Source organism: Pseudoalteromonas sp. 4NS20-0020, from assembly GCF_057554385.1.
In genome coordinates this window covers 634,386-738,174 of sequence record NZ_BAAJMI010000003.1, presented here as the reverse complement: position 1 = coordinate 738,174, position 103,789 = coordinate 634,386, and the positions used below count along the sequence as shown (strand labels likewise).

Sequence of the window (103,789 nt, the reverse complement as noted above, 5' to 3'; positions counted from 1 at the left end):
AAGGTGAGCCAGCGTTGATCTGGCTGACTCGAAGACGGACAAAACTGTTAAATCATGCGGCATCACTAAGACGGAGGCTTTCGTAATAGTCTTCCGCCAGAGCGGTCATTTTGAACTGAGCATCTACTCCAGCGATCTTTTCAACGGCATCTTTAATTTCCTCTAGATCGACACTGAAGAACTCCTTACGAATGTTAACTGCATTAACACGTTGAGAATGGAATTCACGGTGCAAAGCTGTTTCGAGTGCAGGTGCATCATCAGTATAAATCATGGCATGTACGTCAAATGGGAATGGTACACTGGCATCACCAAGCTCTTTAACTCTGTCCATAGGCTCTAGCCTACGCGTTAAACCTATCTTGTAAACATCTTCTCCAAAGGAACCAATGTTACTTATCACGTACACATGGCCCTTACGAGTTTGTTCCGCCATACTCTTGGCACGTTCTTCTTTGGCTTCAGCTTCGGCCAATTGCAGCTCTAGAATGGCTATTCTTTGTTCCATTTCACTACGTTCTTGTTCATTAGCTTGAGCAAGCTCTTGCTGAGCTTTATCAAGAAGGTTTCGATACATTTTTTCTTCTTTCTCAGCTTCAGCAATAGCTTTTTCAAACTCCTTTATTGCTCTCTGCTCTTCACGAATTTGCTCTTTGATGAGCTTCTGCTCGGCAATTTCTTCCTGCTTCTTCAGGGTATATTGATACTGAAGCTTACATTCTTCGAATTTTAGTTCGATGTAGTCAATATCAAAGCCACACTCCATTGTCGCAGCTGACTTTTCTAGATTGTTTGCTAGTTTCTCGATTCGTTCCAGCGTACGACCAAATGAGCTTGGTGAAACCTTGCCAATAAGCATGTCACATTCAATATTGAACGCAGTTAGCATAAGCTTAACTTGACCATTGAGGATTTTTTTATTCAAAGACTTATCATTAGAAATAACGGTCGTTTCAGGGAAGGTGACTGCGCTTTTCGCTTTAATCATGTCTTTTTGCTGCTGCCGTATGTCTTTGATCTCTTCAGAATAGCGAGTTGATGTTTCGTAGAGATATTGTGGCATTTCAAAATGACCATGAGCAGTATATTCATCGAGTCGTGAATACAAGTCTATCCCACCCATAAGCTCGTTCAGATCCTGTTCGCTCTTTTCAATATTGGCATTAAGTTCATTTAGAGTGTTTTGGGCCGCGTCAAGAGACTGTTGCTGTTCTAGAATACTAACTTTAAGAGAGTCATCTTGTCCTTTCAAAGCTTGTAGGTCGGCAGTTTCAGCGTTAATTTTGGAAAGCGCCTGCTTTGCTATCTCATTAGTTTGCTGAAGAGATTCATTTGCTTTCTTTAATGTCTCGTGCTCTTCTTTGGCTTTCTTTAACGCTTCATCTATTGACTTGTACTGTCCAACTTTTTTATCCGCAGAGCGTTTCGTCACTATATAGGTCAGCAAAACTGCTAACAAAGATATGCCTGCTAATATCAGTAAATTATTATCCATTGTTTACCTTAAAACCTCTTGTATGAATTGCTTTCTAAGTGCGGCTCGTTCTTCGCAGCGGTCTTGGTACTCTTCATTTGCATTTGATAGCGCATTTTTGAATGCTTGCTTTGCTGCGGATTGTTGCTGTCTTACTTGCCGCTTTAGTTCTCGCTGAGCTTCACGCACACCTTTTTCATGCTCTCTAAGTGCTTGAGCTTCAGCACGTTGCCGAGCTTTCTCTCTACGCTGAGTTTCGCGGGCGGCTTGTTTGTTGGCCCTATCTATAGCTTTAACAACCTTTATAGCCGTCCTTAAACCACTTCCTCGTCTGGCCAATGCATTTCTCCTCTAAGCAAATTAGAATTATGCTTCCGATGCTAGCACAACAAAATTGGGAGGGTTACATTGAAATCAAACAGATTACATAAACTCTATAGCTATGAGAGCGCTAAGGTTTCAAATATCTATGTTTCTTATAGGCAGATTAGCTCCTTGCTTTGAGTTAGAAAAAATATTCCAAATGATGGCATGGGGAGTAATGGCTCATGCAGTCGCTGACTAATCTTGGGGCAAAGGCAGCATAAGAACACTGCCTGCGCTAAATCAACAATCGGTTTCTCTCGATATTTTAATGGCGTCTTCAATCTCTATTCCCAAATATCTGATGGTGTTATCAATTTTTGTATGACCAAGTAGTAACTGAACGGCACGTATATTTTTGGTTCGAGCATAAACCAAAGTCGCTTTGGTTCTTCGCATTGAGTGAGTTCCATAAAGGTCAGAATCAAGTCCTAATTGCTCAGCCCAGCTCCTGATGATAGACCTGTAATATGAATAGCTTATTGGTTGATTAGAGCGACGTATACTCCGAAACAAATAATCACTGGGTTGCAATTTAACTTCTTGAATCCAATGGATAATACTTTGTTGTGTTCTCGGAGTTATCTCAAATTGAACTTCGATCCCAGTTTTCTTCTGCGTTAATTGAACCCTTTCAAATACTTGATCGAGAGTAGTGACGTCTCGAACTTTTAAAGAGAGTAAGTCACATGATCTTAGCTTGCTATCTATAGCCAAATTAAGTAAAGCCAATTGCATCAAGTTGTTTTGAATTTCAATTCGAGTGCGAATACGCCAAATCTCTTCAAGCTTGAAAGGACGTTTCACACCAGTAGCATTGTGATTTAGTTCTGGTTTCATAGTGACCTCCTATTTAAAAGTCACTATGAGGATAGTGGATGTATTACTGATTAGGATTTGGACAAAGATGAGTTAATAATCCCCCTATCAACTAGAACTAGCTCCCTTCTAAGTTACTAGCCATTGGGTATTTAATTAGTTGAACAAATTTATTTATCGATAAAATGCTTTAAGCTTCCATATAGTTGATTAATGTCGATAGGTTTGGCTATATGGGCAACAAAACCCTGTTGGATGTAGTTTTCAACATCATCTTTCATCACATTTGCGGTTAGGGCTATCACGGGTAATTTAGGAAATAGCTGCTTTAGCTGTTTTTGTGCTTCCACGCCATCCATTTCAGGCATGTGGATGTCCATCAGTACGATGTCATAACTTCCTTTTTTAACCTCATCTATCGCTAGTTGCCCATTTTCAACAATCGTTACTTTTGCTTTGGTAGACTTCAACATTGATTGTATCAACACCTGATTAATTGCATTATCTTCTGCAACCAGTATTTGTTTACTTGATAAATCAGGAGCGGATAAGGATTTTTTAGCCTTTTCTTTAGACACCATGTCTACTTCTTGAAGAGGGAGGATAACTGAGACTGTCGTCCCTTTATCTAGCTGACTTTGAACGTCTATTTCACCTCCCATCATTTTGATGAGATTAGTTGTAATTGACATACCAAGCCCCGTCCCACCGTACTTTCTTGTGGTTGAGGTATCAGCCTGAGCAAATCGCTCAAAAATCCTCTGAGCAGCCTCTTCAGTCATTCCTATACCCGAATCAATGACCTGAATATAAATTGCATCTTTGCCACTGTAAGGGCGGCTATCAATATTAACCTTTACACTTCCTTTTTCTGTGAACTTAACGGCATTTGAAGCGAGGTTCAGGATTATTTGCTTAACTCGAACTAAATCACCAAGCCAATAATCTTTATAACGCTCACCTTTATTGACAATAAACTGTACCTGCTTATTGCTAACTTGCCCATCCAAGTCATACTTCACTGATTCAAGCACTTCTGTGAGTGAAAATTGAATGTGCTCTAGTTGAAGATTGTTCGATTCAATTTTTGAATAATCCAAAATATCATTAATGATAGTGAGCAGGCTTTGTGCAGAGAAAGATGCGTTACTCAGAACGGTTTTCAACTCCCTAGATAATTTTGTGTCTTGTAAAAGCTGCAAACCACCAAGGATAGCATTCATCGGAGTTCGAATTTCATGACTCATATTCGCCAGAAAGTCACTTTTGGCTTTCACAGCATTTTCAGCGGCAAGTTTCGCTTCATAAAGCACCTGAATAGCGTTAACTTTTTCTGTGACGTCGTAATTGACTCCGATAACTTTAACGGCTTTCCCATCAGTATCTCTTATTACTTCAGCGCTGGCCTTTATCACTTTAATATCACCATTTGGGTGTACAACTCGAAATTCAGGGTCATAAACTCCTTCACCACGAATAGCTGTTTCTAATGCACTCTTTGCAGAATCAATGTCGTCGGGATGAACACTATTTACCCATGCTTCATACGCACCTGAAAACTCAGATTCATTGATGCCATACAATTTGTACATCCACTCATCCCAATTGAGCTCACCCGTTCGTAAATTCCACTCCCATATGCCTATTTCCGCAGAGTCATTGGCAAGTTGCATTCGAAGCGCCAATGCATCTGCTTTTTCTTTCGCTTCTTGAATTTTTTGCTCGTTCTCTTTTTGTAGGGTCATATCTTGTACGACAGACCAAATCACCGTTTCATCATTTCTGTCGGTAATTTTTATACCAGACAGTAATACAGGGACGTTAGTGCCATTTTTGTGTATATATTCTTTAAGGTATGGGCCATAGTGACCATGCTCAGCTAAAGATTCGAGTTGAGCTTGCTCCTGCTTTTCATATGAGATTGGTGTGAGCTGCCAATAATCCATCTGGTTAAGCTCTTCAATACTGTACCCAGTGATTTTACTGAACTCTTGATTTACAAACTCAAAGCTTCCATCTGAAATGTTATTAATTGCAATCCCTACTGTGGCTAAGTCGACAAACTTTTCAAATTTCTCTTTTTCTTCGCTGTAAGCTCGCTTTAATCGACTGGCATCAGATTCTGCTATATCTAATTGATTTTGGGTATGGACAAGCTCGCTGATATCTCTACCTATAGCTAGTATATGATTTTGTTCATCCAAGGCGATATAGGTTAATGAAACCAAACAGGGAAATGTAGTGCCGTCTAAACGAGTATGCGTCCATTGAAAAACCTGACTACCTTCAGTTATGGTATTGCCTATGTACTCACCTGCCATTTCGTCAGAGCGTCTGCCACATGGTTGGAATTCAGGTGACAAATCAGAAGGTGTTAGGTTCAGGAATTTACTACTGCTTTCTACTCCATGCATATCAATCGCGGATTGATTGCACTCAATAAACCTGCCTGTGCCTAGGTCTATTATTGACAATGCATCAGCCGAAATATCAAATAACTTTTTGTACTTATCCCGCTCAAGCTTAGCTTTATTTAGCTGCTCTCGGAGTTGTTTAACTTCCAATTCAAGCTCTTTTTCCCGAACAATAGTCATATTTTCCTTTATGCTCTTTTTAAATAGCGACAGCAGTAAGTATAGGAGTCTCTCCCTATATGTTAGAAACAATTTTCAATTCAAACCAGCCAATTAATGGTAGGGGTAATTACCGCCTGATTATTTGCTTCTGTAATTCGCTCAAAACTCACCGATAGAATAATTACCTTAAAACATTTTAGTGCAAAAAATGCGTTAGCGGAACGTCCGCTTTGTAGAATTACAACCTTAGCTTCGAAACATCATGACCGTCTCAAATTGGCTCAAAGCCGACCTTTAGAGTATTTACGTTAAACCATTTTGGGGCAGAAACGAGTTACGCTTGAAAGTCTGCTCATGGCACTTAGTTGAACTTCGGCAAAGAGCGATAAGCGGTCGATCAGGTGAGTCGTTTTTAACTTAGTAAGAATAAGAGGACACTTTCCTCTTTTTACATATTTATATAAGTTACATAAAGCATAATATATATAGCTAGCAATAATTTATGCTTTTTGCTATTAATACAAACTCATAAAATAAGGACGTTTTCGCGCTAAAAAAGGGAAAGTGTCCTCTGATAAAGTTGTTAGCAGCTTGAAGGACTTAATGGACATGGATTTTCATACTAAACTAAAAAACGCAGAGTTTTGGTTTACACAAGCGTCTCAAATGTTTGAAGCATCAAAAGCTTTATATAACTCAATGACTTCAAAGGATTCATCAGATGAACTTCGAGTTGGTGCGCATAAAGGATCTCTTTTTTTACTAGGAATAGCCACTGAAAATGCTTTCAAAGGAGTTTTGGCTTTTAAAGAAGAACTAAAAATTGAAAATGAGAGACTAAAACCAATTACCCCAAAAGGTGTTTCACCCCATGACTTGGAATGGCTTTCAGAAAAAATAGGCCATACTTTTTCTGAAAAGGAGATAGAGTTGTTTAAACGCTTAAGTGTATACACCATCTGGGCAGGTAAATACGGAACACCTCTAAAGAAAAGTGAGTTCCTCAAAGATAAAGGGGCACTGTTTCAGAGCGAATCCGATTACGATGTTATATCTGACGTTATCTCAAGGCTCAAGATCGAAGCTGGATTCAATAAGAATTCAGGATGGCCATCATTACGCAGCTAACAAACGCATAAACACTCGCTGCGCTCGCTAGGGACAAAACACGTAGGCTCCCTGCGCTTCGCTTGGTATTGTAGCCTACGTATTTTTGCCCGTTATGCGGGCCGTTACGAACGTCCGGAAATGGCACAAATCGGCTATTCACTGTCAGATTTAATCCAACTGTACAAATCGAATCTGGCAGATCAAGTTAAGACTTTTTCAAATTAAGCTTGTAAAAGTAAGCTTTTTTCATCGTAGGTTACCACTTTGTCACGGCCCGTTTCTTTAGCAAGGTAGAGTCGTTTATCGGCGTTCGCTAGTAACTCTTTTATAGTCTGCTCGCCGTTTATTGTGCTACTGACGCCTGCGCTCACCGATAAATTTATATCGTGCCCCTCGTAATAAAATGGATAACTGCTTATGCTTTCGCGTAGTTCTTCGGCATTATTTCTGGCATCACTTAATGAGCAGTTGGGCAATAAAATGGCAAATTCTTCGCCGCCGATTCTGGCTGATATCTCTTCATTTAAAAATTGTGATTTTACATGCTGGGCTATCCACTTTATGGCTTGATCGCCTGCCTCGTGGCCATAGGTATCGTTAACGCGTTTGAAAAAATCAATATCGAGCAAAATAAGTGAAATATTTTTGTTTTGGTAAAGTGGTAAACTTAACGCGTTTTTTCCTTTTATAAAAAAACCACGGCGGTTAAATAGTTGACTTAAAACGTCGGTATTAGCAATGCTGGCAAGCGTATGTTCTGTATTAGATGCTAATAAGTAAGGGAGTAATAATGCACTGCAAGTGGCTAAAATTAAATGACTGCTTAAAATGAGCTCTAATGGTTCTAAATAGGTTGTCTCGCTTAGGCTTAAAATAGGTAAAACAAGCAGCACTGTTTGAACAAACATAAGCAAACTATGGATTAAAAAGCAGGTAATTAATGCCTTTTTTTGTAAGGTTGCAACAAAGCTCATAGTGCTAATGATGTAAGCAGAAAATAAGTATAACCCTGCAATAATAAAGCTCGTTACCATTTGTGCTGCGGAGTAAGGATACACAGATAATAAAATTACGGCGGTAAAAAGCAGCAAATAGTAAATAGGGCGTAAGTTTAAAGGTTTGCTGTATTTGTATTTATGTAGTCCCAGAATAATTAAAAATGGGCTGAGTATTATAAAAATATTCGCTAAATAACTCGTAATAAAAGGAAAATTAAGTATTAGTTTTAAACATGCGAGTAGTTCAGCAAATGAAAATGCAATGCACGCTAAACCAAAAATTAAAAAAGCAGATTGTTTTTTGTAATTATGAACAGATAAAAAAAACAACCCTATTAGTAGGTTAAGTATAAAAGAGAGACCAATCACAGTAGGCAGGTGTAGCATTCATTTTCGCTTTTATTAGGAAATTGTGTCTGACTAACTTAAGTATTATGTATTAATCATGAAAGGTCAATATGGGTAAATAGTACTAGTTACCCATGTTGTAACTGAATAGAGTATACGCAGAAGATAATTAACGCCAGCTAAACCAAACTGTCCAAGGCCGATTTAAGGTTCTCGTAATGAAAACGATAGTTATGCTTTTGTGCTTTGGTTGGCACTACAAATTGCCCGGTAGTGAGTAAGTCAGACATTTCACCCATTAATACTTTCAATACAAATGCAGGCATGGGCATAAAAGCGGGACGCGATAATGCATTACCCAAGCGTTTACTAAACTCTGAGTTACTAACTGGGTTTGGTGCTACGGCGTTAATTGGCCCCGAAATCTCAGGGTGTTTCATAATATATAAAATAAGCTGTGTCATATCGTCTATATGTATCCACGACATACCTTGCTCTCCGTCACCAATTGGCCCGCCTAAACACAATTTAAATGCGGGAAGCATCTTGCTTAATGCACCACCTTTTTTAGCTAATACAATACCGGTTCGTAATAGGCAGACTCGTGTTTTTTCAGACTCTGCTTTTAATGCTGCGTCTTCCCAGTCTTTACACAGCTGATGACTAAATTCATTGTGGGGATCTGTAAAGTTTTCATCTATGCGCTTGTCGCTTTGGCGTCCATAGTAGCCAATAGCACTGCCTGATATAAACGTGTGTGGAGGGTTAGTACTTGCTGCAATGGCGTGGCTAATTTGATCTGTTAGATTAATGCGGCTGTCACGTATAATTTGCTTCTGTTTATCGCTCCAACGTTTATTAACGATTGGCTCACCGGCTAAATTAATAACAACGTCAACTGTATTAAAATCAACAGCGCTTATGTCAGCGACTGCTTTAATTTTATGACCCAATAATACATTTGCTTTTGTGGCATTACGGCTAAGCACGGTAACCGTGTTGTGGTGCTCTAAAAAAGGACATAAATGTTGGCCAATTAGCCCAGTAGCACCTGTAACAAATATATGCATATTGAATCCTCAAATTATAATTGTAGCAAGTGTTTTTAATTTATACTCACTAGCATGTAGTTTCTATCCTTAATACGAAGTAACAAGGGTTATGATCACTTTGTAATTATTTCATTTCATTAGGTTTTGCCTTACACTGTGGCCTTATTACAAATATAAGGATTAATAAAGTGGCAGGTTTAACGGGTGTAAATAAAAGCTTAATTGTTTTTGCTGCTTTAGTAGTGGTATTGGCAGGGATCAAATCAGCAAGTGTCATTGTTATTCCTTTCATATTAGCGGCATTTATTGCCATTATTTGTAATCCACTAATTAAATTTTTTGCACGTTATAAAATTCCTAAAGGCATTGCAGTGATGCTTGTGGTGCTAATTATTGTTGGGCTTGGAGTCAGCTTAGGTGGCTTAGTTGGCCAGTCCATTAATGATTTTTCACAGCAGCTTCCTGAATATAAAGCCCAACTCAAAGAAGAGTTTATTTGGCTTGTAGACCTCGCCTCCCAGTACAATATCTTAATTAATAAAGAACAACTCATTTCGATGTTCGACCCAGGCAAAATGGTTGATGTAGCAACTAACATGCTGACAGGGCTTGGTGGCGTAATGGCAAACATGTTTTTAATAATCTTAACGGTTATTTTTATGCTGTTTGAAGGCCCTCTGCTAAGCAATAAAATACACATGGCTCTTGAAGATCCTGATAGTAAAATGAAGCAAATTGACCGATTTTTAGAATCAATTAATTCTTACTTGGCTATAAAAACACTCGTTAGTTTAGCTACCGGTATTATTGTGTCTGTTTACTTGTGGGTTCTAAATGTTGACTACTTTATATTATGGGGTGTTTTAGCATTTATGTTTAATTACATTCCGAATATTGGGTCAATTATTGCGGCTGTGCCTGCCGTGTTACTTGCCTTAATAACTCAAGGTCCTCTAATTGCCGGTATGGTAGCGGCGGGTTACTTAACAATAAACACGGTAATGGGAAACATTGTAGAGCCTAAATTTTTAGGTAAAGGGCTTGGCCTATCAACCCTTGTTGTATTTTTATCTTTAATATTTTGGGGGTGGCTACTTGGTACAGTAGGTATGCTTTTATCTGTTCCATTAACAATGATTGTTAAAATAGGCCTTGAAACAAGCATAGAAGGTAAATGGGTTGCTACATTATTAGGCAGTGGTGAAGATAGCGCGATGCGTTAACCTTCAGCATTTATAGCCAACATAACCCATTTGAATTGCTATATAGCATTTAATGCGTCATCAACAGCGTTAAGTGCTCCCTCTAAATAACCTGCTTCTTTTTTCGCGAATTCACTTCCTACTGAGTGAATATTTAAATCTCTTAGCTCACTTATTAGTTCACCTAAATGGAAATCAGGGTGTTGTGAGGGTTGTGTTTTATCGTCGTTATTGGCAACAAATTCATCCTCAGCCCAATCTTTTATAAAACAATGTGTGGGGTTTCTAGCGGCTTCGCCGTAAAAATAGACTAGCTGGTTAATACAAGCTTTTATTAATTGTGCTTTGGAAACTTTACTGCGAGTGGCGTATGGCACGCCGATAAAGCCAAATAAGGCAGCATGCTTATTGTGTTCTGCACTTGCATCATGTATTTCAACCATGGGGCCGACTCGGCTAAAGCATTGCCCAGATAGATTGCGTTCTCGCCAAAAGGAGTAATCGAATGTGGCCACAAATTTAGCCTGCCCTGCCATCCAAGTGGGCGTTGTAGTCAAACGATTTATAAGCCTCTCACTTGCCCAAAAATTAGGTGTTAGATGTTGGGTTAACATTCGTGGAGGCAGGGCAGTGAGCACTGTGTTTGTTTCAAACTGCTGTATTTTACCATTGTTATTGACTGTTAATTGCCAGTTATCATTACTTTTTTTGAGTTCTGTTACGCAATGATTTAACAATATATGCTTTGAAGGTAGCTGTTTATAGAGTGCCTTGATTAAGGTACTCATGCCGTGTTTTAGCCTAAACAATTGCATTTCGCCAGCGCCTGCGATTTGTTGAACTGCCTGATTAGGCGCTTGGTATAACACATCACCATGATTGTATTGCTCAAATATCGATAAGTTGAGCGATTTGACCAATGATTGAATTTTTGGTTGATGAGGAAAAATCCACGTCGGACCAAGATCAAACCCAATATTTTCATTTTTTATTGAATTTTCACAATAAATACGCCCACCTAAACGTGGTTTGGCCTCTAATAATAAAAACGCAATATTACGTTCATGCAATTTTGTTGCAGCATAAAGCCCTGCAAGTCCGCCACCAATAATTATTATAGGCTTGGCCATTAGTTACCTTTTTGAGTTTAACAATCTACTAGTAGGTAGTTTGTTTTGTGTGCGCACTATTGTCAAGTGAGTATGCGAGGTAGTCGTGTTATTTACACGTGCTTTAAAAAGGTTGTTTTAAGGATTCTGTAAACTGATTTACTAACTGAATTTCACAGTGCTTGTAGCTGATAGCGGCTGCTTTTGCATTAGGAAGTTTTAATATGTAGCGCCACTGGCAGGCGCTTTCAATGTACTTCTCGTTATTATTTATACTGCGCATAAATAACTGCAGCACTTGGGTATTACCCGTTGCTTCTTCAGATTGGACGAGTTCGTACTTACGTTTTTGTATCCAAGTCCCTTGCTCTTGTTTGGCTTTATCGAGCTGGGTGTCAAGGCATTGTATATAACGCTTAGATTCATTCATAGTTGGCTTATCAACCAATTGGCACACAGCATTAGAATAAGCACTGCCACTTATTATAAGGAGAAAAAACGAAAACAAGTTTGCATACGTGTTACTTTTTATCATGGTAATTAAACTCTAATATAAATTGTGCGCCGCCTAGCTTGTCGGCTTCAGTGATTGTCAGTGTGCCATGGTAAGATGTAACCAAGTCCGAGACAATGGCCATGCCAACACCATGCCCACTTTGGTATGTATCTAGGCGTGTACCGCGTTTAAGTAATGATTCGCGCTTATCTTCTGGCACACCCGGGCCGTCATCACTTATACCTATACATAATGTTTTACTTTGCACCACTTGTACCGTTACTTGAGAACGACACGCTTTACAGGCGTTATCAATTAAGTTGCCTAGTAACTCCATTAAATCGGTTTGGTCACCTAAAAAGTAGTCTTTATCAGAAACTATACAATCAAAAATAATATCTTTGTCGCGATAAACTTTAGCCATTGCACTTAGTATTGAGTCGATAACTGGTTTTATAGGCGTTTGTTTTTTCCACGTATCTGACGCGCCAGTAGCTGCACGCTTTAATTGGTGTTCGATCATCACATTTATACGGTCTAACTGTTCTTGTGCGTCAGCATCATTTGCAAGCGGGCTTGATTTAAGAACAGCTAGTGGGGTTTTAAGTGCGTGGGCTAAATCGCTGAGCGATGCTCTGTAGCGTTCTTTTTGTCGTTGCTGAGATTCAAGTAACAAGTTTAAGTCGGCTTTTATGGTTTGTAGTTCAATTGGATAAAGGCCTTTAATTTCTTGTATATCACCAGATTCAATGGCTTTTATTTCTTTATCTAAGCGCTGAAGTGGGCGAGCGCTCCAAATAAAACCGATAGCCATTAAAATTGTTATGGCAATACCCATAACAAACATCCACTCAACAAGTGTTTGTTTAAACCCATCCATTAAACGAAGTAGAGCGTCGTTACGCTTTACTAAAATGAACCGAGCCTGCTCGGACTGATCAATGTTATTTAATATTACGGTTAAACTAAGCTGCCAATAAACCGTATTTTTGTATTCTACGCGCCTAAAATCAGCAGCACCGGCTTTAGTTTCTATTTGTTGAGGTACAAAGTCGACATTCACCGCCGACTCCGAATGCCAAATTGGCTCTTCATCTCGGTAAATCATTGCGTAAGTGTCAGAGTTTAATCTGTTAAGCTCAGGCGCTAATATAGTGCTTGGCATAATTATGCCATGTTCAGTGAAGTCTACCTCAGATATGAGAGAATAGAGTTGAGCTTCTAGCGTTTTTTCTGTGGCATCGACCAAAGAGGCATAATAGGCTTTGCCAATTGAGTAAAACAAAATAGGCAGTGCCACCAATAAAACAAAGACAAGGATAAATCCTTGCCTTATTTTTAGTGATACTTGCGGTCCTACCACTGACTTTTTAGCCTGTAACCACGGCCACGTAACGTTTCAACTGGGTTTAGGGTGCCTTCTGGGTCTAACTTTTTACGTAGGCGTAAAACAAACACTTCAATTACATTCGAATCAAGGTCGAAATCCTGATCGTAAATATGCTCAGTGAGTTCTGACTTAGAAATAACCTTTTGTGGGTTTACCATTAAGTATTCAAGTACTTTATACTCATAAGCCGTTAGGCTTAACTCTTTGTCATCGACCCAAACTTGTTGCGAACGGGTGTGTATTTTTATAGGTCCTGCTGTCATTTCAGGGTTAGCCTTACCAGCACTGCGGCGAATAAGTGCGTTACAACGCGCTGCTAATTCTTCAACATGAAATGGCTTTGTTAAATAGTCGTCTGCACCGGCATCTAGCCCTTCAACTTTATCTTGCCAGCGATCACGGGCTGTTAAAATTAAAATTGGAATTGTCACACCTTGGGCACGTGCTTTGTTAATTAACTCAATTCCGTCAATTTTAGGTAAACCCAAATCAACCACAGCCATATCCAAAGGATATTCCGTAATATGAAATAAACCAGCTTCACCATCGTGACATAAATCCACGCTGTAGCGTTCTTTCTCTAATGCATTTCGTAGGTTGTCTGCTAAATGTAGATCGTCTTCAATAACTAAAATTCGCATTTTTTAATCCTTTTTCACTTCGCCGGTTTTTTTATTAATATGTAAATCAACGACGTGGCCGTCAGATTTGAGTATTCGTACGGTATAAAACTCTGGTTTTCAGTTATCTTTAGCGTTTTACCGCCAATGCTTTGTTTTGCAAGTATTACCGCTTTCTTTTTATCCACCGGTTGGTTAACCTTTTTTGCCGGCGTAGCCGAAGCTTGGCTGTTGCTAGCAAAGCTAACACAAGCAATAAAAATGAGGCTTAACAATACGCGCATGACAGAAACTCCTAGACCAGATAAACTTAGTTTAATTAACTAAGTTACTAAAATTCAAGTAAAAACGTTAAATCCGTAATTACATTAGTAATTTTAATTAAAAACGTGTGAACAAATCCTGAATTACAGGTTGGCTTGTAACAACACGCTGTTATTTATACTGGAAACACTTTTTTGAATGGTTTAACAATTGTATTTACGTATACGCCACCTGAAACGTAAGGATCATTAGTTGCCCATTCACGCGCAGCTTCTAGCGAATCAAACTCTGCAATAATAACCGAGCCAGTAAAACCGGCATCTTTAGGGTCCTCATTGTCGACCGCAGGGAAAGGGCCGGCGGTAAGTAGTCTGTTTTGTGCATCAAGCTCTTTTAAGCGCTCTAAGTGCGCTGGGCGTGCGGCTTTTCGTAATTCAAAGCTGTTTTCAACGTCTGTTGAGTAAATCATGTACAACATAATAGATTCTCACTTAAGTTGTTAAATTTTATTATGCAAATAGTACCACAGAGCTCAAATTTGGCTAACTAAAAGCGTATACACTTAGGTTTACAGTTGGATTTTATTTTTAACGCTAATTGCTTGAAAACCGCTGTATAACACTGGTAGAGTCGCTCAGATACTCAAAATAATAAAAAGGTTTTATACATGAGCGATAATAGAGAGCGATTTAGCTCCCGTCTCGGATTTATACTGGCTGCAGCTGGTTCTGCCGTTGGTATTGGTAATTTAGTGGGTTTTCCCGTTTCTGCGACTAAAAATGGTGGCGGCGCATTTTTATTAATTTATGCTCTATTTGTCGTGTTTATTTGTTTACCCGTGATGATGGCAGAAATGGCCATGGGCCGAAATGCTCAAAAAGATCCGCTCGGTTCATACAAGCTTTTAGCAAATAACGATAAAAAATGGAAATTTGCAGGATTTTTAGCCGTTTTAACTCCATTTATGATTGCCGTTTTTTATATGGTAATTACAGTGTGGATTTTTGGCTACTTGATACAGGCAGGCATGGGTAACTTAGATGCGTTAGCCGATCCAGCCCATTTTGGAACATTTATTAACAGCTACACGGTATTTGCTTATATGGCTGTGGTGGTTGTTATTGTTAACCTTATTTTACTCGGCGGTGTAAAACAGGGCATAGAAAAAGCGGCTAAAGTATTAATGCCAGCATTGTTGGTGATGCTGTTGGCTTTGGTTGCTTATGTTTTAACGCTAGATAACGCATTGGCAGGCGTTGAGTATTACGTTATTCCTGACTTTTCAAAAATGAGTGCTAGCGTATTAAATGGTGCATTGAGTCAAGCGTTCTTCTCTTTATCGCTAGGTATGGGTATTTTAATGACCTATGCGTCTTATATTTCTAAGAAAGACGACATAGTTAGTAGTGCAAAAATGGTGGCTATTACAGACTCACTAGTCGCGTTTGTTGCCGGCCTTATGGTTTTACCTGCTATATTTAGTTTTGACCCAAATACTAACCCGGAGTCGTTATCAGACTCGTCTGTATCAATGATTTTTGTTTATTTACCTAAAATTTTATTAGCATTACAAAACGATATTGGCTATGTAGGGGCTTCAGTTGTCGCCTTTTCATTCTTTTTACTTGTATTTTTTGCAGCAATAACGTCTTTGGTTTCAATTGTAGAAGTACCAACGGCAACATTGAGTGATCGTAAAGGTATTAGTCGTAAAAAAGCTTTAGGTATACTAACGCTTAGCACAGGCGTGCTTACAATTATATGTACTATGTCGTTTGGTATGGTTGACAGTTTAACGTCGTTTACCAGCTATGGCGGTGCCAGTAAGAGCTTTTTTGATATTGTAGTTGATGTATTTTACGACACTATTTTACCTCTAAATGGCTTAATGGTGTGTTTGTTTGTAATGTATCGATGGAAAAAAGCGCGTTTAACACAGGAACTAAGCCAAGGTTCACCTAGCTACGAAGGCAGCATGATGGAGAAATACGTTAATTTTTCTCTTTCAACGTTTATTCCGTTCATTTTAGCCGTGATATTTATAAACACGGTTGCTACCAAGTTCTTTGGTTTAAAGTTATTTGGCTTTTAAAATGTAAAGTATAAAAAAAGCCGCGCTTGCCGCGGTTTTTTTGTGCCTAACGTTTAGGTTAAAGCACCTGAGTCTAAATAACTCCCAATACCTAGAGTAAACATCCAAATTCCCCACAAGCTATGCTCAATAACACATACAAAGGTTGAGCGGCTTTGAGCGTAAGTATACGAAAATAACAACCCGCCTAAAAAAGCTAAACATACCGCAATCAAATTTGCATAAACTACATGAGCCAGTGCAAACACAGTGGCACTTACAATAATTCGCATACTTTTTTTAGGCATAATGTGTTTATAACGATGAAAAAAATAGGTTCTGAATATTAGCTCTTGAGGGATAACCGACAACACGGGGTATAGCAGTAACAAAAGCAGCCAATCATCAAAAGAATTTCGAGGGAGGGCAAACCAGTTTTCTTGATGGATGATCCCGTAAAACATACCAGAGAAAACGGCGCCTAATAAAAAGAAACTAAACAGACGATTTTTTACAGCAGAAAACTGTCCAAGGCTGGTAAGCCTGAAGCGTTTAAAGTGTGGGTCGCTCAACAAAAGCATGCAACATACGCTCATTAATATTATAAGCGCAGGGAAAAGCCAATTTGCTAAATGGTTGCGTAAGCTAAAGCCTACTAGCGGTAAAAAAATAAATATGAGGGTAAATTCAAACCAGCGGTATTGATTAGCGTTCAAGGTCGTCTCAGGCTGTTTTTTTATAAACTAACAAGCTAAGACGACATTTTTATGACGAAAACTAGTTTACAGCTTCGTCATCATCAGGGAGGTATTTATAAAGGGCAATAATTGTGGCAAAAATGCTTACAAATGTAATAGCCATCAAGCCAAAGACTTTAAAGTTTACCCAAAAGTCGAGTGAAAAGTTATACGCTATGTATATGTTAAGTGCTGCAATACCGGCGGTAATAGCTACCCACATTAAGTTTAATTTATCCCATAATGGCTCTGGCACGGTTATTTTTTTATCTGTGTCATTTGCGTTTTCTAAAATAGCGGTTAGTGCCTTTTTTACTAAGTTTTTATTGAGTATGTAACGACTCACAAGCAGCATAATGCTGAAACCCGCGTATATAATAGTGGCTTTCCACTTTACAAATTGCTCATCATGAAACACAAGCGTTAAGGTGCCAAACACGGCAGCAATAGAAAAAAAGATCCACTGGCGGGTGGGTACTTTCCCATGTTTGTAATAGCTAAATATGACTTGAATAAGCGATGTTGCAATTAATAAAGCCGTTGCCCAGTAAATATCTACAAGCTTAAACACTGCAAAAAACAGTATAAGTGGAATGTATTCAACTAATGCGTGCATATACTACCTAAATTATACAAAAATAAATTACAGCGTTTTTACCACATAACACTTGGTAACTACAAGGTTGACTTAAAGCCCTGTAAGCCTTAGCCTGCGTGGCTTTATTTATTCATCATTATATTCCCACGCTAAACGTATTCATTGTTTACGTGTATTTAGGAGCCTTATATGAACAAAACTCAACTTATTGCCGAAATGGCAAAACACAGTGAACTCACTAAAAAAGATTCACAAGCTGCTCTTACAAGTATTCAAAAAGTGATTACTAAATCGTTATCTGAAGGTGATCAGGTGCAAATTAATGGATTTGGTACGTTTGCACTTAGCTATTATCCGGCACGCACTGGGCGCAATCCACAAACGGGTGAGACAATCGAGATAGAAGGGGCTAACAAGGCCGTTTTTAAACCAGCTAAAGCACTTAAAGATCGCCTTTAATACTCCACTTCTACTTACCTTTTTACTTGTACCATTTAGAAAAACGCTGTTTTAAACGCCATGTAGATTGTTCATTAATTATAAATAATTTACATGGGGTTATATCCTAAATTAAAATTTAATATAATTTTCAATGACTTAAATTTGGCATCCGTTCTGCTTATTGTTTAGTGCGTTAAACACTTAATTAATTTATAAGGAGAGCCAAATGAATACATTACAATCGCGTACACCCCTAAAAGGTAAAAAAATTGCCATTTTAGCCACTGACGGTTTTGAACAAAGTGAATTGTTTTCTCCTCGCGATGCATTATTAAATGCGGGTGCAGAAATAGAGATCGTCTCTATCAAAGAAGGTCAAATAACTGGATGGAATGAAGATAAATGGGGCGAAAAAGTATCAGTAGATAAACTCGTCACCAATACAAACTCTGCTGATTACGATGCATTAATGTTACCCGGTGGGTTATTTAATCCAGACAGCCTTCGTCAATACAAACACGCAAAAGCCTTTATAGACGGCTTTTTTGGTGCAGAAAAAAACAAACCAGTTGCTGCAATTTGCCATGCACCATGGTTACTGGCAGAAATTAACAAGTTACGTGACCGCACAATCACTTCTTTCCCAAGTATTAAAAGCGATTTAATGAATGCAGGCGCAAACTGGGTAAATGAGGAAGTGTGTGTAGACAGAGGTTTAGTAACCAGCCGCAGCCCAGAAGATTTAGATGCTTTTAACGCTAAATTTATTGAAGAAGTGCTAGAAGGTAAGCATAAAGCACACTAAATTTTAATAATGAAAAAGGGCATTTAAATGCCCTTTTTATGTGTTTAAACCTGAGTTTAATTAAAGCTCTGTAGCGGCTTTCATGTTGCTAACAAACGTTTTTAGTTGTGCTGTCATTGCATCCAAATCATCAAGATTGGCTTCAATAATCTTTACCACCGCAGAGCCTGAAATGGCTCCGGCTGCACCTGCATTTAATGCTGATTTAACATCGTCTGGCGTTGAAATACCAAAGCCCAGTAGAGCTGGGGCTGCATGGTACTCTTTTAATTTATTTACAATATTACCAGCGGGCATTTGTGCTTTGGTATCAGTACCTGTTACGCCCGCACGTGAAAGTAAATAAGTATAACCGCGTCCATATGAAGCACACTGGCGAAGAGTGTCGTCATCCGCATTAGGTGTTGCAATAAATATTGGGTCAACCCCATTGTCCATTGCAGCCTTTCTAAACATTTTAGACTCATGCAAAGGAACATCCGCTACCAAAATAGAGTCTACCCCTACGGCTTTTGCATCTTTGTAAAACGCTTCTAAGCCACGTTTAAACACTAAGTTTGAATATAATAATAAACCAATTGGAATATCTGCATTGTATTCGCGAATTTTTTTAATGACGTCAAAGCAATCTTGGGTGTTAATATTCACATCAAGGGCACGAATATTAGCGGCTTGGATAACAGGGCCATCGGCTATTGGATCTGAAAAGGGAATACCCAGCTCTAGTCCGTCAGCACCACCATCAATTAAGCTTTTAATGATAGCAATACTCTGCTCTTTTCCTGGGTCGCCAATGGTCACAAAGGGAACAAATGCACCTTGTTTTTTCTCATTAAGTGCAGTAAACATAGCACCATAACGGTCCGTCTTAACTTGGCTCATAGCTGGCCTCCTTCAGATAATACTTTGTGTACATGTGCTAAATCTTTATCGCCACGGCCACTTAAATTAATTACGATTACACTGTCTTGCGTCTGCTCTTCTGCATATTTTAGCGCGTAGGCTAAAGCATGGCTTGACTCCAGAGCGGGAATAATACCTTCGTTTTTAGCTAATGACTGAAATGCATCAAGTGCCTCAGTGTCACTGATACCTACATATTGTGCACGGCCAGTTTCATGTAAAAATGCATGCTGTGGGCCTACCGCAGGGTAATCTAGACCTGCTGATACAGAGTATGACTCTTCAATTTGGCCATCATCGTTTTGCATAATGTAAGTGTATGTACCGTGTAGTATACCTTTAGTACCCTTACAAATAGTGGCGCCGTGTTCATGGGTGTCTAAGCCTTTACCCGCTGGCTCTACACCAATTAGTTTTACGCTAGGCTCGTCAATAAAATCGGTAAACATACCTATAGCATTTGACCCACCACCCACGCAGGCAATAACAGCGTCTGGTAAGCGTCCTTCAGATTCAAGCACTTGTTGCTTGGCTTCTTCACCAATTACTTTTTGGTATTCGCGAACAATTGTTGGGAATGGGTGAGGGCCCGCCGCAGTTCCTAGTAAGTAGTGCGCTTCTTGGTAGTTAGCTGACCAGTCACGTAGCGCTTCGTTTACGGCATCTTTTAATGTGCCAGAACCCGCTGTAACAGGAATGACTTCTGCGCCCATTAATTTCATTCTAAATACATTAGGTTGTTGGCGTTCAACGTCTTTCGCACCCATGTATATACGGCATTTTAAACCTAAAAGTGCGCATGCTAAAGCAGTAGCGACACCATGCTGACCTGCGCCGGTTTCAGCAATTACTTCTTTTTTACCCATACGTTTTGTTAATAACGCTTGGCCAAGCACTTGGTTTGTTTTGTGTGCACCACCATGAAGTAGATCTTCACGCTTTAAGTAAAGTTTAACCTTTGGGTTTTTAACTAAATTACGCGTTAAAGTAAGAGGCGTAGGGCGACCCGCATACTCGTTTAATAATTTGCTAAGTTCTGCCTGAAACTCAGGATCTTTTTGCGCTTTGTTAAATTCGTTTTCTAACTGCTTAAGTGCAGGGACAAGCAACTCGGGTACAAACATACCGCCAAACTCGCCAAAATAAGCTGGATTTTGCATTTTAACCTCAATAATTTCTGATACTTGTAAAAGCATGATGTAATTTGTTTGGGCACTTTTTGCCCGGAGCGTCTTCAACCCCAGAATTTAAGTCAAGGCCTAAGGCACCTTGATAAAGCGCATCTCTAATATTGTCTGGATTTAAGCCACCAGCTAGCATAAACGGTGTTGTTGCATCGCGAAGAAGCGACCAATCAAATACCTTTCCTGTCCCACCAGCTTGTTTATCACTGTGAGTGTCGTACAAGTGGCGGTCAACTCCATTTACAGGAGTAGGTAGCGCATTTTTAATTGCTTGGGCTTTCCAAATTTCACAATTGCTAGGTAACTGTGTACGCAACGCTTTAATGTAATCGTCACTTTCTTGGCCATGTAATTGAACTGCCGCTAATTTTAACACACTTGCGGCGTGAACAACTTTCTCTGTTGGCTCATCAACAAAAACACCCACAAACTTGAGGGGGGCTGATTGCGTTATGGCTTGGGCGCAATCTAAATCAACACAACGTGGAGACTTAGAATGAAAAATTAAACCGCCATATATAGCGCCCGCATTATACGCAGCTTGCGCATCTTGGCTGCGAGTAAGTCCACATACTTTATTTTCCCCAAAAATAACCCGACGACATGCTTGTTCTAAATCAACTTCGGCCATCAGCGAGCTACCAATTAAAAAGCCATCGCACAGCGGTGCTAAGCGTTTAACGTCTTGATGGGTATAGATACCTGACTCAGAAATAACAACTTTATCTTCAGGTATTAATTTACGTAGTTTTTCAGTAGTAGCTAAATCGGTACTCAAGTCACGTAAATCACGGTTATTAATACCAATAATTTTAGCATTTAGGTCAAGTGCTCGGTGTACTTCTTCTTCGTTACTTACCTCGGTTAGCACCGCCATATTGAGTGAATCAGCGACCTTATGCAGTGCTGTGTATTCTTCATCATTAAGTACCGAAAGCATAAGTAAGATAGCATCGCCACCATAAATACGGGCCATATAAACCTGATACTCATCTATGAAAAAGTCTTTACAAATAAGTGGCTGATCAACTTGGCTACGTACAAACTCTAGGTAGTCAAAGCTACCTTGAAAGTATTTAGTATCGGTGAGTACGCTCATGCAGCTTGCATATTTTTTGTAAGCTGCAGTGATTTCAGTTAAATCAAAAGGTTCTCTTATTAACCCCTTAGAAGGGGACGCTTTTTTACATTCTAAAATAAATTGCGTACCGGGTGCCGCCAATGCTTTATAAAAATCACGGCTGGTTGGCACCGCTTGATCTTTAAAACTTTCAAGCGGACGAGCGGCTTTTCGTTCAATTAATTCTTGCTTTTTATCAGCAACAATTTTGTCTAATACATTAGCCATGACTTACCTCAATAATTGCATTTAATGTGTCCATGGCTTTGCCTGAACTTATAAGTGAGTGTACTTGTTGTGCGCCATCTTTAAGTGAATCAGCTTTACCTGTTAGATATAAAAGAGCAGCAACATTTACCACAATAGCGGCGTTGTGCGCATCAGTGCCTTTGCCTTGTAAAATAGCAACGCTTGCATCAGCGTTATATTGTGGGCCTTCACCTGCCAGTTGTTCAAGTGAATAGTTTGCAAGGCCGAAGTCGCTTGGGTTGAGCGTGTACTGGCTTATTTCACCATTATTAAGCTCAACTACGTTGGTTGGGCCATGAAGGGCAATTTCGTCAGTGCCAGAACCGTGTACGATCATTGCGCGTTGTGTGCCTAATGTTTTAAGCGTTTGCGCCATAGGCATACATAGGGACTCGTCGTAAACCCCCAATAATTGCACATCAGGCGCCGCAGGGTTGGCAAGGGGGCCTAGAATATTAAAAATAGTTCGTGTTTTAAGTGCAGTACGCACACCCATCCCATGGCGCACACCGCTGTGGTAATGAGGTGCAAACAAAAATGTAAAGTGTGTTTGCTCAAGGCATTTTGCTGCTTGTTCTGGGCTCATATCTATATTAATACCAAGCGCTTTGAGTAAGTCGGCAGAGCCTGAGTTACTCGACACACTGCGGTTGCCATGTTTTACCATGTTAATACCCGCTGCAGCTGCGACAATAGCGGCAGTGGTGCTGATATTAATAGTATTTGACCCATCGCCACCGGTGCCACAACTATCTGCAAGTTGTGAGCAAGTAGTATTAAAAGCCACTGCGTTTTCACGCATAGATGCCGCAGCTCCCGCTATTTCATCACTCACTTCACCTTTCATTTTAAGACTAATAAGCAAAGCTGTTAGCTCAATATCGCTCATGTTACCTTGCATAATTTCATTAAATAGCGCTTTTGATTGGCTATAACTGAGTGATTGCTTAATCGTAAGTTGCTCAATGGCGTGTTGAACATTAAGTACGTTGGTTAAATGTGTACTCATAACGTCCTCTTAATTATTATTAGTTAGGTAAGCAACACTTTGTTGCAGCAACATAGCCCCGTTGGGCGTTAGTATTGATTCAGGGTGAAACTGATAACCCAGAGCACCGTCATCATGGTGATAAATAGCCATAGGAATATCTTGGTATTGTGCTATTACCTCTATGCTATCTGGTACTTGCGTAGCCATTAATGAGTGGTAACGTGCCACCGGCATTGTCTCGCCCATATTTTTAAACACAGGGTGTGTGCTAAGATCAATAATTGATGACTTACCATGTACGGTTTCACCCGCATGTCCGATTACTCCGCCATAACTTTGTGTTAACGCTTGTTGACCTAAACAAATACCCAGTATAGGGAAATGGCCTTTACACAGCGCAATAAGATCCATGAGGCAACCAGCATCGCTTGGTGTGCCTGGGCCTGGTGAAAGTACAAGTAATACTTGGCCTTGCTCTTGGCGCATTTTATTAAAAATAGTATCGGCGCTTATGTTATTTCTATACACAACAAGCTCACCACCGAGCATAGTTAGTTCGTCTACCAAGTTGTAACTAAACGAGTCAAAGTTATCTAAAAAGTAAATTTTGATTGGCTGTGATGCACCCATGTTATACCGCCTCGAAAGTTGATTTGATGGCGGTAATAACCGCTTGAGCTTTAGCGCGAGTTTCGTTAGCTTCAGATTGCGGGTCTGAGTCAAATACAACCCCGGCACCGGCTTGCACATAAGCCATGTTGTTTTTAACAAAGGCAGAGCGAATAACAATACAGCTGTCCATTGCGCCATCACCGGTTAAATAACCTACTGCGCCACCGTAACTGCCACGTCGTTTTCCTTCTGTTTGGCGAACTAATTCTGCAGCGCGAACTTTAGGTGCGCCTACTAAGGTACCCATGTTCATGCATGCTTGGTAAGCGTGAAGTGCATCAAGTTCTGGTTTTAACGTACCAACAACACGTGAAACTAAATGCATAACTTGCGAATAACGGTCTACTTTTAATAGCTCTTTGGCATGACGTGTACCTGCAACACTAATGCGTGCTACATCGTTACGGGCTAGGTCAACAAGCATTAGGTGTTCTGCACGTTCTTTTTGATCGTTTCTAAGTTCAAGCTCAATACGGCTATCTAAATCGGGGTTTATTTGCCCATTAGCAAACTTACCACGAGGGCGCGTTCCTGCAATTGGGTACACTTCTACCTGCTGGTTATTAATATCGTATTTAAGGGCCGATTCGGGTGATGCGCCAAATAAAGCAAAGTCCTCATCGCGCATGTAAAACATATAAGGGCTTGGGTTTTGTTGTTTTAATTGGCTATACGCATGTAAAGCGTTAGGGCATGGCAGCGAGAAAGTACGAGAAGGAACAACCTGAAAAATATCACCGTCTACAATATTCTTTTTAAGTTTTACAACCTGCTGACAGTAGGTGCTGTCGCTTATGTCTACGTTCACCTCACATTCGCCTTTGTTTAATGGGGCGCTGTATTGGGCTGCGTTATCGCAAAGGCTATTTAACTGCTCTAGCTGTTTGCCTACTTCAAAGCAGTTTGCGTGTACGTCTGGGCCGTTAAACACGTTACCGATAAGTTCGGTGGTCTGTTTTTGGTGGTCTATTACAACTAATGTTTCAGCTAAATAAAATACATAATCAGGACAGCTGTTCTCGCCATCGGGAACGTCACTTAACTGTTCAAAGTTTGCAACCATGTCGTAGGCAAATACACCACCTAAAAATAGAGAAAATGGATTGTCGGTGGTGCTTTTGATTGAGTTAATACAAGTTCGTAGGGCACTAAATGCATTATCGGCCACTAGTTTACTGGCTTCATCAATGTCGTTACTTGTACTCAAGTAATTTAGGGTTAGGGTTGTATCGTTTAATTCTGCATTGCAGTTTTTAACATGAGCTTGTAAGTAACTTAACAGCTGGTGGCCATTGTTTGACTGGGCTGTAATCGTGACTGTTTTGCCTTGGCAAACAATGCGCAATGCGCAATCGACTAAAATTAAACTTTTTACACTGTCTTTAGAATCAATTTCAGCCGATTCAAGTAGCAGTGAGTTAGGTTTATCAAGTGCCGCGTACAGCGCAAGTGGACTACTGATGTAGTCGCGTTTTTGCGTAATACTCGTTACTTCACCCGGCGTAGTTGTTATATGACTAAAAATCAAACCTCATTCCCTCAAAAAAATTAAACCCCGCAATGCTGTGCAATGCGGGGTTTGAATAACGATATCTAAATTACAAACAGATCATTACCGTCCCGCTATACCAGGCGCCACCACCAATGATGTGTAAGAGTAATACCGTTATTCATGTTTTCTGCCTCAAATTTATTAAAATTTAGTTATAAAAAAACCCGCATATTTGCGGGTTTTGAAATTTTGTCAGACACGACAATTCATCACCCGATAATTACGAGTGCCACCACCAAATTGTGTTTAGGTTTGAATTGTTCATTGTTTTTAATTCTTTATGTGTCTTAAAGTGGCTACAGTAAAACGTATCTAGTGCTTTAGTGTCAAGTGTTTATTTAAAACAATTTAATGAAAAAACTTGTTATACTTGCATAAATACCTTCAAACCTTAATTTTAAGCAGTTTTCTTTTGATAAAATATGATTTACATAGCCACACAACACATTCAGACGGACATTTAACGGTTGAAGAATTATTAAACCGTGCAGTAGATAAAAATATTGATGTGTTTGCTATTACCGATCATGACACTGTGGCAGCTATTAAACCGGCTCAATCATTTATTAAGTCTGAGAATCTTCCGCTGTCATTAATTACAGGCACAGAAATATCGACAAAGTGGGAAAGCTTTGAGATCCACATTGTCGGGTTAAACATAAATATTGATAACGAAGAGCTCGATGCCTTATTAACTGCACAGCAGCAAAAGCGAGAGGATCGGGCTACACAAATAGGCTTTCGCCTTGAAAAAAATGGCTTTGAAGGCATTTACGACCAAGCTAAAGAACTTGCTGTAAATGGACAAATTACACGTGCCCATTTTGCACGTGCATTAATGCAGCGTGGAGTCGCTAAAAATTTCCCTGGAGTATTTAAAAAGTATTTAGGGCGAGGTAAAACGGGGTACGTACCAAGCTGTTGGTGTGATATGCAAACCGCTATTAAAGCAATACATGTAGCAGGAGGGGTTGCAGTGCTTGCCCATCCAAGTAGCTACAGAATGTCTAATAAGTGGTTGCGTAAACTGTTAGTTGAATTTAAAAATGCAGGGGGAGATGCAATGGAAGTAGCGCAACCTCAGCAAGCACCTAGTGAACGTCAATTTTTAGGTGAACTCAGCCGAGAGTACGAATTATTATGTTCACAAGGCTCAGATTTTCATTTTCCGACAAGCTATTTAGAGCTTGGTAAAAATTTATACTTACCTAAAGATTGCCAAGGTGTTTGGCAAGTTTGGGAAGGACAAGAAGGGGCATTAACATGAGTCAATTATTTCATATTCATCCAGATAACCCACAGGCAAGGTTAATAATTCAAGCTGTTGATATAATAAAACAAGGTGGTGTTGTTGTTTACCCTACCGACTCTGGCTATGCAATTGGCTGTAACATTGGTAATAAGCAAGCCAAAGAGCGTATAGAGCGTATTCGTGGCATTGATAAAAACGACAATTTTACACTTGTGTGTCGTGATTTATCAGAGTTATCTACTTACGCACGCGTTGATAATCAATTATTCAGACTGATTAAAAATAATACGCCGGGACCTTATACCTTTATTTTTAAAGGTACAAAGGAAGTACCTAAGCGTTTATTAAACGATAAGAAAAAAACGATTGGCATACGTGTTATTGAGCACCCAATAGCATGTGCACTGTTAGCCGAGTTGGGCGAGCCGCTAATGTCATGTTCGCTTATCTTACCCGGACAAGAATTTACAGAGTCGGACCCAGACGAGATTTTAGATAGGCTTGATAAGCACGTAGATCTTATTATTCACGGTGGATACCTACCAGAGCAAGCAACAACCGTTATTGATTTGTCCGAGGACGATGTAAAAATACTGCGTGTTGGCTGTGGTGATGTGAGCCCGTTTGAGTAATTAAACGTGGCTTCAACGACTAAACTTCCACCAGTAATTGATGAGCCAGTGCAGCAAAATCTGCCACTGGCTTTTTTGCATGGAAAGGCCGTTGTTGATAAACCTGAAGACTTATATATTCCACCCGACGCACTTGAAGTTATTTTAGAAACCTTTGAAGGGCCGCTTGATTTACTTCTTTATTTAATAAAAAAACATAAGCTTGACGTACTTGAGCTTTCAATATTTAGTATTACAGAACAATATGTTAGCTATGTTGAAATGATGAGCGAATTTCAATTAGAGCTAGCTGGTGAGTATTTAGTCATGGCGGCATTGTTAGCGCAAATAAAATCACGGCTGCTTCTTCCTGTTCACGAAGAGCTCGAAGAAGAGGAAGACCCTCGTGCTGAACTAATTAAACGCCTACAAGAATACGAGCAGTTTAAAAAAGCAGCTGAAAATTTGGATGATATACCTCGTGTTGGCCGTGATATTTTCGTTGCTCATGCGGTAATGCCCATTAACGACGATACAAGCAAAAACCTACCCGAATTAGAACTCAAAGATTTAATGCTTGCCTTAAGTGACGTTATGGCGAGAGCTAAAACCTTTGAGCATCATCAAATAACAGCAGAAGTGTTATCAACCCGCGAGCGCATGAGCCAAATATTACACCAGCTTTCCAAATCAAAGAGTGCAATTGTGTTTAACGAACTTTTTAAAGCATCAGAAGGTCGCAGCGGGGTTGTCGTAAGCTTTATAGCTATACTTGAGCTTATCAAGGAAGGGCTTATTACTTGCCTGCAAGTTAATGAAGAGAGCTTAATATACGTAAGCCTCACTGAATAGCCGCTTCGAGTAAAACTGAAACACTCTCTTTAACCACTAAATTCCCCTATGTAAACCATTTATGTGCATATACGCACACAAGCTGTTTGCACATGCTATTTTACTGCGCACTTCTTTTCTATATCTTGTCGTTATCAAAACACAGGATATTAATTATGTTTAAAAACACCCCACTCTCATATGGGTTAGTTGCCATTATATTGCATTGGTTGATGGCGTTTACCGTTATTGGCTTATTTGGTTTGGGTTTATACATGGTTGAACTTACCTACTATGACAGTTGGTACAAAGGTTCTCTTGATTTACATAAAAGCATTGGAATTACGCTTGCAGCTATTTTGATTTTTAGAATTTTATGGCGTGTTTTTTCTAAACAGCCAAAACCGCTAGGTACAAATACTAAAGTCAATCAACTAGCACATACTGCCCACATAGCTATGTACATTTTATTAGCTGTGATTGTGGTAGCTGGTTATTTGATCTCAACTGCAGACGGAAGGCCCATTGAAGTTTTTACCCTGTTTAATGTGTCTGCTCTCGACTTTGTTTTTGATGATCAAGCTGATATAGCAGGAAAAGTTCATTACTACGGTGCATGTATATTAATTGGTTTTGTTGTTTTACATGCATTGGGTGCACTAAAGCACCATTTTATAGATAAAGATAAAACTTTAACAAGAATGATTACCCCATTGAAGGAAGATTAAAATGAACAAACTATTACTAAATACGGCTGTATCGGCGGCTCTCGTTTTATCAGCATCGGCTGTAAATGCTGCTGAATATGTTATTGATACAAAAGGGGCGCATGCTTTTGTGAACTTTAAAATAAAACATTTGGGTTACAGCTGGCTACATGGACGTTTTAATACGTTTGACGGTGAATTCAATTATGATGCAGGAAAACCTAATGCTTCACAAATAATGGTAAATATAGATACAACCAGTCTTGACTCTAACCATGCAGAGCGAGATAAGCACTTACGTGGTAAAGATTTTTTAAATGTTGATAAATACCCAACGGCTACATTTAAAAGTACTAACATTACATTTAACAACGATGATTCAGGCAAAGTAACTGGTGACTTTACATTACATGGTGTGACAAAAAGTATTACCTTTGAAATAGATAAAATAGGTGAAGGTCAAGACCCATGGGGTGGTTACCGTGTTGGATTTGAAGGCGAAACAAGCCTTAAATTAAGTGACTATGGCATTAACTATAATTTAGGACCTGCATCGACTCATGTTGATATTGGGTTATTTATTGAAGGTATTCGTAAATAAGCAGGGTTGTAATTATACAACTAACTTTGAAAGCGCCACATTACGTGGCGTTTTTTTTGCTTAGTTCATTCTTGTTTTTAGCAATGGCTTTAAATGCTCGGGCAACCACTTTGATAAGGCATTTATGTATGCATCAGTTTGTTTGATTACTTTAAGGTGTTTGTTTAGCAAAGCAATATTTTTAATCCCTTGCTCGGTTTTAGTGCAACCTATAAAACCATAGCTTAACGCAGGTGCTTCAGTTAATGGTCTTTGGGTTAAGTTATCTTGAAAGTTCATAGATTTAGCTAAATAAAAATGTTCACTTGGGTAGCCAAGTAAAATATCAATGCGTTTTAAGTTAAGCATATAGGTAAGACTAGCTAAGCTATCTCGGGTAGGGCGAATAACAATGTCAACATCGGGCGTTGAGTTAATTATACTATCGATAGCCTCCCCATAAGAGCGACTCAAAGACACGCCTAATGTTAGCTTTTTCTCTTGTAGTAAATCATACAAAGACACCTCAGCGTCGTTTTTAAGCGATAGCGCATTTGCTAGCTTTTTATGTAGTGCAACAGAGGGAGATAAACCAACAGTAGAGCTTTCTTGTGTAAATACCATTTGTTGCTTTCTGTTTTCGTTTTTATAAAGAGAAAGTACGCACGCGTCATTCGTTTTATCAGAAAGGGTTTGAATTAGCTTACTTGCAGGCACCACAACACGATTGAATTTGATATGAGGTAGTTGGTCTTCGAGTAATTTTATGATTGTTTCGTCGCGGCCTTGGCCCTGATACTTACCATTTAATATATAGTAAGGTGCAAAGTCGTTGGTTAACCAGTTAATTGTTTGAGCATGACAAACTGAAGTTAGAGAGCAACAAAATAAAAGAGTGAAAAGTACACGTAACATTGCAGTAACCAACGAATGTAATTGGATTATTGTTTTAACACTTAAGTATTAAAAAGTAAAATGCCAGCAACAAGGCTGGCATAATATTACGTGTTATCGCGCATGGGATTGCGATATAGCTTTGCTTAGCTAACTTTTAGCCACTTAACAAATTGACGCGCATCGCTAGCTTTTTGAAACAATGCGTTTTTTAACCCTTGTGTATCACTAAAGATAACACGATGTTTATTAACTGAAATTGATTGCACAGGATGTGCTATTTGGATCATAGATCCGTTATATTTATAAGACATAATAAAACTCACTTTATTCTTGTAATTTATTCTGCGCTATTTTTTATAGCAGATTGCAGTCAATAAATTAACGATGTTGTGTTTAGCTTCATTACAGTGTTGACGATCTTTATGACACTTTTACGATGATTGTAAAATTCATCTCGGTATTATTTAAGGGGTACTCGCCGTACAATAACTTAGCTTTCAAATATACGTTGTGCGGGGCTTACTGGATCAGGGTAAATAGGTTAACCGCAGTGGTTTCTTAAAACCAGAGAGGGAATGTAACCTAAATAAATTATGCTCGCAAGTTATTTGTATAGTTTTTGTAGTGTAGACTTTATCAACTGGGTTAAATACTTTGAATTACACCAAAAGGGAATCGTATGCATTACATAATAGTGAGTGATATTTACGGAAAAACACCGGCTTTACATGACTTTTGTAAAACATTAAACACTCAGTACACCCTTGTTGAACCTTACAGTGGGCAAGAGCAAGCTATTGAAAATGAAGAACTTAACTATGAAAATTTTATAAAAGCATGTGGCCACAACGTGTATACGGCAATGCTGCATAAACAATTTGATAGACTTACAGAGCCAACAATTTGCATTGCCTTTAGTGCAGGGGCTAGTGCCGCATGGCGAGCCCAGTTATTAACAAGCAATCCACATCTTAAAAAAGTGGTTGGTTTTTATCCATCACAAATACGAAACTACTTAGATTTAGACGCAAGTGTACCCTGTGAGTTTATTTTTCCTTACGATGAGGTGCACTTTGATGTTACTGCTGTTATTAATGAGCTTAATAAAAAACAAAACGTAATTTGCAAACCAACAGATTATTGTCATGGATTTATGAATAAGCGTTCTTTAAATTATAATGAACAGGCTTATCAATACTTTTGTAACTATTTAACTTCAAATGATTTTTAGCATCTTGGTGATAGACGCCTAACTTTAAAATCAATATAGCTCAAAGTGTGTTTATTAATTTTTTAGTTATGTTTGGAAAGTCAGAGCGGTTTTTATATTCTGCATATAAAGAAGTAAAAATACTACTACGTGAGAGTTTATCTAGGTCTTTGATAAACGTTTTAGCACTTGAACGCGCTGTTCTACAGCATAGCTGATAGGCTTTTATTATCTCAGCAAGGGTTTGACCTTGCTGGTGGAGTGCTAAATCGGCTTCAACAAAAAATGCAGCGCCTGTCCAATATACTCGTTGCTGTGCACCTTGATTCCACATATCAGCAGAAAGCTCACTTAAGGGCTGCGACTTGGTTTTGTTTTGTAGTCTACCTCTATTAAACCCAGCATCTAATCGTTGAACAAATTGCGCTTGGGTTATTACACCGCTGTCTCGCATAATTACGTTTTGCATATAACTGGCAAACCCTTCACTTAACCAAAAAGCAGAGTAGGGGAAAAGCGGTAAATATAAATGCGATAGCTCGTGATATAGGGTCCAGTCTTTAGTAAATGCATTTAAACTAGCGTATCTATCAATATGAAGTTCAACCCCATCGGGATTGCTCCGCTTTACCGTTGCCCATGGTACAGGCTCAAATGCAAAATATTGCGGCTTTAAATAAATAGGCAAGGTAGTTTGCTTTAAAGGTCCAAGCGTATTTTCAGTTTTTTTTACACTCTGATCAATCCAGGTAGAGACAACTTGCTGGCCACTTTTAGACAGCGAGTCTAGCTCGTGTATGTCAACCTCAAGAGCGTAGATGTTTAAAGAGTATAAAAATAGCAACGTCCACAATAATTTCATTAAAACCCCTCTATATTTAAAAACTAATACGAACCGTACACGCTATAAGACCATCCTTTTAACTACATAAGCACATCGTATTTGTTATTTTTTAAACTGATACCAACTATAAAAAGGCAATTAAAGACACGCCCTAATTAACATGCTTTAATCGACCATATACATTGATTTATAGGCTTTAATGATGCAATACCAACATATAAAAATGCCAGAGCAAGGGCAACATATAACGGTAGATGAGCAAGGGCAGTGGGTTATTCCTTCAGAGCCTGTTATTGCCTATATTAATGGAGATGGTGTTGGGCAAGATGTTATGCCCGTTATGCGAAATATTGTAGATTGCGCTATCAAACACTGTTACGAAAACAAGCGAAAAATACATTGGATGCAAGTGTTTAATGGTGAGCAAGCAGCCAAGCTTTACGATGGTGATTGGTTTCCACAAGAAACAATACAAGCAGTAAGAGCCTGTAAAATAGCAATAAAAGGGCCATTAACTACGCCTTTGGGCGGAGGGTTCCGCTCTTTAAATGTTGCTTTACGTCAAGAAATGGATTTATTTGTAAATATGCGCACTATCAAAGGGTTTAGTGCTTTGCCTTCTCCTTTAAAAAATCCTTTTTTAACCAACATTACGGTTCTTCGTGATAGTAGCGAAGATGTATATTCGGGCATTGAGTGGCAAGCAGGCAGCATTGAAAGTGAAAAAATGCTCGACTTTTTATGTGAAGAAATGGGGGTAACGCGCCTTAGGTTTTCACAAGATTGCGGCATAGGTATAAAAAATATATCCAAAGAAGGCTCTGAACGATTAACACGTTTTGCTCTTAATTTTGCCCTTAATAATAATCGAGATTCTGTCACTTTTGTTCATAAAGGCAATGTGCTTAAGTTTACAGATGGGGCATTTAAACGATGGGGCTTTGCACTCGCCAAAAAGGAATTTAATGCAATTGAGCACGAAAATGGCCGCTGGCTGAAAATTGAGCGTGCAGGGCAGGCGCCTCTAATAATTAAAGAAGTCATTGCCGATAACATGCTGCAACAATGTTTAATGAACCCTGAGCATTTTGATGTAGTGGCAACTACGAATCAAAATGGGGACTTTTTAGCCGATATGCTCAGCGCTCAAGTGGGCGGTGTAGGTATTATGCCTGCGGCAAACTTGAATAATGATGTGGCTTTTTTTGAACCTACTCATGGTACATTTGAGCGAATTGCAGGGCAAAACAAAGCGAATCCAAGCAGTAGTATTTTGAGCGCAGTACTCATGCTTAAATTTATGAAATGGGATGAGGCTGCATTAACTATTGAAAATGCTCTAGAAAATACATTAGCAAGTGGGTATGTTACTTTTGATTTAACCCAGCAAGGCATTGATACTTCAAAAACTCATAACTCGACAACCTTAAGCTGCACAGACTTTGCAGATAAAGTTATCGAGCACTTTTAAACACATTCATTATTAAGCTGCTGAGGCAGTTTTAACTGTGTGCACGCATGGGCGATTAGTTAACTGTGCGGCACGATGGTAGATGTCGTGTGCATTTGGTTCATCGCATTGTGTACCACTAAGCGTATCCATTAAAGCAACAACAATGATTGCAGGAACCTGGCAGCAATATTCATCAAGTACCGCTTCAGTTGTTTGCGCATCCACATGACAGTGCGGATGGTTTTGCAGTTGGTAAGCGTTTAATAGTGTTTGTACTTCAAGTACATCGTTTGGTTGATGTTTAGTTTTACGACAAGTACACCCAAACTCATCAACTAATGTTGCCAGTGTTTGATAAACATCAGTTGTTTGTAATGTTGCTTTAGAACATAACTGCTCTTCAATGAATTGATGTAAGTTAGCGTCGATGAATAACCCGTCTTGGCGTGTGAAAGAAGCTGTTGTCATAATAATTACTCTTAGTTTGTTGGCTTAACTTCACTCTAGCGCTAACTGTATTATTAATGAAATTGTTGTTTTCAATAACTGATATTGATTAGATCAATATTAAGTTTTATTCATTTAATTTACGCTAAATTTATCGGCTTCTTTTTTTATTTAATTTGGTGCAAAAAATAAATAAATGCACAAAAGTGGTACAAATTTCAGAAGAAGGAGTATAGGGTTGTTTGTTAAGTTATTGAATTAATTTAAAATAAAAAACATGGTATCGGCTTTGCAAATTATTAATGAGTAAGGTTACTCCCCTTGCTAAGACTTATACGACTCCAAAGCAAAACATCGAGGCACTCACTTTATTAAAGTGAGTGTCTCGATGTTTTATTTATTGAAAAATTAGTTTTTAAACGTTGTGTTTTTCTTACCTCTCACCGAGCCCGTTATTTTTAGTATGTATTTACTAGCAAATTGAATGTGTGCTTTTAGATTTTTTCAGTATTATCCGAAACACGTTACAGATATTTTAAAATTTACCTATCTGCTACTGTTTTAGCGAACTCAAGCATTTCGCGGCGTAACCATTGATGCGCTGGCGCATGGTGAAGCAGTGGGCTCCATATCATTTTTACCTCAATAGGCACTATTTGAAACGGGGGTGGACTTATTACTAAGTTAGTATGTGTTGTTAATAGCTTAGCTTGCCTGCGTGGTAATGTCGCCACCAGTTGCTCTGATTGACAAAGTAAACTGGCAATCATGTAGTGGCGGGTAAATACCCTAATTTTACGTGCTTGCTCTAACTGCCAGAGTGCTTCATCTACCCAGCCTAATTTTTGTTTACCTGACTTATTAGTTACTGCAGCTTCAGGGCCCCAACCAGCCCGGTTTACCCAAATATGTTCTTTTTTGAGGTAATCATCGAGCGTGGCGTTTTGTAAAAAAGTATTCTTGGGGTGTGTTAAACAGCAGTAGTTATCACGCCATACAGTGGCTTGGTGAAACGATCGCGGTAATCCGTTAAAACGATTAATAGCAAGGTCTATGGTGCCTTTTTCCATGTCTTGTAGGTTAACATCGCTTGGGCTTAAAACGTCAAAATTAATACTCGGATTTTTATTTAATTGCGCTGTTATAAATGGCGCAATTAACGTTGACTCTAAGTAGTCGTTTGCCATTATTCTAAAGGTTATTTCAGCCGTAGCGGGGTTGAATTGCTCACTGGGCTGAGTAATTGCTTCAGCCATTTTTAATAATGATTCTATTTCGGGTTTAAGCAGGAGTGCTTTAGCTGTTGGGGTCATTGACCCTGCAGCGCGAACAAGAAGCGGATCTTCAAATAAATCGCGTAATCGCTTTAATGCATTACTCATTGCCGGTTGTGTTAGCGCTAATTTATTGGCGGCTTTAGACACACTTTTTTCGTCTATAAGCACGTTTAAATAGACGAGAAGGTTGAGATCGACGTTACGTATATTCATTAGATCAATCTTATTTATTTGCTGTATTAATTATCTAAATTAAAGCCTGCTTGCTAAGGTGTAAACAATTAATAAAAAATAACCGCCATAACGGGTAAAAATATAAGTGTTGTTAACATGCCAAATACGTTAATCGATGATTCAAATAATGCTCTTCAAAAGGTGATTGCAACTAAGCTTGCACGTGCTGTATTTGCAGGGTTTGATGCGATGTTTGCTGAGTTTTTAAATATAACACTTGGTGCACAAAGTCGGTTTGAGCAGCGCCAATATCATGATGTACAACGTGCAATGCGCGATCGGTTACAAGTTTATGAGCGCCAAGTAAAAAATGTGAGTGAAGCGGTTAAAATAATTGCTTATCAAGAACTAGACTGCCCACACACATGGCAACTAGCTAAAAACATTTATGGGGATATGGTTGAGCACCATGAGAATAAACCCATTGCGCATACATTCTTTAATTCAACATTTGGTGCTATTTGGGACGATAAAAAAATTCGTACAGTGCATTTATTCGTATTAAAAGCCAAATACCGAAGTGAACCACGCTCATTTGAAAGTTTAGTAAGTAGAATATCTCTTCAAAATGGGTTTGAAACCGCAATTTCACAGCTTATTACTACGCAAATGTTTAGAGTTCCATTTTGCCAATTAAATGCCGATTTAAAGCGTTTAAAGCAAACCCTAATGCAAGGTGCTAAGCATCAATGTAAGCAGGTCTATGAACTGATAAATTTAAACGACGGGTTTATTGAATACGCAAACTCGTTATTTTTTAGAAATAAAGCCTGTTATTTGATTGGCCGTTGTATCGCTAAAAATGGCGATAATATGCCGTTTGCTATTGCCATTTTAAACACCGAAAAAGGCTTAAAAATAGATGCGATTATGATGGGCGCCGATCAATTAAGTTTATTATTTGGCTTTGCTCGTACTTATTTTATGGTAGATACAGACCAACCCGCGCGTTATGTTGATTACCTCAGTGTACTTATGCCGCATAAAAAGCGTTTTGAATTATTTAACGCTATTGGCTTTATTAAACACGCTAAAACCGAGTTTTACCGCTACAAGGTCGACACCACTAAAAATAGCCCCGCAAGTTTTAAATATATAAACGCACCTGGTACACCTGGCATGGTTATGCTGGTATTTACTATTGAAGGCTCAGATTACGTATATAAAGTAATAAAAGATAAATTTAGTGCACCAAAAACCGCAACTAAAGCACAAGTAAAAGAAAAATATAACTTTGTAAAGCAAGCCGACCGAGTAGGGCGATTGGTAGATACCCACGAATTTAGGTATTTAGCGTTTGATTTAAGCCGCTTTAGTGAAGAACTATTAACGCAGATGAAAACACATATTGGCAGCAGTTTAGTTATATCGGGCAAGGCACTTATTTTAAAACATGTGTATGTTGAACGAAAAATGACACCTCTTAATTTATATATTAACCACTGCGATAAACACGCATTGGACCATGTAATGCTTGATTATGGAAAAGCAATTAAAGATTTAGCTGGGGCGAATATATTTCCAGGTGACATGCTAATGAAAAACTTTGGCGTTACTCGCTGGGGGCGTGTTGTGTTTTACGACTTTGATGAGATTTGCCCACTAACTCAGTGTAATTTTAGAGATGTACCTCAAACACAAAATGCATTAGAGGAGTTAAGTAGTCATTCTTATTTTGATATTGATGAAAACGATATATTTCCCAGCCAATTTAAGGTTTTTTTTAGCGCAAATGCTCATGCATTTGAGTGTTTTAACACCCACCACAGTGACTTATTTACAACAACCTATTGGCAACAGTGCCAGCAGCAAATACAAAATGGTTTTTTACCTGATGTTTACCCTTACAAGCAAAGCTGGCGGTTTAAATAGAAATAATTACCCCCATGTTTAAAGTACAACTGTAGTTAAAGCAAAGGAGTGGTAATGAAATATATTTCCCATGAAAGCGGAAACCTTGCACTGAGTGATACCCGTAAACCGCAGCTAAAAAATCATGAAGTGCTTGTTAAAGTGGCTGCAATTGGGGTGAATCGGGCTGATTGTATGCAACGCCAAGGTAAGTACCCAGCCCCAAAAGGTGACAGCCCAATTTTAGGTTTAGAGTGTGCAGGCACCGTGGTAGAGCTAGGTAACGAAGTTGATAAAAGCTGGCTCGATAAACGCATTTTTACACTGTGTGCAGGTGGCGCTTATAGCGAATATGTTGCCGTAGATGCTAAACAATTAATGGAACTACCCGATGATGTAACTATGGTTGAAGGTGCAGCCATCAGCGAGGTGTATTTAACTGCTTTTGGTGCATTATTTGAGCTTGGCAAACTACAACATGGGCAAACGGCATTGATACATGCAGGGGCCAGTGGCGTAGGTGGTGCCGCTATTCAAATGGCAAAAAGTGCAGGGGCAACTGTTGTTATAACCGCAGGTTCTGATGAAAAATGCCAGCACGCAAAGTCGCTGGGAGCAGATCATACAATTAACTACAAAAACACAGACTTTGTAGATTACATGCAAAGCCGTAATTTAACCGCTAATGTAATTGTTGATCCCGTTGCAGGCAGTTATTTAAACAAAAATGCACAAGTTGCTGCCATGGATTGCCAAATAATTATGCTTGCCTTTTTAGATGGGCGTTTTGCTGAGGTTGATTTTGCAGCCCTTTTACGTAAAAGGATTTCGTTTCATGCGTCAACCCTTCGTAACCGCAGTATTGATTTTAAACGCCAACTAAGAGATGACTTAGTAGAACGCTTTTACAACGACATAGCATCTAAAAACTATGACTTTAATGTGTACAAAACGTTGCCATGGACACAGGCTCAAGAGGCACATGCAATATTAGAGCGCAACGAAAATGCGGGTAAAGTCGTATTGCTTGTAGAATAACGCTTTATTTTACACGTTATGCCCATATAATTCAGTCATACACACGTTATTATAAAACCAAGGTTAAAAATGAATCCAATAATTGCAATTTTAAAAGAACATAATGTAAGTGATGAAAAAGTAAAAGCGTTATTCGAGGCGTTTACACAAAACCCAATGATGGCTATGGCGCTTGTACAGGAGCTTGGCATACCGCCTGAAAAGCTTCAGCAATTAATGGCTGTTGTTATGACACAACCTCACTTAATCAAAGAAGCCACCGATGAGTTAGGTTTAGACTTTGAAAAAGTAAAAGAAGCGAAAGAAAAGCTTAATCAGTAATAAGGTCTAAGTATTCGTTAAAAAGAAGCATAAGCTTACGTTTATGCTTCTTTTTTTGTACATAAATTTTGCTGCTTATTCTTTTGGAAGAAGAACAGTGTCAATTACATGGATTACGCCATTACTTGCTTTAACATCTGGCATCATCACGTTAGCGTCGTTTACCATCACACCCATGTTTGTTTTAATCATTACCGACTGCCCCTGGAGTGTTTTGGCACTATCTAACTTAGCCACCTCTTTTGCCATTATTTTTCCAGCGACAACATGGTAGGTTAGCACTGCCGTTAACTTCTCTTTGTTTTCTGGCTTTAACAGCATCTCAACGGTACCGTCAGGTAACTTTGAGAAAGCGGCATCAGTTGGTGCAAAAATAGTGAATGGCCCTTTGCCTTTTAGAGTATCAACTAAACCGGCTGCTTTTACGGCTGCAACAAGTGTTGTGAACGAGCCATTTTCAACCGCAACATCAACCACATCTTTCTTCATGCCATGATGGTTGGCTTGCGCAGAAAATGAAAACCCTATGCTTGCGGCGGTAATTAAAATTGCGGTGGTTATCTTCTTAAACATGTTAGTTTCCTTTAAGTAATATTTGCTAAATTCCTAAGATGCTACGCTGCTGAAAATTTAATCGATCAAAAACGTTTTTTGGTCAAACATCTTTTGTTACATCCTTTTTTGAACTGCTAAAGCGCTGTTAGGTCATACCATTACTTGATCAATTAAAGGGAGCAGTTATGAAAGTGCTTTATAAATTTTGGAAAAATAATCGTTCACTCATTGTATTTATTGCCTTAATGAGTGTGTTTAGAAGTGCAGTAGCTGACTGGTATGAAGTGCCTACGAGCTCAATGAAACCTACAATTGAGCAAGGAGATAGAATTTTAACAGACAAAATGGCGTACGACTTACGAGTGCCTTTTACGCATATTTCTTTGCTTAAAATTAACGAGCCACAGACAGGGGACATTATTGTATTCGACTCACAAGCGGCAGATAACCGATTAATTAAACGTGTTATTGGTGTGCCTGGTGATACCGTTTCTTTAGTAAATAACGAATTAATTATTAATGGCAAAAAGCTTAACTACGAACATGTGCAAAATAATATCGACTCGGTTGATAAAGTAGAGATATTAAACGGTAAGAAGCACACCATTAGGATAGCAAATGTACCATCCCAATTAGCTGGCTTTGAAACGATCACCATTCCAGATGATTACTATTTAGCAATGGGGGATAACCGTGACAATAGCGCAGACTCTCGCGTAATTGGTTTAATCCCTCGTGGTGAACTACTCGGAAAAGCAAATAAGGTCATTGTTTCGCTTGATTACGATAATTACTACATACCAAGGAAAGAGCGTGTACTGCTCTCTTTAAACTAAGTGCATTTAGATTTGTTTGAACAGAGTATTAAGTATTTGATGTAATTTAAGTTTGAACAATACCTAGTGATTACAGCAAATTAAAGACCTTTAATCAGTGGGTATGTCAGTTAAATAGTCATGAACTAACTGGGTAAGAGCTTGCTTGTCAGCGTGGCTAGTAATCACTTTTGAAAAATCACTACTAATGGCTACGCCGCAAGCCCCTGCGTCAAACCACTGAGTAATGTTATTTAAATTTATCCCGCCAACGGGCATTAAATTGGCGCTATCAAATGGGCCTTTTAATGCCTTAAAATAGTCAATTCCCATGCTACCTGCTGGAAATACCTTAATAATATCCGCATTATACTCAATCGCGTTAGCGATATCTGTTGGCGTTAAAGCCCCCATTAAAACAGGTAAATTATACTGATGGGCAACTGACACAATACGCTTATCAGTATTAGGGGTTACTATAAACTGTGCACCCGCATTAATGGCTCGTTGAGCTAGTTTAGTATTTGTGATGGTGCCTGCACCCACCAAAATATGTTGATGACGAATACGTGCATTTTTAATTTCTTGCTCAAATCCTGGTGTATTAGAGGTGATTTCAAGCACTTTTATACCAGCCTCAACTAAGCAATCGACAAGTGGTGCAACATCTGATTGCTTTTTTAAGCGGATAATAGCGACTATTTTGTGCTTTAAAATTTTGTTGCGAGTTACAGTCTTTTCTTGAGAAACCGTGCTAGGCATTGTATTACTTTTTTATTATTTATTGGTCGATGGTACAAAAAATCGATAAAAGTCGCAAATAGGATAAAATAACATATAAAAAAACCGCTGAGAGTCAGCGGTTATTTTATTCATATGTGTAAATTTACATTACACGCATTCCAGGTTCTGATCCGTCGTCTGGATTAAGAATATAAATTTCTTTTCCGCCAGGGCCTGCTGCAAGCACCATACCCTCAGACATACCAAAACGCATTTTACGCGGTTTAAGGTTTGCAACCATTACTGTTAGCTTACCTTCAATATCTTCAGGAGCGTAAGCTGATTTAATGCCTGCGAATACTTGACGCGTTTCGCCGCCTAAATCAAGGGTTAGCTTCAGTAGTTTGTCGGCGCCTTTTACATGCTCTGCTTTTGCAATTTTAGCAACACGAAGGTCTACCTTTGCAAAATCGTCAAACTCAATTTCTTCGCTAATAGGTTCTTTTGCAAGAGGGCTATTTGGGTCAATTGTTACTTTCGGCTCTAGGCTTTCTTTAGATTCTTCAACCATTTTGTTTACTTTGTCCATTTCTACGCGTTGCATTAACGGTTTAAATTTATTGATTGAGTGGCTTACTAGTGGCGTCTGTACTGCATCCCAAGCAAGATCATCGTTTAAAAACGCTTCTACGTTTTGGGCCATAGCAGGTAGTACTGGTTTTAAATAGGTAATTAAAACACGGAACAAGTTAAGGCCAAGCGAACACACATCGTGAGCTTCTTGTTGCTTAGTTTCGTCTTTAATTAATACCCATGGTGCTGCGCCATCAATAAATTGGTTTGCTTTGTCGGCAAGGGCCATAATTTCACGAATTGCGCGACTGTATTCACGGTTCTCAAAATGGGTGGTAATACTTGGCGCGGCAGCTTGGAACTCTTCTAGGAGCTCTGGTTGCATAATAGTTGGGCTTAATTTGCCATCAAACTTTTTGGTAATAAAGCCTGCGCAACGGCTCGCTATATTAACGACTTTACCAACCAGATCTGAATTAACACGTTGTGCAAAGTCTTCTAGGTTTAAATCAAGATCGATAATACCGCTGTTTAATTTTGCTGCGTAATAGTAACGTAAGTATTCTGGATTTAGGTTGTCAAGGTAGGTACGCGCTTTAATAAACGTGCCCTTTGACTTAGACATTTTTTCGCCATTTACAGTAACGAACCCGTGTGCAAATACGTTAGTTGGTTTTCTAAATTTAGCGCCTTCTAGCATGGCTGGCCAAAATAAGCTGTGGAAGTAAATAATGTCTTTACCAATAAAGTGGTAAAGTTCTGCTTCTGAGCCTTCAGCCCAAAATGCGTCAAAATCAATCCCTTTTTTATCACACAGGTTTTTAAAGCTAGCCATGTAACCTATTGGTGCATCTAGCCATACATAAAAGTATTTACCTGGGGCATTTGGAATTTCGAAACCAAAGTAAGGCGCATCACGGCTGATATCCCACTGTTGTAAACCGTCAGTAAACCATTCGTCTAGCTTGTTAGCCATTTCTTGTTGAATAGTACCTGAGTGTAGCCATTCTTTAAGCATGCCTTCAAATGCTGGTAGGTCAAAAAAGTAATGCTCAGAATCTTTTAGAATAGGCTCGGCACCTGACATAACAGAGCGCGGGTTTATTAATTCGGTTGGGCTGTAAGTTGCACCACACGAATCACAGCTATCGCCATTTTGATCTTCAGACTTACACGTTGGGCAAGTACCGGTTACAAAGCGATCAGGTAAAAATATGCCTTTTTCTGGATCAAACAATTGCGAAATAGTGTGCTTTTTTATATGGCCCGCATCGTTTAAACGGTTGTATATTAATTCACTAAATTCTTTGTTTTCTTGGCTATGCGTGCTGTGGTAATTATCAAACTTAATGTTGAAATCAGCAAAGTCGCGTTGGCGTTCAATGCTCACATTTTTTACCATTTCTTCAGGTGTGATCCCTTGCTTCTGTGCATTAAGCATGATTGGTGTGCCGTGGGCATCGTCTGCGCAAACATAATACGTTTCATGGCCTTGAAGTTTTTGAAAACGTGACCAAATATCAGTTTGAATATATTCCAATAAATGACCTAAGTGGGTTGGGCCATTTGCATAAGGTAATGCGCTGGTAATCAGGATCTTTCGCTGTGCCATAATCATTCCGAATTGAGGATAAAATACCGTTTTTACTATTTAAACGGCTGTTATCATTAATTTATCTATAAACAGGTGGCTATGCGCTCACACTGCTTATGGATTTTTATTAATTGACTGGTGTTAATGACCTGAATGTTACATAATTCCGAGGCACTTTTCATCAAAGAAACGCTATTTAATTGCTATGTTTGGACTGTCGAAACTTTTCTCTTCTAAATCGGTGCAAAAACAACCGATTATTGCTGCTTTAGCGGCTTATCGTAGTGCGGCCTTTGCCGTAGGAATTGACGAAAGCTTTATTGAGTCAATTTCTGAAAACGACGATAAATCATTACAAATTAGTCTTACTTTACCTTTTGCTGCGCAATCAGAAATCCCCCTTGTAGAGCAGCATGTCCGTGATGTTTTAAATATTGAAATCTCAATAAAGGCTAAGGTTGATATTCAAGAGCCTGCAAAGTTTAAAGGAATTAAACACATTGTACTTATTGCTTCAGGTAAAGGTGGGGTAGGTAAATCGACTACAGCTGTTAATTTAGCGGGTGCATTAAAAGCTGAGGGAGCAAAAGTTGGTATTTTAGACGCTGATATTTATGGTCCTTCAATACCTATGTTGTTGGGCCTTGTTGGTGCTGAGCCAAAAACAAAAGATAACAAACAATTACTACCGTTTGATGCCAATGGCATTAAAGCCCAATCTATTGGCTTTTTAGTACCCAGTGATGACGCAACAGTATGGCGAGGCCCAATGGCATCGGGTGCACTTAGCCAATTACTGAACGAGACTGATTGGGGCGAACTCGATTATTTAATTGTAGATATGCCCCCAGGTACAGGTGATATACAACTTACTATGAGCCAAAAAGTACCTGCCAGTGGGACTGTTATTGTAACTACGCCTCAAGATTTAGCACTTGCTGATGCCCAAAAAGGCATTGCAATGTTTAATAAAGTAAATGTGCCAGTACTTGGTTTGATAGAAAATATGAGCCATTACGTTTGCAGCCACTGCGGTGAGGCAAACCATGTATTTGGCAAAGAGGGTGCACAAAAACTAGCCCACAAGCATGGCGTTCCGGTACTTAGCCATATTCCCCTTGCCATTGATATTAGAGAGTACTCTGAGCAAGGAAAACTTATTGCTAGCGATAACGATGCGGCAATAAGCAAAACATACAGCGCAGCAGCTAGGCTTATAGCCAGCACGCTATATTATCAACAGCATCACAACAGCATAGAAATTGTGATTACAGAAGATTAAAAGCATGAGACTTTCAGACACACATATTAAAGAACACCTAAAAGATGGCCGAATAGTTATAGAGCCTGCTCCGAGTAGTGAGATGATATCGGGTGTGACAGCAGATTTACGTCTTGGTAATAAATTTAGAACGTTCAATGCTCATAATGCAGCCTACGTTGATTTAAGTGGTCCAAAGGATCAACTCAATAAAGCCATGGAATCAATCATGAGTGAGGAAATTGAGCTTGCAGACGGTGAAGCGTTTTTTTTACACCCAGGTGAACTCGCGCTTGCAATCACTTATGAAAAAGTAACGCTACCTGCCGATATTGTAGGGTGGTTGGATGGGCGTTCATCGCTTGCGCGTTTGGGTTTGATGGTGCATGTAACAGCACACCGAATTGATCCCGGCTGGAGCGGTAATATTGTATTAGAGTTTTACAACTCAGGAAAATTACCCTTAGCGCTGCGCCCAATGATGAAAATTGGCGCTATGAGTTTCGAAATGCTTTCAGGGCCTTGTGAAAACCCGTATAACATTCGTAAAGATGCTAAATACAAAGACCAGAGTAGCGCAGTTGCAAGTCGCATAAGTGATGAAAACAGCTAAACCTTATCGGGTAAATTATGAAGCGCATAACCCAATAGTTGAAAATAGTGGTTAAGCGCTTTATTTGCCTTGGTGGTATGTTGTGCTGGTGGGTATATTAAATTACTGGATTGCAAACCGTCCACCAAAAAACTGTTTTTTATATTTGGGTGTGCATATATACAGGCTTCAAAACAGCGAGCTGCAATTTCTTCAGGCATACTCATATAATTCATATTATGGGCTTGGTCGTGTTTAATACATGCTTGCACAAATTCATTGGCATTTTCGCCACTTGCATCTAAAAATACTTCTTTAAAAAAGCTGTTCAGTGCGTCATTGAGTGGGTGCATTAAATTTGGTGTACTTGAAAGCCAAAGTTTTGAAGCAAATCCATAGCGTGGTTTTACTTTAAATAAATGTTCACTAATGTGGTGGTCGAATGCATGAAACCACTCATGCGCGAGCGCACCACCGCCCGCATTTTTAGCAAGTGCTAATGTTTGACTGCCTGCATTGTAATGCGCTTGCACACCTTTTTGACCACCGTGCCCAAATGCAAAATTTAACTTTCCGCGCAGGCCAATTGCTTTAGGTGGTAGGTGCAGTATTTGCGCCAGGTCGGCCAGCGCATCGTAAATTAAATTAGCGCTAATATAGCGCTCTTCTTTGGTTACCCATTTACCAACGACCATTGATCTGAACCCAAACGTGGTTCTTATATCGCTAAAATCAACTTGGTCATCAAAGCGATAGTCGGGGCCTTGACGAGTAAATCCTCGTTTTAATCTATTTAGGTAATGTCGCATCTGTTTATCAAAAGCTAAATTTAATTTAAGTAACGTGCTTTTACGTGCTCAGGCATATGTTGGGTTTGTTTATTAATTAATTCTTCTAATAAAGTAAACAAAGGCTCTGGGTTTAAATGTTCTATTAAGCTTAAGCTATGAGCAACGGCTTCAAGTGTAGAGAGGCTATCGGCACGGGGTGCTTTACGAATTGTATAACGATTTTTAGGTGGTTTATTAAAACTCACTGTTCTAAATTGATTGAGTGCAGGGGTGAGTTGTAAAATTTTATAGGCTTTTTTCCATGTGCCATCGATCACAATTAAATGAGTGATGTGTTTATGGTTTGTAGAGTTTGGTTCATCTAGGTAGGTGGCATTTTCGTTTGGGTAAAGCAGTACTGTTGATTCTTTTGGCAAACTATTTAACATACTAAAGTCAGCACTGTTTTCACCTTTGATGATTTCGCAATCAGTTAGACTTAAGTTGAGTAATTTAGCTGTGTTTTTTGCTATTTTTTCTTCGCTGGGGTGTTGTAGAATAATAACTTTAACTTTGTTAGTTATTGTTTCAATAGCGCTGCATACACAGGTATTAAGTGCAAAATTACAATGAGTACAAAGAATGCGTGCCATTTTAAAAACTTTCTCTCTATTATTAACTTGTAAATTATACATTTATGAAAGCAATTAAGTTGGTTTTTTTTCATTTATCAATATACAGTAGTTATATCAAATACAATGAACATGGATAGTTGAAGGAATTAAATAATGACAGACATTACCATAGATACATCAGCGTTAGAGAATATGAAATCTTTATTGGGCGAGCAGTTTGCTGATACGCTTGATTTTTGTTGTGCCGAGTTTGAACGTCTGGGCTCTGAAGTTATGGCATCCATTGGTAAAGATAAAGAGGCAGCGATTCGTCATTCTCATAGTTTAAAATCAAATGCCGCGCAGTTTGGTGCGTCTAGTTTAGCTGATGTTTCGCGCACCATAGAGTTAAGCTTAGTTGATGATGACTTAGCTAAAGCGATGGATGCTTCTGCCAACTTAATGCCACAGGTAGAAGGCTCTCAAACAAAATTTAAACAATGGTTAGATGCACAATAGTTAACGTGAATTAATTTCAGTTTTAAGCTGTTAAATTTACTGGTGTTATATATTTACTCGGTTAGTCTAGTAGGCAACCGGGTTTTTATTGTTGAGATAAAATAGACCTTAATTATAAAACTCAAATTACAAAGGTCATCAGGCGCCAGCTAGTAGAGGTAAAATGTCAGATATAAAAAAGAGTCATAAATTAGAAGGCGTATGTTATGACATTCGTGGACCTGTTTTAGCTCAAGCTAAAAAAATGGAAGACGATGGTCAAAAAGTCTTAAAATTAAACATCGGTAATCCAGCTGCATTTGGTTTTGATATGCCTGAAGATATGCATCGCGATATTATCCGTAACCTGTATTCTGCCCAAGGTTATTGTGACTCTAAAGGACTTTACTCAGCCAGAGTAGCTGTTTACCAGCATTATCAACAACGTGGGTTAAACAACTTAGACGTTGATAACATTTATATTGGTAACGGGGTAAGTGAACTAATCCAAATGATCACTCAAGCTTTGCTTAACAACGACGATGAAGTGCTTATCCCCGCGCCAGATTATCCGTTGTGGACTGCGTCAGTTAAGTTAGCGGGCGGTAATCCCGTTCATTATTTATGTGATGAAGAGCAAGATTGGTTTCCTGATATAGATGACATAAAAAGTAAAATCACCTCTAAAACCAAAGCCTTGGTGTTAATTAATCCGAACAACCCTACTGGTGCGGTATACAGTGATGACCTGCTTAAGCAATTAATAGATATTGCGCGAGAGCACAAGTTACTGTTGTTAAGCGACGAAATTTACGAAAAGATTTTATACGATGGAGTTAGCCACACTTCAATTGCTTCATTGTGTGATGATGTGCCAATGATTACTTTTAATGGTTTAGCTAAAACTTACCGTGCTGCTGGGCTAAGAATGGGGTGGATGGTTTTAAGTGGTAAAACATCAGCCATGGACGACTTAAGTAAAGGGTTAGATATACTCTCGTCAATGCGTTTATGCGCTAATGTACCTGCCCAATATGCAATTCAGCAGGCATTAGGTGGTGTGCAATCAATTGATAACTTAATTAATCCGGGCGGGCGATTATACGAGCAACGTGATATTGCATGGCGCGGTTTAAACGCGATTGAAGGTATTAGCTGTAAAAAGCCAAAAGGCGCTTTATATGCGTTTGCTAAGGTTGATACTGCACACTTTAATGTAAAAAACGATGAGCAAATGATGTTTGATTTGCTCAAGGCCGAAAAAATATTGTTAGTGCATGGGCGTGCGTTTAATTGGCCAGAGCCTGATCACTTTAGGTTAGTGTTTTTACCTAATAAGGATGACCTAACTGATGCCATGCAAAAAATGCAGCGTTTCTTTAAAGATTATCGCCAGTTATAAAACTATATAAAAAAAACGAGCCTGTTGGCTCGTTTTTGTTTTTAAAGGCGTGTTATTAATATGCTTTATCTACTCTTACGGTGTTATCGCCTAAATAAACTAACCTCACATTATCGCCTTTGTGAAATCGCATACCTCGGTCTAGGTCTTGAACTACCATAAATTGGTCGCCATTTTCTACCTGAATTAGTAATTCAACTAACTGAGTTTGTTTGTAATAGCTACCTTGCTGACTATTGTTAGCAACACTACCACCGATAACTGAGCCTAAAATTGTGGCTATAGCACGACCGCTGCCACCACCAAATTGATTACCAATAACACCACCAACAAGTGCGCCACCAAACGTTTTCCAGCCGTTCTTTTTGTCTTGTATTAGTTCTTGCTCGGTGATGTTTCGTACTGATTTAATGTCACCAAACAACACTTTTTGAACTGCTACGGCTTTATTGCGCTCGTATTTAGCAAAAGTGGGTGCACTTAATGTAAGTAAAGCGCACATAATTACAGCAATTGCTTTCATAACTTACTCCTATCGGCTTACCAGCCAAAGGTTGATTTTTCTTTGGTTTTGCGAATTTCAGTTTCGTCCGCCCATTCAATAAGTCCGCTTTTCATATCCATTAAACGCATTGTGAATTTATAATATACGTCTGATTTATCTGCATTTGTTTTAACAATGCTTGATAAGTTGCCATACAACATGTATTGCGCACCAATTTGTTGTCCAAATGCAACCGCTGTTGCTGGGTTCACTAATGCATCTTCGTTTTGAAAGGTTAGCTGTTCACGAACAGCTTCTACACGTGTCATGTCTACAAAGCGAAACTTACCGCTGCGTAGCATTTGCGTAGAGATAGAATCAGTGATTGATTCTGTATCAATATGCTCACTGGTTTTGTTTTTAATACGTTCCACAAACACAACAGGACGGTTATTTTGAGTCATGGTTCCCACCACTGGCGAGCTTAGCAGTGAGTCGGTCATTTGGCTCGCGACTTTTTGTAAATCGGTAGAACCAAAATTTATATCAGTTGTTTCAACTGCTTGAGCGTCACCATAGCTAACTACGGCTTTGTTAGCACAGCCGCTTAAGATCAATGCACTGAGCCCGACCAATGCGTAAGTGGATGCTGTTTTAAATGTCGTGTTCATAATAGTTTCCTTTAATCTTTAAATTCTTGAGATTCAGTTGATACTTTTCTAACTGCTAGTGAAAATGTAACAGCATCAGAGCTAGGCGCTAAACCTGGTAATTGTGTATTAGCAAAACCAAATAAAGTTAATGGCTGCCACGGTGAATGATTTCCTTTAATCAAAAATCCATCTTTATCAAACCATTTAAATTGATACTGTAAATATTGTGACTTTTTATATTGGCTAGATAGGGTAACCACCACATCCGTTAACTGATTTGTTTGACGCGTTTTAACGTCGGTAATGGCGAGTTTTTCACCTAAATCAGGGTTATCCACTCTAAGTTGATCATTAAAATTTCCTTTATTTTGTTCAACCGCTATACCTGATGTGTCAGGCTGTGTTGCACAAGCACTTAGCAGTAAAACGGCACACATTGGCACTATGTATTTCATGGTGTCTCCTAGAGTTGAACTACATGGTAGTTAAAATAGTTATTAATAGAGGTTAGGTATATTAAAGTTAACTCTTGCTTACTAACGGTAAAACTAATAAGCGGTTGATTGCCTATATTTAATATATGTTCACCTGCCGGCAGACTTTGACGCGCTACAGCAATTTGATTTGGCAATGTAAGCCAGCTTCGGGTGTCGGCTTGCTCTGACGCTAAATTATATATATTGGCTAAAATGTTGCCTACATCTCCTGCGCTGCGCGCAAGCTCAGCGCGAACTTTTTCTTTAGTTATGAGCCGTAACACTTGGCGTGTAATTTTGCCTGGTATTTCTTGTTCAAGAGTTTTAGCGGCTAGGGCTTCTAAATAAACTAATGGCGCTAATGCTACTTTTTGTCCAGCAATATTCACATTTTGTATAGGGCTAATGTAAGCACTGTCTTTATATACGGGCATAGCAAGGCTATAAAAACGAACATCACCTCTACTTGTATCAATCGGTAGTCTTAATTTAAATTCAGTTTGTTTGGGCACGAAACCTTGCTCAAGTAATACGATTACCTCACCATGGTTAGGCTTTAAAGTGCTAAGTTCGCCAAAACGTTGTGTGTATTCGTCAAATTCTTGATGAAACCCTTGTTTTTTAGCTAGGCGAATTACATCTTGCTGTAAATATTTATTATTTGGTTGAATAGCTAACGCTTTTTTGTAGTCTATGTAGGCGTCGTCAAACTGTTTTGCACTTTGGTAAAGCAAAGCCGATAAGTAAAAAGTGTATGCGTTTTGAAAGCCGTTTTTAACATCTCTTGTCACATTATTCATACTTGGATAATGCTGCTGCGCTTCATTATTTTCTGAATCTATTTCTGCTTCATTCTCGCTAAGCGCATCAGCTTGTACTTTATTAGCTCGGCGAATTTCGACCAATGCGCCTTCAATATCATTTTTATAAACATAGTTAAGTGCTTTATAACTATGGAGCATGCTCATCTCGTAAGCAGGCGGTACATAGGTAATTGCCGAGTCATTCGTAAATAATGCATTACTTTGTTCAAGCCCGGCACTTAGTTGAATCTTTGCTGCTTGGCGTTTAGTTTGCATTTGAACATATACGTTTTCGAATCTGCTTTGAGCGTTATCAGCTGAATTAGTAAGGTCGTTGATACGCGCTTGCTCAAGTTGGTTAAGCAAGTAACTACTGTGTATAGTGCTATTGTCAGCAATTAACGATTTAGCTTGGTGTGGGTTATTATTTTCAATAGCATTTCGCACTGGCGTCATTTGTGTGGCGTAATCGTTAAATAGGTCGTTAAACCCTATAGAGCTACAACCACTTAAAATAAAACAAACGCTTAAAATTATACTTCTGCGCACACAGCACTCCTTTTAATCTACTTAAGCAGGTTAACACACTCACTTTAAACAAGAGTGTGAAACATTGTAAAAAAACGTAGAGCCATATCATTGTTAAGGTAAATATGCATGTTCTATGTGAATAAGGCGTGAATTTAGTAATGTGTGAAATAGACAGCGAAAAGTTAAGGTCTTATTAAGTTGAAAGTTTTTGCACACTTTGCCTTATGCTGTATAAATAGCTTACTTTTATAGCAGTTTAAGTTATTTAACTACTCACCCATAGAAACAGATTATTTAATAACCAGATTTAGGTTAAAAAGGATTATTTTGAAAGCAGCTATATATACATTTATTGCTTTAATAGCATTTGCCGCCAATTCTTTATTTTGCCGAATGGCATTAGCTGAGGGGTATATAGATCCCTATAACTTTACCATCATTCGCTTATTAAGCGGTGCTGCATGTTTAGGTATTATCATGAGCGTTTATACTTATAATCTAAAACGTAATGGGTCATTTAATGATGCTATTTTAAGTGATACAGGTAGTTGGCGAAGTAGCATTAGTTTACTTGTTTATGCACTTAGTTTTTCGGTGGCCTACGTTGAGTTAGATACCGGAACAGGCGCTCTGATTTTATTTTCAGCCGTGCAACTTACGATGATTGGTTGGGGTATATATAAAAAAGAACAATTAAGCGCCGTGCAGTGGGCTGCTTTTTTGATTGCTGTTACGGGGTTTGCTTATTTGATGCTTCCCTCAGCGGCGGTGCCCTCGCTAATAGGAGCGGGATTGATGGCCATAAGCGGTGTTGCTTGGGGTATTTACAGTATACGTGGCAAAGTATGTGTATCGCCTTTACGAACGACAGGGTTTAATTTTATTAGAAGTTTAGTAGCGCTCCCCATCTTATTACTTGTTAGTATGAGCAACTTTAACGCACTTACCATAGAAGGCATTTTACTCGCGAGCGCTTCTGGCGCTTTAGCCTCTGGAATTGGCTATAGTATTTGGTACGTTGCAATGCCATTACTTAAAAGCACGCAGGCTGCGGTTGTGCAATTGTGTGTGCCGGTAGTTGCAGCGTTTGCAGGCGTTATTTTTTTACAAGAACAATTAACGGTTGAATTTGTTATCGCCAGCTTAGTTATATTAACAGCGGTACTCATATTTATTTTAAATAAAAAGAAGGAGTAGTCCTTCTTTTACGGTGGACTAACGTTGGTCACAAAGCGCTTATAAAGTGAAGGTAAGTGCGCCAATACGGCACTTTTACCAAGTAGTTCACTGTTTTCAATGCATTTTCGTAAAGCACTTTCAGTTAGTTGAATACTAAGCAATTGTGATTGCTTAATGTGACTAATATGCCAAAGTTCAGGAGCTACCCCGTTTAAATCTTCGCGATAAGGCCGATAAAAACCAAATTTCTCAAGGTGAATACTGAGCCATTCACTCAATGGTGAAAAGGGACCGTTTTTCTCATATTCATGAGGAGATAACTGCAGTTGATAATCGTCACTAACACTGGCTTTGTCATATACATCCAAATCGGTACCAAAATGGTGCCTACTTGCCCCAGGTAAAGCTGAATAACGCATAATTGCAATACACTTATCAATGTCATTTAAGTTCGTTAAATCAACAACCTTTTGTTGTGAATTATAAACAGGCCTTTGTCCTGAAAATTTGTTATTCCAAATGAGCGCCTGACGTTCAAAATCCCTAAAGCTTGATGCAATAGTTAAGTCAAACCCAGCTTGTTTAGCTGCATTTTGTAGCGCTATAAAATCAACAGTGATAGCGCTATGCAAACGATGGCTTTGTATTTTAGTTAAATGTGTATCACTTTGCCCTGTGACACACGCTATCGTGGGTACTTGTAAATCAGTCATTAGGTTAACAATTGCTCAAGTATTTGCTCGTAAATGTCGGTGAGTTTAATTAAGTCATCTGTACTTACGCACTCATCTACTTTGTGAATGGTGGCATTACGAGGCCCAAGCTCAATGACTTTAGCACCGGTTTGAGCAATGAAGCGACCATCAGAGGTTCCCCCCGTGGTTTCTAAATTGGTTGCTAATCCTGTCACAGACTCAATAGCATTAACGGTTGCGTCAACAAGTGGACCATGTTCTGTAATAAATGGGAGACCATTTACAATCCAGTTTAACTCGTAGTTTAAGTTGTGTTTTTGTAAAATGTCGATTACACGCTGTTGTAATTGTTGATGTGTGACTTCGGTGCTAAATCTAAAATTAAATTGCACATCTAGCTCACCTGGGATCACATTACCTGCACCTGTGCCGCCGTTAATATTTGATATTTGAAAGCTGGTTGCCGGAAAAAAATCATTTCCTTTATCCCACTGGGTTTGGCTAAGCTCTGTTAATGCTTCAGTGGCTAGATGAATAGGGTTTTGAGCTAGGTGAGGATAGGCAACATGACCTTGAATACCTTTAACTTTTAAGAATCCGGTAAGCGAGCCGCGTCGGCCATTCTTAACTACATCACCTAAGACATCCCGAGATGAAGGTTCGCCAACCAAACACATATCAATTTTTTCACCGCGAGATTCTAGTGTATCAATAACTCGGGTGGTTCCATTTATAAATGGTCCTTCTTCATCAGAAGTGATCAAAAAAGAAATTGATCCTTTATGGTTCGGGTATTTAGTTACAAAACGCTCAGTAGCTACAATCATGGCAGCAAGCGAGCCTTTCATGTCGGCAGCTCCTCGACCATGCAATAAACCATTTTCTACCAGCCCTGAAAATGGTGGGTGCTGCCAGTTTTTTGCCGGACCCGTAGGCACTACATCTGTGTGTCCTGCGAAACAAAAATGCGGCGACTGGTCGCCTTTACGCGCCCAAGTATTTAATGTATCAGTAAAAAATAGTGACTCTATATTAAAGCCGATCGCTTCGAGGCGTTCGTTCATCATTTGTTGACAGCCGGCATCTTCTGGGGTGACAGATTCACGCTGTATCAAGGCTTGTGCAAGTGCAATTACTTCATTCATTATTTAAAAATCTCATCGTATTGCGCGACCTTAAAGCCTAAATAAAAGTCAGTACCGTTAACTAATACTGGTCGCTTTATCATAGCGGGCTGCTGAACTAATAATTGAATAGCATTTTGCTTAGTCAAATTTTGTTTTTGCTCGTCACTTAGAGCTCTGTATGTAGTTCCACGTTTATTGACTAATTGTTCCCAATCTAATTTATCAGCAAATTCAGCGACCATTTGTTCATTAACACCCTCTTTGCGGTAATCGTGAAAGGTAAACTCAATATTATTATCTGTAAGGTATTTTTTAGCTTTTTTAATTGTGTCGCAGTTACTAATTCCGTAAAGAGTGATCATAAGTTACTTCTTTTTAATAATAGTTAATAAGGTGTCTTCAGCTGCTTTTACATGCAGGTGTGAATAATGAAATGTGCCCAGGTTGTGACCATTAAGTAATATTAAACTTCCTAGCATGGGGGAGTCTAATTCTCTTAGGTCAAAATAAGCAAGTCGTTGGCCTTTGAGTACTTGGCTGCCATTTAACTGGGCTATATGGGTATGCGTAATTGCTGCAGAGGCAGGTAAGGTTAAATTAATGAGTATTTTTAAACCATTTTTAGCCTGCAAAATAAATTCAGTTCCTGCGTTTTTAACCTGCAGTAAAACCCCATCAAAGGGGGCTAAAATTTTATGACTGGTTGCTTGCACCATAACACCGGGGCCAAGTGTACCAAAACTGAACAAAGGCTCTGGATGATTACTTAATTCTACTACCTTTCCCGTAAAAGGACTGGTGATATTAATAGCATCACGGGGGATTTTATTTTGTGCAATAAGCTCTATTGATTGTGCTTTCATAAATTAGTTTGTCACCACATTATAGCCATCTTTTTTTAGTGCTTTGATTGCCTGGGCTGCTGTTTGTTTTTTTACAAGTATGTAATCAGTATCGTAAGTTGAGATAGAGAAGATAGATATTTGTGCTTTAGCTAACACGCCAGAGATATTAGCCATAATTCCTGTTAACGAAAACCCTAAAGGACCAATAACTTCTAGTGCTTGCCAATCAGATTCTGTATCCAGGCTGTGTAATTCAAAACTACTGGGGCATACAATTGATAGTTCGTCATGGGTTTTTGAGATAAAAAACAACGGAAGTTTTAACAAAGCAGCAGGGATATCAGCATCAATATCTAAACTATGTATAGACAAAATAGTGCTGTGTAATTGTAATGTTTGTTTTGACATTAAAAACCTGCGGTACAGCAAAGACGATTTATTAATAGTATAGATTATCAAAGATAAATTAAAGCGGTAACTCACCGTAACTAAGCTGCAAAATATGAGCTACTTAAACTTACCCACAATTTCTGTGGATAACTATGGGAGTTGAAAGGTATAAATAGCCTAACTAACTAATTTATAATTAGAAATTAGCTAGGCTATAAAAAGCACATGTTAATTAAAGCCTTTAATTAAGTGCTTCGACTTGCGCTGCTTGAATAGCGGTAAGTGCGATTGTGTACACAATGTCATCAACTAATGCGCCACGGCTTAAATCGTTGACTGGCTTACGCATACCTTGAAGCATTGGCCCAATACTGATGAGGTCTGCGCTTCTTTGCACGGCTTTATAGGTTGTATTACCGGTATTTAAATCAGGGAAAATAAACACCGTTGCTTTACCCGCTACGGGGCTATTTGGTGCTTTTTTAAGCGCGACGTTTTCCATTATTGCTGCATCGTACTGAAGGGGACCATCAATAATCAAATCGGGACGTTTTTGTTGAGCTATTTTGGTTGCCTCTCGCACTTTTTCAACGTCGGCTCCTGTACCAGATGTACCTGTACTGTAGCTGATCATGGCAACACGGGGCTCTATACCAAAAGCTGCAGCTGAGTCAGCTGATTGAATCGCAATGTCAGCAAGTTGCTCAGCATTTGGATCTGGGTTAATTGCACAGTCTCCGTAAACGAGTACCTGATCAGGCAATAACATAAAAAATACCGACGATACAAGCGATGAGCCCGGGGCCGTTTTGATGAGCTGTAATGGCGGTCTAATTGTATTAGCGGTTGTGTTAACTGCTCCTGAGACAAGTCCGTCAACTTTGCCTTGTTCAAGCATCATAGTACCCAGTACAACATTATCGAGTAATTGTTCTTGCGCTACAACAGCAGTGAGACCTTTGCTTTTTCGGATTTCGACCATAGGCTCGACATAATCATTAATGATGCTGCTTGGTTCTACAATACTTACATTTTCGTTGAGCTCTATACCTTGTTGCTCAGCAATACGCATTATTTCTTCGCGATCACCTAATAAAATGGTTTTTGCTATACCGCGTTGCCCACAGATAGCAGCCGCTTTAATAGTTCTAGGTTCGTTGCCTTCAGGTAAAACAACCGTTTTGCCTGCTTTACGGGCTTTATCTGTAAGTAAGTATCTGAAAGCAGGTGGTGAGAGTTTACGTGTTTTCCCCACATTTTTTGCCAGTGAGTTAAGCCAATCTGAGTCAATATATTCAGCATTGTGGCTTTTCACTTTTTCTATACGTTGGTCATCATCGCTTGGCACTTCCATATTAAAGTTATGAAGTAACAACGATGTTCTCCATGTATCGGCTTCTGTTGCTAAAATTGGGAGGCCCGTTTGCATTGCTTGTTCGCACAGCGCCATAATACGCTGTTCTGGCATAAAACCACCGGTGAGTAGTATTGCCCCAATTTTTGTACCATTCATTGCCGATAAACACGCAGCTACTAAAATATCAGAGCGATCGCCAGGAGTAACTAATAGTGCACCTGGTGTAAAGTGGTTTAAAATATTAGACACTGTACGTGCACAAAATGTGATACGACGCAGACGTCGATGCAGCATGTCACCTTCGTTAATAATTGTGGCTTTTAAATACGCACTTAGGTCTTTCACACGTGGTGCGACTAAATCAAAATCCCATGGTATTGCACCAAGTAACATAAATGGGTTTTTTCTAAAAATTGGCAGTGATGCTAAACGGTTTAGTTCGTTATCTACTTCATCAGGTTTGTAAGAGTCGACTAAATCGGCGCGTGCTCTGCCTTCTTCATCTAGAGGGGCATTTACTTTATTAAAAATACAGCCCAATACACGCGGGTGGTCAATACCACCATAATTACCAGCTGCAATCTCAAGACGATCTTCCAGCTGGGTAATATTATCGTTACCAGGCGTTAATACAAATACAATATCGGCACCGAGTGTTTGCGCTATTTCACGGTTTACGCGCCCTGCATAAGGTTGTTTACGAGTCGGAACCATGCCTTCAATAATGGCTACTTCATCGTCGTTAATTTTACTTTCAAAGCGCTCAACAATTTCTTCTAATAAGTCGTCGCCCTTTGCATCACCAATCATTTGCTCTGCGTAATCCAATGCAAACGGTGTTGGTGGGTCAATAGGGGAGCCTTGCTTTATTATTTGTGTCGATTTTTCTGGACCGGTTTCGCCAGAGCGCGGTTGAGCAATAGGTTTGAAAAAATTAACTTTTACCGCCTTTTGCTCAAGCGCACGCACAAGCCCGACGGAAACAGATGTTAAACCAACTCCCGTAGAAATCGGTATTAACATAATACGGTGTGCCATATTATAGCTCCTTAACAATATTTGCAGAGTCGAGGGCGATAACCCATTCTTCATTCGTGGGCATGACGACAGTTTTGATACGAGATTGCTCAGTGCTAATTACACCTTGTTGACCAAAACGAGCATCTAAATTTGCTTGCGTGTCACATTCCATACCTAAAAATCCAAGTTGAGTGATCACTTTTTTACGGATTATATCTGAGTTTTCTCCAATACCGCCGGTGAAAATAAGCGCATCAAGACGCTGCAAAGGCACCATGTACGACGCAATTTGCTTAGATAAACGATAGCAAAACATTTCGAGTGCTAATGCTGCTTGTTGATTTCCCGCCATAGCAGCTTCTTCAATGGTACGGCAATCGTTAGAAAGTTCACTAATGCCTAACAAGCCACTTTTTTGATTAAGTAAGTCATCTATTTGTTGCGCACTATAATCTAGTTGTGTCGTTAAAAAGTTAAATAAACCTGGATCAATATCGCCACTGCGAGTACCCATTACTAACCCTTCAAGTGGGGTTAGGCCCATACTTGTATCGACACTCTTACCATTTTTAATCGCACATACAGAACAGCCATTCCCCAAATGAGCACTAATAAAATTACTTTTTTCAATAGGTTGGTTAAGTAGTTTTGCTGTTTGCCCGGCAACATAAAAATGGCTCGTACCATGAAAGCCATAACGTCTAACACCAAACTCGGTATATAAATTGTAAGGTAGCGCATAAAGGTATGCGACCTTATCCATAGTTTGGTGAAAAGCCGTATCGAATACGGCAATTTGAGGTAAGCCTTTAAACGAGTCTTGCGCTGAAGATATACCCAGCAAGTTGGCATGACCATGAAGCGGTGCAAGTGTTGCAGCCTGGGTTATGCTTTCAATAACTTTATCATTAATTAATACTGATTTGGTAAAGTGCTCGCCACCGTGAACAACACGATGACCAACAGCAATTAGCTGTTCATCTAGTTTGTGATCTTTTATTAACGTTACTAGCGTATTAATAGCCTCAGCGTGAGCTTGCTCTGGTGCTAAATCAATAAGTGTTTTATCACCTTTGTATTTATACTTTACCGACGGAGTTGCTGCACCTAGTCGCTCTGCTAAGCCCGATATAATTTCATGGCCGGTGTTTGCATCAATAATGGCAAACTTTAAACTTGAGCTACCACAGTTTAATACTAAAACATGTTGTGACTTAGGAGCGGGTGTTGGCATAGATATAATTTCCATAAATAAAGTTTAGTAAGTGAACATTAATTATTTACTGTTACACTCAGGTCTTAATTAAAAGGCTAAAGATATTATAAACAAGGTCGTTAGACCCATGAATAAGTTTTATATTTTAAACTATTTGATGTATTTAGTTTAGTATTTTGCACAATTTAACAGCATAATTAAGCACTTTTACTGATTAAGTGAAACCCGCCGTATTTGTGTTACACTTTGTAAAATACGAGCTAATTTATATATTGAATTTAGTAATTGTGAGGAGTCATGATGCAAAAAAGTGTGATGTCACAAGTTCAAATTGGTAGACAGTACGCAAAACAATGGCCAATGCGAAAAGAGTTAGCTCCATTGTTTAGTGAGTTTAGGGTAATTAGAGCAACAGAACTTGCCATTACTGTTATGCCCATTCTTGCTATGTTGACATTATTTTTTCAACTCAACTACCTTGGCCCTGATTTTTTACCACAAGCGATTGCCAGTGCATTGTTTTTCTTATCTTTACCTCTACAAGGTTTATTGTGGTTGGGTAAACGAGCACAAACCCCATTAGACCCAGCCATGCTAAGTTGGTACAAAGAGCTTCATACAAAAATGGTTGCTAATGGTTATCAAGCTAAGTTAAGTGAAAAAAAGCCCCGGTATTTGGAGCTTGCAACTTTACTTAAAGATATGTTTGAAAAAATGGATAAAGCGTTCACTAAGGAACAGTTTTAATAAATGATTCCACTAATCACGCTTTTTGAAATTGCGTTATATAAAACGACAAGGTGACATGGTGTTCACCTTTCTCTTCTAGTGTTTCCCAGTGTTCAGGTCTAAATTTCCACGCAAACGGTGTCATCATTATCAGGTTTCTAACATCGTTAATACTCAGTGTTACCTGTTGAGTGATCAAATCTTGGTGAGTTTCTGTAAAACCTTCAGGCACATCTACTTTCGTATGCTCGCTTACTGATTGGTAAATATAAGCTTTTAACTCTTTTAAATGCCATGGCCCTGGGCTGGCCACGACAAGCGTAGCATTAGGTTTAGCGAGTCTATCAAGCTCTTTAGTAAATAAAGGTGCAAATACACTTATAAGAATATCAGCAAACCCTTCTTTAAAAGGGGCTTGACTGATTGAGGCAACGCTAAAGCTGCAGTTGGGGTAACGTTTAGCGGCGTATTTTATAGCTGACTTTGAAATATCTACACCATAAACTTGCGCCTGAGTATTATTAGCAATAGCGTGGGTGTAAAACCCTTCACCGCACCCTAAATCAATAATATTATTACCTTTTATAGTACTTGTTATATCGCTAAGTGCTTGTTGTAAGAAAGCATAAAAACCTTGCTCTAAAAATGTGCGCCTTGCTTGCACCATTTCAAGCGAGTCACCGGGTTGTTTAGAGTTTTTGTTTTGAACAGGTAGTAAGTTAACGTAGCCTTCTTTGGCAAAGTCAAAACTATGGTTGCTTTCACAACGCAGTGTATTTTGAGTTTTTGTTAGCGATTTGCTACATAAAGGGCATTGATATTCAAGACTCATGAGTCTAGGTAATCCTTGTCGTAAAAAGTTTTAACCCAGTGGGGACGGTATGTAATTAAAATGGTGATGGCCATTCCGTTCAACATGGCTTCTGGAAACCAAATTATAGCACTTAAATAAACGTAATTGTCGGCAAGTTCTTGCCAATTATACTGACCTAAAGAGAAATAAAAGAGGGCACCTAAAGATATTTTTATGCACGCTATAAACCCAGCTGTTATGAAGGCACAAACAAATATATAAACAAAAAAATGCTTTGGTAAATAGTGATAGCACACAACAAAACTTAAATAACTCAATAATATGGGAATAAAAGCGCCAATAAGTATTTGTACAGGTAAAAGGTTAAAACTAACCTGCCCAAATGAAAACAACAAGGCACTTGCCAGTAGGCTACTCAAAATGGCTAGCCGCCAGCCCAATATTAAGGTGGCTGCAGTAATACCAAGTATGTGCAGGTCAAGGCCAGTTAAAATACCGGCTTTAATACGCCACAGTAGTGCAAATACAAGCGCACAGGCTAATACACCGGTTTGCCTAGCAGACGTTTTATAAAGCGATTTATATGTGTTTTTGTCGAAACTAAAAATCGCAATAGCAAGTACAAGGACCCACATCAGCCCTTGTATTTCAGTGTTTAACATTATAGCTACTTGAACGTAGACCAAATTGGCGCATGATCTGATGGTTTATCAATTGCACGCAGCTCATAGTCAATTCCTGAGTCAAGACAACGCTCAGCAAGTGATTGAGTTGCAAGTACAACATCAATTCGCAGACCGCGATTATCTAAAAAGCCTTTAGAGCGGTAATCAAACCATGAGTATTGATCGTTAACATCAGGATAGAGTTCTCTGAAGGTATCTTTAAATCCCCAATCTAAAAGTGTTGATAGCCATAGACGTTCCTCTGGTTGGAAAGAGCACTTACCTGTTTTTAGCCAGCGTTTAGCGTTGACCTCACCAATACCTATGTCTAAATCTGTAGGTGATATATTTATGTCGCCCATAACAACTACATCCTGATCGGGAGTGAGGTTTGTATCTAGATGTGTCATCAAATCTTTATAAAATTGACGTTTATAGGGGAATTTGGTTTCGTGATTGATATTATCGCCTTGCGGGAAATAACCATTCATAACGGTAATGTCGCGACCGTTATCTTGTTCAATAGTGACACTGATCATGCGCTTTTGCGACTCTTCAGTGTCGGTAGCAAACCCTTTTAAGACCGATTTTGGCTCTTTTTTGCATAACATAGCTACGCCGTAATGTGCTTTTTGACCGTGAAAGTAGACGTGGTACCCCATTTTTTGAACATCGTCTAATGGAAACGCTTCATCATGAACTTTAATCTCTTGCAAGCCAATTACGTCCGGTTGATGTTTATCAATAACAGCTTGTAATTGGTGAAGACGAGCACGCAGACCATTGATATTGAAAGAAATCACCTTCATTCGATTTACCTTTAAATTTGTTCTCATTTTGATAGCAAATTGTATCAGTAATTTAGCTTACATAACATGTCTGAAATGACAAAATAGCTGCGCAAATGTTGATCAAATGGTGGTGAAAGTTTAAACATTGTTAATGTTGTATTAATTTATAAAATAAATAAAAAATTCAATTGATCTGCAATAAATTGGCTATATAATGCGCGCAAATTCATTGGCAAACTCGTTCACATAGGATCTCTCATGAAAGCACAATTATTTTTAGCGGCAACATTATTAGCATCTTCTTCTGTTTCAGCTCAAAGTAACACTTACTTCAGCCAAGACAGCTCTATTGAGTCTAAGCTGTGTGTATTAAGCGCAAACGAAGGTTTTTCTGCAGCACGTAAATTAGCAGCTAAGCACAATGTATACTTATCACGCTTCTCACAAAGCATCATGTGTAACGGCCAAGATATTCGTGATATTGCAAAGAAAGATTCAACAAACAACATAATTGAAAACAAAGTAGAAGTGTTTGCTAAAGATGCTCAACAAGAAACTCAATTATGTATGACTGCATTAAAGCAAGGTTTAGCGCCAGTACGCCAAAAAATAGGTAACTTAAATTCGCTTAAATGTAACGGTCAGAAAGTTACTGACTTTGTTAAGCGTTATCAAAACGCTGCAATTTAATTAGCACGACAAAATTAATGAGAGCCCAGCTTTTATAGCTGGGCTTTTTTTTGCAAAATTTACAAGGTCGGTTGAAAAGGTTTCAAGGCTAATGTATTGAAAATAGAGTGAAAAATATACGGGTGCATTATAAAGTGTTGAAATTTATATTTATTTTATTTTGGCACCAGACTTGTATTAGTTGTTGTGACATTTATTAACAACGAAGGACACGTCTTATGAAAAAGTTAACATTAGCAACAACTATTCTAGCAACATTAAGTTTAGCAGCCTGCGCATCTAATCAAGGTCTTGATAAAATAGACAGCGACTTTGCAAGCCTAGACAACGACAGTGATGGTTTTATTTCAAAAGTTGAAGCTGACGACGATAATATTTGGGGTCACTTTTCAAATATCGACACCAATATGGATGAAGAAATTAGTCGTAAAGAATTTAATGCTTACATGCAGTTAAACACTGGCAAGGTTGCAACCGATAGTGATGTAAGTGAATCAGCCTTTAAAGCTGAAATTGCAAAATTTGACAAAATTGAAAGTAGTTTTGCCAGTTTAGATAACGATAGTAATGGGTATATATCAGTTGTTGAAGGCAATGACGACGATATTTCAAATCACTTTGGTTATATGGACAAAAACGAAGACAAGCGAATTAGTAAAAATGAGTTTGTGGGCTACATAAATAAATATGGTAAATCTGTAGCTGAAGGCGAAGCGTTAGAGTCAATTAAACACAGCTAATTAAAATTCAGAACATAAAAATCAAAGCCAGTTATTTTAACTGGCTTTTTTTATGGCTAATTTTAGATAATTGCCAGATATATTTTCCTAGTTAGTGGTTGTTCTGTCATAATAGATGGCTGTGTATTTTTATTTATTAAGAGTGTATATGGCTGGGCGGCGAATTAGTGATGAGCAGTTGGTTGAAATCATTGAGGCTGCGATTTTTGTTGCAGACAAACCCATAAGTAAACGCCATATTAAAGACACTGTTTTAGTGGATATTGCAATTTCTATGTCACGTATAAACGATGCTATAGAAACAATACAAACACACTTTCAAACCCGTGGTATTCGCCTTGTTGAAGTTGGTAGTGGTTATCGATTTCAGGCGTGTAGTAGTTTGAGCCCTTGGTTGAGTAACCTATGGCAAGAACGAGCTCCTAAATACTCACGTGCTTTATTGGAAACATTATCACTTATTGCTTATCGTCAACCCATTACGCGTGGTGAAATAGAGCAAGTAAGAGGTGTAACAACGGGTTCGAATATAATTAAAACCTTACTCGAAAGAGAGTGGGTGAAAGTGGTAGGGCACAAAGAAGTACCGGGTAAGCCCGCTTTATACGCCACTACTAAACAATTTTTAGATTATTTTTCATTAACGGGTTTAGAAAACTTACCTGCGTTACCTGCGCAACAAGAAAGTAAAATAAACCAGTTATTAAGTGATCCTTCTGTGAGAGAACCATCCGAATGAATATACAAGGTGAAAAGTTACAAAAAGTCCTAGCCAGAGCTGGTGTAGGCTCGCGTCGTGAAATGGAAAAATACATTGACGCTAACCGTGTTAGTGTTAATGGCAAAGTAGCTAAACTCGGTGACCGCGTTGAAGAAACCGATTTAATTCGTGTTGACGGTCATACCGTAAAAATTGAAGAAAAAGCTGACAGAATTTGCCGTGTAATTATGTACAACAAACCCGAGGGAGAGTTGAGTACACGTAAAGACCCTGAAGGTCGTCGTACTGTATTTGACAGACTTCCTCGTATTGATGGCGATCGTTGGATAGCTGTAGGCCGACTGGATGTGAATACGTCAGGCTTAATGTTGTTTACCAACGATGGTGAATTAGCCAATCGTTTAATGCACCCAAGTTATGAAGTAGAGCGTGAATATTCTTCGCGTGTGTTTGGTGAAGTAACAAACGAGACACTTAAAAACCTGATGCGTGGTGTTGAGCTTGAAGATGGTCCAGCAAAATTCACAAATATAAAACCGCTAGGTGGTGAAGGGATTAACCGCTGGTTTAATGTGACGTTAAACGAAGGGCGCAACCGCGAAGTTCGTCGTTTATGGCAATCTCAAGACGTTGAAGTGTCGCGTCTTATCCGTATTCGTTACGGTAAGCTAGAGCTAGATAAGCGTGTGCCACAAGGTGGTTGGGTTGAATACGACTTAGAAACCGTTAACTACTTGCGTAAAACGGTTAAGTTAGGTCGTGAAACGCAAACTAAACTTTCAGTTATGCCTGAAAAACGCAAAGATAAACGCGCTAAAATTAATCAAATTCGTAAAGCGGTTAAAAAGCACAACCAACGTGTTAAGTCGACTAAGCGTAAGTGATATTTTGACGTTTTGTATAAAAGCCGCATTATTTGCGGCTTTTTTATTGAGGTTAATAAAAGTAAACAGCTGTTACTTTTTTATTTGTGCGTCTAATGACTCGCCATTGACTGCAATTGAATCATCACTCATTAAATATAAATAGGTCGGCATAATGCTTTCAGGTGTTGCCAACTTATCCCTATCTTCACCAGGGTATGCCGATGCGCGCATAGATGTGCGTGTAGCACCTGGATTAATACAGTTTACGCGAATGTTGGTTTTACCTACTTCACAAGCCCACGTTTGCATCATACCTTCAACTGCAAACTTAGAGATGGCATAGGGTCCCCAAAACTCACGGCCTTTACGACCAACACCAGATGAAGTGAAAACAATAGAAGCATTGTCTGATTTACGCATCACGGGGAATAATGCTTTGGTGATCATTGCTTGAGCTGTCACGTTAACTTTCATGATGTTCTCAAACGTAGATGAACAAAAATGTTCTAGTGGCCCTAGAGAGCCTAATATGCCAGCATTATTTAAAAGCCCGTCTAAACGACCAAACTGATTCTCAATAGTTGCAGCAAGATCACGATAATTTTGTTTTGTTGCGCCTTTTAAATCCATTGGCACAATCGCAGGTTTTGGGTAACCTGCATTCACAATTTCATCGTATACGCATTCAAGTTTATTTGTTGTTTTACCCAATAAAATGACAGTCGCACCATGCTTTGCATAAGTAATGGCTGCTACCCGGCCAATACCATCTCCTGCGCCAGTGATTAAAATAACTTTATCGTTTAATGCATTTTCAGCTGCTTGATAAGTGTGCATAAAAGTACCAATTGATAGATTTTTTCTGATTTTAACATAGCAATTCGACAAGTAATCGAATTTATTGAAAAATTAGGTGGCGAAAAAAGAAACTTTACGTTAAGTTTAACTGGTCTAATGTCTCATTAATAATCTGATTACATTGTTTTAACTTGATACACTGATTAAACACACTATAAAAATAAAATATGTTCGGAGTCACCAATATGAAGAAAATGCTACTTTCACTCTCGGTCACTGCTGCTTTAGCAGGTTGTGGCGGCGGAGAAACGTTAGAAGATGTTAAGAATGAAACCGCTACAGTTGTACCTATGGCCACGGTTAGCTTTGACCCAGCTAACGGTGTAATTTCTGTTCCCAATGATTTATTAATGAGCGGTACCCAAGATGGTACTTTAAATATCCCAGGTGAATTAGATGACGACAATGTATCTATCCCACGTGCTGCATATGCTGATCCTCAGTTAGCATTAGGCGCACTGGACGGCTGGTCGTCTCAAGTTCCTTATAAAGTTGATTTGACATTTCCACCAAATGTTTCACTTGACGAAGCGTCAGCTGGAACACCTGGTAGCGTAAGAATTTTTGAAGTAATAATGGGCGCAAGCCTGACAGATGCAGAATGTTCTGTTGCTCCAGCTGGTGCAGCTTGTAAGCTTGTTGGTGAATTAACATTCGGTGTTGATTTTGTTACTCAAGCTTCAGGAAATGCTGTCGCTATTATCCCTCTTAAGCCTTTTAAAGCAGGTAGTTCGTACATCAATGTATTAACCACAGGCCTTAAAGATTCTATGGGGCGTTCTATTGCGCCGTCATCTACTTATGGCTTAGTTAAGCAAGAAGCGCCATTAATTACTGATTCTCAACTTGCATTACAAGGTGCAGTTAATAGTTACGAGAACGTAGTTGTGAGCTCTGGGGATATTTCAAAGGAAGATATTATTTTTTCTGGCGCGATGACGATTCAGTCAGCGGGTCCAGTACTTGGCACAATTAAAAACTTACTGGCTGCAAGTTTACAAAACGATGCTTTGCCTACACCAGCATTGCAAGTACCTGAACAACCTATGGTCAATGTGCAACAAGTGTTTGCATCTCAGGGTGTAACAGTATCTGCTGCGTTTTCAGGCGTTCAATATCAAAAAGGTAGCATTATGTTACCTATGTATCTTGGTACGCCAACTGGCACAGATATTAGCGATTTAAACGATACATACTGGCAAGGTATGTGTGATAACGCTGTAGCACTTCAAGGTTACAAAGCGGTTGCAGGTGATGCATTCCCAACTGATCCTATCAGTGAAAATGATGGGTTATGTTCAGCGCTTAGTGGTGGACAGTTACGTGACCTAGGTATCGATAGCACACGTCATTTAACAAAATATAACTCAATCCCTAAAGTACAAAGTATGGCTAACGTACCAGTACAGGTAACAAAGCCAATTTTACCAATCATTAACGGTGTACGTGCACAGTTACAGTTGCCAGCAATTGAGATGCCTGAAGGCGGTTGGCCTGTTGTTATGATGCAACACGGTATTACAACTAATAAAGAGAGTATGCTTGCGCTAACGGCTCAACTTTCAATTCAAGGTTTTGCAACGGTTGCAATAGACCACCCTCGCCATGGTGAACGTGGTGTTGATGTAGACGGTGACGGCAACGATGATTTTAATGCAACGACCGGTTCAGTACTTAGCTACATGAATTTAAGCTCTTTATTAGTTGCTCGTGATAGCTTACGCCAATCAGCAGCTGATTTATTAGGTTTACGTTTAGGCTTAAACTTTTTACAAGATGCAACTATTAACAGCCAAGATGTAACATACATAGGACATTCATTGGGTTCTATTGTTGCTCCTGCATTTATTGCACAGGCTAATAATCCATTAGCGCCTACTGTTGACCCATTATTTAATGTAAATACAGTGGCTCTGGCAAGTGGCGGCGGCGGTATAGCTAGCTTCTTATTAGAATCAGCAGCATTTGGTCCGTTTATTCAAGGCTCTGTACTTTCTCAAGCTGGTACAACTGAAGCTGATGAATTTAATGCCTTCTTGCAAGGTGATGCTGTTTCTAACTGTGGTGCTGCGTTGCCAGATATGGAAGCATATTTAACGTGTGGTTATAACGAGTACATTACTTCTATAACAACGGCAGGCGAAACAGCTAAGCTTACTAATATCCAAGGCGTGTTTACGCAGTTTGCGTTTGCTTCTCAAACAGCATTAGACAGTGGCGATCCAACTAATTACGCAGCGGCGGTACAAGCGTTAGGTACACCTGTTTATACGAATGTTGTAGTGGGCGACGGCGGTGAAAACAAGCCAGATCAAGTTATTCCACCAATGGCAGCTAACAATCCTATTTCTGGTACAATTCCACTTGCTAACTTTATGGGATTAGAAACGGTAAGTACAACGCAAGCAATGACAGAAGCACCGGCTAGCTACTTAGTTAAATTTTCTAAGGGTCATCATGGTTCTATTTTAACACCTGCTCAAGATGCTGCTCAGTCTTCTACTGTAGAGGGGAGTGCTGCTGCAAATGCTGAAATGCAAATGCAAGTTGCTGTTTATTTAGCAACGCGCGGTCGTATGTTATTAGTAACAAACAGTGATGTTGTTACTGATTAAATATACACTCTAAAATATATCTAGTACAAAGCCACTTTAAAGTGGCTTTTTTTTGCTTAAAAGCATGATAAATTAGCGTAAATTTAAAATCGGAGAAACCAGTTGGAATTTTTATACGAGTACGGTTTGTTTTTCGCCAAAACAGTTACCTTTGTTATTGCGATAGGAGTTATTTTAATGATGCTTGTTGGCGCTGCTGTGAAGCCAAAAGCAAAAAAGGGTGAAATACAAATTGATGATGTGTCGGCTCAGTTGAGTGAGCTTAAAGAGGATTTTTTACAAAATACATTAAGTAAAAAAGAACTTAAAGCGCACGATAAGGAGCGAAAAGCGCTCGACAAAAAGTCAGATAAAGAAGGCTCAAAACCTCGCCTTTATGTTGTTGATTTTATTGGCAGCATGGATGCACATGAAGTTGAAAGTTTAAGAGAAGAAATTACGGCAATTATTTCAATTGCAGACCCTAAAAAAGATAAAGTCCTCATTCGCTTAGAAAGTGGTGGTGGAGTAGTCCATGGTTATGGGCTTGCTGCATCGCAATTGCAACGCATTAAATCGGCAGGTATACCAATAAGTGTGTCAATCGATAAGGTAGCAGCGAGTGGTGGTTACATGATGGCTTGTGTAGCTGATGAAATATTGGCAGCGCCTTTTGCAATAGTTGGCTCAATTGGTGTGATAGCACAAATTCCAAATTTTAATAAAATCTTGAAAAAGAATGATGTTGAGTTTGAACAAATTACCGCAGGAGAATTCAAACGAACCTTGACACTGTTTGGTGAAAACACAGACAAAGCGCGTGAAAAATTTAGAGATGAAATTGAACAAACTCATGATTTATTTAAAACGTTTGTCAGTTCACAGCGCCCAAGTTTAAATATAGACCAAGTTGCAACGGGTGAACATTGGTTTGCAACGCAAGCAATAGAAAAAGGATTAGTTGACGTAATTAAAACAAGCGACGATGCATTACTTGAACAGCAAAGCGAACGTCAAATATACAAAATAAAATACAAAGTAAAAAAAGGACTAAGCGATAAATTTGCGCTTGGATTAAGTAGTGGCGTTAATAAAATAGGCATAAACTTGCTGTCTAAGTTTAAATCACTAAATCCTTAGGTACGGCATAAAGTGTTACGCATAAAAAACCCTGATAACTATCAGGGTTTTTTTATAGCTTTAAAACTGCATGGCCATTAGTCAATCGACTTATGGTAATCCTCTAAATCTTTTGCAGCGTTAGGGTCGTTAAATATAGCTTCATCTAACTCACCTTCGCTTTTAGCAACCGCGCAAGTAACCATACAGTCGCCTGTAACATTTACAGCAGTACGAGTCATATCTAATAGTCTGTCTACACCAATAATTATGGCGATACCTTCTACCGGTAAACCAACTTGGTTAAGCACCATTGCTAGCATAATTAAACCAACGCCTGGTACACCCGCCGTTCCTACAGACGCAAGCGTAGCTGTTAATATTACCATTAAGTAATCCGATACCGTTAAATCAACTGCAAAAACCTGTGCAATAAATACCGTAGCAACACCTTGCATGATTGCAGTGCCGTCCATGTTAATAGTTGCACCTAGCGGAATAGTAAATGATGCGACAGAATTACTAGCACCTAACTTTTTAGTTGCAGTTTCAAGTGTTATTGGCATGGTTGCACTAGAGCTTGATGTACTAAAGGCAAATAAACACGTGTGTTTCATTTTTGCTAAGAAAGTGGCAGGGTTTAAGCCGGTTAAGAGCTTTAATAATAAGGTGTAGTTTACAAAGGCATGAAACAATAGCGCTAATACAACAACACCAAAGTATTTAGCTAAGCTTACAATCAAATTAAGTTCGATCGTAGTAAATAGTTTGGCCATTAAAAAGAACACACCGTAAGGGGCAATGTTCATTAGTAACGTTACTAACTTTAAGATAACGGTGTTTAAATCTTCAAAAACGGCTGCAACACGTTTACCTGCTGAGCCACTTAAAGCCATAGCAATACCAAAAAGCAATGCAAATACAATTACTTGTAGCATATTTCCTTTTGCCATTGCTTCAAATGGGTTGGTTGGAAACATATCAATAATAACACGAGCGAGGGTCGGAGCTTCCTTCGCATCGTAACTTGCTTGAGATGGCAAGCCAATGCCTTCACCTGGGTTAAATAATAAGGCAAGTGTCATAGCCACCGTTATAGCGATTGCAGTTGTAATCAAATACAAGCCAATCGATTTGCCACCTAATCGGCCTAATTTTTTAGGGTCACTTAAGCTGCAGGTACCACATACCAAGGACACAAAAACAAGAGGAACAACGAGCATTTTTAGGCTGGCAATAAATATTTGCCCACCCACATGAAAAATGCCGTCAACAAAAAAGGCTTTAATTGGCAAAGAGAATAATCCAAGAGGGATTAGATAATCGTCTTGACCAGCTAAGATTGCTTGAAATATAAAACCAACTGTAACACCAAGCACCATACCAATCATGATGCGAGTAGTTAAACTTAACGTACCGATTTTTGACATACACCGAATCTACTTTTTATAAATTTGCCATAGACTACCAGTAAGAAATTATTTACTACAGAAAAAATTAGTATTTACACGAAATATTTTTGTACAAAAAAGTAATAAAAAACTGTGATTTTAGACTAAGTTATAGGTTAATATGAGGTAAACAACATATTGTTAATAATAACAACGCTAGGGAGAGGTTCATGCCTTTAATGCGACTACTCGGCATTTTATTGCTCAGTTTATTACTCACAGCCTGTGGTGGCGGTGGATCAATTGAAAAAAGCGGTACAGTTGGTGACACTGATACGGACACAGATACAACAACTTATACGTTAACGCTACAAGGGTACTCTCAAGCAGACGCAACTAAATCAAATAGCGTGACGAATACTGCGTCATTAGATTTACGTGCAACCCTAAAAGACAATGATGGCGCTGTTGTTGCTGGTAAACGCATTACCTTTACGTTGGCTGACGATATAGGGGTTTTAAACCCTGATTCAGCCCTGACACAAAACGATGGCATAGCAACAATCGAGTTAAGTGCAGGCTCTGAGGCAGGCGCTGGTGAAGTTACTGCCACCTACAATGGCGATGATGAAACGTATACAGCCACGTTTGCATTTCAATCAACAGGTGGCCAAGGTGACGACACGGGTGTGAGTGGCTCAACAACTTTAGAAGTCCAAATTGTTGACCAAAATGGTGATAAATTTAACAGTGCTAACCCTGTAACTGCGGATAACGTTGGTGTTGTTGTTGCTACACTTAAATCAGATGGTGTTGCTGTTGCGGATAAACTCATTTCTTTTAATACCAATTTTACGGGCGTTATAACGCCAGAGCTTGGCACGGCAATTACTGATGATTCAGGCGAAGCTCGCGTCACATTGGGCAGTGGTGTAGCAACGGGTGCTGGCCAAGTTGTAGCAAGTTACGCTCCAGCAAGTGGTACGAGCGTTAGCAACACAGCTGTCTTTTACTCATCCGGTGATGGTGCAGCGCAAGATGAGGCGCAATTTTCAGTGGCTATCAAACTACTAACAGGCTGTAACGCTGATTGGGATGATAACCGCAGTAATGTTAAATTAGACCCTTTATCTGCAGCATCTGGTTGTACTGTGACCAACAGTATTTCATCTTCTGAATTGGGTGAGCTATTTGTAGAAGTCACTAATGAACAAAGTGGCGAAGGCAGTAAAAACGCACTCGTAAATATTGAAACTAATTTAGGTACAATTTTACCTTCATCGGGCACTGCTTTAACTGATAACTTTGGTATTGCATTATTGAAGCTGCAACCGGGCAATACTGGTGGCGCAGGAACCGTTACAGCAACGGCTCTCGATGAAAGTGCATCTTTAAACTTTGCAGTGGGTATTGCAAATTTAACGCTTAGCGTTGATAACGGCTTGAACACCAATGATGACGGTAGCGTTATACCGCTTAAAGCCGGCGGTAGTACGGTAATAGAAGTAACGCTTACAGACGAAGATGGTAATTTATACTTAACGGCTACTGACGTTGAATTTAGCTCTACCTGTGCGATTGCTGGTGAGTCAGTCATTGATGACAGCGTAAAATCGTCAAATGGTATTGCTACAGCAACTTACAGAGCAACAGGGTGTAACATTGACGATGATGTAACTATCACTGTTGAAACAGGCGGACAAAACTTTACTGAATCAACGGTTATACCCGTGGAAAGTTCTGCAGTACAGTCTATTCAATTTGTGGATGTAAGCGAAACATTTATTGCGCTTCCACCAGGCGAAGGTGGCCTACCAACTCAATCAATCGTTACTTTTAAACTTTTAGATGCTGACAATATAGCGTCTTCTCAGCAACGAATTGACTTTAAACTAACAGATTCGGTAGGCGCTGCAAATTTAACGCTTACCAGTGGCAACACAGATAACGAAGGTTTGGTACAAACGACAGTAACGTCAGGTATTGTGCCTGGGCCTTTAGTTGTGAAAGCATGTTATGTGTCTAAAGACGATGTTAAAGCACTTCCAGAAGGTGATGATTTAACGTGTTGGGTTGATGACTTCCAATTGTGCCAAACTGATCCTAGCAATGAAATTTGCCCAGAGGGTACATTAAACCTGATCCCACTTTCTGAGCAAATTAGTTCTGTTTCTGCTCAGCTTACACTTGCCTCGGGTGTAACTGACCAAAACAGCTTTGATTTAAGCCCAACAACATTTAACACTAACTCGCTTTACTACAACGGTATCATAACCGATTTAACTGTATTTTTTGGTGACCAGTTTAATAATTACAACGGCGACGGTGTTGAAGCCACAGTGCTTTCAGAAGCCGGTGTGGTTGGTTCTTCAAGCAACGAAGAAACATGTAAAACAACCGATGCAACTTGTGTTGTTACATGGCGATCTCAAGGTGACCGCCCATTTGAAGATTACAAATGGGGCAACAGAATAGGCGATATTGACGGTAATGCGTCTACAACTGAGGGTATAAACCCTAAAACAGGCCAAATTAACTGTGACCCTTATTTTGGCGCAGCTGCACCGTGTATTAATGGTATTACACGCGCTAAGAATGATGAAAACGGCGTAGTAATGGGCGGGCGCGTAAGTGTGCTTGCAGTTACTAAAGGTCAAGAGAATTTTGTTGATGAGCAATCAACTGATGATATAAAGCGTACGAATGGTTTATTTGATATTGGCGAGTACTACGCTAGCTACGATTTACCTGAAGCCTTTATTGACCACAACGAAAATAACAGCTTTGATAAAGCGGATTGTAGTGATGCACGCGGCGATGATTACGACCCTGTATCAGATGCGTGTTCAGAGTTAAACTCGCGTGGTGGCCATAACGAAACGTGGCGTGACTTAGACAACGACGGTATCTACGATGCCGCTGACGGCCTATACAATGGTTTATTATGTAGCGAAGCTGCAAATGCTGCAGGCGAATGTTCACGTGAGTTGGTTGAGGTTCGTAAAAACATTGAGTTAGTTATGTCAGGCGATGAACCATATGTACGTTTCTCTGTGGTTAAAACGGATGCATTACCAGCACCATTTGAAGTATTTGTTCCTGCGGATTGTTCAAGCTCAGTATCTGGTAACAGAACTTTTGTAGAGTTAGAAGAGTCCGACGTAACTGAGCGTTGTGATGTTGCTGCAATAGACCTTTCTGTCAACAATGTTGAAATCGCTAACCCAGATTTCGACCCTAATGACCCTGACGAAACAGACCCTGAAACACTTACCGTGGACATTGGTTTAACATCAATGGCTGTTCGTATTCACTACACAGATGAATTTGGTAATCCATTACCTGCAAACACAGTAGTGTCTTTAACAACGAGCAATGGCGATCTGTCAATTATTAGTCACAGTGAAACAATACCTAATACCAACACAGATAAACCGATGTACTCGGATGTATTAATTTCACGAGAGACTGATGGTAACGACCAAACAAGTGGGGTTTTAAGTATTACTTTTGAATTTGAAAACCAACTAGGGGCCAGTAAAACGGTCTCGACAGGCATCACAATTTTCGATGATGTTTAAGTTATCGTAAAAAATGCCAACCTTTAGGTTGGCATTTTTCTTTGTGTTCTATATATTCCACAGCAATTATTCTAAAAACACCAGTTTGTCTAAATTAGCAACAAAAATTGTTCGTTTATTCAGTAAATACTGAAAAGTTTGTATTAAAAGCTTGTAACAACTAGTGTTTGTAGATATACCTATAAATATTCGCACCGCTAATGCGGTAAATACATTTTCAATATTTGGTTAGAAATAGGCAACTATGGGCAAATCGCTAGTAATTGTAGAGTCACCTGCTAAGGCTAAAACAATTAATAAATACTTAGGTAATGACTTTATCGTAAAGTCCAGTATTGGACATGTACGAGACTTACCTACCTCAGGTTCGAGCAAAGCAAAAGTGCCGGCAACTAAAACGCCAGCAGAAGTGCGTAAAATGCCACCGGATGAGAAAGCAGCTTATAAACAGCAACGAGATTACACAAATTTGGTTGCACGTATGGGGATTGATCCTGAAAAAGGCTGGCAGCCTCATTACGAAATCCTACCGGGTAAAGAAAAGGTTGTTCAAGAATTACAAAAGCTGGCCGAAAAAGCAGACCAAATATACCTCGCAACGGATTTGGATAGAGAAGGGGAAGCAATTGCTTGGCACCTTCAAGAAATCATCGGTGGCGAACCAGAAAAATACAAACGCGTTGTTTTTAACGAAATTACTAAAAATGCCATTCAGCAAGCGTTTGAAACACCGGGTGAGCTAAATACTGACATGGTATTTGCTCAGCAAACTCGTCGCTTTTTAGACCGTGTTGTGGGCTTTATGGTATCGCCGCTTCTGTGGGCAAAAGTAGCGCGTGGTTTATCTGCAGGGCGAGTACAGTCAGTTGCAGTACGATTACTCGTAGAGCGTGAGCGTGAAATAAAAGCGTTTATTCCAGAAGAGTTCTGGGATATTCATGCAGATGTTAAAAATAGCGAGTCTGACCTACGTTTAGAAGTCACAAAACAAGCAGACAAGCCATTTAAACCTGTAAATGAAGCACAGATCAAAGAGGCGGTAAAAAGCCTTGAGAGTGCAGAATATAAAGTTGTTAATGTTGAAGAAAAACCGAGTAAAAGTCGCCCAAGTGCACCTTTAATCACATCAACAATGCAGCAAGCTGCCAGTACACGTTTAGGTTATGGTGTTAAAAAGACCATGATGCTAGCGCAGCGATTGTACGAAGGTGGTTATATTACTTATATGCGTACTGATTCAACAAACTTATCGAAAGATGCTGTTGAGATGTGTCGTGAATACGTTACAGAGCAATTTGGCTCAAAATATCTGCCAAAAGAACCAATTAACTACAGTTCTAAAGGTAATGCACAGGAGGCACACGAAGCGATTCGTCCTTCTAGCGTTACAGTGCTGTCTGGACACCTTGAAGGTGTAGATGCCGATGCTAAAAAGCTTTACGAATTAATATGGCGTCAATTTGTAGCGTGCCAAATGGTGCCTGCAGAGTACGATTTAACAACCTTAACTGTTGCGGCTAACGATTTTCAGCTTAAGGCAAAAGGGCGTGTGCTTCGTTTTGATGGTTGGACTAAAGTGCAACCAGCGGTTCGTAAGAAGAACGAAGAAGATCAATCACTTCCAGCTGTTGCAGTGGGCGAAACACTAACACTTGTTGAACTTGATCCTAAACAGCACTTCACTAAGCCACCTGCGCGTTTTAGTGAGGCAAGTTTAGTAAAAGAGTTAGAAAAGCGAGGAATAGGTCGTCCATCTACTTATGCTTCTATCATTTCTACAATTCAAGACCGTGGCTATGTGCGGGTAGAAAATCGTCGTTTCTTTGCTGAAAAAATGGGTGAAATTGTAACCGATCGTCTGGTTGAAAACTTTACCGATTTAATGAACTTTGATTTCACAGCAAAAATGGAAGGCCGTTTAGATGATATAGCAGAAGGTGAACGTGTATGGACGCAAGTACTTGATAAGTTTTACGCTGATTTTTCAACACAATTAACCATTGCAAAAGACGAACCAGAACAAGGTGGCATGCGTCTTAATGAAATGGTTGAAACTGATATAGAGTGTCCTACCTGTAGCCGTAAAATGGGTATTCGAACTGCTTCAACCGGGGTGTTTTTAGGGTGTACGGGTTATAACCTGCCACCTAAAGAACGTTGTACTACTACTATGAATTTAGTGTCGGGCGATGAAGCGGTTGCCGCTGATGTTGAAGACGAAGAAACAGAAAAATTAATGCAAATGAAGCGCTGTCCCGTTTGTGAAACAGCGATGGATTCGTATTTAATCGATGAGACCCGCAAGTTACATGTATGTGGTAACAACCCTGCGTGTAAAGGGCATATTGTTGAGCAAGGCACGTTTAAGATTAAAGGTTATGACGGTCCAATTATTGAGTGTGATAAATGCGGCTCAGACATGGAACTTAAATCTGGACGTTTTGGTAAGTACTTTGGCTGTAATAACGAAGAGTGTAAAAATACACGTAAGTTACTAAAGAATGGTGAAGCCGCTCCGCCTAAAGAAGATCCAGTTCATATTCCTGAATTAGAATGTGAAAAATCAGAAGCCTATTTTGTATTACGTGATGGTGCTGCAGGTATTTTTTTAGCTGCAAATACATTCCCTAAATCGCGTGAAACTCGAGCCCCTAAGGTTGAAGAGTTAAAACGATTTAGAGATCGTATATCCCCTAAATTCTACTATTTAGCGGACGCACCAGGTCAAGACCCAGATGGTAATCTTGCTGTTGTGCGCTACAGTCGTAAAAACAAAGCGCAGTATGTTATGACTGAGATAGACGGCAAAGCAACTGGTTGGACTGCTCATTATGAAGCAGGTAAGTGGGTAGAAGAAGCTAAGAAAAAAGCTGCACCTAAAAAGAAAGCTGCTGCTAAAAAAGCCCCTGCTAAAGCAAAACCTAAAGCAAAAGCAAAAAAAGATGAAAAGTAACTAAAGCGCGTTTTTAACACCTTATAGTTACAAAAAACCGGAATGCACAGCATGTGTCTATTCCGGTTTTTTTATGCTTAGTAATTGTGCTCGCAACGGCTTTTTGGCTGTTCAATTAGCTAAGCATAGCTAGCCTCAAAGGCAGGCTTAAAGCATACCTTTGAGTCAGGGTTAGATTTTTACAGAAGTTACTTTTTGATAGCCTTCTGATTCAAGCTCATCATTTACGCAATTTAAAACATACGCGTAAAGGTCTTCATTCATTACATCGTCGTCTTTAGCCCAGTTAACACACATCTCAGTGTACTCTTTTACCATTTGTGCTGATGCTACTGGTGTGTCGTCTGCTACTGAGTATGTTGCATATACTGCAAATAGTGACGCTGTAAGTGATGCAAGTAATGCTTTTTTCATTCGTTTATTCCTAAAAAATGGTTTTATAGCGGTGATTGTCGCTATTAAACAAACATGTCCAAGCAGAACGCTTCTGTTGGTATGCTGAATTTAATCGAATTTTAAATAAAAGATAACGAAATATATTTATCGTAAAGATAAGTTTATTTATGAGCCGTTTTTTTATAATTATTTGTATAACCTTAATTAATACGTTACTGTCGCCTTTTTTTAATTCATAGAATAATAAATGACACCTAACACTCCCGTTACACCCAAAAAAAACATTCAATCAACCAATAAAATAGAGCATGCATTGGAGTCGTTTATTTTTAAAGGACGTTGGTTGTTAGCGCCTTTTTTTGTTGGCCTTTTGTTTGCAGTTATTTTGTTATTAATAAAGTTTTTTAAACAACTTTATTTAATGGGGATCGCTACTTTTACCGCATCAAGCCAAGATTTACTAGTAGGCATATTGACGCTGGTTGATACAGCGTTACTTGCAGGCTTATTGTTAATTATTATATTTAGTGGATATGAAAACTTTGTTTCTAAACTAGGTATAGATAATCATGAAGATAAGCCATCTTGGATGGGTAAAGTGGGGTTTTCAGGGCTGAAAATGAAGCTTATCAGCGCAATCGTTGCAATATCGGCTGTTGAACTATTAAAAGTGTTTATAAATTCAGAGGCGCATTCAAACGACGAGCTACTATGGAAAGTAATAATCCACGTTACTTTTGTGATGTCTGGAGTGTTGTTTGCATTTACCGATTACCTCAATAGTAAAACCCATAACCATTAAATTTACCTACAAAAAAAGCCCATGTTATTACATGGGCTTTTTTGTAACTAATTAGCGGTTAGCATCAATTAGCACTTTGCGTAATAGCATGCAAACGGCGCTAATAGTAATTGATCGTTCGTTATATACCCTTTGTGGTGGCTAAGCTCACTAAACTCTGTTAATACCTCAGTTGGCATGGATAGCGATGCTTCAGTGCCACTTAAATTAAAAACACACAACATTTTTTCATTTTCGAATGTTCTGTAAAAAGCAAGTACAGGCTCATGTGTGTTAATAAATTCAATATCGCCTTCAAGTAGCACGGTTTTTGTTTTTCGCCACGCCATAAATTCACGATAAGCATTTAAAATAGAATCATGATCATGTGTTTGCTGTTTTACTGATTGCTGCTTATGCTGCTCGTCTACAGGCAGCCATGGCTTAGTGTCACTAAAGCTTGCATGGTGTAAATCGGCATTATCCCATGGCATCGGCGTTCTACAGCCATCACGGCCTTTAAAGTTTGGCCAAAAGGTTATTCCATACGGGTCTTGCAAATCCTCAAAGGCTACGTTTGCTTCCCCTAGGCCTAACTCTTCACCTTGGTACATACATACGCTACCGCGCAAGGATGCGAGTAGGGCGGTGAGCATTTTACATTGCTGTGAATTAACTTCGCCATTTTGACTCCAACGGCTTGCTACACGTTCAACGTCATGATTGCTAAACGCCCAACAAGGCCAGCCTTCTGTCATTCCTTTTTCAAGGGTTTGCACGGTTGTTCTTATATACTCACTTGAATAATCGTTAGTCAAAAGCTCAAAGCTATAACCCATATGCAGCTTATCACCGCCTTGTGTGTACTCTGCCATAGTGGCTAAAGAGTCCTCTGACGAAATTTCACCTAGTGATACAGTGCCTGGGTATTTATTAAGTAACGCACGAATATCTTGCATAAACTCAATATTTTCAGGTTGGGTATTATTGTAATAGTGGTATTGAAATGCGTAAGGGTTGTCTTCACTGAAACCACGGCCTTGGCGTTTTTCTTTTGGTTTTGCAGGATTATCACGAAGCTGCGCATCATGATAACAAAAGTTAATGGCATCGAGTCTAAAACCATCAACGCCTTTTTTAAGCCAAAACTCAACGTTATCTAGCACTGCTTTTCTAACATCTGGGTTATGAAAATTTAAATCGGGTTGTTCAGTTAAAAAGTTATGAAGGTAGTATTGCCCTCTGCGTGGTTCCCATTGCCATGCACCGCCGCCAAAAATTGATAACCAGTTATTTGGTGCAGTGCCGTCTTCTTTAGAGTCAGCCCATACATACCAATTGGCTTTGTCGTTACTTTGATTTTCACGGCTGTCTAAAAACCATTGATGTTGATCTGACGTGTGGCTTAACACCTGGTCGATAATAATTTTAATATCGCGGTCGTGTGCTTGTTCAATAAGCTCGTCGAAGTCGTTTAAATTGCCAAATAAAGGGTCAATATCACGGTAGTCACTAATATCGTAACCAAAATCTTTCATAGGAGATTTAAAAAATGGCGAAATCCAAATAGCATCAACACCTAAGCTCTTAATATAATCAATACGATTAATTATTCCTCTTAAATCACCAATACCGTCGTTGTTGCTATCTTGAAAGCTACGCGGGTAAACTTGATAAATAACCGCACCTTTATACCACTGCTTTTGGGCCATGCTTTTCTCCGTCATTCCAAACAGTTTTTTAAATTCTTATATGTGATTATGGTGAATCACGTTATTTGCAAAAAGCATACGTGAAGGCCGAGATACTGTAAAAAGACTGCATACGTATGCACAAAAATAAGCATGTTTGAGTGACTTCAAAAAGCGTCTATTTAGTTTTTAGAAAGCGTTGCCATTAAATTGAATCTGTTTACCAATTGCATGTAATTAAAAAGTAACACGGCATAGCACCTCGCAAGTGCATATTTTAGCTGGGTTGCACTATAATAGTGATTGCATGTAATGGTCTTACCAATTTCACATTGATATTTATTAGTTAAATTTAGCCAATAATGCATAGATCTAATTTATTTCTTAATAATTACAAGCTGTTAAAGCAGGTTTAAATCATTAGGCTATTTTGCATAGTTGTAATATTCGGATAAAATTGGTTGCACCAATAAATATCATTTAAAACAGTGTGTTACTAAGTTTTGTGTGAAGTTTATGTTAATTTATGTTTATTTTATAAGGCTTGAATACGTATGCATAAACTTGTTAATAAAATAAACCAAGCGTTAATATCCATCCTGACAACAAAATAAGCTCGCCTCGGTTTACTATCACTAAACAATTGAGCGGGTATCACAATATGGGTAACGGGAAAACATCATGTCTATGTTCAAACCAAGTATATTAACTCTGGCGTTAGCTGCTGCTGGCATCACTAGTTTTGCAGCAACTGCAGCGGAAGAAAAACAACTAAAAAATGATGACGTAGAAGTTATCGAAGTTAAAGGTTTTCGTGGCAGTATTGTAGAATCAATCAACACTAAACGTTTTTCACCAGAAGTCGTTGAGTCTATCTCTGCAGAAGATATCGGTAAGTTACCTGATTCGTCGATTGCTGAGTCTATCGCTCGTTTACCTGGCTTAACAGCACAGCGCCTAGACGGTCGTGCAAGCCGAGTGAGTGTACGTGGCTTTAGCGAAAACGAAAGTGCCACTACATTTAATGGCCGTGAGCAAGTATCAATTGGTGATAACCGTGGCGTTGAGTTCGACCTTTACCCATCTGAAATAATGAGCGGCGTAACTGTTTATAAAACACCAAGTGCGAGTATCGAAGCTGAAGGCATCGCCGGTGTTATCGACATGCAAACCGTTAAACCTTTAAGTAAAGGTGAACGTGTAATCATGTTTAATGGTCAACTTGAGCAAACTGGTTTTGGTAAGCTTAATCCAGACGGTGATGATCAAGGTTACCGCGGTACGGTCTCATACATTGACCAATTCGCAGATGACACCATTGGTGTTGCGTTTGCTCTAAACACAATGAGTTCACCAAACCAAGAAAAGCGTTGGAACTCATGGGGTTACCCAGAGTTTACTACTGAAGATGGTCAATCATATTCTATTTTAGGTGGTGCTAAACCATACGTACGTTCTTCAACGCTTGAGCGTGACTCAGCAATGCTTGTATTAGAAGCTGCACCGACTGATAAATTAAATATGACGTTTGATGCGCTTTATATCGACTTTTCAGATGAACAAATTTTGCGCGGTATCGAAATTCCATTTGCATGGGGTCAAGGTTCAATTAGCTCAGATTCAACAACAGTTGATGCTGAAACTGGATTTATCACAAGTGCTGTGACTGAAGGTCAGCGTGTTGTTGTTCGTAATGACCATCAAGAACGAAAAGCTGAATTAACGCAGTTTGGTTTTAATGCAAAATACGATATTAACGACAGTTGGAGCACAGAGTTTGATATTAGCCGCTCTGAGGTTGAACGTCAGCTATGGAGCATTGAAAGTTATTCAGGCACAGGTCGAGGTGATGCTAATGGTGTTGCTGACAACATTGGTTATATGCTTGATGGTGGTAATACAGGTGCACAATTTTCTCATGAGCTAGATTACAGTGACTATAACCTAATTCAATTAGGTGGCCCGTTATCGTGGGGTGGAAGTAAAGCCCTTAATGACAAATATGGTTTAACTGACACACCATTTCAAAATACAGCACAAGATGGTTTCATCAATGCGCCAGAAGTGAATGATGAACTAACCACGTTAAAACTTGCTGCAACTAAAATTCTAGACAACGAATACGTTAATGCTGTTAAATTTGGTATGTCTTATCGTGACCGTGAAAAATCAAAGTTATCTGAAGGTTATTTTTTAACACTTAAAGATTTTTCTCTATCAAACCCAGGTATGGTTTCGGTTCCAGAGCAGTATCGTTTAGGTTCAGCTAGCTTAGACTTCATTGGTATGGGCGATATGATTGCCTACGATACTCGTGCCTTAATAAACGATGGTTACTATGATTTACTTCAAGAAAGCCTTACAGACCAAAAACATAAAACACAGTCGTGGACAGTCCAAGAAAAAGTAACTGCCTTCTTTGTTCAAGCTGATATTAACGCAGAAATTGGATCAATTCCGGTAACAGGTAATGTGGGCGTTCGCTATGTTAAAACTGAACAGTCTTCACAAGGTTCAGCTGCTAACACAGTAGACGGTCTCGTAGTTGTTACACCAACAGACGTAAGTCACGACTACAGCCACGTTTTACCAAGCATTAACTTGTCGTTTGCAATCGACGAAGAACAAACGTTACGTTTTGGTGCGGCTAAAACTATTTCGCGCGCATTATTAAACGATATGAATGCGTCAATCAATGCATCATACGGGCAACAACCAGATGATAATGGTAACTTTTGGAGTATTTCAGGTGGTAACCCTAAACTAGAGCCAAAAGAAGCGACAGGCTTTGATATCAGCTACGAAAATTACTTTAATGCAGAAGGTTACTTCTCTGCTGCGGTTTTCTATAAAGATATCAACCAGTGGATATTTGATGGTACATACGCAGTCGATATGTCTGGCGTAGCTAATCCTGCAACGGGTGAAATACCAGCAACTTCTTCAGGTACTGGTAATGGTAAAGTAAATGGCGGCGGCGGTGACCTATGGGGTTACGAGCTTTCTCTTGCGCTACCGTTTAACGTATTTCATTCTTCACTTGATGGCTTTGGTTTAATTGCAAGCCATACGGGAATTGAACAAGACGTTGAAGATCAAAATGGGAATGAGTATGAACTTGTTGGCCTATCTGACCAAATTGATAGCTTGACTGTTTACTACGAGCGTAATGGCTTCCAAGCGCGTACAAGTATGCGTAAACGTAGTGACTTTAAAGGTAATGTAAATGGATTAGGCCTTGCTGCAACTCAAGTTGACATTAAAGGTGAAACAATTTGGGATGCACAATTGGGCTTTGATTTTGGCGAAGCAGGTGTTGATAGCTTAGATGGCTTAAATGTAACCTTCCAAGTACAAAATATTACTGAAGAACCGTTTACCACTTTAAGTGGCGATAACGCGCTGCAAGTACGTGACTACCAAGATTATGGTCGTACGTTCTTATTGGGCTTTAGTTACAAGCTATAATAAACGTTGTGTGTAGAAGCCCTTGTAATTTATTTTACAAGGGCTTTTTTATAGCTACTTTATCTAAATTTTATCAAACTTAACAAAGCTTTGGCTTGTAGAAGTGGGCAATACTATGAAACCAATAAAAAACGTTGTTATTGCGGGTGGTGGGACCGCTGGTTGGATAGCCGCAGCGCTACTTAATAAAGTGTTAGGTAAAGTAATTAACATCACCCTTATAGAATCCAGCAGTATTGGTACTATTGGCGTTGGTGAAGCGACCATTCCGCCTATTATTCACCTCAACAATGCGTTAGGTATTAATGAACAAGACTTTATAAATGCTACTAATGCCTCTATAAAGCTTGGCATTGAGTTCGAAAACTGGAAAACACCATCACATAGTTACATGCATGCGTTTGGCTCGTTTGGTAAAGACTTTCCGTTTTGTGACTTTTATAACTTTTGGGTAAAAGGGCAAATTAGTGGTAGTGAGGATTCTTTATGGGATTTTTCACTTAATTACCAAGCAGCTAAAAAGCACAAGTTTGCACCACTAAGCGCTATTCCTAATACACAGCTACCTGGGATAAGTTACGCTTTTCATTTTGATGCGACCTTATATGCTGAGTACCTTAAAAAACTGGCATTATCACGCGGTGTAAAACACATCGATGCAAAAATAGAGCGTGTTACTCAGTGCCCAAATACAGGCCAAATTAACAGTCTAACGCTTGATAATAATAGCCAAATAGAGGGGGATTTATTTATAGATTGTACGGGGCAACGTGCACTTTTAATTGAGCAAACGCTTAATACAGGCTTTGTTGATTGGTCGCATTATTTACCATGCGATAGCGCCGTAGCAGTGCAATCAACAGGAGGTGACGAATTAAGGCCTTATACGCGTTCTATTGCACATAACGCAGGCTGGCAGTGGCAAATACCGTTGCAAAATAGAACAGGAAACGGGCTTGTTTACTGCAGTCGATATTTATCTGACGAGGGCGCGACTGCACTTTTACTTAATAACTTACCGGGTGAACCTACAACAGATCCTCGCTTAATAAAATTTAAAACTGGGCGACGCTTAAAGCAATGGCATAAAAATGTGGTAGGAGTGGGGCTTTCAAGTGGGTTTTTAGAGCCGCTTGAGTCTACCAGTATTCATTTAATTCAAAGTGCGGTTATACGTTTAATTAAGTTATTTCCTCATAATGGCATTAGTGATGCGCTTGTTACTGAATTTAATAAGCAAAGTGTTACTGAAATAGAACATATTCGCGACTTCATTATTTTGCATTACAAATTAACCGAACGAGAAGACTCGCCATTTTGGCGCCAATGTAAGCAAATGGATATACCTCAATCGTTAGCTCATAAAATAGATTTATTTAGGCAAACAGGCAAGGTAGTGCGCGAAAACGACGAGCTATTTGCAGAAGTGGCTTGGCAGCAGGTGTGTATTGGACAAGGTCTTATTCCCGAGGATTATAACAACATCGTTGACTCACTCAGTAGTGAACAACTAAACGATTTATTCTCAACACTAAAAACGCTTATTACCTCAACGGTAGATCAATTACCCACTCATAAAGATTTTTTAGCAAATATTAAAAAGGCCTGATGATGCAACTTTTAAAAAAGCTTTTACTTGTAAGTGCCTGTACTTTACCAACCATTAGCTACGCACTTGACGTTGAGCCAGCTAATTGGTGGGTTGGCATGAACAAAAACACGATTACCATCATGGTTCATGAGCAAAACATTGCAAACGAGCACATTAAATTAGCTAAATACAGCGGCGTTAAGTTAAATAAAGTAACCCGTACCGATAATCCAAATTATGTTTTTTTAAATATTACCATTACCGACGCCGCTAAAGCCGGAACGCTTAAGTTTAATAGCAGCGAAACGAGCAATAACTTTGAGTTTCCACTTCTTGAGCGAGATAAAAACAGCGCTCAGCGTAAAGGGTTTACATCAGCTGATACGCTTTATTTAATTAACCCCGATCGATTTGCTAATGGTGATAAAGAAAACGATACCGTCCCAAGCATGTTAGAAGCAGCAAGCCCGAGTATAAAAGGTGGACGCCACGGTGGTGATATTCAAGGCGTTATAAACGCGCTTCCCTATTTAAACGACTTAGGCGTAACACAGCTTTGGCTGACGCCTGTGCTTGAAAACAATATGCCTAATTATTCTTATCATGGATATGCAATTACAGACTTTTATAAGGTTGACCCACGAATGGGCTCAAACCAGTTATACAAAGCGTTATCTGTAAAAGCAAAAGAGCAGGGTATAGGCCTTGTAATGGATATGGTTCTTAACCATTTTGGCTCTGAGCATACTTGGGTTAACGATAAGCCAACTAAAGATTGGATTAACTTTAATGGTGAGTTTAATAAAGGCAAGAATGCCACCAGCCATGCGCGCCAAACCATACAAGACCCACACGCCAGTGAATACGACAAGCACCAGTTTAACGATGGCTGGTTTGTAGAAACCATGCCTGATTTAAATCAGCGCCAACCACTGTTAAGTGAATACTTAATTCAAAATGCGATTTGGTGGATAGAATACGCCGATTTAAGCGGCATACGCGTTGATACCTACTCTTACTCAGATAAAGCATTTTTGAGTGATTGGACAAAAGCCATAATGCAAGAGTATCCAGACTTTAATATTGTTGGAGAAGAGTGGACGTCTAACCCTGCTATTGCTTCTTACTGGCAACGTGGCAAGCATAATCAAGATGGGTATACATCAAGCTTACCAAGCGTGATGGACTTTTCGTTGCAAGAGTCGGTAATTCAAGCGCTAAATGAAGATGAAAGTTGGAACACGGGTTGGGTTAAAGTATATGAATCGTTAGCTAATGACTTTTTATACCCTGATACAAATAACATTATGGTGTTTGCCGATAACCACGATATGAGCCGTGTTTACACTGAGCTTGGTCAAGATGTAGCCAAAACAAAAATGGCGATGACCTTGTTTTTAACCACACGTGGCATACCGCAAATGTATTACGGTACGGAAGTACTATTAGATAACACCCCAAGTAAAGACCATGGCGATATTAGAATTGATTTTCCTGGAGGATTTAAAGGGCAAACACGAAACGCCTTTACCAAAGAGGGCTTAACAAAACAGCAAAAAGAGATGCATAACACCATCAGTACGCTGCTTAACTTTAGAAAAAACAGCTCAGCACTAGATAAAGGTAAACTTGTACACTTTACGCCTCAACAAGGGGTTTATAGTTATGCACGTATTAGCGATGAGCAAACTGTGTTGGTATTTATGAATAAAAACACAGAGACACTACAAAAAAATATTGAGTATATGCAAGAGGTAATGCCTAGCAGCATAACAGCATTTAATTTATTTACTCAAAAAATACAAAAGCTTGGCAAAACTGTTCAATTACCAGCTATGAGCGCAACTGTATTAGTTATCAATAAGCCACAATAGTGACCTGAATACGTATGCAGCAACTGTATGGTTGCTGCAGTAATCTTTAGTATAAAGTTAATAACAATACTGACAAAAAAGACACACAATGAAAAAATCAGTTTATATACCCGCAGTGCTGTGTAGTGCACTTATTGCTACAGGGTGTTCAGAAAATAATAAACCTGAACAACAGCAAACACCTGCACATACGCAAAATGAGCTTACCAAGCCAGTTGTATATCAAGTATTTACCCGTTTGTTTGGTAATACCGAGACAGCTAATGTGCCATGGGGCACGAAAGAGCAAAACGGTGTAGGTAAATTTGCCGACTTTAACGACGCAGCCTTAAAAGGCATTAAAGAGCTAGGTACCACGCACGTTTGGTATACCGGTGTGTTACACCACGCGTTAGTGGGAGATTATACCGACTACGGCATTTCACAAGATGACCCTGATGTGGTAAAAGGTCGCGCAGGCTCACCGTACGCGATTAAAGATTACTACAATGTTAACCCCGATTTAGCTGTTAATGTAACAAACCGCATGGGAGAGTTTACCCAGCTTATTGAACGTACACATAGCCATGGCATGAAAGTCATTATTGATATAGTGCCTAACCATGTGGCACGTAATTATGAATCGCTAGGTAAACCTAAAGGTGTTAAAGACTTTGGTGAGCAAGATGACACCAGTAAAGTGTACGATAAAAATAATAATTTTTACTATGTACCAGGAAAGTCTTTTCAAGTACCTACAGATGTTAATTACCAAGTCCTAGGTGGCAATGCTCATCCACTTGCGGACGGCTTTTTTGATGAAAACCCAGCAAAATGGACCGGTAATGGTGCACGAGCGCCAAAACCTGACATAAACGATTGGTACGAAACCGTAAAAGTGAATTACGGTGTTAAACCAGACGGCAGTTACGACTTTCCAACACTACCAAAAAACATAGCAACGAAAGATTACCGTGTTCATTATGCGTTTTGGCAGGATAAAGAACTCCCTAATAGCTGGTATAAATTTAGAGATATTGCATTGTTTTGGCTCGACAAAGGGGTTGATGGCTTTAGGTATGATATGGCTGAGATGGTACCTGTCGAATTTTGGAGTTTTTTGAATTCATCAATAAAAATGCAAAAGCCAGATGCCTTTTTACTGGCTGAAGTTTACAACCCAAAAATGTATCGCGCCTATATTCATCAAGGAAAAATGGATTTTCTTTACGACAAAGTGGGCTTTTACGATACGTTAAAGGCCATTATGCAAAGCAAGCAGTCAGCAAACACTATTTTTGATGCGCATAAAACTGTTGCAGACATAGAGCAACACATGTTGCACTTTTTAGAAAATCACGACGAGCAACGTATCGCTAGCCCAGACTTTGCAGGAAATGCAGTTTGGGGTAAACCCGCCATGGTGGTTTCTAACTTAATTAGTCGAGCACCAAGCTTATTATACTTTGGCCAAGATGTTGGTGAGGATGGATCTGAAAATGCCGGCTTTGGATCGCCTACTCGCACCAGTATTTTCGATTACATAGGCGTTCCCGCTCATCAAGCATGGATGAATAACGGTAAGTTTGATGGCGCAAAACTCACTAACGAACAAGCTGCTTTGCGTGAGTACTATAAAGCAATTATGGCTTTAAATAGCTTACCTGCTGTTGTAGGTGGCGATATGCAAAAGCTTAACCTGACAGGTAGCGATCGTATTGTTGGCTTTAGCCGAACGCTAGGGCAGCAAACGATTTTGGTACTAAGTAACTTCAGTGAGCAAACACAGAGTATCTCCGTTGATTTATCTCAGGAGCAAGTAACAAAACTGGGAGGAGGCTCACTAATTGTTGATTTACTTGAGCAACACCAAGTGGAACTTAAAACACACTCACAAGGCACCACATTTAACCTGACACTTGATGCATTTAGCAGCGCAGTATTAACAAATAAGGCTAATAATGAATAATCAAAATAATAATACAGATAAGCCAAATTTAAGTTTTTGGCAAATATGGAACATGTGCTTTGGCTTTTTAGGCATACAGTTTGGTTTTGCTCTGCAAAACAGCAATGTAAGCCGAATATTTCAAACATTAGGCGCACAAGTTGATGATATTCCAATTTTATGGGTTGCAGCTCCGCTTACAGGCCTAATAGTACAACCTATTATTGGTTACTGGAGCGATAAAACGTGGGGGCGCTTTGGCCGTCGTCGTCCGTTCTTTTTTGTAGGGGCAGTGTTAACAACACTTTCGTTGTTTATTATGCCGCACTCGCCAACACTTTGGATTGCTGCGGGTATGTTATGGATCATGGATGCCTCAATCAACGTGACAATGGAACCGTTTAGAGCGCTTGTTGGCGATAACCTGCCAGAGAAACAACGCGCGACAGGTTACGGTTTACAAAGCTTTTTTATTGGTATTGGAGCCGTGTTAGCCTCGGCGCTACCATGGATGATGACCAACTGGTTTGATGTAAGTAATACTGCAGCGGCTGGGCAAATTCCTGAATCTGTTAAATACTCATTTTACTGGGGTGGGGTGGTTTTATTAGTTGCTGTCTTATGGACTGTGGCACGCACCAAGGAATATAGCCCAGAACAACTTGCTGAATTTGAACAACAAACAGCAAAATCTACGACTGCAATTATTGCTGATATTAACTTTAATAAAGGTGCTATTATTTTTGTGGTACTGGGTTTAGCAACTCTTGCATTAGTCATGGGCTTATCCCTTGAAAAAGAATTATACCTACTTGCTGGTGGTTTATTAGCCTTTGGTATTGTGCAGTGGATTGCAGCGGCACTTAAAAGTGCGAATAAAACCCAAGGTGGTTTTTATCAAGTAGTACAAGATGTATTTACTATGCCAGAGGCCATGAAGCAGCTTGCTTGGGTGCAGTTTTTTAGCTGGTTTACTTTATTTGCTATGTGGATTTATACCACTTCCGCGGTAACAAGCTTTCACTATGGCAGTAGCGATGCAACCTCTAAAGCATTTAACGATGGTGCAGACTGGGTGGGTATTTTATTTGCAGCCTACAATGGCTTTGCCGCAATTGCAGCTATGTGTATTCCGTTTTTAGTAAAAAAAATGGGTTTAAAAGGCGCACATTGTTTTAATTTATTGCTAGGCGCGTTAGGCCTTGCAAGCTTTATGTTTATACAAGACCCTAAAATGTTACTTATACCTATGATAGGCGTAGGGTTTGCGTGGGCGTCTATTTTATCGCTGCCTTATGCCATGTTAAGTAACGCCTTACCAAGTAATAAAATGGGCGTTTATATGGGCATTTTTAACTTCTTTATTGTAATACCGCAATTACTTGCAGCTAGCATTTTAGGGCTTATTTTACGCCATGTATTTTCTAACCAGCCTATTTACGCCCTATTAATTGGTGCAGCCTCATTTGTGGTTGCCGCTGTAGCCGTAATGCGCGTTAAAAATTCTAATTAAGGACACACAATGAAAAAATACAACCTTATAACCGCCTCACTTTTAGCCTTAGGTTTAACAGCTTGTGGCGCACAAAACACAAGCACAACTAATGAAAGTACTTCATCACAAGTTACATCGGCACCTGGCGCCCCAGGGGTAGAGCCATTTTGGGCGTATGCAGGCAAAACAGGTATCGGCACATCGTTTGAAGAATATAAAAAAGGCCAGTACAGCGATACAGCCGCAACAGGCAATGTGTCTAAAGTATGGTTTTCTATTGCTAAAGGAATGATCACCGAAACCATGTTTGGGCTTATTCACCAAGCGCAAATAAAAGACATGCAATTTATAGTAACAGGTAATGATTTTACCGTTACCGAAGCGGATGACTTAGACGTAAGCATTGATTACTTATACAAAGATGAGCAAGGCAGACCGCTTTCGCTTGCTTATAAGGTAACAAGTACCGATAAGAAAGGCCGCTTTAGCTTAGAAAAGCACATATTTACCGATCCAGATACACAAACATTATTTGTACGAAGTGTGTTTAATACTGAGCTTGAAGGGTTAAAAGCGTATGTTAACGTTAACCCGTACATTAACAATAACGGGTTAGGTGACTTTGCTAACACAACAGAACAAGGACTCGTCGCATGGGAAGGCGATAACTATTTAACATTACAATCAAGTTCACCTTTTAAAGCTAAAACAGTAGGATTTACAGGTGAAAGTGATGGTATTAATGCACTTAAAACAACGCAAGCAATTAATAATCAGTATACAAATACCGGTGAAGTTTCAGGTAATGTAAACATGCTTGCAGAACTCGGTGATATTAGTAACAACACCACATTTGATTTAGCGTTAAGCTTTGGCAAAACGCAGCAGCAAAGTATTCAGCAAGGCGAACAAAGTTTGGCTAAGGGCTACCAAGCCGTACTCGATCATTACAACGGTAAAGGCGATGCGCTAGGTTGGCAAGATTATCTACAAAGCCTTAAACCACTAAATACAATGACTGAACAAACTGCCGATAACGGCAAGCTTTTATACACCAGTGCTATGGTTTTAAAAGCGCAAGAAGATAAAACACACGCGGGTGCGCTTATTGCGTCACTGTCAAACCCATGGGGCGAAACCGTATCTGCTAAAGAGGGCTCTACGGGTTATAAAGCGGTATGGGTACGCGATTTTTATCAAGTAGCTATGGCCTTTATGGCGCTAGGCGATACCGCTACAGCTAAAACAGCGTTCGAATACCTTGAAAAAGTACAAGTTAACAGCAGTACACCGGGTAACAATGGTGATACTGGCTGGTTTTTACAAAAAACACATGTTGATGGTGAACTTGAATGGGTGGGTGTACAGCTTGACCAAACAGCCATGCCTATTATGCTTGCTTGGAAACTTCACCAAGCGGATGTGTTAAGCGATAAAGAGCTAAAAACTTGGTACGGCAAAATGTTAAAACCTGCAGCTGACTTTTTAGTTGATGGAGGCCTTGCTAAAATTTTATGGAACGACACGCAGATCACTCCACCGGCAACACAGCAGGAGCGCTGGGAAGAGCAAGAAGGATATTCTCCTTCTACTACTGCCGCAATTGTTGCAGGCCTAATAACAGCAAGTGACATAGCAACAATTAGCGGTGATGATAAAAACGCTAAGCGTTATTTAGAAACGGCTAAAAAGTATAACAGCGAAATAGAATCGCAAATGTTTACTACAGAGGGTAATTTAAAAGGCGAAAGTACCGATGGTGAATATTTTATTCGCATTGGTCAGGACACTGACGCCAATTCAAACACTAAAATTAATGCCAATAATGGCCGTGAAGGGTTTAATAAAAAGCAAATTTTAGATGGCGGTTTTTTAGAGCTAGTTCGCTATGGCGTTCGCGGTGCTAACGACGAAAGTATTGTTAAAACACTGCCTGAGTACGATGACGAAACGCTTGAAGATAACCTACAAGTTAAATATAGCTTTAGTCTTGAAGATGGGACCGGCACATTTGCAGGCTACCGCCGTTACGGTAACGACGGTTACGGCGAAGATGAAGTAACAGGCACAAATTACGCAGAAGGTGGCGCTAACACACCAGGCCAACGTGGTCGTGTATGGCCATTTTTCACCGGTGAACGTGGCCATTACGAAATAGCGGCAGCCAACGCTACCAAAACATTGAATGATGCTAAGCAGGCTGATATTAGAAATAGTTACGTGAAAGGTTTAGAACAATTTGCGAATGAAGGCATGATGCTGCCTGAGCAAGTATGGGATGGTGTAGGTGTCAACAAAGCGGGTTATGAACTAGGCGAAGGTACTAATTCAGCAACCCCACTGGCATGGACTCATGCTGAATACGTTAAGCTAGTGCGCTCACTAAGTGATAAACAAGTATGGGATCATTACCCAGTTGTTGAAGAATCGCTAAAGAAATAATACATCATACCAATTCGCATAATTAAGTGATTTATTTGAGGGCTAGAAAAACGCGTTGATAGCTTGGTTAAAAAATTAGCTACTTAGTTGTTCTAAATGAGACATTTTTAACGCCGTTAGCGACAAGTTTAGCCCCAAAAAATGATTAAGTATTATTGAGGAACGGTATAAAATACTGTAACTGGAAAAAGGGCTTCTAAATAAATTTAGAAGCCCTTTTTCCATATCCTCACTTAATACACAAAAAGTGCTCTACAAATAAAATGAATGCCACTTTTTTATTTATATTATTTGAGACCACATTTATTATCAAACCATGATAACAACTCTGTATAAAACTCTTTTTTATGATCGTAGAAAAGCGTATCGGAAAAGTGATCGGCATCTTCTAGCTCAACATATTTAAAGTCTTTTTTATACTTCTCAAGCTCTGATACGAAGTCTCTACTGTGTTTTACTGGAACACGACTGTCTATATCACCATGTATAACCAATATAGGAACATTTACCTTTTCTACTTGTTCTACAGGGGATACACCTGAAATAGTAGGGCGTTGTAAAATACTTAAAAAGCGATTTTCGTTAAGGGTTGCATTTATACGACTTAAATCACTTACCCCAGCACCGGCAACAACACATTTGTATATGTTGTTTTCACGCATAGATGCAGCAAATGCAGCGTAACCACCATAGCTCCAGCCAAATAAAGCAAGTTTATCTTTTGTCGCTAAGCCTTTTTTGATCAAGTACTGCGCAGCATCGTCTAAATCATCTTGTTTTTTCAAGCCCCAGTTATTATCACCAGCCATCCAATGCTCTAAACCGTAACCAGTAGAGCCACGATAGTTTGGCTGAATAACTACATAGCCATGATAAGCAAGTAGCTGTGCCCAATCATCAAACACAATGGAATCTCGCACCCAAGGGCCACCATGAGGAAGCACTACCGCAGGGTAAGGGCCTTTAGTAGCCGGGATGGTTACATATGCTTTTATTTTACGACCATCTCTAGCTTTATAAGAGATATACTTAACGGTTCCTAGCTTACTCTTATCAATAAACGGGAGTCGATCACCAATTTTAGTTAGTTTTTGCTTATTAGTAACAATGTAATAGCTGCCAGGATTGTCGTCAGCAGATACTCTAACCACTAATACGTTATCGTTTTCAGAGCTACTAACAATTTGTACAAATTTACCCTTAAATAGGGAGGAAACAGATTCGTTAAGTGCTTGAAGGTTAGGATCTGTGAAATAAAACTTAGGTTGCTTGGTTGTATAGCGAAAGCCTTGTAAAGTGCCGTCGGTATCAAGTACGACACCATCGGTATCTACAGATTTAAGACCAAATTGTCGGTCAGTGTACTGACCTGTTTTAATATTGTATATATAAATACCAGTCGTATTTTCGCCCAAGTTAGCGTTTACATAAACTTCGTTAGGGTTACCTTTCGCAAATCCTAATATCTCAAAGCTTTCACGCTTTTTAGGACTAACTTGCTTAATTACTTTCCAGTCATCACTGCCTTTATCGCGTGCATAATAATCAATTGCGTTATCAGATTTATTCCAACCTTGGGCTATTCTTATTTCACCATCGTAATCAGATAAAAACGAGCCTGATACTTTTTCATTACCACGCATTACAGTAACACTTCGTCCAGTATTAATATTAAATCGGACTACATCTGGAATGTAGTTATTATTAATATCAACCTCTACGAGTACTTCATCTTTTTTGTCTGGAAGTATATTGATTATATTAAATTGAACATTTCGCTTTTTCTTAAACGGTAATAACCAGTCACCTTTACCATCTGCATCTGTTATTGCAAATTTGTTTACCCAGTATTTGCGACTACCATCTTCAAGTATTTGCCTAAACATAACGCCAATTTTTTCATCGTTTAACCATACGATGGAAGATATCAACATCTTATCAGCACCTAATCTTACAGGTTCTGCTTCTAGATTATTAGGATCTCGTATCTCAATAATATAATCACCATCTTTGGTAGTCGCTCTTAAAATAGCAAGCTTATTACCATCTGGTGATGCTACAACGCTCCGAATAGCAGCCGACATTGAGAAAGCATCGATACTGCTCACTTGCGTCGTATCTTCAGTTTCGCTATTGGCGAAAGAAGATAGGCTTAGTAAGCTCAATCCTACTAACATTCTTTTTTTTAGTTTCATTTTTATTCCTTCAAAAAAAATGGCCTAAAATTTTAGGCCATTTGTATTGAAATTTACTTAGCCATTCTAAATTAGAATGATGCTGTAAAGCTGATGTAAGGGCTTCGACCAGAGGTATCGTAACCAACACCCAGTGGGATGTTAGTATTTGAGAAAGACCCACTCGGATCTACTTTTGGTGGCGCTTCATTAAATACGTTACGGACACCTAAGTTAACTTTGTATGCATCGTTAGACCATGTCAGACCAACGTTGTGCACAAAGTAGTCATCAGTGAAACCAACAGGGCGACACTTAAGTGCTTCACCATTAGCGTCAGTTAAACCACGACATCCTGCAGTACCTTCTTCAAACTCACCTAAATCATCTTCATCTTCACGACCTTTACCGATGAAACGAGTTTCCCAGTTAAATCTGAAATCAGAGTATTTCAGTTGTAAGCGAGCTGTACCACGCCATTCTGGTGAATCTGGTTCACCCATATTATCGTCAATTGTACCAAGCACATCGTATACTTGTTCAGTCATACGTGTTGCTTGAAGGTCTAGAGTAATACCTAAATTTTGCTCGGCTATAACAGTATCAGTTTCGAAATAAACGTTGTAGTCAAAACCTTTAGATGAGATTAAGCCAATATTGATAAAGCTAGCATCAACCAAGCTAATTTGACCATTAGCATTACGGTTTATTCTGTCACAGAATGCTTCATTACCGTCTGCAGAGTAACATTGTGCAATGCTGTATCCTGCACTTGGCTCTGCAATACTGTTGGTAACCTCAATATCAAAGCGCGTCAATGATAGAGTTAAATCAAACGCTTCACTGAATGGTTGTTCAAAGATAAAGCCGTATGTTTTTGCTACAGAGGTTTCAGGTTGAAGCTCTGTAGTACCACCAGTTTCTATTTCAGCACTATATCCTGCAGTGTAAACCGTTGTTCCGTCTTGACCTAAGCCAAGTGAAGTAGGATCAACCCCAGATGCTTGACAAGCGTTCAATACCGCAGCATCACGAGTTTCTTCAGCTGCATTATATGTCGCTGCAGCGCCTGGATTTAATGGATCAATATCACGTGCATCTTCAGGTACAACACATGGATCTGCAACTGTATTAAAACCAGAGGTACCATTTAAGAAACGTTCACGTAAATTTGGTGCTCTGTATGAAGTACCTTTCGTAGCACGAAGTGTGAACCAATCTACAGGTCGATAAATGGTTTTGATACTGTACGTAGATTCAGCATCGTAAAAAGACTCTTCAGAAACACGACCAGAGGCCGTAAACGTTAATTCTTCTGCACCTTTAAGACCTTTAAGCAAAGGGAATTCAACTTCAGTAAATACCTCTTTTAGATTTCGTGCACCATCTGCTCCTTGGTCAGAGAAGTAACCCCAAAGCAAGCCTTGAGCTGCTGCAGCATTCGGGTTTGATTCAATTTCGTCACGTCGATATTCAACACCAACAATACCAGCTACAGTTTCATCGTTCCATGGTAATGCAAAGAAATCACCACCCATGAACGCATTGAATACGAATTGGTTTACCTTAGTCTCTATATCACGGTCAATGAACAAGTACGCCGCTTCTTCAGGTGAAAGCGTTCCGCCACCTTCTTGATATATACTATCAGCAAATAAATTTACAGGAACACAGCCATCAGAACCTGTACCACAAGTAACAGTGCCGTCATCATTGAGTACAGATGTTTCTAGAGAGTAAAGTAATCGTTCTTCATCAATACCCACACGGTGATCATCACCTTTAGATGCGCTGTAAGATACGGATGCATCATAGTACCAGTTGTTTAAACCGACATTCTCAAACATCCCTAAGTTACCCGTTACACCTGAGACTAAGCGATATTGAGAAACTTCAACATCAGTACGGTCACGATCTCCACGAATATTTATAATAGGGCGAACTGTTTCAGGGCCTCCAGGACCTACACCTAAAACGCCAAAACAATCAATGCCATTTGTTCCACAAGGGTTGTATGGGTTTGTTTCTGGTACATACTCAAAAATTTGTGCGCCTGGGCTAAAAATTGGTGATTTACGACTTGCGTATAAACCTTCGTAATAAAATGTAGTATCGTTATCATCTTGAAAGTTATATTCACCGTTTAGCATTAACGAGATGCGTTCATTTTTACTTCTGTAATCACCGCTTTTGTAATAATCAGATTGTTGGAATGCATATAGTGGGTTTTGGAAGTCAACATCACGGAAACCATCACCATCACCATCAACAAATACACCATCATTAATGCCATCGCCATCAAAATCACCCGCTACCCAAGATGGAAAAAATCCTTCAAGGCTTGCAGGAACAGTTGATTCACTAAAATTAGGTATCCCTGTATTCGTAAAATTAGGTGTGTAGTAAACACTTCCAAAAAACGAAGGAACACTAATACGATTCGTTAAAGGAAATATGTCACAAGAGTCTTCACCACTTGCAACTGGACCATAGCCACTATTGCGCGTAACAATGCTTCCATCTTCTGCTTCCCAAATACGCTCTTCACAGCCTTTAACAAAAGGGTTACCAGATAGAGATTGAGATTTTTGCTCAGAGTACTCTACACCGACTGTTATAAAACCATTGTCCATGGTTTTACCCCACATACCAGATAGTACAGTTTCTTCTCCGCCTTCACCTTTAGGCTGACGGTACGATGCGTCGAAAATGAATCCTTCAACATCTTTTTTCAATATTACGTTAGCTACACCGGCTACCGCATCAGAACCATAAACAGTTGATGCACCGTCAAACAAGTTTTCAACTCGTTCTACCATAACACCTGGTATTAAGTTAAGATCTGGAGAAGTTGGTGCACCACCAACGCCAGCAGGAGCCATTCTTCGGCCATTAATTAGTACAAGAGTACGCTCTGCACCTAAACCACGAAACCCGATTGTTGCAGCGCCCGGACCGTTATCTAATACAAAACCACCAAATGTATTATCTATTTGTGTACCTGCAGCTTGGCTTGTGGATTGCAGCATAGAGCCTGCGTCAAACAACCCCATTTCGCGTGATAAATCGCCATTGATAATTTGAATTGGGGACGCATTAGAAAATTCTGCTTTTCGTATACGAGAGCCGGTAACAACAATTCTCTCAGGACCTTCTTCTTCTAATTCTACGTCTGCGTTTAACTCTTCCTGCGCCAATACATTGGGGGCAAGTGCTACAGAGCCTAACAATAAAGAGTACCTTACTGCATTTGATAGAGCTTTGGTTTTGAACATATTAAAATCCCTGTGATATTTTTTTTATAATGTTTAACAACTTATACATAAAAAGATAGATAAGTCACAATAAATTTACATCATGATGCGTGTTATGTAAATCGGTCCAATTCAAAAAACATTGCATTTCAACAGGTATAATGATTAAGAATGATAATTGGTGTACGTGAAAGTGCCGGGGTAAATATAAGCTATTGTTTTTGAAGGGTAAATTATTATGTTGATTTGGGTTGCGATTTGTAAACAAATGTAAATCATGGAGGTGTTACATTTGTTTAAATTACATGACTTTTCTTAATATTTAACTCGATCCGCGAGCAATTAACACAGGGGGTAAAAGGGTGCTTTGCACATCTTCTTCTCTGATTAGTTTGAGTAAATTTTCAACGAGCATTTGCCCTGCAAGAGTTGTATTCTGCTCTATGGTTGTCAGTGGTGGGTTTACAAAACTGGCTATAGCTATGTTATCAAACCCGACTACAGCGACATCTTTAGGGACATTAATGTTTGCTTCTTTGAGTGCTCTGATAGCACCAATTGCAATTAAATCGCTTGCTGCAAACAACGCATTAAATTTAATATTATTGGCAATGAGCGAGCGAGTTGCATGATAGCCCGATTCTTCAGTTGAAATAGCGTTAGCCATTTTACGTTCATTTATTGCGATGTTGTTAGCTTCTAGCTCGTCCTTAAACCCTTGAAAGCGAGCAAAAAATTCCGGACTGTGGTCAGAAGCATCGCCAATAAATGTACAATCTTGTCTGTTGTGAGCTATAAAATGAGCCGCAGCTTGTTTACCACCACCGTAATTGTCACAGCACACGGTTAAATCAGGTCTGTTATCTACCGTTGCCCCCCAACATACAAATTTAGTGTTTTGCTCAAGCAGTGTTTTAAATTTAGGTTGAAAATCAATGTAATCGCCATAACCAAGCAAAATAATGCCATCGGCTCTGTGGCTATCTTCGTAATCGGCTTGCCAATCTGCACTGGCTGATTGAAACGATACTAATAAATCGTAGCCTTCTTTTGCACACGCGCGTGTAATACTGCCGAGCATAGATAAAAAGAACGGGTTAATTTGTGATTCGTCTGAGGTAGGGTCTTCAAATAATAAAAGTGCGAGTGTGCTGCTTTGTTGCGTGCGCAAGTTGCTTGCGTTTTTGTCGACCTTGTAATTAAGTTTTTTTGCAATGTCATGAACACGTTTACGTGTTTCTTCGTTAACAAGCGGGCTATTTCGTAAAGCGCGAGATACAGTTGATTGAGATACCCCTGCATAGTGGGCAATATCAAATGATGTAGCTTTACCTTTCATTATCACAACTTAGTTAATGTAATACACAATAGTGCCATTTTCGTTTATTAATTAAATATTTCAAGCTTTTTGTGTTTAATGTAAATTATTTATTGATTTGACTGTGACACCGGTGTCATAATATTTATGTTTTATCATTTTGTTGTCAAAACGAATTGGCTGCTTGTAATTGCTACAGGCAGCATTTTTTCTCTGATAGCCGCTTTAGGGTGATAGCCTAAAGCAATTACACCAATGGTTTACTATTGTAGAACAAAAAGCACTGATTGCTTAAACAAAAGAGATAACACCATGAGCCTAAACTCTTCTACCCAATTTGATCCTATTTTAGTTGCCGATGTTGGTGGCACTAATGCTCGTTTTGCTTTAATTACATCGTTTGATGACACAACAAATCAATTTGCAATTGAGCATAATAATACGTTTCCTAGTGCTAATTTTGGCTCACTTCAAAAAGCGCTCGAGCATTACTTATCAACCGTACCACATATTGTACCAAAACGCGCATGTTTGGCGGTTGCTGGCCCTATAAAAGCAGGGCAGGTGCATTTAACAAATTTAGGATGGCACTTTAGTGTTAACGATTTTAAGGCTTATTTTGAGTTAAATGAGCTTGATGTTATTAATGATTTTGCTGCTTTTGCTTACGCTGCACCTTACTTAAGCCCATCTCAAAATGTTGTTATAAAAGCAGGTCAAGCTGATGACAATGCAAATATTGGTGTAATGGGGCCCGGAACTGGCTTTGGTGCGGCTTGTTTAGTCAGAACATCTCACTCTACTTCTGTTTTAAGTTCGGAAGGTGGGCACATATCGCTTGCAGCGGTAACAGAGCTTGATGCCTTGTTAATTCAAGAACTAAAAAAAGAGCATCAACACGTGTCTGTCGAAACCGTTTTTTCAGGCCCTGGTATTACCCATCTATATAAAGCAATGGCTGCAGTTAAAGGGCAATCGCCTAAAAATCTTGATGCTGCACAAATTAGCAGCTTAGCAAATAGTGGCGAATGTGATGTGTGCGATGCAACCCTGAATCAATTTTGTGATTGGATTGGCAGCGTAGCAGGCGATTTATCACTAGCTTATGGCGCATTGGGTGGCCTATTTATAGGTGGTGGAATATTACCGCGTATGCAAGCTCGATTACTTGAAAGCCGTTTTGTTGAACGCTTTTCGCAAAAAGGGATTATGTCGCAATACACAGGGCAAATACCTGTTACATTAGTGACACAAGACAACATACCTTTAATTGGCGCAGCGGCGTGTTTGCACAACGCCAATTAGTTTTTTGTTGATTGCATGTGGAAAATAGAGTGATGAAGAAAGTAACAATCAACAGCGTAGCAAGTCATGCTGGCGTATCTAAAAAGACAGTATCGCGGGTTCTAAATAACGAGCCCAACGTGAGTGCAGCCACTCGCGAAAAAGTACTCGCTGTGTTTAAAGAGTTGGATTACACGCCAAACCCTATAGCGCGTGGGTTAGCACAAAATCGAAGTTTTATTATTGGTTGTTTATACGACAACCCAAGTAAAAGCTACATAACCCGTGTTCAAACAGGGGCTTTAGCCGCTTGCCAAGAAAACAATTACAACTTGCTAATTCACCCATGTGAATGCAGAGGTGAGGCTTTAATTAGCAACGTTGAGCAGTTACTTCAAACATCCCGTTTAGATGGTATTGTACTTACGCCACCTTTTGGTGATTTTCCTGAGCTGGTTGAGTTTTTAACAGCTAAAAAAATCCCGTTTGCGAGAGTAGCGTCCGCAATTTTACAAGATGAATCTATTTCTGTTCGTAGTAACGATGAGCAGGGCGCATTTGAAATTACAGAACATTTAATCAGCCTTGGTCACAAGTCAATTGCATTTATTAAAGGTCACCCCGATCACAGTGCAACACAGCAGCGCTTTAAAGGCTACAGGCGTGCATTAGCCGATCATAATATTGAGTTTGACGAGCGATTAGTTGAAGAGGGTAACTTTAGTTACCACTCGGGTGTAGACAGCGCCCGCAGTATTTTAGACTTGTCGCCACGGCCTACGGCTGTATTTGCATCGAACGATTACATGGCAGCTGCAGTACTTAAACTTGCAACACAAAGGCAATTGCGTGTACCTGACGACATATCTATAGCTGGTTTTGATAATGCACCTATTGCACGCCACATATGGCCAGGGTTAACAACCATAGCCCAACCAGTAGAAGAGATGACAAAGCTTGCTGTTACTCAATTAATTAATCACATTACAGAGCCTCAAGAACAGCCTTTTCAAATTACGCTTGAATCGCGTTTAATAACGCGTGAATCAACAGCTCGCGTAAACCAATAAAATACTTTTTCACAGTAGCCTGAATAAGAGTGACGCTTATTCAGGCTTTTTTTTGCCCGTAGCTTGATAAAAGTCTGTATGTACACAAGAATTTAAGTGTTCATTAATTGGTCATGATAAAAAGTTAAATTAATTTTAGCGGTCAGGGTTGACACCGGTGTCATAGCTGTGAGTTAATACAGTGACACCGGTGTCAGGTTTGTTGTGAGAGGCTCCCTGATATCGTACCTTTGAACGGGTCAATCAAAGATGCTCAGTACAGTTATTTACGTGGAGTCTGTAATTGCTACTGAGCCTTTATCCTCTAACTAATAGAGATGAGTTAATTATGTTACATCCTCGAATTCAAGAAGTTACCCAACGCGTTATTGAACGCAGTAAACAAACCCGTCAAGATTATTTAGATCGTATTTCGCATGCAAAAAAACAAACAAGAGTTCGTGCGGGATTAGGTTGTGGCAACATTGCCCACGTAATGGCAGCTTGTAGTAGCGACGACAAAGCGCGCTTAAAAGCAGATGAAGTGCCAAACTTAGCTATTATCAATTCATACAACGACATGCTATCTGCGCATGTACCTTACAAAGATTACCCAGACGTAATCAAAAGCATTGCAACCAAGTTTGACGCAACCGCTCAGGTAGCGGGTGGCGTTCCTGCAATGTGTGATGGTGTTACGCAAGGGCGTGATGGCATGGAATTATCGCTTTTTTCTCGTGATGTGATTGCAATGTCTACCGCTGTTTCACTTTCACATGATGTGTTTGATGGCGTTTTTTGTTTAGGCGTATGTGACAAAATTGTCCCAGGTTTATTAATTGGCGCATTATCATTTGGCCATTTACCTGTGTTCTTTTTACCTGCGGGTCCAATGCAGTCGGGTATCCCAAATAAAGAAAAAGCACGTATTCGCCAAAAGTTTGCACAAGGCCTAGTTAGCCGCGAAGATTTATTAGAAGCTGAAAGTGCATCTTACCACAGCGCGGGTACTTGTACGTTTTACGGTACTGCAAACTCTAACCAAATGTTAATGGAAATAATGGGCTTACACCTTCCTGGTAGCTCGTTTATTAACCCGTATACAGAGCTTCGTGATGGATTAACGGGTAATGCTGTAGAAACCATGCTTAAGCAGCTTACAGATGATAAAGAAAGCCCATGTTTAGCAGAGGTAATTAGCGAAAAAACCATTATTAATGGTTTAGTAGGCTTGTTATCTACAGGTGGTTCTACTAACCATGCCATTCATATCGTTGCAATTGCTAAGGCTGCTGGTATCCAAGTTACGTGGAAAGACATGTCTGATTTATCAGAAGTTGTTCCACTACTTACGCGTATTTACCCTAACGGTTCAGCAGATGTAAATCATTTTCAAGCAGCCGGCGGCATGGGCTTCTTAATGCGCGAACTAGCAAGCGCAGGCTACTTACATACAGACGTTAAGACAATGCTTGGCGATGGTCTTGCGCCATATATGACAGAGCCGCGTTTAGATAAAGACGAAAGCCTGATCATGAGCGATTCAAATGGTCCAAGCAAAGTGAAATGGGTTGATTGTCCTGCTAATTCACTTGATGAAGAAGTGCTTCGTCCTGTAAGTAATCCATTTAGCAAACAAGGTGGCTTACAACTGCTTACTGGT

At 39.4% G+C, this 103,789-nt stretch carries 89 protein-coding genes and 1 pseudogene (1 of these 90 running past the window's edge); 40 read left to right on the top strand and 50 right to left on the bottom strand.

All coding sequences use genetic code 11. The features are described from left to right. Positions 1–52 precede the first annotated feature (52 nt). From AC27JL_RS10535 to AC27JL_RS10520, 4 genes are all read right to left on the bottom strand, one after another. Positions 53–1,495, bottom strand: a complete 1,443-nt coding sequence (locus tag AC27JL_RS10535) for an SNIPE associated domain-containing protein (protein ID WP_487195594.1) — start codon at positions 1,493–1,495, stop codon at positions 53–55. Between the two features lie 3 nt (positions 1,496–1,498). Continuing rightward, positions 1,499–1,813, bottom strand: a complete 315-nt coding sequence (locus AC27JL_RS10530) for a hypothetical protein (protein WP_033103256.1) — start codon at positions 1,811–1,813, stop codon at positions 1,499–1,501. 267 nt (positions 1,814–2,080) lie between these two features. Continuing rightward, positions 2,081–2,677 carry a tyrosine-type recombinase/integrase gene (locus tag AC27JL_RS10525; protein WP_138611608.1) on the bottom strand — a complete coding sequence of 199 codons (597 nt, stop codon included), beginning with the start codon at positions 2,675–2,677 and terminating at the stop codon, positions 2,081–2,083. Between the two features lie 149 nt (positions 2,678–2,826). Beyond that, positions 2,827–5,250 carry a PAS domain-containing hybrid sensor histidine kinase/response regulator gene (locus tag AC27JL_RS10520; RefSeq protein ID WP_487195593.1) on the bottom strand — a complete coding sequence of 808 codons (2,424 nt, stop codon included), beginning with the start codon at positions 5,248–5,250 and terminating at the stop codon, positions 2,827–2,829. Positions 5,251–5,841: 591 nt separating this feature from the next. On the opposite strand from AC27JL_RS10520, the gene AC27JL_RS10515 reads away from it, so the two are divergent. Next, positions 5,842–6,360 carry a hypothetical protein gene (locus AC27JL_RS10515; protein WP_487195591.1) on the top strand — a complete coding sequence of 173 codons (519 nt, stop codon included), beginning with the start codon at positions 5,842–5,844 and terminating at the stop codon, positions 6,358–6,360. A gap of 203 nt (positions 6,361–6,563) precedes the next feature. On the opposite strand, the gene AC27JL_RS10510 is transcribed toward AC27JL_RS10515, so the two are convergent. Further along, positions 6,564–7,727, bottom strand: a complete 1,164-nt coding sequence (locus tag AC27JL_RS10510) for a GGDEF domain-containing protein (protein ID WP_487195590.1) — start codon at positions 7,725–7,727, stop codon at positions 6,564–6,566. A 140-nt stretch (positions 7,728–7,867) separates the two neighbouring features. After that, a complete protein-coding gene (locus AC27JL_RS10505; protein ID WP_487195589.1) occupies positions 7,868–8,758 on the bottom strand; it encodes a TIGR01777 family oxidoreductase in 891 nt (296 codons plus the stop codon). Positions 8,759–8,928: 170 nt separating this feature from the next. Here AC27JL_RS10505 and AC27JL_RS10500 point away from each other — a divergent pair, with 170 nt between their 5' ends. Further along, positions 8,929–9,963 (top strand): AI-2E family transporter, encoded by a 1,035-nt coding sequence (locus AC27JL_RS10500; RefSeq protein ID WP_008127717.1) that lies wholly within the window; start codon positions 8,929–8,931, stop codon positions 9,961–9,963. A 38-nt stretch (positions 9,964–10,001) separates the two neighbouring features. On the opposite strand, the gene AC27JL_RS10495 is transcribed toward AC27JL_RS10500, so the two are convergent. From AC27JL_RS10495 to AC27JL_RS10470, 6 genes and pseudogenes are all read right to left on the bottom strand, one after another. Then, positions 10,002–11,072 (bottom strand): flavin monoamine oxidase family protein, encoded by a 1,071-nt coding sequence (locus tag AC27JL_RS10495; RefSeq protein ID WP_487195587.1) that lies wholly within the window; start codon positions 11,070–11,072, stop codon positions 10,002–10,004. 103 nt (positions 11,073–11,175) lie between these two features. After that, complete coding sequence (locus AC27JL_RS10490; protein ID WP_487195585.1) at positions 11,176–11,586, bottom strand: hypothetical protein; 411 nt, start codon at positions 11,584–11,586, stop codon at positions 11,176–11,178. Continuing rightward, positions 11,573–12,910, bottom strand: coding sequence for an ATP-binding protein (locus AC27JL_RS10485; RefSeq protein ID WP_010557521.1), 1,338 nt, complete (start codon positions 12,908–12,910; stop codon positions 11,573–11,575). The genes AC27JL_RS10490 and AC27JL_RS10485 overlap by 14 nt, the downstream gene beginning before the upstream one ends. Continuing rightward, the gene (locus AC27JL_RS10480; protein WP_008127723.1) at positions 12,904–13,578 is read right to left on the bottom strand and encodes a response regulator transcription factor; all 675 of its coding nucleotides are present in this window, start codon (positions 13,576–13,578) and stop codon (positions 12,904–12,906) included. Before AC27JL_RS10480 ends, AC27JL_RS10485 begins: the two co-directional genes overlap by 7 nt. Positions 13,579–13,581: 3 nt before the next feature. Continuing rightward, a pseudogene (locus AC27JL_RS10475) lies at positions 13,582–13,841 on the bottom strand (PepSY domain-containing protein). A 155-nt stretch (positions 13,842–13,996) separates the two neighbouring features. After that, positions 13,997–14,299: a YciI family protein gene (locus AC27JL_RS10470; RefSeq protein WP_487195583.1), complete on the bottom strand. Its 303-nt coding sequence runs from the start codon at positions 14,297–14,299 to the stop codon at positions 13,997–13,999. A gap of 189 nt (positions 14,300–14,488) precedes the next feature. On the opposite strand from AC27JL_RS10470, the gene AC27JL_RS10465 reads away from it, so the two are divergent. Continuing rightward, positions 14,489–15,913, top strand: a complete 1,425-nt coding sequence (locus AC27JL_RS10465) for a sodium-dependent transporter (RefSeq protein WP_058429021.1) — start codon at positions 14,489–14,491, stop codon at positions 15,911–15,913. Positions 15,914–15,966: 53 nt separating this feature from the next. Here AC27JL_RS10465 and AC27JL_RS10460 read toward each other — a convergent pair whose 3' ends face one another. Together AC27JL_RS10460 and ispZ are read right to left on the bottom strand one after the other, a co-directional pair. Beyond that, the gene (locus AC27JL_RS10460; RefSeq protein ID WP_487195581.1) at positions 15,967–16,608 is read right to left on the bottom strand and encodes a CPBP family intramembrane glutamic endopeptidase; all 642 of its coding nucleotides are present in this window, start codon (positions 16,606–16,608) and stop codon (positions 15,967–15,969) included. 61 nt (positions 16,609–16,669) lie between these two features. Next, complete coding sequence (gene ispZ / locus AC27JL_RS10455) at positions 16,670–17,245, bottom strand: septation protein IspZ (protein WP_487195579.1); 576 nt, start codon at positions 17,243–17,245, stop codon at positions 16,670–16,672. Between the two features lie 171 nt (positions 17,246–17,416). Between ispZ and AC27JL_RS10450 the strand changes: the two genes are divergently transcribed. Further along, a complete protein-coding gene (locus AC27JL_RS10450) occupies positions 17,417–17,686 on the top strand; it encodes an HU family DNA-binding protein (RefSeq protein ID WP_006792217.1) in 270 nt (89 codons plus the stop codon). Positions 17,687–17,894: 208 nt separating this feature from the next. Next, positions 17,895–18,473: a type 1 glutamine amidotransferase domain-containing protein gene (locus AC27JL_RS10445; RefSeq protein WP_487195577.1), complete on the top strand. Its 579-nt coding sequence runs from the start codon at positions 17,895–17,897 to the stop codon at positions 18,471–18,473. 60 nt (positions 18,474–18,533) lie between these two features. Here the strand turns inward: AC27JL_RS10445 and trpA are convergent, their stop codons facing one another. From trpA to AC27JL_RS10415, 6 genes are read right to left on the bottom strand one after another with little or no spacing between them, the layout of a single operon-like run. Further along, positions 18,534–19,355 (bottom strand): tryptophan synthase subunit alpha, encoded by an 822-nt coding sequence (gene trpA, locus AC27JL_RS10440; protein WP_487195575.1) that lies wholly within the window; start codon positions 19,353–19,355, stop codon positions 18,534–18,536. Continuing rightward, a complete protein-coding gene (trpB, locus tag AC27JL_RS10435; protein WP_487195574.1) occupies positions 19,352–20,536 on the bottom strand; it encodes a tryptophan synthase subunit beta in 1,185 nt (394 codons plus the stop codon). The genes trpA and trpB overlap by 4 nt, the downstream gene beginning before the upstream one ends. Before the next feature lie 7 nt (positions 20,537–20,543). Next, positions 20,544–21,908, bottom strand: coding sequence for a bifunctional indole-3-glycerol-phosphate synthase TrpC/phosphoribosylanthranilate isomerase TrpF (trpCF, locus tag AC27JL_RS10430; RefSeq protein WP_487195573.1), 1,365 nt, complete (start codon positions 21,906–21,908; stop codon positions 20,544–20,546). After that, positions 21,901–22,938, bottom strand: coding sequence for an anthranilate phosphoribosyltransferase (gene trpD / locus AC27JL_RS10425; protein ID WP_487195572.1), 1,038 nt, complete (start codon positions 22,936–22,938; stop codon positions 21,901–21,903). Before trpD ends, trpCF begins: the two co-directional genes overlap by 8 nt. A 9-nt stretch (positions 22,939–22,947) precedes the next feature. Beyond that, positions 22,948–23,550, bottom strand: coding sequence for an aminodeoxychorismate/anthranilate synthase component II (locus AC27JL_RS10420; RefSeq protein WP_487195571.1), 603 nt, complete (start codon positions 23,548–23,550; stop codon positions 22,948–22,950). A 1-nt stretch (position 23,551) separates the two neighbouring features. Continuing rightward, a complete protein-coding gene (locus AC27JL_RS10415) occupies positions 23,552–25,120 on the bottom strand; it encodes an anthranilate synthase component 1 (protein WP_487195570.1) in 1,569 nt (522 codons plus the stop codon). A 436-nt stretch (positions 25,121–25,556) separates the two neighbouring features. Here AC27JL_RS10415 and rnm point away from each other — a divergent pair, with 436 nt between their 5' ends. From rnm to AC27JL_RS10390, 5 genes are all read left to right on the top strand, one after another. Next, complete coding sequence (gene rnm / locus AC27JL_RS10410) at positions 25,557–26,411, top strand: RNase RNM (protein ID WP_058429014.1); 855 nt, start codon at positions 25,557–25,559, stop codon at positions 26,409–26,411. Beyond that, positions 26,408–27,028, top strand: a complete 621-nt coding sequence (locus AC27JL_RS10405; RefSeq protein WP_058429013.1) for an L-threonylcarbamoyladenylate synthase — start codon at positions 26,408–26,410, stop codon at positions 27,026–27,028. The genes rnm and AC27JL_RS10405 overlap by 4 nt, the downstream gene beginning before the upstream one ends. A 6-nt stretch (positions 27,029–27,034) precedes the next feature. Then, positions 27,035–27,859 (top strand): segregation and condensation protein A, encoded by an 825-nt coding sequence (locus tag AC27JL_RS10400; RefSeq protein ID WP_058429012.1) that lies wholly within the window; start codon positions 27,035–27,037, stop codon positions 27,857–27,859. Positions 27,860–28,014: 155 nt separating this feature from the next. After that, complete coding sequence (locus AC27JL_RS10395) at positions 28,015–28,566, top strand: cytochrome b (RefSeq protein ID WP_006792206.1); 552 nt, start codon at positions 28,015–28,017, stop codon at positions 28,564–28,566. A 1-nt stretch (position 28,567) separates the two neighbouring features. Further along, positions 28,568–29,146 carry a YceI family protein gene (locus tag AC27JL_RS10390; protein WP_058429011.1) on the top strand — a complete coding sequence of 193 codons (579 nt, stop codon included), beginning with the start codon at positions 28,568–28,570 and terminating at the stop codon, positions 29,144–29,146. Positions 29,147–29,206: 60 nt separating this feature from the next. Here AC27JL_RS10390 and AC27JL_RS10385 read toward each other — a convergent pair whose 3' ends face one another. Then, entirely contained in the window at positions 29,207–30,040 is an 834-nt protein-coding gene (locus tag AC27JL_RS10385) for a transporter substrate-binding domain-containing protein (RefSeq protein WP_039036843.1), read from the bottom strand. A gap of 661 nt (positions 30,041–30,701) precedes the next feature. Between AC27JL_RS10385 and AC27JL_RS10380 the strand changes: the two genes are divergently transcribed. Beyond that, positions 30,702–31,253, top strand: a complete 552-nt coding sequence (locus AC27JL_RS10380; RefSeq protein ID WP_058429010.1) for a dienelactone hydrolase family protein — start codon at positions 30,702–30,704, stop codon at positions 31,251–31,253. Positions 31,254–31,293: 40 nt separating this feature from the next. On the opposite strand, the gene AC27JL_RS10375 is transcribed toward AC27JL_RS10380, so the two are convergent. Further along, positions 31,294–32,094 (bottom strand): M61 family metallopeptidase, encoded by an 801-nt coding sequence (locus AC27JL_RS10375; protein ID WP_058429009.1) that lies wholly within the window; start codon positions 32,092–32,094, stop codon positions 31,294–31,296. Between the two features lie 184 nt (positions 32,095–32,278). Here AC27JL_RS10375 and icd point away from each other — a divergent pair, with 184 nt between their 5' ends. Continuing rightward, positions 32,279–33,547, top strand: coding sequence for an NADP-dependent isocitrate dehydrogenase (gene icd / locus AC27JL_RS10370; protein WP_058429008.1), 1,269 nt, complete (start codon positions 32,279–32,281; stop codon positions 33,545–33,547). A gap of 12 nt (positions 33,548–33,559) precedes the next feature. Here icd and AC27JL_RS10365 read toward each other — a convergent pair whose 3' ends face one another. Continuing rightward, the gene (locus AC27JL_RS10365) at positions 33,560–33,997 is read right to left on the bottom strand and encodes a hypothetical protein (RefSeq protein ID WP_006792199.1); all 438 of its coding nucleotides are present in this window, start codon (positions 33,995–33,997) and stop codon (positions 33,560–33,562) included. Positions 33,998–34,518: 521 nt separating this feature from the next. Next, positions 34,519–35,466, bottom strand: a complete 948-nt coding sequence (locus AC27JL_RS10360; protein WP_487195569.1) for a LysR family transcriptional regulator — start codon at positions 35,464–35,466, stop codon at positions 34,519–34,521. A gap of 117 nt (positions 35,467–35,583) precedes the next feature. Between AC27JL_RS10360 and aceK the strand changes: the two genes are divergently transcribed. The 3 genes from aceK (at position 35,584) to AC27JL_RS10345 (ending at position 38,697) form a co-directional block, all read left to right on the top strand. Continuing rightward, positions 35,584–37,359 (top strand): bifunctional isocitrate dehydrogenase kinase/phosphatase, encoded by a 1,776-nt coding sequence (gene aceK, locus AC27JL_RS10355; RefSeq protein WP_487195568.1) that lies wholly within the window; start codon positions 35,584–35,586, stop codon positions 37,357–37,359. Positions 37,360–37,413: 54 nt separating this feature from the next. Then, positions 37,414–38,376, top strand: coding sequence for a zinc-binding dehydrogenase (locus tag AC27JL_RS10350; RefSeq protein WP_487195567.1), 963 nt, complete (start codon positions 37,414–37,416; stop codon positions 38,374–38,376). A 69-nt stretch (positions 38,377–38,445) separates the two neighbouring features. Further along, positions 38,446–38,697, top strand: coding sequence for a DUF2999 family protein (locus tag AC27JL_RS10345; protein WP_008131476.1), 252 nt, complete (start codon positions 38,446–38,448; stop codon positions 38,695–38,697). A 75-nt stretch (positions 38,698–38,772) separates the two neighbouring features. On the opposite strand, the gene AC27JL_RS10340 is transcribed toward AC27JL_RS10345, so the two are convergent. After that, complete coding sequence (locus AC27JL_RS10340; RefSeq protein ID WP_006792193.1) at positions 38,773–39,270, bottom strand: fasciclin domain-containing protein; 498 nt, start codon at positions 39,268–39,270, stop codon at positions 38,773–38,775. A gap of 167 nt (positions 39,271–39,437) precedes the next feature. On the opposite strand from AC27JL_RS10340, the gene lepB reads away from it, so the two are divergent. Then, on the top strand, positions 39,438–40,088 hold the full coding sequence (lepB, locus tag AC27JL_RS10335) for a signal peptidase I (protein ID WP_487195566.1): 651 nt from the start codon (positions 39,438–39,440) through the stop codon (positions 40,086–40,088). Positions 40,089–40,178: 90 nt separating this feature from the next. On the opposite strand, the gene AC27JL_RS10330 is transcribed toward lepB, so the two are convergent. Together AC27JL_RS10330 and metG are read right to left on the bottom strand one after the other, a co-directional pair. Then, positions 40,179–40,829, bottom strand: a complete 651-nt coding sequence (locus AC27JL_RS10330; protein WP_487195565.1) for a bifunctional 4-hydroxy-2-oxoglutarate aldolase/2-dehydro-3-deoxy-phosphogluconate aldolase — start codon at positions 40,827–40,829, stop codon at positions 40,179–40,181. 124 nt (positions 40,830–40,953) lie between these two features. Then, entirely contained in the window at positions 40,954–42,975 is a 2,022-nt protein-coding gene (gene metG / locus AC27JL_RS10325) for a methionine--tRNA ligase (RefSeq protein ID WP_008131479.1), read from the bottom strand. 187 nt (positions 42,976–43,162) lie between these two features. Here metG and apbC point away from each other — a divergent pair, with 187 nt between their 5' ends. Beyond that, positions 43,163–44,239, top strand: a complete 1,077-nt coding sequence (gene apbC / locus AC27JL_RS10320; protein ID WP_243533430.1) for an iron-sulfur cluster carrier protein ApbC — start codon at positions 43,163–43,165, stop codon at positions 44,237–44,239. A 4-nt stretch (positions 44,240–44,243) separates the two neighbouring features. Next, the gene (gene dcd / locus AC27JL_RS10315) at positions 44,244–44,831 is read left to right on the top strand and encodes a dCTP deaminase (RefSeq protein ID WP_006792188.1); all 588 of its coding nucleotides are present in this window, start codon (positions 44,244–44,246) and stop codon (positions 44,829–44,831) included. On the opposite strand, the gene AC27JL_RS10310 is transcribed toward dcd, so the two are convergent. Further along, a complete protein-coding gene (locus tag AC27JL_RS10310) occupies positions 44,828–45,619 on the bottom strand; it encodes a CLCA_X family protein (RefSeq protein ID WP_487195564.1) in 792 nt (263 codons plus the stop codon). The two genes, dcd and AC27JL_RS10310, sit on opposite strands and share 4 nt — an antisense overlap. Before the next feature lie 20 nt (positions 45,620–45,639). Beyond that, the gene (locus AC27JL_RS10305; protein WP_039036853.1) at positions 45,640–46,233 is read right to left on the bottom strand and encodes a tRNA-uridine aminocarboxypropyltransferase; all 594 of its coding nucleotides are present in this window, start codon (positions 46,231–46,233) and stop codon (positions 45,640–45,642) included. Between the two features lie 135 nt (positions 46,234–46,368). Here AC27JL_RS10305 and AC27JL_RS10300 point away from each other — a divergent pair, with 135 nt between their 5' ends. Both AC27JL_RS10300 and AC27JL_RS10295 read left to right on the top strand, forming a co-directional pair. After that, on the top strand, positions 46,369–46,713 hold the full coding sequence (locus tag AC27JL_RS10300; RefSeq protein ID WP_271481702.1) for an Hpt domain-containing protein: 345 nt from the start codon (positions 46,369–46,371) through the stop codon (positions 46,711–46,713). Between the two features lie 163 nt (positions 46,714–46,876). Next, a complete protein-coding gene (locus AC27JL_RS10295) occupies positions 46,877–48,094 on the top strand; it encodes a pyridoxal phosphate-dependent aminotransferase (protein ID WP_006792184.1) in 1,218 nt (405 codons plus the stop codon). Between the two features lie 55 nt (positions 48,095–48,149). On the opposite strand, the gene AC27JL_RS10290 is transcribed toward AC27JL_RS10295, so the two are convergent. From AC27JL_RS10290 to AC27JL_RS10275, 4 genes are read right to left on the bottom strand one after another with little or no spacing between them, the layout of a single operon-like run. Further along, on the bottom strand, positions 48,150–48,617 hold the full coding sequence (locus tag AC27JL_RS10290) for an outer membrane lipoprotein (protein WP_487195563.1): 468 nt from the start codon (positions 48,615–48,617) through the stop codon (positions 48,150–48,152). A 17-nt stretch (positions 48,618–48,634) separates the two neighbouring features. After that, positions 48,635–49,249, bottom strand: a complete 615-nt coding sequence (lpoB, locus tag AC27JL_RS10285; protein ID WP_008131492.1) for a penicillin-binding protein activator LpoB — start codon at positions 49,247–49,249, stop codon at positions 48,635–48,637. Positions 49,250–49,260: 11 nt separating this feature from the next. Beyond that, positions 49,261–49,686, bottom strand: coding sequence for a YcfL family putative periplasmic lipoprotein (locus AC27JL_RS10280; RefSeq protein ID WP_008131494.1), 426 nt, complete (start codon positions 49,684–49,686; stop codon positions 49,261–49,263). Between the two features lie 8 nt (positions 49,687–49,694). Continuing rightward, on the bottom strand, positions 49,695–51,059 hold the full coding sequence (locus AC27JL_RS10275) for a COG3014 family protein (RefSeq protein WP_487195562.1): 1,365 nt from the start codon (positions 51,057–51,059) through the stop codon (positions 49,695–49,697). A 309-nt stretch (positions 51,060–51,368) separates the two neighbouring features. Here AC27JL_RS10275 and AC27JL_RS10270 point away from each other — a divergent pair, with 309 nt between their 5' ends. Then, on the top strand, positions 51,369–52,238 hold the full coding sequence (locus AC27JL_RS10270) for a DMT family transporter (RefSeq protein ID WP_487195561.1): 870 nt from the start codon (positions 51,369–51,371) through the stop codon (positions 52,236–52,238). A gap of 8 nt (positions 52,239–52,246) precedes the next feature. Here the strand turns inward: AC27JL_RS10270 and AC27JL_RS10265 are convergent, their stop codons facing one another. The 7 genes from AC27JL_RS10265 to AC27JL_RS10235 all read right to left on the bottom strand — a co-directional run bounded on the left by AC27JL_RS10265 (position 52,247) and on the right by AC27JL_RS10235 (position 58,888). Further along, positions 52,247–52,933, bottom strand: a complete 687-nt coding sequence (locus AC27JL_RS10265; RefSeq protein ID WP_487195560.1) for a M15 family metallopeptidase — start codon at positions 52,931–52,933, stop codon at positions 52,247–52,249. Then, positions 52,933–54,060, bottom strand: a complete 1,128-nt coding sequence (dapE, locus tag AC27JL_RS10260; RefSeq protein ID WP_008131502.1) for a succinyl-diaminopimelate desuccinylase — start codon at positions 54,058–54,060, stop codon at positions 52,933–52,935. Before dapE ends, AC27JL_RS10265 begins: the two co-directional genes overlap by 1 nt. After that, entirely contained in the window at positions 54,060–54,404 is a 345-nt protein-coding gene (locus AC27JL_RS10255) for an ArsC family reductase (RefSeq protein WP_058428993.1), read from the bottom strand. Before AC27JL_RS10255 ends, dapE begins: the two co-directional genes overlap by 1 nt. Positions 54,405–54,407: 3 nt before the next feature. Then, the gene (locus AC27JL_RS10250; protein WP_487195559.1) at positions 54,408–54,905 is read right to left on the bottom strand and encodes a PTS glucose transporter subunit IIA; all 498 of its coding nucleotides are present in this window, start codon (positions 54,903–54,905) and stop codon (positions 54,408–54,410) included. Positions 54,906–54,908: 3 nt separating this feature from the next. Then, positions 54,909–55,295, bottom strand: coding sequence for an ACT domain-containing protein (locus AC27JL_RS10245; protein ID WP_058428992.1), 387 nt, complete (start codon positions 55,293–55,295; stop codon positions 54,909–54,911). A 223-nt stretch (positions 55,296–55,518) separates the two neighbouring features. After that, positions 55,519–57,672 (bottom strand): phosphate acetyltransferase, encoded by a 2,154-nt coding sequence (gene pta / locus AC27JL_RS10240; protein WP_006792172.1) that lies wholly within the window; start codon positions 57,670–57,672, stop codon positions 55,519–55,521. 1 nt (position 57,673) lies between these two features. Beyond that, positions 57,674–58,888 carry an acetate kinase gene (locus tag AC27JL_RS10235; protein WP_487195558.1) on the bottom strand — a complete coding sequence of 405 codons (1,215 nt, stop codon included), beginning with the start codon at positions 58,886–58,888 and terminating at the stop codon, positions 57,674–57,676. A gap of 282 nt (positions 58,889–59,170) precedes the next feature. Here AC27JL_RS10235 and yfbV point away from each other — a divergent pair, with 282 nt between their 5' ends. Continuing rightward, complete coding sequence (gene yfbV / locus AC27JL_RS10230) at positions 59,171–59,617, top strand: terminus macrodomain insulation protein YfbV (protein WP_006792170.1); 447 nt, start codon at positions 59,171–59,173, stop codon at positions 59,615–59,617. 16 nt (positions 59,618–59,633) lie between these two features. On the opposite strand, the gene rlmA is transcribed toward yfbV, so the two are convergent. From rlmA to xthA, 3 genes are read right to left on the bottom strand one after another with little or no spacing between them, the layout of a single operon-like run. Further along, on the bottom strand, positions 59,634–60,431 hold the full coding sequence (rlmA, locus tag AC27JL_RS10225; RefSeq protein WP_008131519.1) for a 23S rRNA (guanine(745)-N(1))-methyltransferase: 798 nt from the start codon (positions 60,429–60,431) through the stop codon (positions 59,634–59,636). Beyond that, entirely contained in the window at positions 60,428–61,075 is a 648-nt protein-coding gene (locus AC27JL_RS10220; protein WP_039036863.1) for an energy-coupling factor ABC transporter permease, read from the bottom strand. The genes rlmA and AC27JL_RS10220 overlap by 4 nt, the downstream gene beginning before the upstream one ends. A 5-nt stretch (positions 61,076–61,080) precedes the next feature. Beyond that, a complete protein-coding gene (xthA, locus tag AC27JL_RS10215) occupies positions 61,081–61,887 on the bottom strand; it encodes an exodeoxyribonuclease III (protein ID WP_487195557.1) in 807 nt (268 codons plus the stop codon). A 240-nt stretch (positions 61,888–62,127) separates the two neighbouring features. Here xthA and AC27JL_RS10210 point away from each other — a divergent pair, with 240 nt between their 5' ends. The 4 genes from AC27JL_RS10210 (at position 62,128) to rluB (ending at position 64,904) form a co-directional block, all read left to right on the top strand. Continuing rightward, positions 62,128–62,559, top strand: a complete 432-nt coding sequence (locus tag AC27JL_RS10210; RefSeq protein WP_010557482.1) for a hypothetical protein — start codon at positions 62,128–62,130, stop codon at positions 62,557–62,559. A gap of 218 nt (positions 62,560–62,777) precedes the next feature. After that, complete coding sequence (locus tag AC27JL_RS10205) at positions 62,778–63,299, top strand: EF-hand domain-containing protein (RefSeq protein WP_487195556.1); 522 nt, start codon at positions 62,778–62,780, stop codon at positions 63,297–63,299. Positions 63,300–63,447: 148 nt separating this feature from the next. Continuing rightward, the gene (gene scpB / locus AC27JL_RS10200; RefSeq protein WP_006792164.1) at positions 63,448–64,038 is read left to right on the top strand and encodes an SMC-Scp complex subunit ScpB; all 591 of its coding nucleotides are present in this window, start codon (positions 63,448–63,450) and stop codon (positions 64,036–64,038) included. Next, entirely contained in the window at positions 64,035–64,904 is an 870-nt protein-coding gene (rluB, locus tag AC27JL_RS10195) for a 23S rRNA pseudouridine(2605) synthase RluB (RefSeq protein ID WP_006792163.1), read from the top strand. Before scpB ends, rluB begins: the two co-directional genes overlap by 4 nt. Positions 64,905–64,976: 72 nt before the next feature. On the opposite strand, the gene AC27JL_RS10190 is transcribed toward rluB, so the two are convergent. Continuing rightward, complete coding sequence (locus AC27JL_RS10190) at positions 64,977–65,723, bottom strand: YciK family oxidoreductase (RefSeq protein ID WP_006792162.1); 747 nt, start codon at positions 65,721–65,723, stop codon at positions 64,977–64,979. 206 nt (positions 65,724–65,929) lie between these two features. On the opposite strand from AC27JL_RS10190, the gene AC27JL_RS10185 reads away from it, so the two are divergent. Together AC27JL_RS10185 and sohB are read left to right on the top strand one after the other, a co-directional pair. Then, positions 65,930–68,359 carry a VolA/Pla-1 family phospholipase gene (locus tag AC27JL_RS10185; protein WP_305471505.1) on the top strand — a complete coding sequence of 810 codons (2,430 nt, stop codon included), beginning with the start codon at positions 65,930–65,932 and terminating at the stop codon, positions 68,357–68,359. Between the two features lie 102 nt (positions 68,360–68,461). Beyond that, positions 68,462–69,478, top strand: a complete 1,017-nt coding sequence (gene sohB / locus AC27JL_RS10180) for a protease SohB (RefSeq protein ID WP_487195555.1) — start codon at positions 68,462–68,464, stop codon at positions 69,476–69,478. A 77-nt stretch (positions 69,479–69,555) separates the two neighbouring features. Here sohB and AC27JL_RS10175 read toward each other — a convergent pair whose 3' ends face one another. Continuing rightward, positions 69,556–70,887: a dicarboxylate/amino acid:cation symporter gene (locus AC27JL_RS10175; protein ID WP_008131535.1), complete on the bottom strand. Its 1,332-nt coding sequence runs from the start codon at positions 70,885–70,887 to the stop codon at positions 69,556–69,558. Between the two features lie 191 nt (positions 70,888–71,078). On the opposite strand from AC27JL_RS10175, the gene AC27JL_RS10170 reads away from it, so the two are divergent. Both AC27JL_RS10170 and topA read left to right on the top strand, forming a co-directional pair. Further along, a complete protein-coding gene (locus AC27JL_RS10170; protein ID WP_487195553.1) occupies positions 71,079–74,429 on the top strand; it encodes an autotransporter outer membrane beta-barrel domain-containing protein in 3,351 nt (1,116 codons plus the stop codon). Positions 74,430–74,673: 244 nt separating this feature from the next. Next, positions 74,674–77,382: a type I DNA topoisomerase gene (topA, locus tag AC27JL_RS10165; RefSeq protein ID WP_010557475.1), complete on the top strand. Its 2,709-nt coding sequence runs from the start codon at positions 74,674–74,676 to the stop codon at positions 77,380–77,382. 171 nt (positions 77,383–77,553) lie between these two features. Here the strand turns inward: topA and AC27JL_RS10160 are convergent, their stop codons facing one another. Beyond that, positions 77,554–77,796 carry a hypothetical protein gene (locus AC27JL_RS10160; protein ID WP_006792156.1) on the bottom strand — a complete coding sequence of 81 codons (243 nt, stop codon included), beginning with the start codon at positions 77,794–77,796 and terminating at the stop codon, positions 77,554–77,556. Between the two features lie 229 nt (positions 77,797–78,025). On the opposite strand from AC27JL_RS10160, the gene AC27JL_RS10155 reads away from it, so the two are divergent. Next, positions 78,026–78,580 carry a TIGR00645 family protein gene (locus AC27JL_RS10155; protein WP_010557473.1) on the top strand — a complete coding sequence of 185 codons (555 nt, stop codon included), beginning with the start codon at positions 78,026–78,028 and terminating at the stop codon, positions 78,578–78,580. A 68-nt stretch (positions 78,581–78,648) separates the two neighbouring features. Here the strand turns inward: AC27JL_RS10155 and AC27JL_RS10150 are convergent, their stop codons facing one another. Next, on the bottom strand, positions 78,649–80,271 hold the full coding sequence (locus tag AC27JL_RS10150) for an alpha-glucosidase family protein (RefSeq protein WP_487195552.1): 1,623 nt from the start codon (positions 80,269–80,271) through the stop codon (positions 78,649–78,651). A gap of 660 nt (positions 80,272–80,931) precedes the next feature. Between AC27JL_RS10150 and AC27JL_RS10145 the strand changes: the two genes are divergently transcribed. The 6 genes from AC27JL_RS10145 (at position 80,932) to AC27JL_RS10120 (ending at position 93,047) form a co-directional block, all read left to right on the top strand. Continuing rightward, positions 80,932–83,718 (top strand): TonB-dependent receptor, encoded by a 2,787-nt coding sequence (locus tag AC27JL_RS10145; RefSeq protein WP_006792153.1) that lies wholly within the window; start codon positions 80,932–80,934, stop codon positions 83,716–83,718. 115 nt (positions 83,719–83,833) lie between these two features. Beyond that, complete coding sequence (locus tag AC27JL_RS10140) at positions 83,834–85,327, top strand: tryptophan halogenase family protein (protein ID WP_487195551.1); 1,494 nt, start codon at positions 83,834–83,836, stop codon at positions 85,325–85,327. After that, entirely contained in the window at positions 85,327–87,183 is a 1,857-nt protein-coding gene (locus tag AC27JL_RS10135; protein ID WP_487195550.1) for a glycoside hydrolase family 13 protein, read from the top strand. Before AC27JL_RS10140 ends, AC27JL_RS10135 begins: the two co-directional genes overlap by 1 nt. Positions 87,184–87,271: 88 nt before the next feature. Further along, on the top strand, positions 87,272–89,131 hold the full coding sequence (locus AC27JL_RS10130; RefSeq protein ID WP_487195549.1) for an alpha-amylase family glycosyl hydrolase: 1,860 nt from the start codon (positions 87,272–87,274) through the stop codon (positions 89,129–89,131). Then, a complete protein-coding gene (locus tag AC27JL_RS10125) occupies positions 89,124–90,623 on the top strand; it encodes an MFS transporter (protein ID WP_487195548.1) in 1,500 nt (499 codons plus the stop codon). Before AC27JL_RS10130 ends, AC27JL_RS10125 begins: the two co-directional genes overlap by 8 nt. 9 nt (positions 90,624–90,632) lie before the next feature. After that, positions 90,633–93,047, top strand: a complete 2,415-nt coding sequence (locus tag AC27JL_RS10120) for a glycoside hydrolase family 15 protein (RefSeq protein WP_487195547.1) — start codon at positions 90,633–90,635, stop codon at positions 93,045–93,047. A 287-nt stretch (positions 93,048–93,334) separates the two neighbouring features. Here AC27JL_RS10120 and AC27JL_RS10115 read toward each other — a convergent pair whose 3' ends face one another. The 3 genes from AC27JL_RS10115 to AC27JL_RS10105 form a co-directional block, all read right to left on the bottom strand. Then, entirely contained in the window at positions 93,335–95,242 is a 1,908-nt protein-coding gene (locus AC27JL_RS10115) for an alpha/beta hydrolase family protein (RefSeq protein ID WP_039036875.1), read from the bottom strand. A gap of 71 nt (positions 95,243–95,313) precedes the next feature. Beyond that, positions 95,314–98,496 carry a TonB-dependent receptor gene (locus AC27JL_RS10110; protein ID WP_006794586.1) on the bottom strand — a complete coding sequence of 1,061 codons (3,183 nt, stop codon included), beginning with the start codon at positions 98,494–98,496 and terminating at the stop codon, positions 95,314–95,316. Between the two features lie 301 nt (positions 98,497–98,797). Then, positions 98,798–99,814, bottom strand: coding sequence for a LacI family DNA-binding transcriptional regulator (locus AC27JL_RS10105; protein WP_487195546.1), 1,017 nt, complete (start codon positions 99,812–99,814; stop codon positions 98,798–98,800). Between the two features lie 291 nt (positions 99,815–100,105). On the opposite strand from AC27JL_RS10105, the gene glk reads away from it, so the two are divergent. From glk to edd, 3 genes are all read left to right on the top strand, one after another. Beyond that, positions 100,106–101,098, top strand: coding sequence for a glucokinase (gene glk, locus AC27JL_RS10100; RefSeq protein ID WP_487195545.1), 993 nt, complete (start codon positions 100,106–100,108; stop codon positions 101,096–101,098). A gap of 32 nt (positions 101,099–101,130) precedes the next feature. Next, positions 101,131–102,147, top strand: coding sequence for a LacI family DNA-binding transcriptional regulator (locus tag AC27JL_RS10095; RefSeq protein WP_010557463.1), 1,017 nt, complete (start codon positions 101,131–101,133; stop codon positions 102,145–102,147). Positions 102,148–102,475: 328 nt separating this feature from the next. Continuing rightward, positions 102,476–103,789: the 5' portion of a phosphogluconate dehydratase gene (gene edd / locus AC27JL_RS10090; protein ID WP_039036878.1), read on the top strand. 537 nt of this gene lie beyond the right edge of the window; the window shows 1,314 of its 1,851 coding nt (coding positions 1–1,314); the start codon lies at positions 102,476–102,478; the stop codon falls past the right edge of the window.

Bases quoted from the DNA above. Each gene is read 5' to 3' on its own strand.
- AC27JL_RS10360 (WP_487195569.1), bottom strand. From the start codon at position 35,466: ATGAATATACGTAACGTCGATCTCAACCTTCTCGTCTATTTAAACGTG.
- AC27JL_RS10480 (WP_008127723.1), bottom strand. From the start codon at position 13,578: ATGCGAATTTTAGTTATTGAAGACGATCTACATTTAGCAGACAACCTA.
- AC27JL_RS10105 (WP_487195546.1), bottom strand. From the start codon at position 99,814: ATGAAAGGTAAAGCTACATCATTTGATATTGCCCACTATGCAGGGGTA.
- trpA (WP_487195575.1), bottom strand. From the start codon at position 19,355: ATGAGCCAAGTTAAGACGGACCGTTATGGTGCTATGTTTACTGCACTT.
- AC27JL_RS10220 (WP_039036863.1), bottom strand. From the start codon at position 61,075: ATGTTAAACACTGAAATACAAGGGCTGATGTGGGTCCTTGTACTTGCT.
- AC27JL_RS10245 (WP_058428992.1), bottom strand. From the start codon at position 55,295: ATGTCAAAACAAACATTACAATTACACAGCACTATTTTGTCTATACAT.
- AC27JL_RS10135 (WP_487195550.1), top strand. From the start codon at position 85,327: ATGATGCAACTTTTAAAAAAGCTTTTACTTGTAAGTGCCTGTACTTTA.
- AC27JL_RS10125 (WP_487195548.1), top strand. From the start codon at position 89,124: ATGAATAATCAAAATAATAATACAGATAAGCCAAATTTAAGTTTTTGG.
- AC27JL_RS10095 (WP_010557463.1), top strand. From the start codon at position 101,131: ATGAAGAAAGTAACAATCAACAGCGTAGCAAGTCATGCTGGCGTATCT.
- ispZ (WP_487195579.1), bottom strand. From the start codon at position 17,245: ATGCACGCATTAGTTGAATACATTCCACTTATACTGTTTTTTGCAGTG.
- lpoB (WP_008131492.1), bottom strand. From the start codon at position 49,249: ATGAACACGACATTTAAAACAGCATCCACTTACGCATTGGTCGGGCTC.
- metG (WP_008131479.1), bottom strand. From the start codon at position 42,975: ATGGCACAGCGAAAGATCCTGATTACCAGCGCATTACCTTATGCAAAT.
- AC27JL_RS10385 (WP_039036843.1), bottom strand. From the start codon at position 30,040: ATGTTACGTGTACTTTTCACTCTTTTATTTTGTTGCTCTCTAACTTCA.
- AC27JL_RS10155 (WP_010557473.1), top strand. From the start codon at position 78,026: ATGACACCTAACACTCCCGTTACACCCAAAAAAAACATTCAATCAACC.
- AC27JL_RS10250 (WP_487195559.1), bottom strand. From the start codon at position 54,905: ATGAAAGCACAATCAATAGAGCTTATTGCACAAAATAAAATCCCCCGT.
- AC27JL_RS10420 (WP_487195571.1), bottom strand. From the start codon at position 23,550: ATGGGTGCATCACAGCCAATCAAAATTTACTTTTTAGATAACTTTGAC.
- AC27JL_RS10380 (WP_058429010.1), top strand. From the start codon at position 30,702: ATGCATTACATAATAGTGAGTGATATTTACGGAAAAACACCGGCTTTA.
- topA (WP_010557475.1), top strand. From the start codon at position 74,674: ATGGGCAAATCGCTAGTAATTGTAGAGTCACCTGCTAAGGCTAAAACA.
- rlmA (WP_008131519.1), bottom strand. From the start codon at position 60,431: ATGAGTCTTGAATATCAATGCCCTTTATGTAGCAAATCGCTAACAAAA.
- AC27JL_RS10160 (WP_006792156.1), bottom strand. From the start codon at position 77,796: ATGAAAAAAGCATTACTTGCATCACTTACAGCGTCACTATTTGCAGTA.
- AC27JL_RS10290 (WP_487195563.1), bottom strand. From the start codon at position 48,617: ATGAAAGCAATTGCTGTAATTATGTGCGCTTTACTTACATTAAGTGCA.
- dapE (WP_008131502.1), bottom strand. From the start codon at position 54,060: ATGAATGAAGTAATTGCACTTGCACAAGCCTTGATACAGCGTGAATCT.
- AC27JL_RS10310 (WP_487195564.1), bottom strand. From the start codon at position 45,619: ATGCGACATTACCTAAATAGATTAAAACGAGGATTTACTCGTCAAGGC.
- AC27JL_RS10350 (WP_487195567.1), top strand. From the start codon at position 37,414: ATGAAATATATTTCCCATGAAAGCGGAAACCTTGCACTGAGTGATACC.
- AC27JL_RS10170 (WP_487195553.1), top strand. From the start codon at position 71,079: ATGCCTTTAATGCGACTACTCGGCATTTTATTGCTCAGTTTATTACTC.
- AC27JL_RS10300 (WP_271481702.1), top strand. From the start codon at position 46,369: ATGACAGACATTACCATAGATACATCAGCGTTAGAGAATATGAAATCT.
- AC27JL_RS10130 (WP_487195549.1), top strand. From the start codon at position 87,272: ATGAAAAAATCAGTTTATATACCCGCAGTGCTGTGTAGTGCACTTATT.
- aceK (WP_487195568.1), top strand. From the start codon at position 35,584: ATGCCAAATACGTTAATCGATGATTCAAATAATGCTCTTCAAAAGGTG.
- AC27JL_RS10140 (WP_487195551.1), top strand. From the start codon at position 83,834: ATGAAACCAATAAAAAACGTTGTTATTGCGGGTGGTGGGACCGCTGGT.
- AC27JL_RS10365 (WP_006792199.1), bottom strand. From the start codon at position 33,997: ATGACAACAGCTTCTTTCACACGCCAAGACGGGTTATTCATCGACGCT.
- glk (WP_487195545.1), top strand. From the start codon at position 100,106: ATGAGCCTAAACTCTTCTACCCAATTTGATCCTATTTTAGTTGCCGAT.
- scpB (WP_006792164.1), top strand. From the start codon at position 63,448: ATGGCTGGGCGGCGAATTAGTGATGAGCAGTTGGTTGAAATCATTGAG.
- AC27JL_RS10470 (WP_487195583.1), bottom strand. From the start codon at position 14,299: ATGTTGTACATGATTTACTCAACAGACGTTGAAAACAGCTTTGAATTA.
- AC27JL_RS10330 (WP_487195565.1), bottom strand. From the start codon at position 40,829: ATGCCTAGCACGGTTTCTCAAGAAAAGACTGTAACTCGCAACAAAATT.
- AC27JL_RS10520 (WP_487195593.1), bottom strand. From the start codon at position 5,250: ATGACTATTGTTCGGGAAAAAGAGCTTGAATTGGAAGTTAAACAACTC.
- lepB (WP_487195566.1), top strand. From the start codon at position 39,438: ATGAAAGTGCTTTATAAATTTTGGAAAAATAATCGTTCACTCATTGTA.
- AC27JL_RS10465 (WP_058429021.1), top strand. From the start codon at position 14,489: ATGAGCGATAATAGAGAGCGATTTAGCTCCCGTCTCGGATTTATACTG.
- xthA (WP_487195557.1), bottom strand. From the start codon at position 61,887: ATGAAGGTGATTTCTTTCAATATCAATGGTCTGCGTGCTCGTCTTCAC.
- yfbV (WP_006792170.1), top strand. From the start codon at position 59,171: ATGCAAAAAAGTGTGATGTCACAAGTTCAAATTGGTAGACAGTACGCA.
- AC27JL_RS10390 (WP_058429011.1), top strand. From the start codon at position 28,568: ATGAACAAACTATTACTAAATACGGCTGTATCGGCGGCTCTCGTTTTA.
- AC27JL_RS10295 (WP_006792184.1), top strand. From the start codon at position 46,877: ATGTCAGATATAAAAAAGAGTCATAAATTAGAAGGCGTATGTTATGAC.
- AC27JL_RS10265 (WP_487195560.1), bottom strand. From the start codon at position 52,933: ATGACTGATTTACAAGTACCCACGATAGCGTGTGTCACAGGGCAAAGT.
- AC27JL_RS10495 (WP_487195587.1), bottom strand. From the start codon at position 11,072: ATGGCCAAGCCTATAATAATTATTGGTGGCGGACTTGCAGGGCTTTAT.
- AC27JL_RS10490 (WP_487195585.1), bottom strand. From the start codon at position 11,586: ATGATAAAAAGTAACACGTATGCAAACTTGTTTTCGTTTTTTCTCCTT.
- AC27JL_RS10375 (WP_058429009.1), bottom strand. From the start codon at position 32,094: ATGAAATTATTGTGGACGTTGCTATTTTTATACTCTTTAAACATCTAC.
- AC27JL_RS10150 (WP_487195552.1), bottom strand. From the start codon at position 80,271: ATGGCCCAAAAGCAGTGGTATAAAGGTGCGGTTATTTATCAAGTTTAC.
- AC27JL_RS10205 (WP_487195556.1), top strand. From the start codon at position 62,778: ATGAAAAAGTTAACATTAGCAACAACTATTCTAGCAACATTAAGTTTA.
- AC27JL_RS10185 (WP_305471505.1), top strand. From the start codon at position 65,930: ATGAAGAAAATGCTACTTTCACTCTCGGTCACTGCTGCTTTAGCAGGT.
- AC27JL_RS10525 (WP_138611608.1), bottom strand. From the start codon at position 2,677: ATGAAACCAGAACTAAATCACAATGCTACTGGTGTGAAACGTCCTTTC.
- trpD (WP_487195572.1), bottom strand. From the start codon at position 22,938: ATGAGTACACATTTAACCAACGTACTTAATGTTCAACACGCCATTGAG.
- rluB (WP_006792163.1), top strand. From the start codon at position 64,035: ATGAATATACAAGGTGAAAAGTTACAAAAAGTCCTAGCCAGAGCTGGT.
- AC27JL_RS10235 (WP_487195558.1), bottom strand. From the start codon at position 58,888: ATGCCAACACCCGCTCCTAAGTCACAACATGTTTTAGTATTAAACTGT.
- AC27JL_RS10510 (WP_487195590.1), bottom strand. From the start codon at position 7,727: ATGCTACACCTGCCTACTGTGATTGGTCTCTCTTTTATACTTAACCTA.
- apbC (WP_243533430.1), top strand. From the start codon at position 43,163: ATGTTTGGACTGTCGAAACTTTTCTCTTCTAAATCGGTGCAAAAACAA.
- dcd (WP_006792188.1), top strand. From the start codon at position 44,244: ATGAGACTTTCAGACACACATATTAAAGAACACCTAAAAGATGGCCGA.
- AC27JL_RS10535 (WP_487195594.1), bottom strand. From the start codon at position 1,495: ATGGATAATAATTTACTGATATTAGCAGGCATATCTTTGTTAGCAGTT.
- trpCF (WP_487195573.1), bottom strand. From the start codon at position 21,908: ATGGCTAATGTATTAGACAAAATTGTTGCTGATAAAAAGCAAGAATTA.
- AC27JL_RS10110 (WP_006794586.1), bottom strand. From the start codon at position 98,496: ATGTTCAAAACCAAAGCTCTATCAAATGCAGTAAGGTACTCTTTATTG.
- AC27JL_RS10450 (WP_006792217.1), top strand. From the start codon at position 17,417: ATGAACAAAACTCAACTTATTGCCGAAATGGCAAAACACAGTGAACTC.
- AC27JL_RS10255 (WP_058428993.1), bottom strand. From the start codon at position 54,404: ATGATCACTCTTTACGGAATTAGTAACTGCGACACAATTAAAAAAGCT.
- AC27JL_RS10115 (WP_039036875.1), bottom strand. From the start codon at position 95,242: ATGAAACTAAAAAAAAGAATGTTAGTAGGATTGAGCTTACTAAGCCTA.
- AC27JL_RS10445 (WP_487195577.1), top strand. From the start codon at position 17,895: ATGAATACATTACAATCGCGTACACCCCTAAAAGGTAAAAAAATTGCC.
- AC27JL_RS10345 (WP_008131476.1), top strand. From the start codon at position 38,446: ATGAATCCAATAATTGCAATTTTAAAAGAACATAATGTAAGTGATGAA.
- AC27JL_RS10405 (WP_058429013.1), top strand. From the start codon at position 26,408: ATGAGTCAATTATTTCATATTCATCCAGATAACCCACAGGCAAGGTTA.
- trpB (WP_487195574.1), bottom strand. From the start codon at position 20,536: ATGCAAAATCCAGCTTATTTTGGCGAGTTTGGCGGTATGTTTGTACCC.
- AC27JL_RS10280 (WP_008131494.1), bottom strand. From the start codon at position 49,686: ATGAAATACATAGTGCCAATGTGTGCCGTTTTACTGCTAAGTGCTTGT.
- icd (WP_058429008.1), top strand. From the start codon at position 32,279: ATGCAATACCAACATATAAAAATGCCAGAGCAAGGGCAACATATAACG.
- pta (WP_006792172.1), bottom strand. From the start codon at position 57,672: ATGGCACACCGTATTATGTTAATACCGATTTCTACGGGAGTTGGTTTA.
- AC27JL_RS10305 (WP_039036853.1), bottom strand. From the start codon at position 46,233: ATGGCACGCATTCTTTGTACTCATTGTAATTTTGCACTTAATACCTGT.
- AC27JL_RS10120 (WP_487195547.1), top strand. From the start codon at position 90,633: ATGAAAAAATACAACCTTATAACCGCCTCACTTTTAGCCTTAGGTTTA.
- AC27JL_RS10505 (WP_487195589.1), bottom strand. From the start codon at position 8,758: ATGCATATATTTGTTACAGGTGCTACTGGGCTAATTGGCCAACATTTA.
- AC27JL_RS10145 (WP_006792153.1), top strand. From the start codon at position 80,932: ATGTCTATGTTCAAACCAAGTATATTAACTCTGGCGTTAGCTGCTGCT.
- AC27JL_RS10515 (WP_487195591.1), top strand. From the start codon at position 5,842: ATGGATTTTCATACTAAACTAAAAAACGCAGAGTTTTGGTTTACACAA.
- AC27JL_RS10395 (WP_006792206.1), top strand. From the start codon at position 28,015: ATGTTTAAAAACACCCCACTCTCATATGGGTTAGTTGCCATTATATTG.
- AC27JL_RS10175 (WP_008131535.1), bottom strand. From the start codon at position 70,887: ATGTCAAAAATCGGTACGTTAAGTTTAACTACTCGCATCATGATTGGT.
- AC27JL_RS10210 (WP_010557482.1), top strand. From the start codon at position 62,128: ATGAAAGCACAATTATTTTTAGCGGCAACATTATTAGCATCTTCTTCT.
- AC27JL_RS10190 (WP_006792162.1), bottom strand. From the start codon at position 65,723: ATGCACACTTATCAAGCAGCTGAAAATGCATTAAACGATAAAGTTATT.
- AC27JL_RS10340 (WP_006792193.1), bottom strand. From the start codon at position 39,270: ATGTTTAAGAAGATAACCACCGCAATTTTAATTACCGCCGCAAGCATA.